The sequence below is a fragment of the Flavobacterium defluvii genome, from assembly GCF_900129555.1.
Lineage (GTDB): Bacteria > Bacteroidota > Bacteroidia > Flavobacteriales > Flavobacteriaceae > Flavobacterium > Flavobacterium defluvii.
Window position 1 is genome coordinate 1 of sequence record NZ_FQWC01000006.1, and the last position, 115343, is coordinate 115343.

The 115343-nt window shown below is 32.9% G+C and carries 99 protein-coding genes (1 of these 99 running past the window's edge); 59 read left to right on the forward strand and 40 right to left on the reverse strand.

Annotation, left to right across the window (positions count from 1 at the left end; genetic code table 11):
- From nagB to guaA, 5 genes are all read right to left on the reverse strand, one after another.
- Positions 1 to 848, reverse strand: an 848-nt coding sequence (nagB, locus tag BUC29_RS13620) for a glucosamine-6-phosphate deaminase (protein ID WP_073416735.1), incomplete at its 3' end; no start/stop codon positions are given.
- A 422-nt stretch (positions 849 to 1270) separates the two neighbouring features.
- Positions 1271 to 1672, reverse strand: a complete 402-nt coding sequence (locus BUC29_RS13630; RefSeq protein ID WP_073416737.1) for an OsmC family protein — start codon at positions 1670 to 1672, stop codon at positions 1271 to 1273.
- A complete protein-coding gene (locus BUC29_RS13635; protein ID WP_073416738.1) occupies positions 1672 to 3759 on the reverse strand; it encodes a PBP1 and LysM peptidoglycan-binding domain-containing protein in 2088 nt (695 codons plus the stop codon). Before BUC29_RS13635 ends, BUC29_RS13630 begins: the two co-directional genes overlap by 1 nt.
- Before the next feature lie 95 nt (positions 3760 to 3854).
- On the reverse strand, positions 3855 to 5756 hold the full coding sequence (locus BUC29_RS13640; RefSeq protein ID WP_073416739.1) for a LysM peptidoglycan-binding domain-containing protein: 1902 nt from the start codon (positions 5754 to 5756) through the stop codon (positions 3855 to 3857).
- 63 nt (positions 5757 to 5819) lie between these two features.
- Positions 5820 to 7349 (reverse strand): glutamine-hydrolyzing GMP synthase, encoded by a 1530-nt coding sequence (gene guaA, locus BUC29_RS13645; RefSeq protein WP_008462460.1) that lies wholly within the window; start codon positions 7347 to 7349, stop codon positions 5820 to 5822.
- 219 nt (positions 7350 to 7568) lie between these two features.
- On the opposite strand from guaA, the gene BUC29_RS13650 reads away from it, so the two are divergent.
- Positions 7569 to 8096, forward strand: coding sequence for a hypothetical protein (locus BUC29_RS13650; protein ID WP_073416740.1), 528 nt, complete (start codon positions 7569 to 7571; stop codon positions 8094 to 8096).
- A 135-nt stretch (positions 8097 to 8231) separates the two neighbouring features.
- On the opposite strand, the gene BUC29_RS13655 is transcribed toward BUC29_RS13650, so the two are convergent.
- Positions 8232 to 8942 (reverse strand): hypothetical protein, encoded by a 711-nt coding sequence (locus tag BUC29_RS13655; RefSeq protein ID WP_073416741.1) that lies wholly within the window; start codon positions 8940 to 8942, stop codon positions 8232 to 8234.
- Positions 8943 to 9256: 314 nt separating this feature from the next.
- Here BUC29_RS13655 and BUC29_RS13660 point away from each other — a divergent pair, with 314 nt between their 5' ends.
- The 15 genes from BUC29_RS13660 (at position 9257) to BUC29_RS13730 (ending at position 22313) form a co-directional block, all read left to right on the forward strand.
- Positions 9257 to 10171, forward strand: coding sequence for a DnaJ C-terminal domain-containing protein (locus tag BUC29_RS13660; RefSeq protein WP_073416742.1), 915 nt, complete (start codon positions 9257 to 9259; stop codon positions 10169 to 10171).
- Entirely contained in the window at positions 10164 to 10469 is a 306-nt protein-coding gene (locus BUC29_RS13665) for a chaperone modulator CbpM (protein ID WP_084538653.1), read from the forward strand. Before BUC29_RS13660 ends, BUC29_RS13665 begins: the two co-directional genes overlap by 8 nt.
- A 164-nt stretch (positions 10470 to 10633) precedes the next feature.
- Complete coding sequence (locus BUC29_RS13670; protein WP_035648901.1) at positions 10634 to 11017, forward strand: RidA family protein; 384 nt, start codon at positions 10634 to 10636, stop codon at positions 11015 to 11017.
- A 110-nt stretch (positions 11018 to 11127) separates the two neighbouring features.
- The gene (locus BUC29_RS13675; RefSeq protein ID WP_073416743.1) at positions 11128 to 12384 is read left to right on the forward strand and encodes a voltage-gated chloride channel family protein; all 1257 of its coding nucleotides are present in this window, start codon (positions 11128 to 11130) and stop codon (positions 12382 to 12384) included.
- A 142-nt stretch (positions 12385 to 12526) separates the two neighbouring features.
- Complete coding sequence (locus tag BUC29_RS13680) at positions 12527 to 13531, forward strand: DHH family phosphoesterase (protein WP_073416744.1); 1005 nt, start codon at positions 12527 to 12529, stop codon at positions 13529 to 13531.
- 6 nt (positions 13532 to 13537) lie between these two features.
- A complete protein-coding gene (gene gldI, locus BUC29_RS13685) occupies positions 13538 to 14185 on the forward strand; it encodes a gliding motility-associated peptidyl-prolyl isomerase GldI (protein WP_073416745.1) in 648 nt (215 codons plus the stop codon).
- A 15-nt stretch (positions 14186 to 14200) separates the two neighbouring features.
- Entirely contained in the window at positions 14201 to 15274 is a 1074-nt protein-coding gene (locus tag BUC29_RS13690; RefSeq protein WP_073416746.1) for a peptidylprolyl isomerase, read from the forward strand.
- Positions 15275 to 15330: 56 nt separating this feature from the next.
- Positions 15331 to 16458 (forward strand): peptidylprolyl isomerase, encoded by a 1128-nt coding sequence (locus BUC29_RS13695; protein WP_073416747.1) that lies wholly within the window; start codon positions 15331 to 15333, stop codon positions 16456 to 16458.
- Positions 16459 to 16659: 201 nt separating this feature from the next.
- Positions 16660 to 17556 (forward strand): EamA family transporter, encoded by an 897-nt coding sequence (locus BUC29_RS13700; protein ID WP_073416748.1) that lies wholly within the window; start codon positions 16660 to 16662, stop codon positions 17554 to 17556.
- An 87-nt stretch (positions 17557 to 17643) separates the two neighbouring features.
- Entirely contained in the window at positions 17644 to 18000 is a 357-nt protein-coding gene (locus BUC29_RS13705) for a DoxX family protein (RefSeq protein WP_073416749.1), read from the forward strand.
- 33 nt (positions 18001 to 18033) lie between these two features.
- A complete protein-coding gene (gene aqpZ / locus BUC29_RS13710; protein WP_073416750.1) occupies positions 18034 to 18750 on the forward strand; it encodes an aquaporin Z in 717 nt (238 codons plus the stop codon).
- A 14-nt stretch (positions 18751 to 18764) separates the two neighbouring features.
- A complete protein-coding gene (locus BUC29_RS13715; protein WP_073416751.1) occupies positions 18765 to 19007 on the forward strand; it encodes a GlsB/YeaQ/YmgE family stress response membrane protein in 243 nt (80 codons plus the stop codon).
- 121 nt (positions 19008 to 19128) lie between these two features.
- Complete coding sequence (locus tag BUC29_RS13720; RefSeq protein ID WP_073416752.1) at positions 19129 to 19965, forward strand: sterol desaturase family protein; 837 nt, start codon at positions 19129 to 19131, stop codon at positions 19963 to 19965.
- A 112-nt stretch (positions 19966 to 20077) separates the two neighbouring features.
- Positions 20078 to 20356, forward strand: a complete 279-nt coding sequence (locus tag BUC29_RS13725) for a DUF2805 domain-containing protein (protein WP_073416753.1) — start codon at positions 20078 to 20080, stop codon at positions 20354 to 20356.
- A 100-nt stretch (positions 20357 to 20456) separates the two neighbouring features.
- Positions 20457 to 22313: a M61 family metallopeptidase gene (locus BUC29_RS13730; protein ID WP_073416754.1), complete on the forward strand. Its 1857-nt coding sequence runs from the start codon at positions 20457 to 20459 to the stop codon at positions 22311 to 22313.
- Positions 22314 to 22476: 163 nt separating this feature from the next.
- On the opposite strand, the gene BUC29_RS13735 is transcribed toward BUC29_RS13730, so the two are convergent.
- The 6 genes from BUC29_RS13735 to BUC29_RS13760 all read right to left on the reverse strand — a co-directional run bounded on the left by BUC29_RS13735 (position 22477) and on the right by BUC29_RS13760 (position 30585).
- Entirely contained in the window at positions 22477 to 22920 is a 444-nt protein-coding gene (locus BUC29_RS13735; protein WP_073416755.1) for a hypothetical protein, read from the reverse strand.
- 238 nt (positions 22921 to 23158) lie between these two features.
- Positions 23159 to 25498, reverse strand: coding sequence for a GH92 family glycosyl hydrolase (locus BUC29_RS13740; RefSeq protein ID WP_073416756.1), 2340 nt, complete (start codon positions 25496 to 25498; stop codon positions 23159 to 23161).
- 128 nt (positions 25499 to 25626) lie between these two features.
- A complete protein-coding gene (locus BUC29_RS13745; RefSeq protein WP_073416757.1) occupies positions 25627 to 26235 on the reverse strand; it encodes a GNAT family N-acetyltransferase in 609 nt (202 codons plus the stop codon).
- Positions 26236 to 26561: 326 nt separating this feature from the next.
- A complete protein-coding gene (locus BUC29_RS13750) occupies positions 26562 to 26918 on the reverse strand; it encodes a hypothetical protein (RefSeq protein WP_073416758.1) in 357 nt (118 codons plus the stop codon).
- Positions 26919 to 27063: 145 nt separating this feature from the next.
- Positions 27064 to 28242 carry an AIR synthase related protein gene (locus BUC29_RS13755; RefSeq protein WP_073416759.1) on the reverse strand — a complete coding sequence of 393 codons (1179 nt, stop codon included), beginning with the start codon at positions 28240 to 28242 and terminating at the stop codon, positions 27064 to 27066.
- A 153-nt stretch (positions 28243 to 28395) separates the two neighbouring features.
- Positions 28396 to 30585: a glutamine synthetase III family protein gene (locus BUC29_RS13760; protein ID WP_073416760.1), complete on the reverse strand. Its 2190-nt coding sequence runs from the start codon at positions 30583 to 30585 to the stop codon at positions 28396 to 28398.
- Between the two features lie 427 nt (positions 30586 to 31012).
- Here BUC29_RS13760 and BUC29_RS13765 point away from each other — a divergent pair, with 427 nt between their 5' ends.
- Together BUC29_RS13765 and BUC29_RS13770 are read left to right on the forward strand one after the other, a co-directional pair.
- Positions 31013 to 32029: a glutamine synthetase beta-grasp domain-containing protein gene (locus BUC29_RS13765; RefSeq protein ID WP_073416761.1), complete on the forward strand. Its 1017-nt coding sequence runs from the start codon at positions 31013 to 31015 to the stop codon at positions 32027 to 32029.
- Between the two features lie 263 nt (positions 32030 to 32292).
- Positions 32293 to 33258, forward strand: a complete 966-nt coding sequence (locus BUC29_RS13770; protein ID WP_073416762.1) for a TerC family protein — start codon at positions 32293 to 32295, stop codon at positions 33256 to 33258.
- A 71-nt stretch (positions 33259 to 33329) separates the two neighbouring features.
- On the opposite strand, the gene BUC29_RS13775 is transcribed toward BUC29_RS13770, so the two are convergent.
- The 3 genes from BUC29_RS13775 to BUC29_RS13785 form a co-directional block, all read right to left on the reverse strand.
- Positions 33330 to 33845: a hypothetical protein gene (locus tag BUC29_RS13775; RefSeq protein WP_073416763.1), complete on the reverse strand. Its 516-nt coding sequence runs from the start codon at positions 33843 to 33845 to the stop codon at positions 33330 to 33332.
- Between the two features lie 84 nt (positions 33846 to 33929).
- Entirely contained in the window at positions 33930 to 34799 is an 870-nt protein-coding gene (locus tag BUC29_RS13780; protein ID WP_073416764.1) for an alpha/beta hydrolase, read from the reverse strand.
- Positions 34800 to 34934: 135 nt separating this feature from the next.
- Complete coding sequence (locus BUC29_RS13785; protein ID WP_073416976.1) at positions 34935 to 35807, reverse strand: AraC family transcriptional regulator; 873 nt, start codon at positions 35805 to 35807, stop codon at positions 34935 to 34937.
- A gap of 449 nt (positions 35808 to 36256) precedes the next feature.
- Between BUC29_RS13785 and BUC29_RS13790 the strand changes: the two genes are divergently transcribed.
- The 4 genes from BUC29_RS13790 (at position 36257) to BUC29_RS13805 (ending at position 39014) form a co-directional block, all read left to right on the forward strand.
- Entirely contained in the window at positions 36257 to 36658 is a 402-nt protein-coding gene (locus BUC29_RS13790) for a T9SS type A sorting domain-containing protein (RefSeq protein ID WP_073416765.1), read from the forward strand.
- A 408-nt stretch (positions 36659 to 37066) separates the two neighbouring features.
- Positions 37067 to 37423, forward strand: coding sequence for a T9SS type A sorting domain-containing protein (locus BUC29_RS13795; protein WP_073416766.1), 357 nt, complete (start codon positions 37067 to 37069; stop codon positions 37421 to 37423).
- Between the two features lie 429 nt (positions 37424 to 37852).
- Complete coding sequence (locus tag BUC29_RS13800) at positions 37853 to 38254, forward strand: secretion protein (protein ID WP_073416767.1); 402 nt, start codon at positions 37853 to 37855, stop codon at positions 38252 to 38254.
- A gap of 373 nt (positions 38255 to 38627) precedes the next feature.
- A complete protein-coding gene (locus tag BUC29_RS13805) occupies positions 38628 to 39014 on the forward strand; it encodes a secretion protein (protein ID WP_073416768.1) in 387 nt (128 codons plus the stop codon).
- A 61-nt stretch (positions 39015 to 39075) separates the two neighbouring features.
- Here the strand turns inward: BUC29_RS13805 and BUC29_RS13810 are convergent, their stop codons facing one another.
- Positions 39076 to 39687, reverse strand: coding sequence for a hypothetical protein (locus BUC29_RS13810; protein ID WP_073416769.1), 612 nt, complete (start codon positions 39685 to 39687; stop codon positions 39076 to 39078).
- A 67-nt stretch (positions 39688 to 39754) separates the two neighbouring features.
- Positions 39755 to 40162 carry a helix-turn-helix domain-containing protein gene (locus BUC29_RS13815; RefSeq protein ID WP_073416770.1) on the reverse strand — a complete coding sequence of 136 codons (408 nt, stop codon included), beginning with the start codon at positions 40160 to 40162 and terminating at the stop codon, positions 39755 to 39757.
- Positions 40163 to 40354: 192 nt separating this feature from the next.
- On the opposite strand from BUC29_RS13815, the gene BUC29_RS13820 reads away from it, so the two are divergent.
- Positions 40355 to 40669 (forward strand): hypothetical protein, encoded by a 315-nt coding sequence (locus BUC29_RS13820; RefSeq protein WP_073416771.1) that lies wholly within the window; start codon positions 40355 to 40357, stop codon positions 40667 to 40669.
- A 207-nt stretch (positions 40670 to 40876) separates the two neighbouring features.
- Here the strand turns inward: BUC29_RS13820 and BUC29_RS13825 are convergent, their stop codons facing one another.
- Both BUC29_RS13825 and BUC29_RS13830 read right to left on the reverse strand, forming a co-directional pair.
- The gene (locus tag BUC29_RS13825; RefSeq protein ID WP_073416772.1) at positions 40877 to 41791 is read right to left on the reverse strand and encodes a hypothetical protein; all 915 of its coding nucleotides are present in this window, start codon (positions 41789 to 41791) and stop codon (positions 40877 to 40879) included.
- Between the two features lie 172 nt (positions 41792 to 41963).
- Complete coding sequence (locus tag BUC29_RS13830; protein ID WP_073416773.1) at positions 41964 to 45404, reverse strand: methylmalonyl-CoA mutase family protein; 3441 nt, start codon at positions 45402 to 45404, stop codon at positions 41964 to 41966.
- Between the two features lie 291 nt (positions 45405 to 45695).
- On the opposite strand from BUC29_RS13830, the gene BUC29_RS13835 reads away from it, so the two are divergent.
- The 6 genes from BUC29_RS13835 (at position 45696) to purU (ending at position 51458) form a co-directional block, all read left to right on the forward strand.
- The gene (locus BUC29_RS13835; protein WP_073416977.1) at positions 45696 to 47303 is read left to right on the forward strand and encodes a L,D-transpeptidase family protein; all 1608 of its coding nucleotides are present in this window, start codon (positions 45696 to 45698) and stop codon (positions 47301 to 47303) included.
- A gap of 181 nt (positions 47304 to 47484) precedes the next feature.
- Positions 47485 to 47781, forward strand: a complete 297-nt coding sequence (locus tag BUC29_RS13840; RefSeq protein ID WP_244160829.1) for a hypothetical protein — start codon at positions 47485 to 47487, stop codon at positions 47779 to 47781.
- Positions 47782 to 48335: 554 nt separating this feature from the next.
- Positions 48336 to 48974: a hypothetical protein gene (locus tag BUC29_RS13845; protein ID WP_139260516.1), complete on the forward strand. Its 639-nt coding sequence runs from the start codon at positions 48336 to 48338 to the stop codon at positions 48972 to 48974.
- Between the two features lie 129 nt (positions 48975 to 49103).
- On the forward strand, positions 49104 to 49523 hold the full coding sequence (locus BUC29_RS13850; RefSeq protein ID WP_073416774.1) for a cytochrome c oxidase assembly factor Coa1 family protein: 420 nt from the start codon (positions 49104 to 49106) through the stop codon (positions 49521 to 49523).
- Positions 49524 to 49789: 266 nt separating this feature from the next.
- Positions 49790 to 50500 carry a DUF4197 domain-containing protein gene (locus tag BUC29_RS13855; protein ID WP_073416775.1) on the forward strand — a complete coding sequence of 237 codons (711 nt, stop codon included), beginning with the start codon at positions 49790 to 49792 and terminating at the stop codon, positions 50498 to 50500.
- Positions 50501 to 50603: 103 nt separating this feature from the next.
- The gene (purU, locus tag BUC29_RS13860; protein ID WP_073416776.1) at positions 50604 to 51458 is read left to right on the forward strand and encodes a formyltetrahydrofolate deformylase; all 855 of its coding nucleotides are present in this window, start codon (positions 50604 to 50606) and stop codon (positions 51456 to 51458) included.
- A gap of 339 nt (positions 51459 to 51797) precedes the next feature.
- On the opposite strand, the gene BUC29_RS21370 is transcribed toward purU, so the two are convergent.
- The 3 genes from BUC29_RS21370 to pyrF all read right to left on the reverse strand — a co-directional run bounded on the left by BUC29_RS21370 (position 51798) and on the right by pyrF (position 54539).
- Positions 51798 to 51917, reverse strand: coding sequence for a catalase (locus BUC29_RS21370; RefSeq protein ID WP_208610048.1), 120 nt, complete (start codon positions 51915 to 51917; stop codon positions 51798 to 51800).
- Positions 51918 to 52789: 872 nt separating this feature from the next.
- Positions 52790 to 53590 carry an ABC transporter substrate-binding protein gene (locus BUC29_RS13865; RefSeq protein ID WP_073416777.1) on the reverse strand — a complete coding sequence of 267 codons (801 nt, stop codon included), beginning with the start codon at positions 53588 to 53590 and terminating at the stop codon, positions 52790 to 52792.
- Positions 53591 to 53717: 127 nt separating this feature from the next.
- Entirely contained in the window at positions 53718 to 54539 is an 822-nt protein-coding gene (gene pyrF, locus BUC29_RS13870) for an orotidine-5'-phosphate decarboxylase (RefSeq protein ID WP_073416778.1), read from the reverse strand.
- Between the two features lie 272 nt (positions 54540 to 54811).
- Between pyrF and BUC29_RS13875 the strand changes: the two genes are divergently transcribed.
- The 11 genes from BUC29_RS13875 (at position 54812) to BUC29_RS13920 (ending at position 61299) form a co-directional block, all read left to right on the forward strand.
- Complete coding sequence (locus tag BUC29_RS13875; protein WP_073416779.1) at positions 54812 to 55288, forward strand: Dps family protein; 477 nt, start codon at positions 54812 to 54814, stop codon at positions 55286 to 55288.
- Positions 55289 to 55395: 107 nt separating this feature from the next.
- The gene (locus BUC29_RS13880) at positions 55396 to 55581 is read left to right on the forward strand and encodes a CsbD family protein (RefSeq protein ID WP_012024385.1); all 186 of its coding nucleotides are present in this window, start codon (positions 55396 to 55398) and stop codon (positions 55579 to 55581) included.
- Between the two features lie 163 nt (positions 55582 to 55744).
- Positions 55745 to 56296, forward strand: coding sequence for a helix-turn-helix domain-containing protein (locus BUC29_RS13885; protein WP_073416780.1), 552 nt, complete (start codon positions 55745 to 55747; stop codon positions 56294 to 56296).
- A 21-nt stretch (positions 56297 to 56317) separates the two neighbouring features.
- Complete coding sequence (locus BUC29_RS13890; RefSeq protein WP_073416781.1) at positions 56318 to 56767, forward strand: response regulator; 450 nt, start codon at positions 56318 to 56320, stop codon at positions 56765 to 56767.
- A 13-nt stretch (positions 56768 to 56780) separates the two neighbouring features.
- Positions 56781 to 58565, forward strand: a complete 1785-nt coding sequence (locus BUC29_RS13895; RefSeq protein WP_073416782.1) for a sensor histidine kinase — start codon at positions 56781 to 56783, stop codon at positions 58563 to 58565.
- Positions 58566 to 58708: 143 nt separating this feature from the next.
- Positions 58709 to 59278, forward strand: coding sequence for a DUF4142 domain-containing protein (locus tag BUC29_RS13900; RefSeq protein WP_073416783.1), 570 nt, complete (start codon positions 58709 to 58711; stop codon positions 59276 to 59278).
- 47 nt (positions 59279 to 59325) lie between these two features.
- Complete coding sequence (locus tag BUC29_RS13905) at positions 59326 to 59976, forward strand: porin family protein (RefSeq protein ID WP_073416784.1); 651 nt, start codon at positions 59326 to 59328, stop codon at positions 59974 to 59976.
- A 32-nt stretch (positions 59977 to 60008) separates the two neighbouring features.
- On the forward strand, positions 60009 to 60161 hold the full coding sequence (locus BUC29_RS21375; RefSeq protein ID WP_128414821.1) for a lmo0937 family membrane protein: 153 nt from the start codon (positions 60009 to 60011) through the stop codon (positions 60159 to 60161).
- A gap of 50 nt (positions 60162 to 60211) precedes the next feature.
- Positions 60212 to 60496, forward strand: coding sequence for a YtxH domain-containing protein (locus tag BUC29_RS13910; protein WP_073416785.1), 285 nt, complete (start codon positions 60212 to 60214; stop codon positions 60494 to 60496).
- A gap of 37 nt (positions 60497 to 60533) precedes the next feature.
- Positions 60534 to 60887 carry a hypothetical protein gene (locus BUC29_RS13915; RefSeq protein WP_073416786.1) on the forward strand — a complete coding sequence of 118 codons (354 nt, stop codon included), beginning with the start codon at positions 60534 to 60536 and terminating at the stop codon, positions 60885 to 60887.
- 37 nt (positions 60888 to 60924) lie between these two features.
- Complete coding sequence (locus BUC29_RS13920) at positions 60925 to 61299, forward strand: hypothetical protein (RefSeq protein ID WP_073416787.1); 375 nt, start codon at positions 60925 to 60927, stop codon at positions 61297 to 61299.
- 383 nt (positions 61300 to 61682) lie between these two features.
- Here the strand turns inward: BUC29_RS13920 and BUC29_RS13925 are convergent, their stop codons facing one another.
- Together BUC29_RS13925 and prfA are read right to left on the reverse strand one after the other, a co-directional pair.
- The gene (locus BUC29_RS13925; protein ID WP_073416788.1) at positions 61683 to 63014 is read right to left on the reverse strand and encodes a DUF5723 family protein; all 1332 of its coding nucleotides are present in this window, start codon (positions 63012 to 63014) and stop codon (positions 61683 to 61685) included.
- Positions 63015 to 63330: 316 nt separating this feature from the next.
- A complete protein-coding gene (gene prfA / locus BUC29_RS13930) occupies positions 63331 to 64407 on the reverse strand; it encodes a peptide chain release factor 1 (protein ID WP_073416789.1) in 1077 nt (358 codons plus the stop codon).
- Positions 64408 to 64732: 325 nt separating this feature from the next.
- Here prfA and BUC29_RS13935 point away from each other — a divergent pair, with 325 nt between their 5' ends.
- Positions 64733 to 66034, forward strand: coding sequence for an AbiH family protein (locus BUC29_RS13935; RefSeq protein ID WP_073416790.1), 1302 nt, complete (start codon positions 64733 to 64735; stop codon positions 66032 to 66034).
- A gap of 96 nt (positions 66035 to 66130) precedes the next feature.
- On the opposite strand, the gene BUC29_RS13940 is transcribed toward BUC29_RS13935, so the two are convergent.
- Positions 66131 to 66469, reverse strand: coding sequence for a hypothetical protein (locus BUC29_RS13940; RefSeq protein WP_073416791.1), 339 nt, complete (start codon positions 66467 to 66469; stop codon positions 66131 to 66133).
- Positions 66470 to 66686: 217 nt separating this feature from the next.
- On the opposite strand from BUC29_RS13940, the gene BUC29_RS13945 reads away from it, so the two are divergent.
- Entirely contained in the window at positions 66687 to 67961 is a 1275-nt protein-coding gene (locus BUC29_RS13945; protein ID WP_073416792.1) for a hypothetical protein, read from the forward strand.
- Between the two features lie 376 nt (positions 67962 to 68337).
- Entirely contained in the window at positions 68338 to 69159 is an 822-nt protein-coding gene (locus tag BUC29_RS13950) for a DoxX family membrane protein (RefSeq protein WP_073416793.1), read from the forward strand.
- Position 69160: 1 nt separating this feature from the next.
- Here the strand turns inward: BUC29_RS13950 and BUC29_RS13955 are convergent, their stop codons facing one another.
- Positions 69161 to 69946, reverse strand: coding sequence for a DUF5995 family protein (locus BUC29_RS13955; protein WP_073416794.1), 786 nt, complete (start codon positions 69944 to 69946; stop codon positions 69161 to 69163).
- A gap of 612 nt (positions 69947 to 70558) precedes the next feature.
- Between BUC29_RS13955 and BUC29_RS13960 the strand changes: the two genes are divergently transcribed.
- The 5 genes from BUC29_RS13960 (at position 70559) to BUC29_RS13980 (ending at position 76240) form a co-directional block, all read left to right on the forward strand.
- Entirely contained in the window at positions 70559 to 72007 is a 1449-nt protein-coding gene (locus BUC29_RS13960) for a hypothetical protein (protein ID WP_073416795.1), read from the forward strand.
- A 228-nt stretch (positions 72008 to 72235) separates the two neighbouring features.
- Entirely contained in the window at positions 72236 to 74545 is a 2310-nt protein-coding gene (locus BUC29_RS13965) for a type IA DNA topoisomerase (protein WP_073416796.1), read from the forward strand.
- A 151-nt stretch (positions 74546 to 74696) separates the two neighbouring features.
- On the forward strand, positions 74697 to 75173 hold the full coding sequence (locus tag BUC29_RS13970) for a DUF6265 family protein (RefSeq protein WP_073416797.1): 477 nt from the start codon (positions 74697 to 74699) through the stop codon (positions 75171 to 75173).
- Positions 75174 to 75188: 15 nt separating this feature from the next.
- Positions 75189 to 75683: a hypothetical protein gene (locus tag BUC29_RS13975; protein WP_073416798.1), complete on the forward strand. Its 495-nt coding sequence runs from the start codon at positions 75189 to 75191 to the stop codon at positions 75681 to 75683.
- A gap of 53 nt (positions 75684 to 75736) precedes the next feature.
- Positions 75737 to 76240 carry a DUF6265 family protein gene (locus BUC29_RS13980; protein ID WP_073416799.1) on the forward strand — a complete coding sequence of 168 codons (504 nt, stop codon included), beginning with the start codon at positions 75737 to 75739 and terminating at the stop codon, positions 76238 to 76240.
- A gap of 64 nt (positions 76241 to 76304) precedes the next feature.
- Here the strand turns inward: BUC29_RS13980 and BUC29_RS13985 are convergent, their stop codons facing one another.
- A complete protein-coding gene (locus tag BUC29_RS13985) occupies positions 76305 to 77465 on the reverse strand; it encodes an MFS transporter (RefSeq protein WP_073416800.1) in 1161 nt (386 codons plus the stop codon).
- 225 nt (positions 77466 to 77690) lie between these two features.
- Between BUC29_RS13985 and BUC29_RS13990 the strand changes: the two genes are divergently transcribed.
- The 4 genes from BUC29_RS13990 (at position 77691) to BUC29_RS14005 (ending at position 85085) form a co-directional block, all read left to right on the forward strand.
- Positions 77691 to 80123: a TonB-dependent receptor gene (locus tag BUC29_RS13990; protein ID WP_073416801.1), complete on the forward strand. Its 2433-nt coding sequence runs from the start codon at positions 77691 to 77693 to the stop codon at positions 80121 to 80123.
- A 237-nt stretch (positions 80124 to 80360) separates the two neighbouring features.
- Positions 80361 to 81086, forward strand: coding sequence for a DUF4198 domain-containing protein (locus tag BUC29_RS13995; protein WP_073416802.1), 726 nt, complete (start codon positions 80361 to 80363; stop codon positions 81084 to 81086).
- A gap of 208 nt (positions 81087 to 81294) precedes the next feature.
- Positions 81295 to 83601, forward strand: coding sequence for a TonB-dependent siderophore receptor (locus BUC29_RS14000; protein WP_073416803.1), 2307 nt, complete (start codon positions 81295 to 81297; stop codon positions 83599 to 83601).
- 167 nt (positions 83602 to 83768) lie between these two features.
- Complete coding sequence (locus BUC29_RS14005) at positions 83769 to 85085, forward strand: APC family permease (RefSeq protein WP_073416804.1); 1317 nt, start codon at positions 83769 to 83771, stop codon at positions 85083 to 85085.
- A gap of 113 nt (positions 85086 to 85198) precedes the next feature.
- Here BUC29_RS14005 and BUC29_RS14010 read toward each other — a convergent pair whose 3' ends face one another.
- A complete protein-coding gene (locus BUC29_RS14010; protein WP_073416805.1) occupies positions 85199 to 87832 on the reverse strand; it encodes a valine--tRNA ligase in 2634 nt (877 codons plus the stop codon).
- Positions 87833 to 88097: 265 nt separating this feature from the next.
- Here BUC29_RS14010 and BUC29_RS14015 point away from each other — a divergent pair, with 265 nt between their 5' ends.
- Entirely contained in the window at positions 88098 to 88478 is a 381-nt protein-coding gene (locus tag BUC29_RS14015) for a DUF1573 domain-containing protein (protein ID WP_073416979.1), read from the forward strand.
- Between the two features lie 80 nt (positions 88479 to 88558).
- Here BUC29_RS14015 and BUC29_RS14020 read toward each other — a convergent pair whose 3' ends face one another.
- The 5 genes from BUC29_RS14020 to BUC29_RS14040 form a co-directional block, all read right to left on the reverse strand.
- A complete protein-coding gene (locus BUC29_RS14020; protein WP_073416806.1) occupies positions 88559 to 89041 on the reverse strand; it encodes a hypothetical protein in 483 nt (160 codons plus the stop codon).
- A 92-nt stretch (positions 89042 to 89133) separates the two neighbouring features.
- Positions 89134 to 91263 carry an OmpA family protein gene (locus BUC29_RS14025; protein ID WP_073416980.1) on the reverse strand — a complete coding sequence of 710 codons (2130 nt, stop codon included), beginning with the start codon at positions 91261 to 91263 and terminating at the stop codon, positions 89134 to 89136.
- A gap of 10 nt (positions 91264 to 91273) precedes the next feature.
- Positions 91274 to 92203 (reverse strand): PorP/SprF family type IX secretion system membrane protein, encoded by a 930-nt coding sequence (locus tag BUC29_RS14030; RefSeq protein ID WP_073416807.1) that lies wholly within the window; start codon positions 92201 to 92203, stop codon positions 91274 to 91276.
- 19 nt (positions 92204 to 92222) lie between these two features.
- Entirely contained in the window at positions 92223 to 94844 is a 2622-nt protein-coding gene (locus tag BUC29_RS14035) for a T9SS type B sorting domain-containing protein (protein WP_073416808.1), read from the reverse strand.
- A gap of 157 nt (positions 94845 to 95001) precedes the next feature.
- Positions 95002 to 96222 carry a PDZ domain-containing protein gene (locus tag BUC29_RS14040; RefSeq protein ID WP_244160830.1) on the reverse strand — a complete coding sequence of 407 codons (1221 nt, stop codon included), beginning with the start codon at positions 96220 to 96222 and terminating at the stop codon, positions 95002 to 95004.
- 234 nt (positions 96223 to 96456) lie between these two features.
- Here BUC29_RS14040 and BUC29_RS14045 point away from each other — a divergent pair, with 234 nt between their 5' ends.
- The 6 genes from BUC29_RS14045 to lgt all read left to right on the forward strand — a co-directional run bounded on the left by BUC29_RS14045 (position 96457) and on the right by lgt (position 101734).
- Positions 96457 to 97653: a pyridoxal phosphate-dependent aminotransferase gene (locus BUC29_RS14045; RefSeq protein WP_073416810.1), complete on the forward strand. Its 1197-nt coding sequence runs from the start codon at positions 96457 to 96459 to the stop codon at positions 97651 to 97653.
- A 185-nt stretch (positions 97654 to 97838) separates the two neighbouring features.
- Entirely contained in the window at positions 97839 to 98510 is a 672-nt protein-coding gene (folE, locus tag BUC29_RS14050; RefSeq protein ID WP_073416811.1) for a GTP cyclohydrolase I FolE, read from the forward strand.
- A 35-nt stretch (positions 98511 to 98545) separates the two neighbouring features.
- Positions 98546 to 98935 (forward strand): four helix bundle protein, encoded by a 390-nt coding sequence (locus tag BUC29_RS14055; RefSeq protein ID WP_012024335.1) that lies wholly within the window; start codon positions 98546 to 98548, stop codon positions 98933 to 98935.
- A 58-nt stretch (positions 98936 to 98993) separates the two neighbouring features.
- Positions 98994 to 100472 (forward strand): cysteine--tRNA ligase, encoded by a 1479-nt coding sequence (gene cysS, locus BUC29_RS14060; RefSeq protein WP_073416812.1) that lies wholly within the window; start codon positions 98994 to 98996, stop codon positions 100470 to 100472.
- A 22-nt stretch (positions 100473 to 100494) separates the two neighbouring features.
- Positions 100495 to 100734 carry a membrane protein insertion efficiency factor YidD gene (yidD, locus tag BUC29_RS14065; protein WP_073416813.1) on the forward strand — a complete coding sequence of 80 codons (240 nt, stop codon included), beginning with the start codon at positions 100495 to 100497 and terminating at the stop codon, positions 100732 to 100734.
- A 67-nt stretch (positions 100735 to 100801) separates the two neighbouring features.
- A complete protein-coding gene (lgt, locus tag BUC29_RS14070; protein WP_073416814.1) occupies positions 100802 to 101734 on the forward strand; it encodes a prolipoprotein diacylglyceryl transferase in 933 nt (310 codons plus the stop codon).
- A gap of 53 nt (positions 101735 to 101787) precedes the next feature.
- Here lgt and BUC29_RS14075 read toward each other — a convergent pair whose 3' ends face one another.
- From BUC29_RS14075 to asnB (BUC29_RS14105), 7 genes are all read right to left on the reverse strand, one after another.
- A complete protein-coding gene (locus BUC29_RS14075) occupies positions 101788 to 102399 on the reverse strand; it encodes an acyloxyacyl hydrolase (RefSeq protein WP_073416815.1) in 612 nt (203 codons plus the stop codon).
- Between the two features lie 84 nt (positions 102400 to 102483).
- Entirely contained in the window at positions 102484 to 105477 is a 2994-nt protein-coding gene (gene secDF, locus BUC29_RS14080) for a protein translocase subunit SecDF (protein ID WP_073416816.1), read from the reverse strand.
- 227 nt (positions 105478 to 105704) lie between these two features.
- Entirely contained in the window at positions 105705 to 106640 is a 936-nt protein-coding gene (gene mdh / locus BUC29_RS14085) for a malate dehydrogenase (protein ID WP_073416981.1), read from the reverse strand.
- A gap of 108 nt (positions 106641 to 106748) precedes the next feature.
- Complete coding sequence (gene gyrB / locus BUC29_RS14090; RefSeq protein WP_073416817.1) at positions 106749 to 108689, reverse strand: DNA topoisomerase (ATP-hydrolyzing) subunit B; 1941 nt, start codon at positions 108687 to 108689, stop codon at positions 106749 to 106751.
- 305 nt (positions 108690 to 108994) lie between these two features.
- Positions 108995 to 111733: a M16 family metallopeptidase gene (locus BUC29_RS14095; RefSeq protein WP_073416818.1), complete on the reverse strand. Its 2739-nt coding sequence runs from the start codon at positions 111731 to 111733 to the stop codon at positions 108995 to 108997.
- Positions 111734 to 111929: 196 nt separating this feature from the next.
- On the reverse strand, positions 111930 to 113546 hold the full coding sequence (gene asnB, locus BUC29_RS14100; RefSeq protein WP_073416819.1) for an asparagine synthase B: 1617 nt from the start codon (positions 113544 to 113546) through the stop codon (positions 111930 to 111932).
- A gap of 309 nt (positions 113547 to 113855) precedes the next feature.
- Positions 113856 to 115343, reverse strand: partial view of an asparagine synthase B gene (gene asnB / locus BUC29_RS14105; RefSeq protein ID WP_073416820.1) — the 3' portion only. 189 nt of this gene lie beyond the right edge of the window; 1488 of the gene's 1677 nt are visible here — the last part of the coding sequence; the start codon falls outside the window, past its right edge — the gene reads right to left on this strand; its stop codon occupies positions 113856 to 113858.

Genomic DNA, 115343 nt, shown 5'->3' on the forward strand with positions numbered 1-115343 from the left:
AATTTATCGGTCCATACAATTTTCTCAACCAGCCAGGGTTTATTGATTCTCGTTAATTTTGAAGATGCTTCTTTATCCAAAACAAAAACAGCATTGTCATGTTCCTGTAAAAAAGAAGCCGGAACTCGGTTGGTTACTTCGTCTTCGACTGATTTTTTTACAATATTGGCTTTTCCTTCTCCCCAAGCCAATAGAATAACTCTTTTGGCTTCCATAATTTTCTTTACTCCAAGCGTAATAGCCGTTCTTGGCGTATTATTCAAACCAAAGAAATCTTTGCTTGCCGCAACTCTTGTAATATGATCTAAAGCTACTAATCTGGTTTTTGAGTTTTGAAGTGAACCTGATTCATTAAAACCAATATGTCCGTTTCCGCCGATTCCCAGAATCTGAAGATCGATTCCGCCCAAAGCTTCGATTTTTGCTTCATATTCGTGGCAGTAATCCGCGATTTGTTCTTTGGTTAAAAGTCCGTCGGGAATATGGTAGTTTTCAGGTAAAATATCGACGTGGTCAAACAAAAGTTCTTTCATAAAACGAACGTAACTGTTGATTGAGTTGGGTTCCATTGGGTAATATTCGTCAAGGTTGAAGCTGATTACGTTTTTAAAACTCAATCCTTCTTCTTTATGAAGTCTTACCAATTCCGCATACAATCCTTTGGGAGATGAACCTGTTGCCAGACCTAAAATACAAGGGTTGTTTTCGTTTTGTTTCGATTGAATTAAAGCTGCAATTTCCTGTGCAACGGCTTTTGAAGCTTCTGTTGAATTTTCAAAAACAACAGTATTGATGTTTTCGAATCGCTTTTCGAAACCTGTTGCTTTGTCTATTTTACTTTTTAACATGATATAGTTTTTTTTTATTTTTCAGAATTACAAAATCGGCTAAAAAGCCAAAAAAAGTTTATTTTTTTGTCGCAAAAAAGCAGGTCAAAACCCAGCTAAAACAATAGCAGTCAATACCATATAAAGATAAAACCTTTATAAATGGAATACAATAAAATTTAAATTATTGATTTGGAGCAGATTTGGAATATTGTTTTGCCTCACGTAGAAAATTCCAAATATTGAAAAGTGAATCTCGTTTCACTTAAAATTGATTGCATTATTTTTGCATAAAAATGCGTATTTTTTGCAAGACAAAGATACTTCATTATATGCTGAAGAACCAAAAAATGATATGAATATTTTGTTAATTTTTTAAATTCTAACGAATCCATAAAAAAAGCCGCCAACACTGGCAGCTTTTAGATATATCGTAAAAAAAATTATTTCCAATTAAAGGTTACATTTTTTTCAATTTCGGAACTTAAGCTTAAAAACACAGGACAAGTCATTGCAGCTCGTTCTAGTATGGTTTTACTTTTTTCATCGGCATTACTTTTTAGTTCAAAAACCACTTCGATTGTGCCAATTCTGCGCGGTTCAGCATGCATGATTTTTGTTACTTCTGCAGTCGAACCTACTAAATCTACGTTTAAATCACGGGCTTTTATTCCCATAATGGTAAACATACAGCTTGCTAAAGCATTGGCAACGGTATCGGTTGGAGAAAAAGCTTCGCCTTTTCCGTTATTATCAAGCGGTGCATCAGATATGATTTCACTTCCTGATTGTATATGTATTGAACTAGTTCTTAAATCCCCTAAGTATGTTACTTTTGATGTCATTAATTTGCTTCTTTTAAAGTTAAGTCTGAATCGTAATATAAAATGTAGACACCTTTGTTTGCGTGTCCGCCATCTTCTTTTTTATAAAACTGAAATTTATTATCAACTTGCTGCGTTGTCATTAAATCAGCTGTTTCCTGATATGTTTTTCCCTGAACCAAACGCATCATAGTATCAAAAGTAACGTCAAACCCTCGTGTTGCATAGGTATTTGGATAAGCTTTGTTTTTCAATTTATATTCTTTTTTGAAAATCGAAACGTTTTGGTCGTCACTATCACGCGTAACTGAAGGGTACATTAATTTTAGCTGTACTAAATTATCAAAATTAATCTCATCGGTATCAAGTGTGCTGTTTGGCTCTAAAATTACCAGCTGTACCTGACATGTTTTTTGAGAATCAATCAAGGCTTTAATTACGGTTTTAATCATTGCTGTATTTCCCGTTTCCATGACAACATAATTTAAGCGTGTAGGCAATAATAAGCTTTTTAAATTAGCGACATCTAAACCGCCCGCCTCTGTTAAGCCGGCAAAAACAACTCCTTTTTGGTTTTGTTTAATATAGTTGATAACCGATTCTTTTTTCTTGTCTACAACAGCCACAATATTTCCGTTTTTGGCTCTCATATAATCAAAAATTGCATTTCGAACCACATCGTTTGATGGTATGGTCTGATATAAATTATCGATAGGATTTGCCACATCTTTTGACAATGGCGAGATTACCGGAACATTGTACAAACGAAGTGAATTTGCTGTAGACTCGGCATTGTTTTGGTAAAACGGCCCTACAACTGCATCTGCTTCCTGCAATTTATTTTGTGCAATTAAACTTGAAATATTTGATGTTGTTTTTGTTTCCTGTGAGTCATAAATCGAAACATCAATTGGTAATTTTAATGTTTTAGCCGAATCAATCGCCATCATAGCACCTGAATAAAAATCCAGCGTCATGTTTAAAAATTTATCCGTTTTTAAACGTGCAGCCATGCCGGTTGTGTCGCTTTGCAACTTTGCTAAGTTAAAAGGAAGCAATAAAACTACTTTTTTACGTTCGTTTTGACCTCTTTTCTTAGTTAGTTCTACAACTTCAGGATCTGCAGAAACAGTTTCAGATTTTACCTTATCCACAATCTTAATTCCTCCGCCGCTGCTTTCAACAGTTTTTTCAGCCGGTTTTTCTACAGAAGTCTGCACCGCTTTCTCTGCAGGCTGAGATTGTGCTACAATTGGAGCAGGAGCTACATATCCCGTAGGAACTTTTAAAACCATTCCTTCTTTTACACCTTCTGAAAGTGATGGATTTAATTCAACTAATTCTTCCTGAGTTAAATGAAAAACCCTTCCTAAACTATAAAAAGTTTCTTTTGGTTTTACCTGATAATCCATATAAGTAACTGCCTTTTTAAATTCAGCAGGTTTTTTAGTTTCCTCAGGTTTTGAGACAGCAGCTGATGTTGTTGTTTCAATTTTAGGTGCAGTTCCTTTTATTGTTAATCGATATCCAACTGGCAAATTGGCAACAATATCAGGGTTTCTCTTTTCCAATTCTTCAATTGAAATTCCGTATTGTTTCGCAATACCAAATTTAGTTTCCTTTGGCTGAACGTCATGGTAAACGTATTTTTCGGCTCCTTTTTGTTTCTTCTCAGCAGCTGCGGCTTTTGGTGCAGAACCTTTTGCCGGAATTGTCAATGTTTGTCCTGGCTGTAAACCGTCTGTAACCAAAAAAGGATTTGCTGCTTTTAAAGCTTCATCACTAATATCATATTTTTTTTCAATGCCATACAAAGTTTCTTTTGGCTGTACTTCGTGCGTAACTACTTTTGAATTACCTGATTTTGCAGCAGTTTCTTTTTTATCTGTATTTTTTCCTGTCGGGATCAGCAAAACGGTATTTGGTTTTACGCCATTTCTTGCGTCCGGATTTAATTCGTAGATATCAAAAGGCGTTACCTTAAATTTTTGAGCAATCTGGTTAACCGTTTCTCCGCTTGAAACCGTATATTTTACTACTTTTCCTTGCGAAAAAGCAGAGCAGGTCACAAAAAAAACAAGTAAAAATAATGTTGAATAATATTTCATAAATAAGACTTAAACAATTTTAATTTTAATTCAAAAATAAGATACTAATTTCTCTCATACAAGATTCACGCCATTTGCCAATTCATCTAAAAAAATTATCGAAGATCAACTTCTAATTTCGCAATTATGATGTTCTTATATAACTCATCTTCTTCTTTTTTCTTGCATTGATACATAACTTCTTCCATATTTTGGAATCTATCTGAATAAACGTAATAAGAAAGACTATTTACATTAAAGAAAAAACTAGCGTTAAAATCCCCTGAATCAATTAGTTTCATAATCAGCTTATCTCTTGGCGCTGCGTCTGTAAATATACCTAAAACTAAGTAATAGCCATTTGAAACTTCTTTAAGATTATCATAAACTTCTATGTTTATATTTTTTTCATTTTTAAATGGGTTTTCCCTAAGCTCTCGGCGCATTTCTTCTAATGAAATTGTTTTTGAGTTTTCTGCAGAACCTGATTTTTTAATAGCTTCATCCTGATACTTTTTCAATTTAACCAAAGCCAGTTTATCATCAAATTTTCTGGCTTCCATACTATAATAAGAAGCTTTACTAATGTGACGTTTTACCTCAATTTGTTTTTGAGTGTCAAGCGAATCTATCTTAGCAATTAAGGATTGATTTTTGGCATCGCTTTCTTCCTGCTCTATTTTGTAACGTTTAATTTCTTCTAAAGAAAGTCTTTGCTGAATCGAAGTAACGTTATTATTTTTTTCGCTTTCGCGGATTTTCTTCTTGTATTCCTGATTTTCCTCAACGGCAATTTTTTCAACTTTATTCATCAATCCCGCGTAGGCTTTACGATTTTCTGCAAGCTCTTTTTTCAATTGAGAAGATAATTCGCTTGTTTTTCCAATACTTTCGTACGATTGTTTTTCCAAACGTTTTGACTCTTCAACATTCAAAACATCCATTCGTTTTAACTCAACTAAATCATCATTCATTGTATTTACTAATGAATCCAGTTTTGCCATTAAAATATCCTGAACATTTTTATTAGCTTCTAAAACCAATCGAAGCTTTTCTACCGAATTCTCTTTTGAACCGTTCATCTCATTTAAATTAACTTTCAAATCATTAATTTTTATGATTTTCTGATTCATTTCTTTTTGAATAACCAATCTGTCCTTTAAATCTTCAATTTCAACCGTTTTGGCTTTTGTTTTTTCGACAACAACTTGTTTTTCGGCAAGAGCCAGCATTAATTCTTCGCTTTCGTTAGCTGGTTTTATTTCTTTTGTATTGATTGCTAGTTTATTACCAACTATTAATCCGTTTACAATTTCCGGATTTTGAGATTCCAGCTGCTCGATTGTGATGCCGTATTTTTTAGAAATCGAAAATTTAGTTTCTTTTGGCTCAACTACATGAAAAACAGTTTCCTGATTAATAACGCGAATTCTTCCGTCCAGCGTTTTTCTTTTATTTGGAATTGAAATGGTCTGGCCAATCTGCAAACCGTTAATCAAAATATCTTTGTTGAGATTTTCTAAATCCTGAACCGAAACATTGTATTGTCTGGCAATACTAAACAAAGATTCTTTGGCAGCAACTAAATGGGTTGTTTTTGAAGAAGATGTATTTTCTGTTTTCGGAAGATTTAAAACCTGCGGAATAATTAACTCCTGACCAACCTGAAGTCCGTTTGCCAGAATTGGGTTTGCATTTTGAAGAACTTCAACCGTAACATTATATTTTTTTGATAAACCGTATAATGTTTCTTTTTCAGCAACAATGTGAATATTTTGCTGATCCTGATTTATTTTTTGTGGAGAATGAACCGGAATCTTAATAATTTGGTTGTCTTTGATTCCGTTTTGCGATTCGGGGTTGAGTTTGTAGATTTCATCTACAGAAACCTTATACTTTTGGGCTATAAAATAAGCTGTTTCCCCTTTTTGAATTTTATGCTCAATAATTGAATCTTGTGCAGTTATTTTGTTAAAAGACAAAACAAACACAAGAGAAATCGTTAAAAGTTCTCTCATAAATAGTAGGTTATAAAAAATTAAGGCCTTACAAATGTAAGACCTTAATTTTAAATTATGCTACTATTCCCACTCAATTGTTGCAGGTGGTTTTGAACTAATATCGTAAACTACACGATTCACGCCTTTTACCTTATTGATAATATCGTTTGAAACTTTCATCAGGAAGTCGTAAGGTAAGTGAACCCAGTCAGCAGTCATACCATCTGTTGATTCTACCGCTCTAAGCGCTACTACTTTTTCGTACGTACGCTCATCGCCCATAACACCAACGCTGTTTACCGGAAGCAAAATTGCTCCAGCCTGCCAAACTTTATCATATAATCCCCAAGATTTTAATCCTTCGATAAAAACAGAATCAACGTCTTGTAAAATTCTAACTTTCTCTGGAGTAATGTCTCCTAAAATTCTAATTGATAATCCTGGTCCCGGGAAAGGGTGTCTTCCTAATAATTCAGGATCTATTCCTAAAGTAGCACCTACTCGTCGCACTTCGTCTTTGAAAAGCATTCTAAGCGGTTCTACAATTTTTAATTTCATATAATCTGGCAATCCACCAACGTTATGGTGCGATTTAATAGTTGCCGATGGTCCTTTTACAGATACAGACTCGATTACGTCTGGGTAAATAGTTCCTTGTGCCAGCCATTTTACGTCTTCTAATAAATGTGATTCATCATCAAAAACTTCGATAAATACACGACCAATTGTTTTACGTTTTGTTTCTGGATCGCTAATTCCTGCTAATTCGCCAAGGAAACGATCTCCTGCATCTACTCCTTTTACGTTTAATCCCATCCCTTTGTATTGGTTCAATACATTTTCGAATTCGTTTTTACGTAAAAGCCCGTTGTTAACGAAGATACAGTATAAGTTTTGTCCGATTGCTTTGTTTAATAAAACTGCTGCTACTGTAGAATCTACTCCTCCAGATAAACCAAGAACTACTTTATCGTTTCCTAGTTTTTCTTTTAATTCAGCCACCATTTCGTCAACGAAAGCATTTGGTGTAAAGTTTTGAGGAACTTCGGCAATTTTTACTAAGAAATTCTCTAACATTTTTTTTCCATCTGTTGAATGGTAAACCTCTGGATGATATTGAATTGCATAAGTAGTTTCGCCTTCAATTTTGTAAGCTGCGTATTCTACATCATGTGTGCTTGCTAATTTTACAGCATTTGTTGGAAGCGCTTTGATACTATCGCTATGGCTCATCCAAACCTGACTGTTTTCTGAAACTCCTTCAAAGAAAGTTTCTCCTTCTTTAATATAAGACAAGTTGGCTCTTCCGTATTCTCTGGTATTTGAAGCTGCTACTTCACCTCCGCTGAAATGCGCTAAATACTGCGCTCCGTAACAAACGGCAAGCAAAGGCATTTTACCTCTAATTTGTGATAAATCAGGATGCGGTGCATCTTCTCCTCTTACTGAAAAAGGGCTTCCTCCTAAAATTACGGCTTTATAACTTGATAAATCACTTGGAATGTGATTGTAAGGAAAAATTTCGCAGAATATATTTAATTCGCGAACTCTACGCGCAATAAGTTGTGTATATTGCGATCCAAAATCTAAAATAAGTACGTTGTGTTGCATGCGCAAAAATACTTTTTATATTCGAAATTGAAAAATCGGAACAATGAAAAAAATATTTTTTTTTCATTGTTCCGATTTTTAGGTTCAAAGGTTCTGAGTTACAAAGCCTCAAAGTTTTTTTTCTTTGTGCCTTCAAACCTTTTAACTTTGACTAAAAAAAACAAATCCAAAAACTGAAAAATTTCGTATTTAACGAAAACACCAATTCAAAATTTAACTATGAAACTAAAATTTATTGCCCTGACTGCTTTTTTGTCAATCCTTTTGACTTCTTGTGATGCAGTAGATGATTTATTAACTTTTAATATTTCAAACGAAGCTTCAATTAAAATCAAAAGCACATCACCGCTTAACCTACCTACGGAAATAATCACTCCGGAAGTTACAACCAATTCCTCGGCTGAGTTTGAAAACAATAAAACTAAAGCTAGTTTGGTAAAAGATGTAAAAATCAGATCGCTAAAAATATCTATTTCTGATCCTTCTGATAAAACTTTTACATTTTTAAAATCGATACACTTGTTTATTTCTACAACAGATTCTGATGAAATTGAATTAGCGTATCAGGATAACATTAATACATCAAGCAATATGATTGATTTGGTTTGCACCGATAAAAAACTAGACCAATATATTAAAGCTGATAAATATAAAATCAGAACTCAGGTTACGCTTAAAGAAACGCTTACGCAAGATGTAACGGTAAAAGCAGATATGAAGTTTAAGGTCACAGCGGATCCTTTTTAATCTGAGGTTCTAAGGTGCTGAGTTGCTAAGGTTCTAAGTTTTTTTAGAATCTTAATTTAAAATGATAAGGTTCTAAGAGGCTGAGTAAAAACTTAGCATCTTAGAACCTTAGTATCTTAGTACCTCTAAAAAAAATTACTCTTTCGTAACAATAATTGTCGCTCTAAATCCTGCGGCAAGATTGTTCCAATAATCATTTGTAACTAATTGTCCTTTATCGTCATAAACTCTGATTTCGGCAGTATTTCCGCCTAAAGCGCCAATATTGAGAGCTTCAAAATCTAATTTATTAAACCCCTGAGTCAGGTTTATTTTTACATCTTTATAACTGGCATCTAACAGAATTCGTTCCTGAATTACAACATCATTTGATGAAACTTTTACCAAGTCGCCATCGATTGCTCCAAAATCGCGGAATTTTACAATAAAATATTCTGATTTGGTTTTAAAATCTCCCAGCGAAATATTTGATTTTACTAAGGTTCCTCTTCCTTCTTTTAAACCGGCATCTTTTAAAGCTTTATCCAGATCCTTTTCCATTTTATCCACATATTGATCGCCCGGATTGGCAAAATCGTTTTGCTGATACATAGAAAATTTACTTTTTTCTTGTCCTATCTGAAATTGTGATTTTGGAGTTATTGTCGTATTATCAAAAACATTTGGCGTTTTAATACTTGGAATATCAGCAGTTTCAGCTGCGGGATCTTTAACTTGTGGAATTGGTGTCTTTTTTTTCGTGCTAAACTTAGGTGCCGGAATTGGTTTGAATTTTGTTCCAAATTCAGTTTGTGCTGAAACACTTACAGCGGCAAAAAACAGTATGAAAAATAAAATATGCTTCATTGAAAAGTTATTATCGAATCGGCTTAAAAATCTTTATAGAACTCAGGTTAGCATCACAAAAATAGGATAAATAAGTTTGGCTCGGCAACTTTAAGAGTATTATAACAATATATTAGGCTAATTTTTGCAAATCAAAAAACCTGCCAATTATTCCTTATATAAATAAAATAATTTGTGAATTTAAAATTCCTAAATCCAGAATCAATAAAAAAACAGATGCGATTTTTTATTTAAAACTAACTCAGCATTTTGATTCTTAACAACTTATTCTTAACTTCAAGATCTAAATTTATTTATCTTAAAATTTATTAAAGATGGATTACATTGATTATTATAAAATATTAGATGTTACGAAATCGGCTACCGAGGCCGAGATTAAAAAAGCATATAGAAAACTCGCCAGAAAATATCATCCCGATTTGAATCCGAATGATAAAGAAGCTGAGAAAAAATTCAAGGAAATTAACGAAGCAAATGAGGTTTTAAGCAATGCCGAAAATCGTAAAAAATACGACAAATACGGGAAAGACTGGAAACATGCCGATGAATTTGAAAAAGCAGGTTACGATCCTAATCAGCAACAATATTCAAGACAGCAAAGCAGCAGCCAGGATTTTTCTGGTTTTGGCGGCGATTTCTCAGGAAGCGATTTTTCTGATTTTTTCAATTCAATGTACGGTTCAGGGCGAAGCAGCCGAAGCCAGGCTAAATACAGAGGACAGGATTTTAATGCTGAACTTCAATTAGATCTAACTTCGGCATATACTACTCACAAACAGAATTTAACCGTAAATGGTAAAAATATCCGAATTACAATTCCGGCGGGGGTCGAAAACGGTCAGGTTATTAAAATTTCCGGACATGGCGGCGCGGGTGTAAACGGCGGACCAAACGGTGATTTGTATATTACTTTTATTATTGAAAACAATTCTGATTTTAAAAGAGAAGGCAATAATTTATACTCAAATGTTGATCTTGATCTTTATACCGCGGTTTTGGGCGGAGAAATCAGCATTAAAACATTTGACGGAAAGGTAAAAATTAAGGTTCCTGCCGAAACGCAAACCGGAACAAAAGTTAAACTGAAAGGAAAAGGTTTTCCTGTTTATAAAAAAGAAAATCAGTTTGGTGATTTGTATGTAACGTACAATCTTAAAATACCAACTAAATTATCTCAAAAAGAAAAAGAATTGTTTGCAGAATTATCTAAACTTAGAAATCATGAGTAGCAAAAACTTAATCCAAATAAAACAGTTTTGTTTGTATCACGAAATTGAAAATACTTTTATAACGGAACTTAATAATTATGGTTTAGTAGAAATTATTGTTGAAAAAAATGATGAATATCTGCAGCCGGAACAATTACCTTTAATAGAGAAAATGATTCGAATGCATTATGATCTCAATATCAATATGGAAGGAATTGATGCGATTTATCATTTGCTGAATAAAATTGAAGTTTTACAGCAGCATTTAACAAACACACAAAACAAACTCCGAATTTACGAGGAAAACAAAACAGAATAAGATTACAATCTTCTTTTAAAATATCACAAAAAAGAGAGATTTTCGGCGTGATTTCAACGTATTAAAATTCTTTTTACCAGGCTTATTTCATAAATTGCAGCGCATTAATTAACCCGAATTGTTTAAAAATTCTGCAGAAACAATTCAAAAAAAAACTCCAAAAAATGAAAAGAGAAAATATCTTAACAGGATCGCCGTGGGAAGACAAAATGGGATACTGCCGCGCTGTAAGAATTGGTAATATCATTGAAGTTTCGGGGACTGTGGCAATTGTTGACGGCGATAAAGTAAAAGCCGATGATGCTTATGCACAGACCTATAATATTATTGAACGTGTTGAAAAAGTGCTGGAAGATTTAAACGTTGGAATAAAAGACGTTATCAGAACCCGTATTTTTACAACCGATGTTTCTACATTCGAAGAAGTTGCAAGAGCCCATTCGGCATTTTTTAAAGATGTAAAACCAACAACAGGTTTCTACGAAATCAGCAAATTGGTTGCTCCTGAATATTTGGTAGAAATTGAATTTACAGCTGTTGTACAATAATTTTTCCAGTCACGAATTCACGAATTTAATTTTAGAATACAATGTAAAAAGATTGTATTGTTTAAATTTGTGAATTCGCGTCCAAAAAAACAGCTTCGTAAAAACACAAAATGAGTTTTCAAAACACAAAAAAAATCTTCTTTTCCATTCCGAAATGGATTATTATCTGTGCTTTAACAGGCATTCTTGCAGGATCAGCATCCGCTTTATTTCTTGTTTCTTTAGAATGGGTTACACAATTTAGAATTCAGCACGATTATATTATTTGGTTTTTGCCTTTCGGAGGATTTTTGGTTGGTGCGGGATATTACTATTGGGGAGAATCTGTCGTAAAAGGCAATAATTTACTACTCGAAGAATACGAAAAACCCAAAAAAATCATTCCTTTTAAAATGGCACCTTTGGTCCTTTTAGGAACATTATTAACGCATTTATTTGGAGGTTCTGCAGGACGCGAAGGCACAGCTGTACAAATGGGAGGCGCGATTGCCGATCAATTCACCAAGATTTTCAAATTAGATAATTTTGAGCGTAGAATTTTAATTATTTTAGGAATAAGCGCAGGTTTTGCTTCCGTTTTTGGAACTCCTTTAGCCGGTGCAATTTTTGCTTTAGAAGTTTTGTATTTCAGTAAAATCAGTTTCAAAAGCATTATACTTTCTTTTTTAGCAGCTTATGCCGCTTATTTTACTGTTGAATTTTGGCAGATAAAACATACGCATTACAGTGTTCCAGTTGTTCCGGAAATCAATTTCAACAACATTTTTTATACTTTATTAGTAGGGATTTTATCTGGATTTGCTGCTTTACTTTTTTCAAGAAGTACACATTTTTGGAGTTCATTTTTTTCAAAAAACATTAAATATCCCCCGCTCCGTCCAGTTATTGGCGGAATTGCTTTAGCCATTGCTATTGCAGGTTTCGGATTTACAAAATTCTCCGGATTAGGCGTTGCTGTTATTGTAGATTCTTTTTCAAATCCTTGTCAATGGTATGATTTTCTGCTTAAAATCTTATTTACAGGATTTACTTTAGGAGCCGGTTTTAAAGGCGGCGAAGTAACACCTTTATTTTTTGTCGGCGCTACTTTAGGAAGCGCTTTATCAATGTTTATTCCAATGCCCATTGCACTTTTAGCCGGAATTGGTTTTGTTGCTGTTTTTTCGGGGGCAACCCACACTCCTATCGCCTGCACAATTATGGGAATGGAATTATTCGGCATTCAGCCTGGAATTTTTATTGCCCTTGGATGTACAATTGCTTATTTTTCATCTGGTTCTGTTGGCATTTATAAATCACAGATTGTAAAAGGTGCTAAATATAAATTGTACCAAAAATTTCAGAAAAAAGAACTGGAACATTTGTAAAAAAAGCTAAGTTTAAAATTCTAAAATAAAAATCCGTTTAAATCAGCGCTTTCGCGAAAGCGAATCCGTATCATCCGTGTGCCAATCTCAAAGACTAAAAATATTTTCAGCATTACATTAAAAAAATGTAAATTCGCACACTATGAAAATACAAGATATTCAGGCAATTCAATTATTGCTTGCTGCTCCAAAGAAAATCGTAATAATTCCGCACAGAGGACCAGATGGTGACGCTATGGGTTCTACTCTAGCTTTATACCATTTTTTACTAAAAAACAATCATCAGCCAACGGTGATTGCACCAAATGATTTTCCTGATTTTCTGGCCTGGCTTCCAGGTTCAGAAACAGTAAAAATCTTCGAAAAAGACACCGAAAACTGCACTAAAATATTAGAAGATGCCGAGCTGATTTTTACACTCGACTTTAATGCATTTCATCGTACAGGTGAAATGGAGCATACTTTAGCAAAATTGACAGTTCCGTTTATAATGATCGATCATCATGAAAAACCGCATGATTATGCGGCCTATATGTATTCTGATACTTCATACGGATCGACTTGCGAAATGGTCTACAACTTTATTACTTTTTTAAATAAAAAAGAAGATATTGACAAAACCATTGCGACTTGTATTTACACAGGAATTTTAACCGATTCTGGTTCCTTTCGTTTTCCGGGAACTACAGGAAACACACATAGAATTATTGCCGAATTGATTGATTTAGGAGTTGAGAATACTCAAATTCCGGTTTTACTATACGATAATAGTTCTTTTAGTCGTTTGCAATTATTAGGACGTGCGCTTCAGAATATGAAAATTTTCGAAGAGCATAAGACTTCATATACTACTCTTACACAGGAAGAATTAGATTCGTTTAATTACGTAAAAGGCGATACCGAAGGAATTGTTAATTATGGTTTGAGTATAAGAGGAATTAATTTTACTGCTATCTTTATCGAAAATAAAGAAGAAAAAATCATTAAAATTTCTTTCCGTTCGCAAGGGGGATTTGATGTAAACCAATTTGCACGAGATCATTTTAACGGAGGCGGACATATAAACGCAGCCGGCGGAAGATCTGAAACTTCGATGGAAGAAACTGTTAAAAAGTTTGAAGATTTAGTAACTAAACTAAAATTATAGACCAATATGAACTACTTAAAACTTAGCATTTATTCACTGCTTTTTGCAGTTATATTGGCTGGCTGTAAACAGCACGAAGATATTAGAATGCCTATTTCCAGAGCATCGGGTACTTTTATGAAAAAATCGGCTGACAGAAACAAAAAGTTAGTTGCAAATGAAGAAGATGTTATCAAGAAAATCATCAAAAGTAATCCGAAAGTGAAATACTATGCTACTAAAAAGGGCTATTGGTTTACGTATGATGAAAAAAGCACAACAGAAACAGCAACTCCAAAAAAAGGAGATATTGCTTACTTCAATTTAGAAGTTAAAAGTATTGACGGAACTATCATTTATTCTGAATCTGATCTAGGACCTCAAACTTATTATGTAGACAAACAAGATATTATGATGGGATTGCGTGACGGAATCAAATACATGAAAAAAAATGAAACCGTGACTTTCTTGTTTCCATCTCATATAGCATATGGCTATCATGGAGATAACAAAAAAATTGGACCAAATCAATCGTTAATCTGTACGGTTACGCTTCGTAATTTTGTTCCGGATCCGGCACAAACTGCAACGGCTCCTGCAGCAGCACCCCAAACTGCAAAGCCTGCAGCTGTAAAACCTGTCGCTCAAACTAAAAAAGATACAATAAACCCATAAAAAACATTTCAAAAAATGAAAAAGAGTATTTTATTATTACTACTAGCCGTAAGTTCATTTTATTCATGTAAAGACGACCACAGTAATTTGCCTGATGGATTATATGCTGATATCGAAACTAATAAAGGACATATTATTGTTGAATTAGATTATAAAAAAGCTCCTGTAACTGTTGCAAACTTTGTGACCTTAGCAGAAGGAAAAAACGAATTTGTTGCGGATGAAAACTTAAAGAAAAAACCTTTTTATGATGGTTTAAAATTTCACAGAGTTATTGCAGATTTTATGATTCAGTCCGGAGATCCGCTTGGAACTGGTTCCGGAGATACTGGTTATAAATTTAAAGATGAATTTTCAGATTTAAAATTCGACAAAGCCGGTGTTTTGGCAATGGCAAATAACGGGCCCGGAACAAACAGCAGCCAATTTTTTATTACTCACGTAGAAACTCCTTGGTTAGATAATAAACATACCATTTTTGGGCACGTTGTTGAGAAAGGACAAGAAGTTGTAAATAAAGTAGTTCAGGGCGATAATATTATTACAGTTACTATTATCAGAAACGGTGAAGCTGCTAAAAAGTTTGATGCAGTAAAAGTATTCCATGATTATTTTGCAGATATCGCCAAAGAAAAAAGTAAATATGCAGGAGCTCAAAAAGAAAAAGTAGATTTCTACGCTTCTATTAGACCAAAAGCTACCAAAACTTCAACTGGTTTAGAATATGTTATTACAGAAAAAGGTTCTGGAAAAAAGCCTGCAACTGGAGCTCAGGTTTATATTCACTATGCTGGTTTCTTAGAAGACGGAACCTTATTTGATTCAAGCATTGAAGAAGTAAATAAAACTTTTGGAAAATTTGATGCTGCAAGAGCAGAACAGCATGGATATCAGCCAATTCCTTTTCAGGCTGGCCGTAAAGATGGTTTAATTCCCGGATTTATTGAAGGAATCGAAAAACTTTCGTTTGGAGACAAAGCAGTTCTTTTTATTCCATCACATTTAGCATATGGAGCAACTGGAGCCGGTGGAGTTATTCCGCCAAATGCAAACATTATTTTTGAAGTTCAGTTGTTAGAGAAACCATAATTATTTTTATAATTAAATTCTTATAATTAGTTTTACAGACTTAAACTCAAAACACAATGAAATTCAAATTTCTATTATTATTCTGTCTGGCTGTATTAAACATTCAGGCACAAACAAAAAAAACTGCTGCAAAGCCAGCAACTGCAAAAACTGCTGTTGCAGCAAAAGCAGTAAATCCGGCTGAAGGTATTTTTGCTACTATTTCGACAACAAAAGGAGACATAGTTGTTTCTTTAGAATATGTAAAAGCACCTGTAACAGTTGCGAATTTTATTACTTTGGCAGAAGGAAAAAATCCTTATGTAAAAGTAGAAAGACTTAAAGGTAAGCCATTTTATGATGGTTTAAAATTTCACAGAGTTATCAATGATTTTATGATTCAGGGCGGCGATCCTGACGGAAATGGTTCCGGAGGTCCAGGATATTCGTTTAAAGATGAGTTTGTTGAAGAATTAAAGTTTGAAAAAGGCGGCGTTTTGGCAATGGCAAATTCAGGTCCTGCAACAAACGGAAGCCAGTTTTTCATTACACATAAAGATACACCCTGGTTAAACGGAAAACATACAATCTTTGGTCATGTAGTTTCTGGAATGGACAATGTAAATAAAATTGTTCAGGATGATATTATGACAAAAATCACCATTACCCGTAAAGGCGCGGCTGCTAAAAAATTTGATGCTGTAAAAGTATTTAGCGATGAATTAAAAAAACTAGAAGCTAAAAAAGAAGAAGCTAAAAAGGTGGCAACTGAAAAAGCAGCTTATTTTACAGCAACTAAAGCAAAAGCTACAACAACTGCATCTGGTTTAAAGTATGTTATTACTAAAAACGGAAGCGGTGTAAAAGGTGCTGATGGTTCTACAATTTATTTTCATTACGCAGGATATTTTGAAGACGGAAACCTTTTTGACAGCAGTATTCCAGATGTAGCAAAAGCATACGGAAAATATGATGCAAACAGAGATGCGCAAGGCGGTTACAAAGCTTTTCCTTTTACTGTTGGTAAAAAAGACGGTATGATTCCCGGCTTTATCGAAGCACTTGATATGATGACTGACGGTGAAAAAGCAATTTTCTTTCTTCCTTCAAATTTAGCTTACGGGCCGCAAGGTGCGGGAGGAGTTATTCCGCCAAACGCTACTTTGATTTTTGAAATTGAAACCTATCAAAATCAACCTAAATAATAAATTAAGTTTCTGAAAAAATAAAAAAAAGCCATCAATTGATGGCTTTTTTTTATGCTTCATATTATTAAATTATCAAATATCTGTATTGTTAAAAACCTCAAATAGCTATAATGACAACGTTTGTGTTTGTTTTCTATTAATTCTTAAACAAAATAGCTTACCTTTGCCGGCTTAATTTTTTTAAAATATACAATCAAAATGTCACAAAATAACGTATTAAAAGGAGTGTTTTTAGTTGCTTTAGGAGCTACAACTTACGGAATGTTAGCTACTTTCGTAAAAATGGCATATGCAGAAGGGTACACTACGGCAGAAGTAACAACATCTCAGTTTGTACTAGGAATTATTGGTGTTTTGATTATAAATGCTTTTCAAAAAATAAAAAATAAAGATAAGGTAGTAAAAGCTTCTTCAAAAAATATTGCCAGTTTAATGCTTGCCGGAACTTCATTAGGAATGACCAGCTTATTTTATTATCTGGCGGTAAAATTTATTCCTGTTTCTATTGGAATTGTTTTATTAATGCAGACGGTTTGGATGGGTGTTTTGCTCGAAATGATTTTAGAGAAAAAACTGCCGTCAAAACAGAAGGTAATAGCTGTTTTTATTGTTCTTTTTGGAACTGTTTTAGCTACAAATATTATTAATTATGATATTGTATTAGACTGGAGAGGAATTGTTTGGGGAATTCTGGCTGCTGCTTCATTTACAACCACAATGTTTACTGCCAATCGTGTAGCTGTTGGAATTTCTTCAGCTCAGCGCAGCTTATACATGCTTTTAGGAGGTGCTGTAATTGTTTTTACTTTCGGATTTTTTACACAGGTAACGCCTTTCAATTTGGCTATTTTCCTTAAATGGGGAATTGTTTTATCATTATTCGGAACTATAATCCCTCCTATCCTTATGAATTTAGGTTTTCCGTTAACTGGTATTGGTTTAGGAAGTATCGTTTCTGCCCTGGAGCTTCCGGTTTCTGTAATGATGGCTTTTGTACTTTTGAATGAAACAGTGATACTTTCTCAATGGATTGGAATTGTTCTTATCATTCTGGCAATCATTATTATGAATGTAAATTTTAAACGTAAAATTTAAGATTTTTTGCGTGTTATTAAAAAAACATGCCTTGTAATGCAATAAGTGTTAATTTTTTTATAATTTCGTTATAAATAATTAATTATCATGAACTTACCCTGGCATTTATATTTAATGGCAATCCTGTATATACTTGCCGGATTCAATCATTTTCGTAAACCCGGAATGTATATCAAAATCATTCCTCCATTTTTTAAAAATCCCAAAATTATAAATATACTAAGCGGAATTGCCGAAATCGTATTAGGCATTCTGCTAATGTTTACCCTTACAACACAATATGCCGCATGGGGAATTATTGCTTTGTTAATTGCAATATTTCCTGCCAATTTATATATGTTTCAAAATAAAAAAGCGAGTTTTGGTTTACCAAAATGGATTTTATTTGTACGTTTGCCCTTACAAATTGTTTTGATTTTTTGGGCATACCAATATACCCTTTAACAATCAAATCTATTAATCTAAATTTATTTTATTATGAAAAAATTGTTTGCAGAGTTCTTCGGAACTTATTGGCTGGTTTTTGGTGGTTGTGGAAGCGCAATTTTTGCTGCAGCTTATCCTGAATTAGGGATTGGTTTTGCTGGTGTCGCTTTAGCATTTGGTTTAACTGTTTTAACAATGGCTTATGCTGTTGGACATATTTCGGGCGGGCATTTTAATCCGGCTGTTTCTTTTGGTTTATGGGCTGGCGGAAGATTTCCTGCCAAAGATCTTATTCCGTATATCATTGCACAATGTATAGGAGCAATAGCGGCTGCAGGGACTTTATATACTATAGCATCAGGAAAAGCTGGTTTTGTAATTGATAATACAAAAGCCGGGGCATTTGCATCTAATGGCTTTGGTGCTTTTTCTCCTGATGGTTATTCATTACAGGCAGCTTTTATTGCTGAAGTTGTACTTACTTTGTTTTTCTTATTAATCATTTTAGGAAGTACAGATAAATGTGCAAACACTAATTTCTGCGGCATTGCAATTGGTTTAGGATTAACTTTAATTCACTTAATAAGTATTCCAATTACAAATACATCTGTAAATCCTGCACGATCATTATCTCAGGCAATTTTTGCAGGCGGAGAACCGCTTTCACAGGTTTGGCTGTTTTGGGTTGCGCCAATTTTAGGTGCTGTTGCAGCTGGATTTATTTATAAAACCCTTTTACAAAAAAACGAAGACGAGTCTGCTAACTAATTAATTCATAACATATGAGCTTTATATATTTTTTACTTATTGGTGCAATTTCCGGCTGGCTTGCCGGTCAAATCTGGAAAGGTGCAGGTTTTGGATTAATTGGTAACATTATCGTTGGAATTCTTGGCGGTATCTTTGGCGGATGGTTAGCCGCTAAATTAGGAATTGGCGGCGGCGGACTTTTATGGCAGATCATTATTGCCGTAGGAGGTGCATGGATTTTATTATTCCTTATTAGTTTGATTAAGAAAGCATAAAAATATTTTGCCAATTTTAAAATTTAAAGAGAAAATCAAATATATTTATATTTAGGTTTTCTCTTTTTCTTTAGATAAAATCGAAAAAAGAGAATTCATTTCAACTCAAATCTAATAGATTATGAACGAAATTATTTCTTACTTCAGTACGATTCCGTCTTCTCACCGGAGTTTAATTTTAGTGGGAGGAATTACTCTTTTCTGGGTAATCGAGAATACTTTCCCTCTATTTCAAATGCAGTATCGAAAATGGCATCACGCCGGAATCAATATTTTCTTTACCATTACGACCATTATTGTCAATTTTATTCTGGCTTTTATTTTGATAAAAACTGCGAGCTGGACAACTGAAAATAATTTCGGAATCCTGCAGTGGCTTCCGGAGATTCCAGTTTGGCTTTACACCATCATCGGATTACTTTTACTCGATTTAATTGGTGCTTATTTAGTTCATTTTGTAGAACATAAAGTAAAGTTTTTGTGGCGTTTTCACATTATTCACCATACCGATACATGGATTGATACGACAACGGCAAACAGGCATCATCCGGGCGAAAGTGTAATTAGGTTTATATTTACAACACTTGGCGTTTTGATAGTAGGAAGCCCTATGTGGATGGTTTTTCTATATCAATCGCTATCTGTGATTTTTTCACAATTTAATCACGCAAATATTTCCCTACCAAATAAACTAGATGTATTGCTAAGTTATTTTATTGTTTCTCCAAACATGCACAAGGTACATCATCATTATGTACTTCCATATACAGACAGCAATTATGGTAATATATTTTCTGTTTGGGATCGCATTTTTGGAACTTTTACTTCGCTGCCAAAAGATCAGCTGATTTATGGCGTAGATACACATATGCTTCCCGAAGAAAACAATAAATTAAAAAATTTGCTGCAAATTCCGTTTCAAAAATCAAGATCTGCAAAAAACACCAAAAATCAATAAAAAAAATATAGCCAGACAGAACAACTAATTATTTTTTTTATTAATATTGATATATAAAATGAAAATCAATCTATTAATCATTAACCCTCTATTTTGAATTAATTTTCACGAGATGAAAAAGAGTAACCGCAAAGAGTTGAATTGGGAACAAACGGAAAGACTAGTTTCGTTAGCCTTAGAAGAAAGAAATCCATTTGAAATTATAAAAAAAGAATTTGGATTGGCAGAAAAAGAAGTTCTTGAAATCATGAAAAAGAAAATGCCTCTTGAAAAATTTGAGATGTGGAAAAAGAAGGCTATTGCAAATAAACCTAAACCTAAACCAATTAAAATTGATGATTTTGACGAAGACCTTGATGGAAAATATTATATAAAAAATAAATTAGACTAAGATCGAGACTCCTGATTTTCAGGAGTTTTTTTTATATTTTTAAATTATTGTAACTTTTTTGTGATTTTTAAGTCAAATACATATAACTAAACAATATCAAATGAAAAAAATACTTTACACCTTAGCTCTTGCAGTTACGTTTTGGAGCTGTAAAACGGGTAGTTCTTCAGTTTCTGAAAAAAATGTCGTAGACGTTAACATTAATCTTGTTGATGTAAAAGACGATAAGGTCCTGGTTACAGTAACACCTCCGCCAATTAAAACAGATGAAATCATCTACAGTATTCCAAAAACGGTTCCCGGAACATATTCTACTGATAACTACGGAAAATATTCGGAGGATTTTAAAGCTTATGATGCTAAAGGAAATGCTTTAACTGTAAACAGACTTGGCGATAATTCATGGTCAATTTCTAATGCTAAAGCGTTAAAAAAGATCACTTATTTAGTTAATGATACTTTTGACACTGAAAAAGGAACTGGTTTTGGTAATGATGATGTTTTCTCACCTGCAGGAACAAATATTAAAGCCGGAGAAAATTTCCTTGTAAATACACATGGTTTTGTTGGGTATTTTCAGGACAAATTAGAAGTTCCATACAAAGTTACGATTACACATCCTGAAACACTTTGGGGAGCAACTTCTATGACAGACGAAGACGCAAGCAAAACAAGCGATGTTTTTACAACGTCTCGTTACGCTGTTTTAGTTGAAAACCCAATTATGTATTCTAAACCGGATTATACTACTTTCAACGTAAACGGAATGGATATTTTAATTGCTGTTTATTCTCCAACAGGAAAATTTACTGCAGAAAGCATTACGCCGGAAATGAAAACAATGATGACGGCTCAAAAAAACTTTTTAGGCAAAGTAAATTCTAATAAAAAATATACTGTTTTATTGTACTTGTCAAGCATGGCAAAAGACGATGCACACGGATTTGGAGCTCTTGAACACCCAACTGCTACAACAGTTGTTCTTCCGGAATCTATGCCAAAAGAAAGACTGGTAGAATCAATGAAAGATGTTGTTTCTCATGAGTTTTTTCACATTGTAACGCCATTGACAGTTCACTCAAAAGAAATTCAGTATTTTGATTACAATGCGCCATTGATGTCTGAACATTTATGGATGTACGAAGGTGTAACTGAATACTTTGCTAATCTTTTCCAGATTAACCAAGGTTTAATTAACGAAGAAGAATTTTATACCCGTATTGCTGAAAAAATTGAACAGTCTAAAAAATTAGACGATACAATGTCATTTACTGTAATGAGTAAAAATGTATTGGAGCAGCCTTATAAAGATCAATACTTAAATGTATACCAAAAAGGTGCTTTAATTGGAATGTGTGTTGATATTATCATTAGAGAAAAAAGCAACGGAGAGAGAGGAATTCTTGATTTAATGCACAAATTATCATTAGAATATGGTGTTGAAAAACCATTTAACGATAATGAATTATTTGCTAAAATTACGCAATTAACGTATCCGGAAGTTGGAGATTTCTTAAACAAATATGTAGCAGGAACAACTCCAATTCCTTACGATTTTTATTTAGCTAAAGTGGGTGTTACAAAATCTACTGAAAAGAAAGCGGGTGCAGTTTTCATTAAAGGACAAACGCCTTACATTAAAGTTGATAAACAAACCAAAGAAATTTCTGTTCGCCCTGAGATTGAATTAAACGATTTCTTCAAAAACTTAAATTTAAAAGCAGGCGATATCATTGTATCTGTTAACGATAAAGCCTATTCTTTAGATAACATTTATGAGCTTATTGGTCAAAGTGAAAACTGGAAAGAAAATGATCCAATTACTTTAAAAATAAAACGTGACGGTAAAGAACAAACTATCAAAGGAACTGTAAAATTACCATTTGAAGAAACTGAAACTTTTAAAGCTACTGACGCTTCAAAAGAAAAACTTAGAAATGCATGGTTAAAAGGATAATCTTTTAATTATAATCATAAAAAAAACCGACAAGTGATTGTCGGTTTTTTTATTCTTTATGTTTGTCAGGCTGAGCGAAGTCGAAGTCCACTCAAGTCAAATCGACAATGCTAAGGGCTTCGACTTAGCGCAGCCTGCAATATTGTGTTTAAGATTCTAGTCCTTATTTCTTAACCGGAAACTTCCAGTCAAACTCATCTTTATTATTAATAATCGCTCCGATTTCGAATTTTACAACCTCATCAAATTCAGTTTGAAGGATAAACCAATTATCTTCGTTGAAGTAATTTTCAAAAGTATCAAAAGTTTCCTGATTGTATTTTGTAATTCCCTTTGCAGCAAAATCTTTCTTTACATCAGCAATTTTTCTTCCGATTATTTTGAAACCAAAAACTTCTAAATCAGCACTAGAAGCTACTAGATAACCCAATTTTAAATCTTCTTCTTCATAAAAAGTCAATCTGATTTTGTGTTTATTATAAACAAAAATCACATTATCATCTTCGTCTTTATAGTTTTTATCAGGTTTCCCAAAAACAGCTGTAACATCGTTCTGCTTCATTCCGAAAAGCAGTTTATCAATTCCTGATTTTAAATTTATTTTCATATTTGATTTTCTTTATTTGAAGTGCAAATTTCGGGAAGTTTTTTATTGTTCCGCCACGAATTCACGAATTTTCTCAAATTTAATTTTTTTCTTTTGTTCGGCTAAATTACCCTTTCTGTCAGGCTGAGCGAAGTCGAAGCTCTTTTCTTCGTAAAAGCCCTTCGACTTCGCTCAGGGTGACATTAGATTAACAAAAACCAGTGTAAGCCCACTTCACCAGTAAAATCCGTGGTTCATCTTAATTTTGATAATTCTTTTTATTCGGTTTTGCGCACATGTAAAAAGTAATTTTTCCTCCATTTATAACATCAGCATGTTTTAAGAAAGGTTTGGTAAGTTCTTTTCCATTCAATAAAACCTTACTCACAAATACATTTTTATCTGATTGATTTACAGTTTCAACTTCGAAGATTTTTCCATTTTCTAAATTGAAAATTCCTTTTTTAACCAATGGACTTCCTAATGCATATTCATCAGACCCCGGCGCAACGGGATAAAATCCTAAACTGCTAAAAATATACCAGGCACTCATTTGTCCGAAATCGTCATTTCCTCCTAAACCGTCTGCCCCATTTCGATACATTTTTTTAAGAATCATTCGGATTTTATCCTGTGATTTCCATGGTGAATCTGTCCAGTTATACAAATACACAACATGATGAGAAGGTTCGTTTCCGTGAACATAATTTCCGATAATTCCGTCTCTAGTAATATCTTCTGTGTTTTCGAAGTATTTATCCGGCAAGTGCATGTTGAATAACGAATCTAAACGAATTTTAAATTTCTCGTTTCCGCCCATCATTTTAATCATATCGGCAGGATCTTGCGGAACGTACAAACTATAGTTCCAAGAATTTCCTTCGATAAATCCTTGTCCGTGTGTATCAAGCGGATCGAACTCTTTTTTGAAAGTTCCGTCGTTTAATTTCGGACGCATAAATCCTGTTTTCTCGTCGTAAACATTTTTATAATTCTTCGATCTTTCAATGAATTCATTATAAATATCTGTTTTACCTAATTTCTTAGCCGCCTGTGCAATCGCCCAGTCATCATAAGCATATTCTAAAGTTTTAGAAACCGACGAACCGTTTTTATCTTCGGGAACATATCCTTTTTTCATATAATATTCCAATCCGTCGAAATAGGGAACTTTTGCCGTATTTACACAAGCCTGAAGTGCTTTTTCAGCATCAAAATTTACATTTCCTTTTACAATCGCATCGGCAATTACAGAAACAGAATGATACCCAATCATACACCAATTTTCATTCGCATAATGCGACCAGATTGGCAGCATTTTATGAACGCTTTGATCAGAATGTGCCAGCATTGAGCTTATCATATCGGCATTTCGGGAAGGCTGTACAATGTTGAATAACGGATGTAAGGCTCTATAAGTATCCCAAAGTGAATAACTTGTGTAATTTTTAAAACTTTCGGCTTTGTGAACGTTCATATCCAGCCCTTTATAATTTCCATCAAGATCCATATATTCGGTAGGTCCTAAAAAGGCATGGTACATTGCGGTATAAAAGTTAACTAAATCTTCTTTTTGAATGGTTTCAATCTGAATTTTATTCAGTTCTTTATTCCAAACTTCCTGACTTTGTTTTTTTACGCGTTCAAAATCCCAATCCGGAATTTCTTTTTTCATATTTTCTAAAGCTCCTGCTGAACTTACAGGAGAAAGAGCCATTTTTATTTTGATTTTTTCACCTTCGTTTGTATCAAAATCAAAAAACAATTTTAGGTTTTGTCCTGCCATTTCAGGAAAATTTTTCGTTTGATCAAATCTTCCCCAAAAACCTCTGTAAACACTTTTTTCAAGTGCCGCTTGTCCGTAACTTTTTATTGGTTTACTAAAAGACATTGCAAAATAAACGGTTCTGGTTCTTGCCCAGCCGTTTGTCTGGCGATAACCTGTTACTAGAGTATCGTTTTCTACTCTTACAAAAGTCCAGACATTTTTTTTATCGTAATTGTAAATTCCTGAAGTTAAATCGAGAATAATATGTGCTTCATCTGATTTTGGAAAAGTATATTGATGCATTCCTACTCTGGTGGTTGCGGTCAATTCTGCTTTAATATTATGATCTTCAAGTAGTACGCTGTAATAAGCAGGTTCTGCTTTTTCCGTCGAATGCGAAAATGCCGACCTGTAACCTGATAATGGTTTTGAAGCAACTCCGGGATTTAACTGCAGTTTTCCCGTTGTAGGCATAATTAGAAAATCTCCTAAATCAGAATGTCCAGTTCCGCTAAAATGTGTGTGACTGAAACCTACAATTGTTTTATCTTCATATTGATATCCTGCACAATATTTATAAACTTCGCCATTGTATTTTCCGTTTAAACCGTATGCAATGGTATCAGTTTCCGGACTTAATTGCACGCTTCCAAATGGCACTGTTGCTCCCGGATAAGTGTGTCCCATTTTTGCTGTTCCAATCATTGGATCAACATATTGGATTAGATTTTTAAAATTATTTTCTTTTTTCTGGGCATTTATCTTTGCTGTAAAAGCAAACATCAAAACTCCTAAAGCTGTAATTAATGTAGGTTTTTGTAAAATATTCATCAGGTATTTTTCTGTAATTGTTTCGCTCAGAAAATTACGATAAAATATAATTTTAAACTAATACCAACCGGATTAAAATCCGTCCTACAATATGGATTTTAAACAGGATTGGATCTTACGGCTCTTTTTTAAAGTTTTTGCTTTAGATTTTCTTTTACTTCTTCAAACCATTCGTTTTGTAAGATACTTAAAACGATAGAATCTCTACGAACATTTTCGTTACGTGTTGGCATGTTACTTCTCAAAACACCTTCGACTTTGCAGCCAATGCTTTTCATTGCCGCGATACTTCTTTCGTTATTATTATCGGCACCAAATTCTACACGTTCCATTCCAAGGCTTTCAAAAGCAAATTGAAGTAATAAAAATTTGCAATGTTTGTTTAATCCTGTTCCTCTAAAAGCAGATCCGTACCAAGTATAACCTAATTGCAATGTTTTAAAATCAAGATTGATGTCGTAAAAACGGGTTGAACCAGCGTATTTTTGAGATTTTTTGTCGAAAACAATAAATGGAAATTCTTTTTGTTTATCTCTTTCTTTTATTGCCAGTTGAATATAGTTGATCAAATTGTCTTTTCCTTCTGCTCCAACCAAAGAATATTTCCAGGTTTCTGGTTCGTTGATCGAAATTTCCAATAAATTTTCTACATCTGATTCCTGAAGTGGACGTAATAAAACGAAATCGTCTTCTAAAATTATGTTATCTGTGAAACTGAAATTTGATATTTGGTTCATGTTTTTTTGGTTTTGATTAATTAAAATATCCCAGATAGTATATCGATATAGTCCCTACGGGACAAATAACAAACCTCAATATTTTTTTTCTACCGATATTTAATCTCTACGAGATATTTAATTTGAGTATATTATTCCGTTAGAAGTAAAACATCGGTAACAAAAAATAAACCTCAATAAAACTTTTTCTACCAATGTTTAATCTCTACCAAATATTTGATTTTGAATATCTTACTCCATCAGGAGTAAAATATCGGTAGCAAAAAAAATAATACGACAAAAAAAATGTCCCGTAGGGACTATATTTTTCGCAAAATTTTACAAAATCACTCACTCATTTCATCATAACGTTCCGGAACTTGCGGATCGTAAAGCGGACATTTGAATTCTTCCATTATGTCTACTAATTTATTCATGGTTTTTCCTTCTGTTCCGTAGCAGTCAATTTTTATACTTTGCGAAGTCGTAATTACCTGAAATGCTCCTTTTCCTTTTGGATTCTTCCAGCTATTTTCATCGACTCTTTCCCAGTCAGAAAAAACAGAATTAATTCTGTTTACGATTACTTCTATTTGAAGAACAGCCAAACCTTCTACTTCTTGTTTTTCTACAAGCGCTTCATAAACTTCCTGATTGTTCAGGTAAATTTCGTCCAGATATCTCCAAAAAAGTAATTCGTACATACTTAAATATTTTTAAACTATATAAGTAATATAAGAAAATATAAATTCTTTCTAATCGAAAGCTGCCATCAAAAAAGGCTTCGACTTCGCTCAGCCTGACAATCTAAATTAAAATGAACTTATATCCCTTATATGGTTATTTTTTTTAATAGTTGAATGTTCCGTATTCGCTTGAAATAGTAAGTTTTTTAGAATCAGAAGCTTCTACTCTACCTACGATTTGCGCATCAACATTGAATGATTTTGAAATTTCAATAATATCCTGTGCAATGTTTTCAGGAACGTATAATTCCATTCTGTGACCGCAGTTGAAAACCTGATACATTTCTTTCCAGTCTGTTTTTGATTGCTCCTGAATTAACTTGAACAATGGCGGAACCGGAAATAAATTATCTTTTATAACGTGTAAATCTTTTATGAAATGTAGAATTTTAGTTTGCGCGCCGCCGCTGCAGTGAACCATTCCGTGAATATCGTTTGGTGTGTATTTATCTAAAATTTTCTTGATAATTGGTGCGTAAGTTCTTGTTGGAGAAAGTACTAATTGTCCGGCGTTTATCGGACTATTTTCAACTTCATCCGTTAAATTAACCTGACCAGAATAAATCAATTCTTCCGGAACGGCTGCATCGTAGCTTTCTGGATATTTTTTAGCTAAATATTTACCGAAAACATCATGACGTGCAGAAGTAAGTCCGTTACTTCCCATTCCACCATTATAACCTTTTTCGTAAGTTGCTTGTCCAAAAGAAGCCAAACCAACAATTACGTCTCCAGCTTTTATGTTTGCATTATCAACAACATCAGCACGTTTGATACGCGCTGTTACTGTAGAATCTACAATGATTGTACGAACCACATCTCCAACGTCTGCAGTTTCTCCTCCAGTTGAATGAATGGTTACGCCAAAAGATTTTAATTCATTGATTAACTCTTCTGTTCCGTTGATGATTGCTGAAATAACTTCGGCTGGAATTAGATTTTTATTTCTTCCAATAGTAGAAGAAAGCAAAATATTATCAGTTGCTCCAACACATAACAAGTCGTCAATATTCATGATTAATGCATCTTGAGCGATTCCTTTCCAAACCGAAAGATCTCCGGTTTCTTTCCAATACATATAAGCCAAAGATGATTTTGTACCCGCTCCGTCAGCATGCATAATTAAGCAGTGATCGTTGTCCTGAGTTAAATAATCGGGAACAATTTTACAGAATGCCTGTGGAAATAAACCTTTGTCAATATTTTTGATAGCGTTATGTACGTCTTCTTTTGATGCCGAAACACCTCTTTGTGCATATCTTTTGCTAGAATCTGAACTCATGAAAATTAGTTTGTGTTGATGTGGTGCAAAGATAATCCCTTTTTTTAATTCTTTGGCTTATTCAAATATAGGTTTCGAAAAAAATCAAATATTTTGGGATAAAAAAACCTGTCTTATAAAAGACAGGTTTATAAATTGGGTTTCAGAAAACTATTATTTAGTAAATAATAATTCTCTGTATTTAGTTAAAGTCCAGCTTTCGTCATCAACTAAAAGTTCTAGCTTATCGCAGTGATTACGAATATCTTCAAAATATGGTTTTACATTATTGCAATACGCTTCGGCCATTTTTTGAGCATCAGTTAACTGATTTGCTTTTTTTCTTTCGTTGGTCATAGCCAATACTTTAGAATTAATTCCTTCAATATGACCTGAAATTTCTTTAATTAAAACAATCTGTTCTCTTGCAATAGTTTCAAATTCTTTTCCGAAGATTTCTTTTAATCCTTTTACATTTTCGATTAACGTATTTTGATAACGAATTGCTGTTGGAATTACGTGATTTCTCGAAATATCTCCTAAAACTCTTCCTTCAATCTGGATTTTTTTAGTGTATTCTTCCAATTCAATTTCGTAACGCGCTTCGGCTTCAACATGGTTAAAAATCCCTAATTCAGCAAATAAGTCTAAAGCTTGTTTCGAAACTTTAGCTTTAATAGCTTCCGGAGTTGTTTTAAAATTGCTTAAACCTCTTTTCACCGCTTCTTTTTCCCAGGCTTCACTGTAACCATCGCCTTCAAAAAGGATTTTTTTAGATTGTTTGATGTATTCTCTTAAAACATTAAAAATGGCATCATCCTTTTTCATGTCTTTCGACTCAATTAGGTTTTCTACTTCATTTTTAAAATCTTTTAATTGTTTTGCCACAATCGCATTCAAAGTTGTCATTGCGTTTGAACAGTTTGAATTTGATCCAACAGCTCTAAACTCAAATTTATTTCCTGTAAAGGCAAAAGGCGAAGTTCTGTTACGATCTGTATTGTCTAATAATACGTCTGGAATTTTACCAACTACATTTAATTTAAGATCTGTTTTTTCTTCTGGAGAAAGTTTTCCTGTTGTAACGCTTTCTAACTCAGATAAAACTTTTGTCAATTGCGCTCCAATAAATACAGACATAATCGCAGGCGGTGCTTCGTTTGCTCCTAACCTGTGATCGTTACTTGCCGTTGCGATTGAAGCTCTTAATAAAGTTTCGTTATCGTTTACCGCTTTAATCGTATTAATAAAGAATGTCAAAAACTGTAAATTGCTCATTGGCGTTTTACTCGGACTTAATAAGTTAACTCCTGTGTCTGTCGCCAATGACCAGTTGTTGTGTTTTCCTGATCCGTTTACTCCTTTGAATGGTTTTTCGTGAAATAATACTTTAAAATCGTGACGTTCTGCCACTCTCTGCATTACATCCATTAATAAAGAGTTGTGGTCTACGGCTAAATTTGTTTCTTCGAAAATCGGTGCAAGCTCAAACTGATTTGGTGCCACTTCGTTATGACGCGTTTTTACCGGAATTCCTAATAACATACATTCCTGCTCTAAATCTCTCATATAAGTAAGAGCACGGGTTGGAATTGATCCAAAATAATGATCGTCTAACTGTTGTCCTTTTGCTGAAGTATGTCCTAATAAGGTTCTACCGGTCATCATTAAGTCTGGGCGTGAATTTGCCAAAGCTTTATCAATGAGGAAATATTCCTGCTCCCATCCTAAAGTTGCGGTTACTTTTTTTACGTTTTTATCAAAATATTTACAAACTTCTGTCGCCGCTTCGTCAATTGCCGATAATGCTCTTAATAAAGGTATTTTATTATCTAAAGCTTCACCTGTATAAGCAATAAAAACTGTTGGAATACATAAAGTTGTACCATATATAAATGCCGGAGAAGTCGGATCCCAGGCTGTATAACCTCTTGCTTCAAATGTATTTCTGATTCCGCCGTTCGGGAAACTAGATGCATCCGGTTCCTGCTGTACCAATTGCGCGCCACCAAATTTTTCTACAGGATCACTGCCATCATAAGACGTTTCAAAAAAGGCATCGTGCTTTTCTGCAGTCGTTCCGGTCAGTGGCTGAAACCAGTGTGTATAATGTGTTACGCCTTTTGACAATGCCCATTCTTTCATTCCCATGGCGATATAATCTGCCAATTTTCGTTCTATTTTCGTTCCGTGTTGAATGGCATCTCTCACTCCTTTTAAAGCATCCGAAGTTAAATATTGCTTCATGGCTTTCTCATTAAACACATTTGATCCAAAAAGATTCGATTTCTTATCAATTTCTTCAAAGTGTACCGGCTTTCTTGTAGAAGCTTCTTTTAAAGCTTGGAAACGTAATGTTGACATGTATATAATTTTAAAAATTCGTAATAATTTTCATTAAAAAATGAGCAACAAATATAAACAATAAAAGTCCCTTTTTTATACTTAAAACTGAGAATTTCACAAGAGGATTTATCAACAGATGGAGCCTTTTTTAAAGAATAGTAATTACGTTATAAAGAAATATAACAAAAAACCTCAGTATTATTCATTAAATAAACATTTTTTCATAATTCCTTAACCTTAAAATTCAAAAACTTACCTTTATTTTTACGAATTTATTTTTTTAAGGCGTTAAAAATTATTTTTTTTAGAATATACCCCTATCAAAATTGTGCTTCTCAAAAAAATTACACTTCACTAAACAAAATAGCCCCCTAATTTTTAGGACTAAAAAAATAAATCTATATTTGACCCAGCGAAAAAACAAAAAAAATAAATTTATATTATTATGGCTAAAATTAAGTTAGAGTACATTTGGTTAGACGGATACGAACCAACTCAAAATCTTAGAAGTAAAACTAAAGTTGAAGAGCACGAAAATTTCAAAGGAACATTAGAAGAACTTGGAAATTGGTCATTTGATGGTTCGTCAACTAAACAAGCTGAAGGTGGTTCTTCTGACTGTCTTTTAGTTCCTGTTGCAATTTATCCAGATCCAACTCGTATCAACGGATGGTTAGTAATGTCTGAAGTTATGTACGCAGACGGAACACCACACCCTTCTAACGGAAGAGCTACAATTGATGATGAAGATGATGATTTCTGGTTTGGTTTCGAACAAGAGTATTTCATCATGGATACAAAAACTCAACTTCCACTTGGTTTCCCAGTTGGTGGATACCCTGCTCCACAAGGGATGTACTACTGTTCAGTAGGTGGAAAAAACACTCACGGTAGAAAATTAGTTGAAGAACACGCTGATTTATGTATCGCTGCTGGAATTAACTTTGAAGGAATCAACCAAGAGGTTGCTTGTGGACAATGGGAATTCCAATTATTCGCTAAAGGAGCTAAAAAAGCCGGAGATGAAATCTGGGTTGCTCGTTACTTATTAGACCGTTTAACTGAGAAATATGGTTACTATATTGAATATCACCCAAAACCTCTAGGAGATACAGACTGGAATGGTTCTGGAATGCACGCTAACTTCTCTAACTCTGTTCTTAGAACATGTGGTTCTCAAGAAACTTATGAGAAAATCTGTGAAGCTTTCCGTCCTGTTACTAAAGAACACATTGCAGTTTACGGAGCTTACAACGAGCAGCGTTTAACTGGTAAACACGAAACTGCTTCTATCAACGATTTCTCTTATGGAGTTTCAGACAGAGGATGTTCTATCAGAATTCCTTTGATGACAGTTCAAAGAGGTTGGAAAGGTTGGTTAGAAGACAGAAGACCAGCTTCAAACGGAGACCCTTACAAAATTGCTGCTAGAATTATCAAAACTGTTAAATCAGCGCTATAATTCAAAGCTTAAAATATATCCTAAAAGTGCCAGTATTTATTTACTGGCACTTTTTTTATACTTTAAACCCGACAGGTTTAAAAAAGATGTCTGGTTTACTATTTCTAACTTTGAGAAAGTTCCACCTCCTCAACTCAAAACTCAAAACTCAAAACTTAAAACTCATAATTCAAAATTCATAACTTTTAAGAATACCTTTCTTATAAATAATTTTTAATTTAAACTTCAAAACTTATCTTTGTAATTCATTTAAAAAAATCATCATGATAGTCTGGACTTTGTTTTTACTGGCCGTAGTTTTTATTCTTGCTTTAGATTTAGGTGTATTCAATAAAACACCACATATTATTAGTACTAAAGAAGCCAGCAAATGGACATTGATTTGGGTAACGTTATCTTTTCTTTTTTCCGGAGTAATTTATTGGCTTTACACTACAGATTATATTGCAAATCCTGACGGCCTGAAACCTGCCGTGGCTTCAATGAAGTTTATCACAGGTTATTTAATCGAATTATCCTTAAGTGTAGATAATATTTTTGTGATTGCGATAATTTTTGCATCTTTTAAAATTCCGCAAAAATACCAGCACCGTGTTTTATTCTGGGGAATTCTGGGAGCAATTGTTTTCCGCGGATTAATGATTTTCTTTGGTGTTATGCTGATAAATAAATTTAGCTGGACAACTTATCTTTTTGGAGCATTCTTAGTATTTACTGCTATCAAAATGTTGTTTTCCGGAGAAGATGAAGATTTTAATCCAAAGGATTCTTTTGTATACAAAACATTAGGAAAAGTAATTCCGATTACGTCTCACATGGAGCATGAGAAATTTTTCATTTTAACCGAAAAAGGGAAAAAAGCAGCAACTCCGCTTTTCGTTGCTTTGATCGTAATTGAAGTTATGGACGTTTTATTTGCCGTTGACAGTGTTCCGGCGATTCTGGCCATTACTTCAGATCCGTTTTTAGTATTTAGTTCTAATATTTTTGCCATTCTTGGATTACGTTCTATGTATTTCTTCCTGGCAAATATGCTGGCAAAATTCAGTTTCTTAGAATACAGCCTAGTTGCTATTTTAGCTTTTGTTGGATTAAAAATGCTTCTTCACGAATGGATTCACGTTCCAGAATGGGCTTCTCTTGGATTTATTGCTCTTTCACTTGTAGTTGGAATTTTGGTTTCTCTTAAATTTGGAAAAGAAAAAGAACTTACTGATTCTGATTTATAATCGTTTTAAAAATATATTGACATAAAAAAAGGAAATCTTTCGATTTCCTTTTTTTATAAAATAAAACTAAATTATAGTTTTATCTTTTTTATGTTGTTATCATTAATATTATATCTTTTGATAACTTCATTATAATTTGAATAATCAGGTTTATTAACAGATTTTCCAGTCAAGTATCCAGGAACAATTACAATTCTAATTACTTGATTCAACCTAAAAGAACTCACAACTCCTCCTAAATCGTTTCCTATCATATAAATACTAACATCAGATATTGTAAAATCATAATCAAATCCAAAATCTAATGTTCCATCTGCTAAATAATAATTTTCCGGAAGTAATTTCCAAACATCTCTTCCATTATCAACCCCTGATAATCTGTATACCAAAACCATATCAGAAGGTAAAATAGCAGGACTTAATGCGATTACAGGATTATAATTATTTGTATTTGTAAAATTAACATTACTAACTTCATAAACCTCAGCTGGTATTGACCCATCTTGTCCCGGAGGCCCCTCTGGCCCTTCACAACTAGTAAATGCCATTAACCCGACTACAGCGAATAACGTAAGTATCTTTTTCATAATATATTTTTTTTAAGTTTATAAAAGCATTCCAAAAACCAAACCAAAAATTTTGTTAAACGGGTTTTGAAATAAAATTTCTAATTATTTTTTTGCAACAACCTGATTCTTAAATAGGATTTTGCTAAAAAATAATACATGGTAAGGTAGTGAATTTTCCCAATATTCCCAAGTGTGCGCTCCCGGACGTTCAGTATAATCGTGTTCTACCTTATTATATACTAAGCGACGGTGCAATTCTCTGTTTGGTTCAATTAAAAAATCATCGACTCCGCAATCAATAATTAAAGGCAGTTTGTTGGCTTTTATTTTATCCAGCATTCCCATAACGGCGTGCTGTGCGTATAATTCAGAATTATCGCTTCGGTCTCCAAAAACAGGCTGCATTAATTTTATTACTTGTGCCGACGATTCGCGATTAAGCATTGTACTCATATCTACTGCTCCGCTCATGCTTCCGGCAGCGCAGAATAAATCCGGATGGCGGGTTAATAAATATAAAGCACCGTGTCCGCCCATAGAAAGCCCTGTGATTACCCTTCCTGATTTATTAGCAATCGTTCTATACGTTTTATCAACTTTTTGCACTACTTCCTGTGTAATGAAAGTTTCAAACTGACTTTCTTTATTTACCGGACTGTCCAGATAAAAACTAAATGTTTCGCCTTCTGGCATTACAATAATTAAATTATATTGATCGGATAAACTCTGAACTAATTTTTTATTTGGAGTATTTTTTAACCAGTCACTAAAATGTCCGTAAGCACCATGTAATAAATACATTACCGGAAACGCCGATTTACTTTTTGCATATGAGTTTGGCAAGACAACAGCCGCTTTGTAGGTTTTATTCATGGCTGAACTTGCAATTTGTAAAGTATCAACTTTTGCTGCGTATGACATTGACGAAACACACAGAAAAACAAAGAATACTAAAATTTTAAGGTTTTTCATTTTGATAGTTTTTTTTCGATTAAAGGAATGTAAATATACCTTTTTTCCGAATAAAAAAATTAGCCGCGAATTCACGAATTTTTATATAATTCAATTCGTGAATTTGCGGCTATTAAAATTTAACCTTCAAAAATACTAACTAATAATAATCTTATGCTCGTGACGGTACTGCGATGCGCTCTTACCTGTATATTGTTTAAACGATTTACTAAAATGACTGAAATTATTAAAACCGCTTTCGTAGCATACTTCATTAATACTTATTGGCTTTTCGGCCAAAAGTTTTGAGGCGTGAACCAGCCTGTATTCGTTTACAAACTCAGTAAATGTTTTATTTGAAATCTTTTTAAAATATCTGCAAAACGAAGGCGTTGTCATGCTCACTAAATTCGACACCTCATCGATAGCGATTGACTGCTGAAAATTATCTTTTACATAATTAAAAACTACATTCATACGATCATTATCCTGTGTCTGCAGTTCCATTGCAAAACCGTCTGCGTTGAGCAGTGTATATTCTTCAGATGAATCTAACTCATCAAGAATACTCAAAAGGGTTAAAAGACGCTGAAACGGAAGCTGATCTTCCATTGCTTCTATTTTCTTTCCAATATGTTTTTTAGTTTCACCGCCAAAAGCAATTCCACCTTTGGACTGACTTAAAACATTTTGGATTTTTTTCATTTCCGGTACTCCAAAAAACTCATTCCCTAAAAACTCAGGTTTAATATGAATAACCGTTTCGTTTACATTTCCCGTTTTTTCATTTGTAAAACCGCAATGCGGTAAATTAGAGCCTATTAAGATCAAACTACCATTTGTGTAATAGGAAACATGGCTTCCTATTTGTCTTTTTCCAGCCCCGCCATTAATATAAACCAACTCAATCTCTGGATGATAATGCCATAAATGAGCTTTGCTATTGGTCTTTTCGGCGTGTTTAGTGTAGGTAAAAGAACTTCCGTATGAGTTAGTTATCACTTCAAGAGCTGGGGCAATTGTCTTCATGATAATTTCTTTAGAAAATAATAGCAAATTTAACAAAATCATCTAATAAAATTTAAAAATTAACCTATAACGGTTTCGTAAATGAGAATTTTTTATCAAAACCATCAAAATTCAAATTAACAAATTGCCTTCAAAACGTTATTTTTTAAACAACTGATATTTTTATTCAGGATTTTTTTAATATATCATATTTATTCGACCATTTAAATAGACAATTACTATTTCTGTAAGAAAACCAGAAGTTTTAAAATTTGTTAACATTTTAAAAACATTAAAAAATATCGAGTGAATTAACTAAAACACCTAAAAAAATTCAAATTTTAACCTATAACGGTTTCGTAAATGAGAATATAGCACATAAATTGGAAAATAGAGTTGATATTATTTTCGCATAGCCAATGTAATTTTACATCAGAGAATTAGAGATAAAAAATTAAAAACAAATACATATGAAAAAGATTGTAAAATTAAGTTTAGTATGTGCTGCTCTTTTTGCAGGTGTAAGCACTTATGCGATTGATGGAAATGAGGACTTTAATCTTCATGTATTGAAAAACGGAAAAATGATCACTTTCGGTCTTAACCAGACTCAAAAAGCGAAATTGGCTATATATGATAAAGAAGGAACTTTATTCTATTCTGAAAACGCATCTGGAAAAGACGGAATTTTAAGAACTTTCAGCTTACAGGATTTCCCTGATGGAACATACTTCTTAGAAGTTGAAGACAATACAAAAAAAGTTAGATATGAGATTACAGTAAATAACGAAATCGCTACTTTATCTTCAAAAGCAATTTCTTCTGTTTACAAAACAGTTTCAGACAAAAATACTAGCGTAGCAGTACGCTAAAAAACTTATACTTCTCATAAGTATAAACTAAGGTTAGATAGTTAGTAAAGTTAAAAACGTAAGTTTTAAAAACAGCTCTTTGTGGTTATTGGGCTGTTTTTTTTTGCTCTAAACTTTCGATTTTAGATTGCAGATTTTAGATTTTAGATTTTTTGCACAAGTTTAAAAAATCTCAGTCCCGATGGCTATCGGGATAGCATCATAGAATCTCAGTAACTTTTCGAAAATCTTTAAAAAATAACACATGAATTAACTAAAACGATAGAGATAATTCAAATTTTAACCTATAACGGTTTCGTAAATGAGAATATAGCATCGAAATAGGAAAATAGAGTTGATGTTATTTTCAGATAGCTAAAGTAATTTTACATCAGAGAATTAGAGATAATAACATCAAAAACAAATAGTATGAAAAAGAATTTAAAATTGAGTTTAGTATGTGCTGTACTTTTATCAGGATTAAGTACTTATGCAATTGACGGAAACAACGCTTTCAATCTTCATGTTTTAAGAAACAACGGAAAACTAATAACTTTTGCTTTAAACCAAACTCAAAAAGCAACTATTAGTATATACGATAAAAACAATAATTTAATTTATACTGAAAATGCTTCTGGTAAAGACGGAATTTTAAGAACTTTTAGTTTGGAAGAATTTCCAACCGGAACTTATTTTTTAGAAATCGAAGATAACTTCAAAAAAGCAAGACACGAAATAAAAGTAACAATTGAAGCTACTGTTTTGTCTTCAAAAGCAATTAATTAAGCAGAACTGCAAAAAAATATAAGTGTTGCCCCAATAACACTGAAAAATTTATACTCGCATACAGTATAAGAATGAGGTTAGATAGTTAGTAAAGTTTAAAAACGCAAGTTTTAAAAACAGCTCTTTGTGGTTATTGAGCTGTTTTTTTTGTTCTTTACTTTTTGATAAAACCCAGTTTACACAACAAACAGATTTTGAATTTAAGCATTACGAAAATGTAAGAAAAAGGTAAATTCAAGGTTTTGCAAAATCATTGAAAAATAATAATCGAATTAACAAAAACAATAAAAATAATTCAAACTTTAACCTATAACGGTTTCGTAAATGAGAATACAGCATCGAAATTGGAAAATAGAGTTGTTAAAAAAAGGACACTCTTGTAGTAATTTTACATCAGAGAATTAAACTAATAATTTAAAACTAACAGTTATGAAAAAGATTTTAAAATTGAGTTTAGTATGTGCAGTACTTTTTACAGGAAGTATATATGCAATTGATGGCAATGGAGATTTTAATCTTCATGTAATTAAAGCAAACGGAAAGCTTATCACATTTGCGATCAACAGAGTGCAAAAAGCAACCCTTGCTATTTACGACAAAGACGGAAATCTAATTTACTCTGAAACTGCTTCAGGTAAAGATGGAATATTAAGAACTTTCAGCTTAGAAGAATTTCCGGAAGGAACTTATTTCTTAGAAGCAGAAGACAGTGTAAAAAAAGTGAGACACGAAATTACAATTACAGATAGTACAACTGTATTATCTCAAAAAGCGGTATCATCTGTTTACAAAACAACAGCTGATAAAAATACAAGCGTAGCAGTGCGCTAAAAATCTTATACTTTTTTATAAAGTATAATACTAAGGTTAGATAGTTAGTAAAGTTAAAACGTGATTGTTTGAAACAGCTCTTTGTGGTTATTGAGCTGTTTTTTTTATGTTAAATTTTTTGGTTTTTGAAAAAATTAAAAAAATTTGGAAAATTATTCTTAATAATTGTATCTATCTGGTTTCTATAGCATTAAAAAAAACAATTTTTTTTAAAACCGTAAGCCCCGTATTTACGTACATTGCGTAGACAAAACACAGAAATAGTTTTAATTCAGCATTTTAAGTATCAAAAAATACGATTTTTTTGCGGAAAATTAAATTTGTATTTGTAGTTTTGAACGTTCCACATTTAGTAATAAAACTTTAAAAAAACATGACAAAATTTACCAAAACGGGGTTAGTTGCAGCCTTCCTTTTTGCAACACTATTTTCTTTTGCCATTGATGGAAAAGGTGATTATATTTTAAACATTCAAACTGGAAATGGAAAAGTAGTTAGCTTTACCTTAAACACAGTTGAAAATTCATCTTTTTCTATCTACGACGAAAATCACAATTTACTTTATGCGGGAGAATCTGCAGCAAACAAATTGGAAGTTTCTAAAACAATAAGTCTTGAAGGTTTCCCTGCAGGAACTTATGTTTTAGAAGTTAAAGCAAACGACAAAGTTGCTAAGCACGAAATTAAAGTTGCTGCCAAAAAGGTAAAAACTGTTAAGTTAGACGAATCTGTAAACCATAGTCCAGGATTCCGTCGTTAAAACCACTTTTTTTGCCCTAAAAAAAATGAAAGCAGTTCTGTTACCAGAAGAACTGCTTTTTTTATTTAAAATCAATTTTAATTTTTTCCTGTAATGGAAGACTGCCATCATTCCATTCTATACTTATAAATTTTGATGCATGCTCTCTCAGATTATCAAAAGCAGTTAATAAAATTGCTGAACCTCCATTCTTTGCTTCCTCATCTACTAATTTAAAGGTTAATTCAGTTCCTTGGCAATCTAAACCTGCAACATCAAATATTATATCTTTTGTTTTATAAAGTACTGCATATAAAGCTAAAAGTTTCCGTGGAGTTCCCGGTACTTTATTCATTGGTGTTTTCTTTGTAAAATATTTATTTTCAAATACTTTTGCCAAAAAAGGATTAGCAAAGTCTGAGTCTTTTTTAAGATATCTGCTAATTCTAGGAGTAAAGAAGACATCTTTTAGATTTGATTTTTTAAAATGATCAACAAAAGTCATTTTTTTATGAATAATAACATTTTCATGTTTTCTTTTACCACAAAAAATATCTTTAAGATACATTTCTGTATCATAAAAATGTGTTCCATTATACAAATACAAAACAATTATTTCACCTTCATACAAAGTAAAAGGCGGTATATAATAAGTATCTGTTTTAATACCTTTATTTTCTAATACTATTTTCAATAATTGGAAAGTTTTAAAATGAGAAAAGCACCCGCTGTGGCAGATGCTTTTTATTTCTATTCAATTACTATTTCTGATTTAGCAATTTCTCTAAATATTCTATTTTTTCTTTTTCCGACTGAAGTAAACGCTCGTAAAGCTTTTTATTTTCTTCTACCGTTTCCATTAATTTATCTAATGGATTGAAAGTGCAATTATTAAGTCCGAAATAATTATTTGGACTTTCATTAAAAGTATTGAAGTAATTAATCACGCCTTCTTCTGAAAAATTCTTAATGGCTTCAACTGTTACACCAAGCGCTTTTGCCACCTCAACAAGTTTTTCGTCATCAATGGTTTCGCTGTTTTCCATAGCCGAAATCGCCTGCTGATTTGTTCCTAATGCCTGCGCCAAAGCTTCCTGTTTCATATCTCGAAGTTCACGAATACGGCTTATTTTTCGCCCTATATGATTTGGTTTTGTTAGTGTGCTCATAATTCAAAGATAATGATTTAGTGTAAGAATCTGCGAGATGTAAAAAACATATTTAATCGTGTACCAAACACAAAAAATTGATAGGACACATAAAAATCTATTTCTTCCTTCGCCGAATCAAACAAAAGTACAATTTTTCTTATAATAATTTTATAGAAGTCAAATTGCTAACCATTTAAAAATATACGCCTTATGGAAAAGAACGAAACAGAAAAACTACAAAAACTGCAAAAATTAATCGCTCAGTATTTTACAACGCTAAAACCAACCAATGAAGCCAATTCGTATACCGCACAATTTAAAGTGGTCAATTATTTAGAACTCGGCTGCCTTATTACCGATTTGCTAAAATTATCCATTCTATCACTTGATAACGACATGCATAATTTTTCTAAAAAAGATAAAAGTGCAACTATTAATGTGAGTCTGATTTTGGAAACGGTTCTGCATTTGTTTCCTATGGATGAAATGGAGTTTTTGGGGTTTGTTGGGGAGGTTATTGATTAACTATATTTCAACCCAACAAGCACACGATCTTGTCATTTCGACGTAAGGAGAAATCTCCGCGAGAAACTCTACAAATGTTGGCGACATTCTACACGGAGATACTTGTGGAGATTTCTCCTCCGTCGAAATGACAAACTGGAGAGGATAAACTTTGTGTTCACCAGCGAAACGCTAGAATTAATAAGGGTAAAAATACTTTAAAAAACATTAAATTATATCCAAAACTTCTCTGATTTTAGCACTTACAGCCCTTAAGTTATGTAAATAAACATTAATTACATCGAAATGTATTTTAGTTACATATTCCATATCATTGAACGCCGAAATAACGTCATTTCCAATATTATTTACTTCTATTGCATCTAAATCTTCTGGTACGTATTGGTAAGCTATCGCAGTTAGAGGAATAACAAATTCATTATTTAATTTAGCCCTATCTTGTAGGCCTACTATCGAATCGTCAGTTAAAATCTTATCTACTAATTCTGAGTATCTTATAATAAACTTATCATGAACTCTAAATTTCCACTTTTTTGTATTGCCATCTCCAGAAAGCTCAACCTCAGCTCTGTTATGACAGATTGAAAAATATTTAGTATAAAGAAGTTGACGATATTGATTAAATTTACTTTCGTGATAATTATATTTTTTAATATAGGTTCTAAATTCATCTGTCAAGGATTCTCTAAAATCATAAAGAGCATAAAGCATTGCCATTAAATCATTTATCTTTTTAATAGCTTCAGTATTTGAAAAACCTATTCTTCTATACAGGTATTTTATATCTATAAATTGTAAAAAATCTACCTTAATATCAACATGAAGAAATAATTTGAAATCCCTATTACTATCATATTTTTGTAAATTGATTATTTGTTTTTCTATAGAATCATTTAATTCAATTAGACTGCTTTTAAAAATTTGTATCTCAGAATTTTGAATTTCTAAATCCTCTAAAACTTTATCAGATTTTTCTTTTTGATAAACTTTTTCAGCAAGTTTAAAAGCAAAAAAAATGCTTGCACCGCTAACTAATAAGGAACTTATTAATGAAAACCAATCAAACCAATTAGGGGCAGTTTGACTAAGGTTTTCAGATTGTAAAATAAAAAGGTAGTTCATAACTATTATTTATAGATGTAGATTTGACTTTCCTAATATATTCAAATTCAGTTATCTAAATATAAATTCATAATACTTTAATCAAATTTATTAAAAGCATGATAATCTTGCAAAACAAAAAAACCTCTAATTCACATGAGAGGTTTTTCCATAAATCTATTAAGTAAAAAAATTACATATTCCTTCTATACTGTCCACCAACCTCAAACAGCGCCGAAGTAATCTGACCTAAAGAACAAACCTTTGTAGCTTCCATTAAATGGTCGAATAAGTTTTCGTTTTTAATAGCCGCTTGCTGTAAGGTATTTAAATGCTCGTTTACTTTTGCTTCGTGGAAATTATGCAGGTTATCTAGCATTGTAATTTGATATTGCTTTTCTTCTTCGGTAGCACGAATAACTTCTGCCGGAATTACCGTTGGCGAACCTTTTGAACTTAGGAACGTATTTACACCCACAATTGGGAAATCTCCGTTGTGTTTTAAGGTTTCGTAATACAAACTCTCTTCCTGAATTTTAGATCTTTGGTACATCGTTTCCATTGCACCAAGAACTCCTCCTCTTTCTGTAATTCTGTCGAATTCTTGAAGAACGGCTTCTTCTACTAAATCGGTTAATTCTTCGATGATGAACGAACCTTGAATTGGATTTTCATTTTTCGCTAAACCTAATTCTTTATTGATAATCAACTGAATTGCCATAGCACGACGTACAGATTCCTCTGTTGGTGTTGTAATCGCTTCGTCGTAAGCGTTGGTGTGCAATGAATTACAGTTGTCGTAAATTGCATATAAAGCTTGTAAAGTCGTTCTAATATCATTGAAATCAATTTCCTGCGCATGCAACGAACGTCCAGAAGTCTGAATATGATATTTCAGCATTTGTGCTCTTTCGTTGGCTCCGTATTTGTTTTTCATGGCTTTTGCCCAAATTTTACGCGCCACACGACCAATTACTGAATATTCCGGATCTACTCCGTTTGAAAAGAAGAACGATAAGTTTGGACCAAAATCATTGATGTTCATTCCGCGGCTCAAATAATATTCCACGTAAGTGAAACCATTTGAAAGCGTAAATGCCAATTGCGTAATTGGGTTTGCTCCTGCCTCTGCAATATGATATCCTGAAATCGAAACCGAATAGAAATTACGAACATTTTTAGTAATGAAATATTCCTGAACATCTCCCATTAATCGAAGCGCAAATTCGGTTGAGAAAATACAAGTATTCTGCGCCTGATCTTCTTTTAAAATATCGGCCTGAACTGTTCCACGAACTTGTGATAACGTTTTGGCTTTTATTTCGTTATAAACTTCCTGAGGTAAAACCTGATCTCCCGTAACACCCAAAAGCATTAGTCCCAAACCGTTGTTTCCAGCTGGAAGTTCGCCTTGGTATTTCGGCCTTTCGATTCCTTTTTCTTTATAAAGTTTGTTGATTTTTGCCTCAACTTCTTTTTCTAAATCATTTGCTTTGATATAAATCTCACATTGCTGATCGATTGCCGCATTCATAAAGAAACCTAACAACATTGGCGCAGGCCCGTTAATGGTCATACTTACCGAAGTCAAAGCATGAACTAAATCGAAACCTGAATACAGTTTTTTAGCATCGTCCAAACAGCAGATTGAAACTCCTGCATTTCCAATTTTCCCATAAATATCCGGACGCAAATCTGGATCGTTTCCGTATAAAGTAACGCTATCAAAAGCGGTAGAAAGGCGTTTTGCTGGCATTCCTGCACTCACATAATGAAAACGTTTGTTGGTTCTTTCTGGTCCGCCCTCGCCCGCAAACATTCTCGACGGATCTTCGCCTTCACGCTTAAACGGATATAATCCCGAAGCAAACGGAAATTCGCCAGGAACATTTTCCTGTAAATTCCAACGCAGGATATCGCCCCAGCCTTCATATTTAGGTAAAGCAATTTTCGGAATCTGTAAATGTGATAAACTTTCAGAATGCGTTGCAATCTTAATTTCTTTATCACGAACTTTAAATGAGTAAACTGGATTTTTATATTTCGCTACTTTTTCATCCCAATTCAGGATAATTTCCCAGTTGTACGGATCTAAATCCATTTTTACTTTATCGAATTGATTCAGTAAAAGATTTAAAAAGATTCTGTTTTCGTCGTGTTCTGCAATTCCACTTGGCAAAATTGTAGAATCATCGATTCCTGCTTTTGTAATTTGAGGAACTTTCCCAGAAACCGATTCTATGGTTTTGAAAATTCCGTATAATTTCTGTGCTACTTTTTGCTGTGCAATTGCCGTTTCATCATAAGATCTGTTATTCTCGGCAATTTCAGATAAATAACGTGTTCTTCCCGGCGGAATCACGAATATTTTCTCGCTCATTTCTTTCGTGATTTCAAAAGTCGATTTCAAATCTGAAGCCGTTTTTTCAACCACTTTATCCATAATCGCTTTGTAAAGCGTGTTCATTCCCGGATCGTTAAACTGCGAAGCAATCGTTCCGAAAACGGGCATTTCGTCAGGATTTTTATCCCAAAGATTATGGTTTCTTTGATATTGTTTTTTTACATCACGCAAAGCGTCAAGTGCGCCACGTTTATCAAATTTATTTAAAGCCACTAAATCGGCAAAATCAAGCATGTCGATTTTCTCCAATTGTGTTGCCGCTCCAAACTCTGGCGTCATTACATATAAAGAAACGTCTGAATGATCCATAATCTCCGTATCAGACTGACCAATTCCTGAAGTTTCCAAAATAATCAAATCGTATTTTGCCGCTTTCAAAACCTGAATCGCTTCGGCTACATATTTAGACAATGCCAAATTCGACTGACGTGTCGCCAGCGAACGCATATATACACGAGGATTATTGATAGCATTCATACGGATTCTGTCTCCTAAAAGAGCTCCTCCAGTTTTTCTTTTCGAAGGATCGACAGAAATTAATCCAATAGTTTTTTCTGGGAAATCTATTAGAAAACGACGAACTAATTCATCAACCAATGATGATTTTCCGGCTCCACCCGTTCCGGTGATTCCTAAAACCGGAATTTTAGAATCGGTATTATTTTCGTGAATTTTATCAAAAACTGGTTTTGCAATTTCTGGAAAGTTTTCTGCTGCAGAAATCAAACGCGCAATTGCCGTTGGCGTTTTATTTTCGATATGATCGATTTCTCCGTTTAGTTTATCTCCAATAGGGAAATCGGCACGCTGAACCAAATCATTAATCATTCCCTGAAGTCCTAAAGAACGTCCGTCATCTGGAGAATAAATTCTTGTAATACCATATTCATGCAATTCTTCGATTTCGCTTGGCAGGATTACACCGCCTCCGCCTCCGAAAATTTTAATGTGTCCCGCTCCTTTTTCGTGAAGCAGATCATACATATATTTAAAGTATTCGTTGTGTCCGCCTTGGTAAGAAGTCATGGCTATTGCATTGGCATCTTCCTGAATGGCGGTATTTACTACTTCTTCAACACTTCGGTCGTGTCCAAGGTGAATTACCTCTACTCCCGTAGACTGAATAATACGACGCATGATATTGATTGCTGCATCATGTCCGTCAAAAAGCGAAGCAGCGGTTACAATTCTTACTTTATTTTTAGGAATATATGGTATTTGTTGTTCCATTTTATGAATATGATAATTTTAAGGGAGCAATTTACAAAATATTTTAATATTTGTTGATGGTTATGGTCTTATGTTTTTCTTAATATAACGTTTTCGTTAGTTAAAAAGGTAACATTTTAGCTAACTTATTGATTTATAATACACAACCTACAATGTGGCAATTTTGAAAGATCTATATTAAATATAGGAACACATTAGGATCACTCTTGTAGTAATTTAGCAATGTAGAAAAGGCCCCGAATTTTTACCAGAACTTGAAGTCTAAGTAGTAACGTAAAAATTTAAATGAAAATGAAAACAACATATCCACTAAGCATAATTTTAGCTCTTAGTTTTACTCTATTATCTTATGGAAAATATAATAATAGTAACACAAGAGAAAACATAAGTGTAAATAAATCTTATCTAAATAACGATTCAGATATTAAAGTAGACAATGAAGTTTTAACCGATTTTTTTAAAAGATATTCTGATCTGAAAAAATATCAAAACGAGGTTGTATCATTGTATAAAACAAGATCTTACGGACCAATTTGGTTTGAAGATGATAAAATCAATGATTTCGGGAAAACCTTGTATGAAAAACTGAACGATACATATGATGAAGGTCTTGTATTTGAACTTCCTTATAAATATGAAATCGATCAGATTTTTAAAAAGAAATCTAAAGATAAACCATCAAAAGCCGATGCCGATATGCTTTTAAGCTCTGCATACATCATATATATGAATCGTGTGTATGTAGGTTTAGATGCCGAAACTGCTAAAAAAACCGGCTGGTTACTGCCAAAAAAAGAAATATCTTATGATACTTTGTTAGATTCTCTAATAACCGAACCTACTTTATTAGAGAAAAATGACGAACTTCTTTTTAATCAATACTATAAATTACAAGACGCTCTTAAAAAATACAGAGAAATAGAAAAAGCTAACGTATGGAAACCTATCGTTGCCGAAAAACCCTATAAGGATCTTCGACCTGATGCCACTTCACCTACTATTGGCCAGGTTAGAACACGATTATTTATTTTGGGAGATTTAGCACGCGACTCAAAAAGCGATTTCTATGATCAGGAATTAATGGAAGGTGTGATGAAATACAAAGTAAGAAACGGTTTTAAACCAAATTACATCCTTTCTGAAGATCATATCAAAGAAATGAACATTCCATTAAAAGATAAAATCAATACTTTGATGGTTAATATGGAAAGATGCCGCTGGATTTCGCCAAAAATTCTAAAAGACAAAGAATATATTATTGTAAATATTCCTTCTTTTGAATTGGTGTATGTAAAAAACGGAAAACCGGAACTTACTTCTAAAGTTTTTGTGGGATCATCATTGACCAAAACAACCATTTTTAACGGAAACATTGATAAAATTGTTTTCAGCCCTTATTGGACTGTGCCGCAAAGTATTGTTGAAAATGAATTAAAATTGAAAATGGCTGCCGATCCTAACTATCTGGCAGATCATAATATGGAAATGGTGAATGGTCAGGTAAGACAAAAACCAGGTCCAAATAACTCTCTTGGATTAGTGAAATTTATTTTCCCAAATCCTGAAGATATATACATGCACGATACTCCTGCAAAATCATTATTTGATTTTGAAAGAAGAACTTTCAGCCACGGTTGTATTAACGTAAACAAAGCAAAAGAATTAGCCATTGCAATGCTTAAAGATTATCCGGAATGGACAACTGAAAAAATAAACAAAGCAATGGACGGAAAAGCCGAAAGCACATTTAAACTGCCAAATAAAGTGCCTATTTACATTACGTATTTTACATCATGGGTTCATGATTCCGGAGAAATTAGTTTTTACCAGGATGTTTATGAAAAAGATACAGAATTAAATAATTTCTTATTTCCAGTTGATGGTGTAGCTTCAAACTAATATATAATAAATCATAAATTGTTTAAAATCGGGAATTCGGTAAAATGAATTTCCGATTTTATGTTTTCAACAAAAACCTAACTTATTAGTTTTAAAACTTTTAAGTCTTAAATTATTTTCACTTCTGTCGCAACTTTGCAGTGTAATACTACCACTAATATTAATTGCAAAACAATGGATCATGAAGACAGAAAATATAGAAGGATTAACACTTTTTGAAATAAATCAGTTAATACAACAAGGCGGAAAATTTGTAATGTTTCCAAACCTGATGACAAAAATTAAAAGCAATACCATATATTTTATCCGCCCGGAAGAAAAAACATTTAAATACGCCCTAAAACATTTTTTAAAAAATATATTACAAGGCTGGCGTTCAATTCCGTTACGACCATTTTATGTTTCAAAATCTTTATTTTATTTAGCTATTGGCGGTAAAGACTATACACAATATGCTAGCCAATTTAAATCAAATTAATCCAGTTTACAATCCCAATTTGTACTGTTTACAATACGTTTAAACACCTTTTTTGCACCCAAAAATCTTAGTTATATAATTTGTAAAAAGTAAACAGCAATTCATAAGAATATCAGAAATCCTACCTACAATCTGAGAATAATACGCTTTGAGTAAGCTGTTTATCTTAATATCAAATTGAAAATCACCTTGTAAATTAAGCAAGGTGATTTTTTTATTTAGCCTAAAAAAACTTTTGGCTTAAAATACTGTTTTAAAATCCTCTAAGGGATGAAACTGAATGAGATTGAATAGAGATTTGCAGATTCTTATCAATGAATTCACAAATGAAAAAATCCTTTTTAATTTTTAATTTTTCCATATCAATTTTACTTGCTTCATGTAATAATTTTAAAACAGAGAACATAACATATAATGGAATCAGCCATCCTAAACCACCTAAGGCTATAGGGCCTCCACGTATATTATTTATCGGAAATAGCCATATTGAATATTTTGTAAGTACACCTACTCTTTTTCAAGAATTATGTAATGCTAATAATAAAAATATAAATGTGCAGCAACTAACAACATTAGGAGTTTCACTTGATAAAGTTTATTATACTAATAAAACTGAAGCTAACCATTTTTTTTCCAGCATAGACAAGGATGGAAATTATTATGATTATGTTGTACTTCAGGAATCGACACCAATTGCATTATCAGATATTCAAAAATACAGATCTAATTTAAAATTAATAGTAGAAAAGATTCAGATAAACAGCCCTAATGCTGCGATCTATGTATATCAAAATATGTCTCCATTACCTTATACCAATTCACATTATAATGAATATTATAAAGAATTACAAAAAAATGCCACTTTGGCCGCGGCTTTTATTAAAAATGCAGGGGTATTAAAGGTCGGTGATGCTGTTAAGGATGCATATGACGGAAAAAGCAGCTATAACTATTTAAAAAATAATAAAGATAATCTTCGTTATGGTAACGACATACTTTACTTTATAAATGATGGTGCATTTCTGCAGACAGTTTTACTATACTCTACAATATTTAATGAAAAACCTATTATTCCTAAAAAGCTTATTTTAAGCACCGGAACCGGAGACAATGATACTATGAGAAAACAAGAAGTAAATAAGGCTGTCAGTAATCCAAAAGCCTTGGAAGAAATAGCTTTTAATAATCGTTAAATTCCTAAAATAAAAATCATCTTATCTTATAAGGTGATTTTTTTTATGAAAATTTCAAATGGTTTTCTTTTGATTTAAAAATTAATATCTTTCAGAAAATTAACCAAATCAAAAAAATAATCTTTTATTATGAACGATAATGATTTTCAACCTAGAAAAAATTGGTGGGACAGAAACTGGAAATGGTTTGTTCCAACAGGATGTTTAAGCCTTATTGTACTTTTTGCTTTATTTATTGGAGGAATAGTTTTAGGCGTTACCTCAATGATGAAAGACTCAGACGCTTTTAAAGAATCAATAGCGGCCGCTCAGCATAACAAAATTGTAGTTGAAAAATTAGGAAACCCTGTTGAAACGGACGGAATGATTTCGGGCAGTATCAACTTACATAATAATTCCGGCGATTGCGATTTACAAATTCCGTTAAAAGGCCCAAAAGGAAAAGGAACTTTATTTGTTGTTGCTACAAAAAGAGGAAAATGGAACTATGAACAAATGTCTGTTTATATTGAAAAAACTAAGGAAGAAATAGATTTATTGCAGAAATAGATTTTTTTAAAGATATTAAGACACTAAGCTTCTAAGGAAACAAGTTTTTTTTCTATCATTTGTTTTCTCATTAAGTTTATTGATTTGCCATTGTTACTGATATTGATATTGATATTGTTATTGCCATTGTTATTGTTATTGTCATTGTCATTGTCATTGTCATTGTCATTGTTAATTCTAAAACAAATTACCATATCTTTTCGAATAAAATTGTGGCCTTATTTTTGAATATGTAGTATTTTTGAAACTTAAATAAACCCCAATAAATGAAAAAGATTTTATTATTAGCCCTTACCTTTTCTCTTACGTCCTGCGCAGAGATGCAGCAGACTCTAAATCAATTACCTCAAATGTCTCAGGGAATTGGCGGAGTTGATATTGCTTCGGGATTACGAGAAGCACTTAACAAAGGAATAACAGTACAAGTAAGTAAATTAACCGCAGTAGATGGTTTTTATAAAAATGAAGCTGTAAAAATTTTAATGCCCGAAGAATTACAAAAAGTTGATGCGACTTTAAGAAAAGTAGGTCTAAGCTCTCTTGCCGATGAAGGAATTAAAATGCTAAACCGCGCCGCAGAAGATGCTGTAAAAGAAGCAACGCCAATATTTGTTTCGGCAGTAAAAAATATGTCGTTTACAGATGCTAAAAATATTTTACTTGGAAACGACAGCGCCGCAACAACTTATTTACAAGGAAGTACAACGACTGCATTATACGGAAAATTTAATCCGGTAATTAAAAATTCTTTTGCAAAAGTAGGTGCCGATGTTGTATGGACAAAAATTATCAATAAATACAATACAATTCCGCTTGTAAAAAAAGTAAATCCGGATTTGACTGATTATACAACAAATCAGGCACTAGCTGGAGTTTTTAAAATGATTGCTGTAGAAGAAAAAGAAATTCGTAATAATATAAGCGCCAGAACAACGCCTTTATTAAAAAGCGTTTTTGCGCTTCAGGACGGAAAATAAGTTTTCTATAGGTTCAAAGGCACAAAGCTGCAAAGGTACAGGAGTAGCCTTTGCAACTTTGAACCTTTGCAGCTTTGTCACTAACCAAAACCAAAAGACCAAAATGCAAAAAATAACCATTCTGATTCACTGCAAGGATCAAAAAAACATTATTGCTTCAGTGACTACTTTTATCGCTAAAGTAGAAGGAAATATTACCTACATCGACCAGCATGTTGATGTAGAGCAAAATGTATTTTTTATGCGATTGGAATGTGAATTTACCAATCCGAAAATTACTATTGAAACCTTAAAAGAAGAATTCAATAAAACACTTGCTGTCGATTTTAATATGTCTTGGGAATTGTACAATCAGGAACAAAAACCTAAAATGGCATTATTTATTTCGAAATACGATCATTGTTTGTTTGATATATTAGGAAGATACAGCGCAGGAGAATTAAATATTGAAATTCCGGTTATCATAAGCAACCATAATGATTTACGATCTGTAGCAGAGCGTTTTGATATTCCGTTTCATTGTGTTCCTTTTACAAAAGATAATAAAGAGGAAGGCGAAGCGAAACAAATCGAATTATTAAAAAGATATGATATTGATTTTATCGTTTTAGCGCGCTACATGCAGATCATCACGCCAAATTTAATTTCGCTTTATGAAAACAGGATCATTAATATTCATCATTCGTTTTTACCTGCATTTCCGGGAGCAAAACCTTATCATTCGGCATTTAAACGTGGTGTAAAAATTATTGGCGCAACAAGCCATTATGTTACCGAAGAATTAGACGAAGGTCCAATTATTGAACAGGATATCGCGAGAGTTTCACATATTCATTCTGTAGAAGATTTTATAATGAAGGGACGTGATTTGGAAAGAATAGTTTTAGCAAGAGCCATAAAACTGCATTCTGAACGTAAAACAATGGTTTATAGCAATAAAACGGTGGTTTTTTCTTAAAATATTAAGGTTCTTAACTGCTGAGATTCTAATTTTTTTTCATTTTATATGTAGATTTTGCCCACGGATTTAAACGGGTGAAAGAGGTTTCTGCAGGTTTATTTTTATTAACCTTAACCTAAAAAAGAACCCGATGGAATTTTAAAATCCCATCGGGTTCTTTTGTACATATGAAACTGGACTGAAGTCCAGCCCTACAATATAATTGTTCCTTTGGAACTATAAAAGAGCCTTCGGCTCGATCCATATTATAGAGCTGAACTTCAGTCCAGTTTAAATTCATATTTATAGCAATAATAAACCCGACAGGTTTTAAAAACCTGTCGGGTTTATATTATTCTAATCCGGGTTGTGTAAATCTTGTAATAAAACGTGCCCTCTTGGACCTGCAGTTTGAATATTTTGATTGTCTGGAATGGGAGTTCCTGTAGCAGTTGTTAATTTTTTATTTGTTTCCATTTCGCTGATTTTTAATGTTTTATTAAAAACACGAACTAATTACTACGGTATCCATAAACAAAATTGATTGTTATTATATTTTAATAATCAAAAATTATTTTACGCTGCAAAAAGCTTAAAAAAACGATTTTACAAATCTTAACTTATGGTCAACAAAGTAATAACAAAACCTTAACAGCAAAAGATTGATATATGTCGGACATTTGTAATGTAATAAACTGGTTATTTATTATTTTGGTTTTGGTTAGTTAAATGATGCCGGCGTCTTCGAGATGCCGGCATTCTTTTTTTATAATAACCTAGCTTATTTTGTTTCAAGTTTCAGGTTTTCTTGTTTCAAGTTGGCTGTACGATCCGCTTAATTTTAACGCAAAGAGCGCAAATATTTTTTTATTAAAGAAGTTTTTAAAGTTTGCAAGTTTTCTAAAAAAAATCTTATGTGCTTTACGGTCAATCACGCCATCCAAAAAACCTGAAACTTCAAACCTGATACCTTAAACAAAAAAAATAGACATTAACTTATATCCAACAAAGTAATAACAAGATCTTAACAGCACAACATCGATATATGTCAGATCTTTGTAATGTAATAAACTGGTTATTTATTATTTTGGTTTTGGTTAGTTAAATAATGCCGGCGTCTTCGAGATGTCGGCATTCTTTTTTTTTAAAATATTTTGTTTAAGGTTTCTTTTCTGTGAACATTATTTTAACCGCAAATCACGCAAAAGATTTTCTTGTTTGTGAGTATTTATATAAACGAAAAGTTCGCAAAGCTTTGTGTAAAAAACTTTGCGAACTTTGCCTAAACCTTAGCGCTCTTTGCGGTTACAAATACGCACTCCGATAACTTTAAACCTGAAACAAAAAAACTAATTCTTCAATCTTTCGTGAAGTAATTTAAAATAAGAGAAAGCTTTTAATAATCGGCTGCCGTGCCAGGAGAACATTTCACCGTCGACAAAAATAGTTTTGGCATGATGTGTAAATCTTCCAATTTCAAAAGCATCTTCTTCCTTAAAAGGATAAGGTTCTGAAGAAAGGAAAACGATATCAGGATCGCCTTCTATGCGCATTTTCTTTAATTCGATTTCAGGATAACGACCTTTATCTTCATAAATATTTTTAAAATGGTTCAGCTTTAATAATTCATTTATATATGTATCGTTTCCGGCAGTCATATATGGATTTTTCCAGATGAAATATGCTGCCTTTTTTTCTTCTACATCCTGAATATATTTTTTAAAATCGCTCAGGGCAAAAGCCAGTTTGTCGTTCCACTTTTGAGATTCGGTCCTGCAGTTAAACAATTTTCCAAAATCAGAAATCATTTGAAAATTATCTTCAACAGAAATAATATTCGTAACCCAAACCGGACAAATTTCTTTTAACTGATTTACGATTTCTTGTGTGTTTTCTTCTTTATTACAAATGATTATATCAGGCTGCAGCAGTTTTATTTTTTCGAAATGAATTTTCTTCGTTCCGCCAACAATCTTTTTAGTCGATTTAAAATGAAACGGATGAACACAGAACTTCGTTATTCCGATGATTTTTTCTTCTAAACCTAAATCATACAATAATTCCGTTTGCGAAGGAACGAGCGAAATAATTCGTTTTGGAGCTGTCTCAAAAGAATGCACGGTGCCTATTTGGTCAGTAAACTGTTTCATTTATTTAAATTGTCTTTTTTAACCGCAAAGTTCGCAAAGATTTTTCGCAAGGTTCACAAAGAAAATAACTTTGTGGTCTTAGCGTAAATCTTTGCGAACTTTGCGGTTAATCTATTTATAAAGTTATTTAAAACTTAGCATTAATAATCTCTTCCATTTCTTTTTGGACTTTTAGAGCCTCTTCCCTTGCCTTTTCAGCAAAGTCTGTTCCTTTTGAAGCGTAAATAATAGCTCTTGCAGAATTTACTAAAAGCCCAATTTTATCATTCATTCCGTATTTGCAAACTTCTGATAAACTTCCTCCCTGAGCGCCAATTCCGGGAACTAATAAAAAACTATCCGGAACAATTTTTCTAATATCTGCAAAATATTCGGCTTTTGTAGCACCAACAACATACATTAAGTTCTGGCTGTTTTTCCAAGTTTTGGAAGTTTCTAGAACTTGTTTGTAAAGTTCTGTTCCGTTTGTATTTAAAGTCTGAAAATCAAATGCGCCTTCGTTTGAAGTTAAGGCTAACATTATAGTATGTTTATTGTCGAAGGCCAAAAAAGGTTCTACAGAATCTTTTCCCATATATGGAGCCACAGTTACACTATCAAAATTCAAATCTTCAAAAAAAGCTTTAGCATACATACTCGAAGTATTTCCGATATCGCCGCGTTTAGCATCAGCAATTGTAAAAATATCGGGATGATTTTCGTTGATATAATTGATTGTTTTTTGCAAAGACATCCAACCTTTTATTCCATATGCTTCAAAAAAAGCAGTGTTAGGTTTGTAACCAACAGTTAAATCGTGTGTTGCATCGATTATAGCTTTATTAAATTCGAAGATTGGATCTTCAGTTTCTAATAAATGTGCCGGAATTTTGGTTAAATCAGGATCTAATCCAACGCATAAAAATGATTTTTTTTGAAGAATTTGTTCGTGTAGTTGTTGTGTTGTCATATTGTTTTTTACTAGTGCGGCAAAATTACAAATTATAATGGTTAATGGGTAAATTGTTAATCGTAAATTGTTGATGGTTGATGGCTGGTTTGGGTTTTGAGTTAATCGCATTAAGCAAAGCCGAAGCCGTTTCAATTGATATAGAATTATTTTTAATTCAAAATTTTTAATTAACTGTCAACATTGGATTCCTATAACATATTGGAAAAATTATGTAAAGAAAAAAACTTGCTGTCTTTTTACTTTTGAATTAAACCCTTAATCAGACAATTATGGCAACTCCACATATCGGAATATCAAATGCAAATTTAAAAAAGAGCTCAAGTATACTAGCTACAATTTTATCAAACGAAATGACACTTTATGTAAAAACCAGAAAGTTTCACTGGAATATCTCAGGAAACAGCTTTATGGAATTACATAAATTGTTTGAAGAACAATATCGAATTCTTGAAGCTCAAATTGATGAAGTTGCCGAAAGAATCAGTCAGCTTGGCGAAAAGACAATCGGAACAATGAAAGAATTCATCGAAAATTCTACCCTTAAAGAGTCTCCAAAAGAATACGCTTCGCAAAAACATATGCTTGAAGAGCTTTTAGAAAACCACGAGCAGCTTGTTACTGAATTTAGAAATTATATTCCGGTTTTTGAAAATGAAACTAACGATGCCGGTTCTGCCGATTTTGTAACCGGATTATTGCAGGAACACGAAAAAATGGCATGGGTTTTACGTCGTTATCAGGCTTAAAATAAAAATCAAAATGTGAATTATGCAACGATCATAAAAATTCCTGTAACACAAATTTTGTTGAAAAATTGCAATTTTACATTTACAAACAACAAAACAGACAAATCATGAATACTACAGAAATAAAAGGGAACTGGAATGAGTTAAAAGGTAAACTAAAGCAAAAATATGCTGAACTTACAGATGATGATTTAATGTTTGCTGAAGGAAAAGAAGACGAAATGTACGGAAGACTACAGCAAAAATTAGGTAAAACTAAAGAAGAATTTCATCAAATTCTGTCAGATTTGTAAACCTTTGGGTTCAATCAGGAAATACCGTCTAGTAATATAAAGTATTAGACGGTATTTTTTTGAGTGTTTTATTGATTTCTATAATTGTTTATAGATTTTAAAAAAACTTTAAACGCGGTAACCACAAATAATTTAATTATCTTTAACCAAATTTTTTACAAAAATGAAGCTATTTATAAAGTTCGACATTAATACCATCTGTTCACTTTATCTCAAACAAAACCTGGAGCAAAATAATATAAGTTTTACCAGTTTAGGATTTGGAGAAATCGAAATTGATGATAATCTTGATGCTGATGCACTCGAAACTTTAAAAAATAATTTAACTCCACACGGTTTTGAAGTTGTTGAAAATCAGAAAAGTGTTTTAGTTCAAAAAATTAAAGACGCTATCATCGAACTTGTCTTTATGGAAGACAGTAACAATTACAAAAGTTCTGTATTTTTGGCAGAAAAACTCAACCATAGTTATGGTTATCTATCCAACGTTTTTTCGGAAGTTACCTATTCGTCTATCGAAAACTTCATCATTTTACAAAAAATTGAAAGAGCAAAACAATTAATTATTATCAACGAAATGAGTTTGACAGAAATTGCTTTTTTACTAAATTACTCAAGTGTTGCGCATTTAAGTACACAGTTTAAAAACACGACTGGAATTACACCGTCGGCATTTCAGAGAATAATTAAGAAACGAAGAGAAAATTTAAAATAAAAACCTAAATACCACACTAAAATGCAAAAAAACGCATTAAATATTTTACTGGCGGATGATGATGAAGACGATCGTCTTTTTTTTAAGGATGCTTTTGAAGAAATCAAAATTCAAACTAACGTAGAATTTGTTCATGACGGAATGCAGTTAATGGATCATTTATTGAATTCTGACAATAAACTTCCGGATATCTTGTTTCTGGATTTGAACATGCCAAAGAAAACCGGTAAAGAATGTTTGATCGAGATTAAAAAAACAGAACATCTTAAAAATATAATTATTGCCATCTATTCTACTTCATCTTCTGAAGAAGATATTGAAGACACTTTTATTCAGGGTGCCAATATTTATATAAAAAAGCCAAGCGATTTTAATACGCTGAAAAAAATAATTAATGAAGTCGTGACCGTAAACTGGCACTATCATACCTCTGGGTTAAATCGTGATAATTTCTTACTGCGACTAAAATAAAAGTATACCAATAATGAAATGGATACCAAATTTTAATTCTTCAAACTCTTTGAGAGTTATTTTTGTAATCGCAGTTTTCATTCTGTTATTTCTTTCTTCTATTGCTTATAAACATAATCAGGACTTGAACGAATCGAGTAAACTGGTTATGCATACGTACGAAATAAACATTCAGTTAGAGAGATTAATGTCGGCAATTAAGGACGCCGAAACCGGTCAGCGAGGTTATATTATTACCCGAAATGCCCGTTTTTTAACTCCTTATATATACTCGCGAGACAAGGTAAACACTTCTTTTATTACTTTAAAAAAATTAACTGCTGATAACCCAAAACAGCAGGAAAATCTTCGAAGATTATTTAAGCTGATAATTCAGCGATTTGTTTCTTTCGAAAATTGTTTAAAATACAGTGATCCCAAAACATATGATAAACGAAGACTCGACAATCATATGTTTGGGGGAAGAATCCTGATGGAAAACATTCGTTTTAAGGTTGACGAAATGAACGACATCGAGAAAACGTATTTAAAAAACAGACTTAAAATTTATGACGACGAAATTTCTTTAAGTCCTCTCTTTTCTATTTCCTTATTTTTAACGGCTTTATTTTTTATTCTGTTAGCTTACAGACAAATCAGTAAAGATTTTCAAAGATTAAAAGTTTTCAATAAAAAGCTTTTAATTTCAAATGGTTTAATTGCAGAATCTGAAACGATTGGTAAATTTAGTACCTGGCAATGGGATCTGGATTCTAATAAAATCGATTATTCGGACAATCAATATCGCTTACTGGGTTACGAACCCGGATCTTTTGTTCCTGTAAAAGAAACTTTTCTTGATTTTGTACATCCTGATGATAAAGAAAATGTTTCAAACTCTATTGAAGGAATTATCAAAAACAGACAATTGCCTTTTGTTTATTATAAGGTATTGCTTCCAAGTCACGAAGTAAGATATTTTAAATCTACCGGAAAATTATTAACAGATCAGCAGGGCAGTAAAATTTTACTTGGAATTAATTTCGATATTACTGATGAGCATTTGCTAAACATCGAATTGCAGGAACGTAATAAAGAACTTGAAAAAAGTAATAAGGAACTTGCTTCTTTTAATCACGTTGCCAGCCATGATTTGCAGGAACCGCTCAGAAAAATTCAAACTTTTATTTCAAGAGTATCAGATGCTGATAAGGCTGTTATGTCGCAAAGCGCCAGAGATTATCTTGCAAAAATTGAAGTATCGGCAAAAAGAATGCGTGTTTTAATTGATGACTTACTTCTGTTTTCAAGAACTAATACAACCAAAAAGGAATTCATTAAAACAAATTTGGAAGAATTACTTGCCAATGCAGAATCTGAATTAACAGAAGTTATTGAAGAAAAAAGTGCCATTATTGTAGCAAACAAACTTCCAAAACTTGCTGTTATTCCGTATCAGATTGAGCAGCTTTTTATTAACCTTATTGGAAATTCTTTAAAATACAGCAAACCAAATACTATCCCGTCTATTACTATTGAAAGTACAAAAGTTAATGCTGAAGATTATCCTGAAATTTTAGATCAAAATGTTAAGAAGTTCCACAAAATAACTTTCACGGATAACGGAATGGGATTTGATCCTCAATTTAAAGAAACCATTTTTATTTTGTTTCAGCGACTGCACTCCAAAACAGATTATCCCGGAACCGGAATTGGACTTGCAATTTGTAAGAAAATCGTAGATAACCACAAAGGCTATATTATGGCCGACAGTGAGCCGGATAAAGGTTCTGTTTTTACCATCTTTTTACCTGATTAAACTTCGGCATCGCCTTAAAATACTAATACTGCAAACGTTATATAAATTCTTTATGGGAATTATATAACGTTTCTTTTTTATGCTGTAAAGCAAATCAATGTATTCGTTAGCATCTTTGTAATGTAATACTTTATGAAGTAATAATGAAAACAATACCTGTATTAAAAGTGACAATTTTTAAAGTACTTTTTTTATCTGTTACAATTGGAATTTCATCCTGCAACAGAAATAATACATTAGAAAGTGCAATAAAGAAAAGTGAAACTTTTGCTAAAAATGAGCCCGAAGAAACTGAAGCTTTTTTCCTGATCGAAACAGCAAATACCGGAAAAACAATTATTTCAAAAAGTCAAATTGCACAACAAAAAAGTTCAGACAATTCAATAGTGATTTTAGGTAAAAAGATTGAAAGATATCAAAATAAATTACTGCAGGAAATAACAGAATTAGCTAATACGAAACTTATTATAATTTCTGAAATAAATGCAGCACACAGAAGAGATACTTATGATCTGATTACAGCAAATCCTTCTGATTTCGACAGAGTCTATTTGAATTCTACGAAAGAATGCCTGGAACAGCAGATTAGTTTATTAGAAACCGTTTCGAAAGAAACCAATGATAAAATAATTTTAAAATTAGTATTAAAATATTTGCCTGAACAATTTGATTTACTGAGAGAAACAGAAGAAAAAATCAAAGAAAAAAATTAAAAAAAGAATTATTTAAAAGCCCGGATTACTAACTAAATTATTTAATTATGAAAATGCAAACAAATTTTTTATGCGCCTTAACACTTTTTATTTCAGCTTCATTTGGAATGCTGCACGCTCAGGACAATAATGTAAACACAGAGTTTGGTGTAAAAGGAGGATTTAACATGTCGAATTTAATATCTGATGGTGATAACGAACCTAATGATGAAAATATTCTATACGGTTTTAATGCCGGTGTTTATGCCACACTACCTATTTCAGATTTTGTAGCAATTCAGCCAGAGATTTTATTTACAACAAAAGGATCTGAATTAGAATACAACAATGCCTTTGCATCAGGAAATGCTAAATTCCGATTAAATTATATCGAAGTTCCTCTTTTAGTAAGAGTTAACATTACTAAAAACTTTAATGTTCATGCCGGTGGTTATGCATCATATCTGGTAAGTTCTAAAGTTACAGGAGACGGAACTTTTAATTTTAATGAAGACATCGACACTGACGATTTAAACAAATTTGATGCAGGTGTTTCTGCTGGTGTTGGAGTAGATTTTAACCCAATAAGCATCGGATTACGTTACAATTACGGTCTTACAACTGTTGGAAAAGAAAGAACTGTTGCGGGAACAACATATACGTTTCCAGACGCAAAAAACAGCAATTTGACATTATACCTTTCGTATAAGTTAAATTAAAACAATTAATTAACCCATAAATAATAAAAACCATGTCAAATTTATTATACACCGTCGCAGTAATATTAGTTATTCTGTGGGCTCTTGGGTTCTTTGTATACAGTTTCGGAAGTATCATCCATATTTTATTAGTAATCGCCATCATTGCAATTTTACTGAGACTCATCAAAGGACGAGAGGTTTAAAAATTAATCAACATTAAATAAATATATTAATCTATTAAAAATCAAATATTATGAAAGCAACTAGCACAGTTTTAGGAATTGCAGCAGCGGCTGCAGCAGGAGCATTATTAGGAGTATTATTCGCACCGGATAAAGGTTCAAACACAAGAAAAAAAATCAAAGATAAATCGAAAGATTACAGCGATAATTTAAAAACAAAATTTGATGGTATTGTTAATACAATCACTTCAAACGGTAAAGATATCATCGAAGAAGGAAAAGCAAAATTCAATCAGGTAAAAGATGATTTCAATACAGTTAAAGACGAAGCTAAAACTGTAAAATCGAACTACTAATATAAAGTGATTTTTTCAAACCATAAATACCAATATCATGGAAACAAATGCAACAACAAACGAGAATTTAAATCTTTATGAAAAAGCTGAAAACTATACAAAAACAAGTTTAGAATTATTAAAACTAAAAACAGTATGTTCAGTAGCCGATGGTGTTTCATCATTAGCTTCTAAGATAGCAGTCGGCGTTGTTGTTGCATTTTTTACCTTATTCCTTAATGTTGGATTGAGTTTATGGATTGGCAAAGAATTGGGAGAATACTATTTCGGCTTTTTTATCATGGCGCTTTTCTATTTAATCGTTGCCATTGTACTGCACAAAACGCATCACAGACTGATAAAAACTCCAATTGGTAACTCGATCGTTTCGAGTATTTTAAAAGAGAAATAAAACTGATTTAATAATTAATAACTAAACAAGACTAAATATGGAGCCTATTTACACTATTGATGAATTAAATCAGAGAATTAAATTATTAGAAGGTCGTCAGGATGCAGAATGGTGCGCGATTAAAGATCATATTGATGACATTAAAGAGAATTTAAAACCTCTTAACCTGATTCGAAATACGGTTGAAGAAATAAACGAAACTGTTGGTTTTAAAAGTCATTTGGCACAATCTGCTATAAGTATTGGAATTGGATATCTGGCCAAAAGATTTATTGTTGGAAAAAGCGATTCTATGTTTAAAGGTATTTTAGGATCAATCGTTCAGCTTATCGTAACCAATCTGGTTTCTAAACCAGGCGAATCTTCAAATGAAACTTCTGAAGAAGAAGAATCACAATACGAACCATCATAAGAGTAATTGTTAACTTAAATTTTAAAACATTATGGAAAAGTTAAGCCACATAGTATTAAAAAATGGTGTATACATGTACTCTAATCTATATAAATGTTTTGAATACACTAGAGTATTTTTCGGTATCTAACACGCTTATACGTTTCTGCTAAATAAACGGTTAAACGGTTAATACTTCACTATATTTTTAAGGTTCTGAGGCGCTAAGCTTCTAAGATACTAAGGTTTTCAGACTTTTAGATTCTGAGAATTTAGTCTCTGAATAAAAAAGCTAAAGCTTTCTCAAACCAAAAAAGAGATTGTTTCACACAGGTGAAACAATCTCTTTTTCATTTAAAAAAAACAAAAAACTTAGAAGCTCAGCATCTCAGAACCTTAGCATCTTAATTATAATTTTGATAAATAGGCAGTTTCAATCCAACATACACATTTGCGCCTTTAGAATTATTTGAAAACAAATTTGAGATAAGCGATCCGGAACCAATAAAGAGAGGTCCGGCCCTAAATCCTGTTCCAATTTGTGTTCCGCTGTATTGCATCCAGGTTAAAGGAATATAAAAGCTAAATTGTCTGGTTTCGTATCTTGGTGTAAAACTTACCGAATTAGCAATTGCAGTTCCGTTGATTTTTTTGGCATCTGTCAAACTAAAATCGGTACTCAAATTCAAATAAAACTTATTATCAATATTCCAGTCGAAGTTGGTGTGCAGAGCCGTTGGCAAATTTGCTTTTACACTTTTCCTAGTTGCAATTTTAGTATAATTAGCATCAAAAAATTCAAAAATATCATCAGCGTTATCAATGTCATCCTGAGTAACACTTCCCGTTAAATTATACGTATTTTCGATAGCATTTTTATAATTTAATTTTCCAATGTCGGTCACGGCAACAGCTGCTTTTAGTTTATATCGGTTTCCAATGCAAGTATGGCAATTGGTGCGATATTCATAAGTAAACCCCAAATCGACGCCTACTCCGGCCGAAGTCATATCAAACTCCGGGTCTTTTCCGTTTTGATAATCATAACTTGCAGAAGTTCTCAAAGTTCCTGTAGAATTATAAGTACTCAAAGAAGGATTTGCATCATTTTTAATAAAAGCAACACTCAAATCACTTCCGTTGATATACCCGTTTACTCCTGCCATTAAATATTTAATCGTGATTCCACCTTTTAAAAAATGGACATCATGATCTAATAAAACAGTACCGTAACTCGCTCCTATTTCTGCCCAGGAATTTGTAACTCCGTTTGGATTTCCGCCGTTGAATAAAAAACTATTCGAAGCGTCGATATCTTTGTTTACCTCATCAATTAGCTGACCGTTTACATCAACTGCATTTGTAATACTGCGAACGCGTGTAAAAAGACCAATACTATTTTGCGGATTAATATTCATCATAAATGACGGACCAAGAATGTCGATATTAAAATTTCCTCTGTTATTTGATTTGAAATTTTTCTTTGCATCAGTATCCAAATCATAACCGCCGTCGAATATTTGGGCAAAATTGACACCGTACAAATCATTTTGTGCTGTTGCACTAACCGAACCAATAGTAACATCGGCTCTGTACTTAGAATCTACAATTGCAGACGGATTAAATAATACACTCTGAATTCCGGCATAATTGTCATCACGAAATCCGAAATAAGATTGACTCCGGACATAAAAAAAGCTTCCAAAGAAGCAAAATAAAAGTAAAATTCTCTTCATAAATTGGCTTTAATTGGTTGATTAGTAAAGCAAATATGAAACAAAAAATGACAATAAAAAAGGGTATAATCCCCTAAATTACTGAGAATGTGAGTTCTTAAGAAAAACTTTATAATTGAGAAATGAATGATCGTAAAAAAGATACTTTTTTTGAGATGCTAAGATACTAAGGTTCTAAGATGCTAAGGTTTTGAGTTTTTTTCTGAAAAACTTTGTTTTCGTTTTGGACAATAAAAAAGCCGAACATAAGTTCGGCTTTTTTATTATATAATCTAAGGAAAACCTTAGAAACTTAGTATCTTAGAACCTTAGCACCTTAGTAAACTTCTGACGCTTCTTTCAATTTCTCCATATTGTTAACCAACTGAAGTTCAGAAACGATTTTCTGAATATCACCATTCATGATATTTCCTAAATCGTAAAGCGTTAAACCAACACGGTGATCGGTTACACGGCCTTGTGCATAGTTGTATGTACGAATTTTAGCCGAACGGTCACCAGAACTTACCTGAGAACTACGTTTTTTAGCGTCTTCTTCCTGCTTTTTGGCTAATTCCATTTCGTATAAACGAGAACGTAATACCATTAAAGCTTTATCTTTATTCTTGTGCTGTGATTTCTCATCCTGACACTGCGCTACTAATCCGGTTGGAATGTGCGTTAAACGTACTGCCGATTTCGTAGTATTTACAGATTGTCCTCCAGGTCCAGACGAACAGAAGAAATCCACACGAACATCGTTCATATCCACCTGAACATCAAACTCTTCTGCTTCCGGTAAAACCATAACAGTCGCTGCTGATGTATGTACACGTCCTTGTGTTTCTGTCTGCGGAACACGCTGTACACGGTGAACACCCGCTTCAAACTTTAAAGTTCCGTACACATCTTCTCCCGTTACTTCAAAAATTACCTCTTTGAAACCTCCCGAAGTTCCTTCGTTCATATCTACAACAGAAGTTCTCCATCCCATTGTTTCGCAGTATTTGGTATACATTCTGAACAAGTCACCTGCAAAAATACTCGCTTCGTCCCCACCCGTTCCGGCGCGGATCTCCACCATTACGTTTTTAGCATCTTCCGGATCTTTAGGAATCAGCATAAATTTGATTTCCTCCTCTAATTGCGGCAGACGTTCTTTTGCTTCATCCAACTGCATTTTGGCCATTTCAACCATTTCAGCATCACTTCCGTCAGCAATGATTTCGTTAGCCTCGTCTATATTTGCTAAAACTATAATGTATTCTTCTCTCTTTTCAACAAGCGCTTTTATCCCTTTATATTCCTGGTTAAGCGACTTATAACGTTTTTGATCAGAAATAACATCCGGCTGAATAATCAAATCCGAAATCTCATCAAAACGCTGCTTTACATATTGAAGTCTATCTAACATTTTCTAATTCCTTTTATTGGACTGCAAAATTACAAAATTTTTATCGAAAATTCTAGTGTTCATTTTTTGAGGAATTTGAGATGAATTTTGATGATTTTGCTTTTTGCAAATCAGGGGTTTTTACTTATTGATAAATTTAAATTAAATACGATGTTTGTTTTTTAGGTTTACATTATAGTTTTGTCTAAAAATAACACCCACTATTATTAAACCTTTTGCATTTCTCAAATTAAGCAAATCGGAATAATAGATTTACTTTATTACAAACTTGCAAAAGTAAGAGAACGTTAAACACTAGGATTTAAAAAATCATAGAAATAATAAAATGAATAGAATTATACTTATCGGAAATGGTTTTGATTTAGCACATGGGATGAAAACCAGTTATAATCACTTCATAATTGACTATTGGGAGAAAATAATTTCTAAGTTAAAAAATGAAGTTTCTAGTAATATCACAACTTATAAAAATGTATTTGAAACTGATGAAGTTAAAATAGAAGATGTACCTGGACCATGGCTTAAAGGAAACTGGGTTAATGGAAACACGTTTGAAGATTTGATAACACTTTTGGATTCTCAAAATCTTGAACTTATTTTTAAAAATAAGTTTTTGGAAATTCTTTCGAAAAAGCATAAAGAACAAAATTGGGTAGATATAGAAAATGAATATTATCTCTTATTAAAAGATTCATTTAAAAATAAAAATTGCTCTTATAAAATAGAGCAATTAAATAATGATCTAAATCAAATACGCAAGTTACTTGAATTATATTTAAGAGAAGTTGAAAACAAATTCGTCGAAAATTTTGGTAACAACCCAATTGATGCTAAATTGAAAAGCAATATTGGATATAAAATTTATTCTCCATTTAAATTAAAAGATTTTACAGAAACCTCCATTAATAAAAAAGCAGAAATTGAATTTCAAAAAATACAAAAAGATATAAAAGCACTAAAAGAGGATTCAATCACAAGTTCTGAATTGAGTGAAGACAATCAAAAAATAATTTCAAGAATTGGTATAAATGGAACAATTAAAGAAATAAGAAAATTACTTATTTCAGATAGTGCCATAAACTATTTTGATCTAATGCCTGAAGAAATATTATTTCTAAGCTTTAATTATACTTTTACTGAAAAAATTTATTCTGACCATACTCTGTTTGATTCATTTAATTCGACGCATAATTTTAAAAAAAGCAATATTCATATTCACGGAACTACAGAGCAGTTTGATGGTAATGATGTTATATTTGGCTTTGGAGATGAAATTGATGAAGACTACAAATCAATTGAAAATTTAAATGATAACCTTTATCTTGAAAACATTAAATCAATCAAATATTTAGAAACTGATAATTATAAGCAATTATTAGAATTTCTAAATAGTGGTGATTATCAAATTTTCATTTTTGGGCATTCTTGTGGCATTTCTGACAGAACATTGCTAAATACTCTTTTCGAACATAAAAATTGCTCATCCATAAAATCATTTTATCACAAAAAGGGTTCTGAAACAGATAATTATAGCGACATAGTTAGAAATATTTCCAGAAATTTTAATAGCAAAATAAGCATGAGAGATAAGGTTGTTAATAAAGAATACTGCGAACCATTGTCATAATTCCCCTTGCTGGCGCGAGCGTCTCGCTCGTGAACACAATCCAAGTAAAAGCTAAAAACAGTCACAAGCGGGACGCTCGCGCCAGCCACAAAAATTTTATATTGTATCAGACTGTAAATAAATATTATACAAATCATCCAACAATAACATTTCTTCTTCCGGCAGAAGCTGCAATGCAATTTCTAGTAAAGTCAATACATTAATATCGGTATCTTTATGAAAAACGGCTAAACTTCGGGCTTCTTTATTCATTAGAACAATACTGGCTTTAAACAAATCTGAAACCATTAGATTTAATTCGTTGTATGAAGAAACTTTTAATGGTATTATAAATGAATTTCCTGTTTCATCATCTGGTTTTAGTTTAGTGAAATACTTTCTTTCATTCATCAATTCTAACAATTCTTCGGCTCTTTCTTCATTTTGTTTTTCCATGATTTTTAGTTGTTTTTCTTTGAAACGAAATTAGAAATAACAGATTATTTTTAAGTGATTGTAAACAATCGAGTGTATACGACCGATATAATTATTATTTACTGCTAGCACACAAAACAATAAGAATTATCATATATTTGGCTGGGTCAAAATTTGAAAAACATACTTTTCATCTTAATACAAATGATATATTTATCTAAGCAACTACAAACATCAAATGAAAAAGAAATTATACTTATTTATTGGAATTTTTACGTTTTTTTTATCTAGTTACGCTCAACTTAAAAAGCCTGAAGCAATTATTACAAATCCAAAAATTGTTTTACCTGAAGAATCTATTGATTGTTCTAAATTATCTGGAAAAAATTTGAAAAGAAAAACAATTATTTCTAAGGAAGGAAATGGAATGTCTAATAAAGAGACAACAACAGATTTTGATAAAAACGGAAATATTCTCAACGAAACAAGATTAGAGTCGCCATATCTTTATGCCTCTTTATATACATATAAAAAAAACAATTTAGTTGAGAAAAAGACAATCGTCACATCTGATTTAGATTTTATTAAACGCTTCAATCAAGATTCTGAAGCAAGCAACAGGGCTTCGAACAAAAATAATGAAACGAGCATATGGGCATCATTCGATGAAAAAAATAGCACTGATTTATACCAAGCTAATTTTGACCAAAATAATCGTATTACATCTTACCATACTGAAGAAACTTCAAAAAATAGCGCCACAAACGAATTAAAAAAGAACACAACTGAATACAATATTATCTACGATAAAGATAAAATCAGTGAAATTAAATCTTCTGACGGTGGTGTTAATCGTTACTTTTATGAAAAAAATCTTTTAGTAAAAAAAACCTTTGAAAGCGTTACTCCTAAATATCAAAGAACCATAAATGAGAATTACTCATATGACAAAAACAACAATTTAATTTCTGTAAAGATTAATAGTCTGTTCCGTTCTAATGACAAAATTCTTGAAAACATTAATAAAGTAAAAGATTCAGCTGTTTACAATAGTACAAACAAAATCATTTGGCTAAAAAATGAGGAATATATTAAAACTTTTAAGTACAATAGCAATAATCTAATTGAAGAAATTTCAACATTTTATAAAACTACGCCTGTTTCAAAGCAAGAGTATTTTTATGATAATTTGTTACTAATAAAAACCACAAGTACCGATTTTAATCGCAAAAAAAATGTAACAAAAGTTTACAATTACAATAACGGAATTTTAAAAGAATATGAAACTATAGATTATTATACGAATCAAGATTTTAGATCTATTTCTAAAAATCTCTACGATTACGATCAAAATAATCAAATCAAAAAAATAACTTCCTTAAAAAAGTTATTACCGAAAGAAGGTGTAGAAATGAATTTCACGGTAGAAAATGAAACTAATTTTAATTATACCCAAAATTCAATCATTGTCACACAAAAAAATGGAAGTTCAGAAAAGTATGAATTCTATTAATCCCCTTGCTAGCGCGAGCGTCCCGCTCGTGAACACATTCTACGTAGAAAGTCTATTCTCTCATTCTATCTACTTCTAGTTTTGTCATTTCGAGGAACGAGAAATCTTCGCTAGTAACTCTACAAAGATTGGCAAGTATGCTTTGCGGAGTTTCTAGTGTGATTTCTCGTTCCTCGAAATGACAATATTTTGTAGAAAACCTTTGTGGAGCTACTTGCGAAGATTTCTCCTTGCGTCGAAATGACAATATTGTGCAGATAAACTGTCGAGAGACAAACTAAACAAAAAAACCACCCCTCATTAAATCAGTATTTTAGTAAGAAATTTATATATTTGGTTATACCAAAAACAAATTTACTATCTAAAACCACTATTAATGGAAGGACTTATTAAACTCGGCCGTTTATTTTACGGTATTGGCATCGTTGCTCTGGGAGTACATCAGCTTATTATCAAAGATTTTCGATCTGAAATTTTGTCTCCTTTTCCTGCTTGGGCACATCAATATCCTGTTTTTTCTATCCTTACCAGTATCGTTTTAATATTGGCAGGAATTATTATTTCGGGGATCGTTACCATTAAATTCATCGATACCAAAAAAGTGTGTCTATATTTAGGTTTTGGTTTTCTCGCTGCTTTTATTGTTTCTCATCTTCCGTTTATTTTCATTTTTAATACCGATAAAACCAACGCCACACAAATCTGGATCAATGCTATTGAAGAACTAACGTATAGTGGCGGAGCGTTTGTGCTAGCGGGTTCTTATAGTATGAACAAAAGCGAAAGCAAATTCGATGCATTTCTAGAAAAACTTATTCCGGTTGGGCGAATTTTTTATTCGCTTTTAATGCTTTTGTTTGGTGTAAGTCATTTTCTTTTTGCCGAGTTTGTTTCTACAATGGTTCCGAAATGGCTGCCAGGAACTATGTTCTGGACGTATTTTGTAGGCGTTGCACTTATTTGTTCGGGCATTTCGATTATTTTCAAGCTTTGGATAAAACCTATTTCGCTACTTTTGGCTTTAATGCTTCTGCTTTTTGTACTTTTCTTCCATATTCAAGATGCTATTGCAAACCCGACTGTAGGTGGCGGAAATGAAATTGTACGCGGACTTATTGCTTTACTTTTCTGCGGAATCGCATTGGTAATAGCCTTAACAAATGATTCTAAAAAGAAACTTTTAACAGAAACAATTTAAATCACGCCGCAACACATTCCATATTCTTCGCTTCCATAATCTGCATATCGATTATTTTTTGTGCAACAGTTCCTCTTTCAAATAAGCGAATGAATTTAAAAACGGCACTCACAAAATAGCCCGGATTCGAAACCAATCGGGCGATTTCTGTAATTCTTTTATCCCTAATCCGGGTGCAGGCTTCTCTTTCATTTTCGGGAATGGCTACAAATTCGTTAGCAAATTTCCAGGCGCCTTTTCTTGCTTCTTCCATGCTGAAATCAATACAAAGAGTATCAATTTTTCCTGTACATTTGAGTATCAATGCAAGCGTAGGCCAAATTTTGATTAAACATTTTTCGACACCAGCTACGAGACTGCTAAGAATGGAATTTATTTTGTCAAAATCGGCTTTTAAATCTTCGATATCTTCTACAGTACTAATTTCTGCGGAAGCTATTCCTAAATCAAGATTAATATGCGCATTGATTCCGAGAAGTAAATGCTGTAAAACTATCGGCCAGAATTTTTCGGCCTGTTCAAAGGCAAATCCCCAGCATTCTGATGGTTTTTCTTTGGCCTGATATTGATAGTAAGCTTTTAGGTATCGATTGGCAAAAATGACATCGAGTTTTTCCATACGTTCGCCATTTTGAAAAGAACCGTTCTGGATACCTTCTTTTACCTTTACAGTAACCTCACGATACAGGATAGCAAACAAACCTAAATTGCTTTGGTCAATTTTTGATTTTTCTATTATTTCATCCAGAAACTGGATTACTTCGTTTATAGTATTTGCTTGTTTCAAAGTATTTTACAGTTGGTTATGGTTAAATTGAGAAGAACGAATTTAATTATTTTAATCTTTTGATTGTATTCTCCAAGCAATTATTTTGTTATTTTTTTTTAAGAAAATATTTACGGTTTATCCGTAATGTAATTGTTTTTAAAGAAGGTATTTTTGAGAAACTGGTTTATTATTTATAATTAAATTTTGAAAGAACCCCCACTATATTTTCAACTAAATTAACAGATTATGAAAAAAACCAAAAACAAATACTACGGTAAACCATTGCTTTTTGCCTTTGAATTTCTGGATTGTTTTTATTTCAAAATTACTCAGACGAAGCACAAGATTCCGGCATTAGTAATAACAGAGTAAAAGAAAGGGTATCCAAAGACAATAAAACGTCAAAACTACTGCTACACTTAATTTGCACTTTTTCTGTGTTTTACATCTTCATTATAAATAAAAGTCTTTAAATAAACTTTGGCTCTACATTTTTATTGATACACATTTTATGGGTTTTATACCCAAATATAGCGCACTTATGACATTTTTTATGTAGCCGCTTTCTTATTTATCTACTTTCAGGTATTCAAAAGAATAAATTCCAAAAATTAACTAAAGCCCTATGTTATGAAAACTACAAAAATGGTATTACTTTGTATACTGCTAACCTCGTTTTTTGCCTGTAAAAAGGACTATAAAGAAGAAAAAGAAAATTATACAACTGTAAACAAAAGCAGCGCGAGTTCTGAATGTTTAGCACCTGCGAATTGGTTTACAATCGTAAACAACACCCGCCAGACTCCTCCGCCAAATGAAGGACCTACAAGCGTTTTTGCCAACAATGCAACAGTAACAAATTGTGACTTTCACCAGTGGTCATGGCAAAAATTTCTTTGGCTGACTAATGAAGTTAATGGAAAACCACAATTTATAAATAATCTTATTCAGGTAAATGCCGCCGGTCAGAGATTAGATCCGAGCAATGGCATAGTTTTAACCGATACCGCCCAGGCAAGTGGCAGCACTGACATTTTAAAAACGCCAACTTATACATCGGGTGTTCCAAAATCTGCTACAGTTTATTATTCTATATTTATGGACAAACTCCTTTACGCAACAATGCTAAAATATGGTCCAATAGCAAAAAAAGATCCTTCTCAGGTAAAAGGAATCACTTTTCCGGTAGGCGCATTAGAACTTAAAACTTCTTGGATTGATGCAAGCGCTCTTAAAGATCCTTCTACTTATTTTGTTACGCAGGGAGTAATAAATGGTGTAAAAACAAAAGTGGCGCTTTTGGGAATGCACGTAGTTGGCATTGTAGAGAATCATCCTGAATTTGTATGGGCTACTTTTGAACATGAAAATCTTGCACCTGCTTACGATTGGTCAAAAGCTACACCAACAACAGATGCACCAGTAACCAGTACAGTTGATTATCCTTTCTTTAACAAAACCAGTACTGCAACGGTTACTAATATAACTTCAGGAAATGGAATTTATACTGATGTTTTTTCTGTGTATAAATATGGTGTTCCTGTAGAAAAAGCAATGAAAGGTTCGCATAATGTTCAGCTTTTTATGCAGACAAGCCAAAATGGTTCAGAGAACTTAAATAATATTCGTACTATAAACGAAAGCGTTAAAAAACAGCTTACAGGTATCTGGAACAATTATTTTTACAACGGTTCTCTATGGATAAATACTGCAGGATACAATGGAACTCCGGCACAAGCTGCTTTATTAGACTCTTTGAGTTATGATCTTTCAAATTCTGCTCCCGGCAAATTAACCAGAGGTTCTACTTCTGCCTATAATATTACTATGGAAACGTATGTTCAGGTAGGTTTTAGTCCATCATCAATACACGGAAATTCAGTCAGCAATCTTGTAAATTGTTTCTCCTGCCACAATACATCCGATAATAACAGTAATTCGCCTCTTTTTATAAGCCACGTATTTACCGGATATGTTCAAAATCTGCAGGGTTTAAACAGAACACAAATCAAAGACAAACATGTTAAGGAAATTGTTAAACAGTTTAATCTGCGTGCAAAATTAAGAGCCAAAAAATAAGCTTCTTACTTTAAATTTATAACTATAAAAACCACAAGCTTTTGTTTGTGTTTTTTTTATGCATCTTTAAATCTATTCATAGGCTTAAAAAAAATACTGTGCACACAGATTTACTCAAATCTCTTTTAAATCTGAGTAAAACAAAAAACTTAGGTTCTTAGTATCCCGGAAACTTAGCAACTTTTTAATAAAATGCCTAATTTCGCCTATCAATAAGAAAAGGAGAAAATGAAGGTATGTATTGCTGAGAAACCAAGTGTAGCACGCGAAATTGCAGCCGTTTTGGGCGCCAACACCAAACACGACGGATATTACGAAGGAAACGGTTATGCCGTAACCTACACTTTTGGGCATTTATGTACCTTAAAAGAACCCAATGATTATAAACCGCACTGGAAAAGCTGGGACTTGAACAATCTGCCGATGCTGCCTGAAAAATTTGAAACCAAAGTTGTTCAGAATTCGGGAATCGAAAAACAGTTTAAAATTATTAAAAGTCTTTTTGACAAAGCCGAAGTAGTCATAAACTGCGGGGATGCCGGGCAGGAAGGAGAATTAATCCAGCGCTGGGTGATGAATGAGGCAAACTACAAAGGCGAAATAAAACGCCTATGGATTTCGTCCTTAACAACCGAGGCTATAAAAGAAGGATTTGAAAACTTAAAACCTTCTGAAAACTACGATAATTTATTCTATGCCGGATTTTCGAGAGCAATTGGCGACTGGCTTCTCGGAATGAATGCTACGCGTTTGTATACGGTAAAACATGGCGGTTACAAACAAGTTTTGTCTATCGGCCGTGTGCAGACACCGACTTTGGCAATGGTTGTCGACCGATTTAAAGAGATCGAAAATTTTAAACCACAGCCATATTGGGAATTGCAGACTTTATACAGGGAAACACTTTTTAGTTATGAAGAAGGCCGTTTCCTGAAAAAAGAAGACGGGGAAATTCTGGCCGAAAAAGTCAAAGAAAGTGATTTTGAAATTGTTTCTGTTGATAAAAAAAACGGAAATGAATATGCTCCTAAACTATTTGATTTAACTGGTTTACAGGTATATTGCAACCAAAAATTCGGATTTTCGGCAGAAGATACGCTTAAAATTGCACAAACTTTATACGAACAAAAAGCAATTACATATCCCAGAGTTGATACAACTTTCCTTCCGGGCGATATTTACCCAAAAGTGCCGGGAATTCTGCAAAAACTTACAAGTTATGCTCATTTAACAGAACCGCTTTTAGGAAAAAAAATCAAAAAGTCGCCAAAGGTTTTTAACGATAAAAAAGTAACCGATCACCATGCGATTATTCCAACAGGAATCGAAATCAATCTTCCGTACAATCAGCAGCAGGTTTATGATATAATTGTAAAACGTTTTATTGCGGTTTTTTACGATGATTGTTTGGTTGCCAATACAACAGTTATAGGAAAAGCGGCCGATGTAACTTTTAAAGCCACCGGAAAAGAAATCCTCAAAAAAGGTTTTCGAGTAGTTTTTGAAGATCCGAATGCCAAAGAAAAAGAATCCGATTTATTACCGAGTTTTGTTGTGGACGAAAAAGGTCCGCATGAACCTTCTTTCCTTCAAAAAGAAACCAAACCGCCAAATCATTTTACCGAAGCGACTTTACTACGTGCAATGGAAACGGCAGGAAAGCAAGTCGACGACGAAGATTTACGCGAACTGATGAAAGAAAACGGGATCGGGCGCCCGTCTACACGTGCAAATATTATCGAAACACTTTTTAAACGTCAGTATATCGTTCGAAATAAAAAACAAGTTTTGCCTACCCTAACGGGAATTCAGCTGATAGATACTATTCAAAATGAATTAATAAAATCGGCTGAACTTACTGGTTCCTGGGAAAAACAGTTAAAAGATATCGAAAAAGGAACCTTTACTGCATCTGCTTTTATCAGAAACATGAAACGTATGGTTGAAGCTTTGGTTACCGAAGTTAGAAGCGAAACAAGACATGCTAATATTTCGCATGCTGCAACGATTCAGAAACCCGTTTTGAAAGCAGAGAAAAAGAAAACTGAAGGAATTTCGGCAGAAACCTGCCCAAAATGTCAAAAAGGAAATCTGATAAAAGGAAAATCGGCTTTTGGATGCAGCGAATATAAATCAGGCTGTGATTTTGTACTGCCTTTTATTTTTCATGATAAAAAAATTACAGAAAGTCAATATTTACGATTAATTCAAAAAGGTTCAACCGTAAATATAAAAGGCTTTAAAACCGAATCCGGAACTGTTGAAGGTTTAATACGTTTTGAAGAAAATTACAAACTGAAACTTGAACCTAAAAAAACCGAAATAAAAAAAACATCACAGGAAAAAACATCATCAGATATTTTATCTTGTCCGAAATGTAAAAAAGGAAATATCTTAAAAGGAAAAACCGCTTACGGATGCTCTGAATATAAATCAGGCTGCGATTTTAAAGTTACTTTTGATGAAGTTCGTAATCAGCTAAAAGATCAAAAACCTACTAAAGAACTAGTTTACGAAATTTTAGAAAAAAACGTTTAAATTATTTCATGCAGATTTAAAAAAATTTAGGCAGATAAACGCAGATTTTATTTAATTAAATCGCCAGAATCTGCGTAAAAAATCATTTGAATCTTGTTAATCTGTGGCTAACATTTTTTTCATACTTTAGTGCAACCAAAACTATAAAATTATGTTTCAAAAAATTACTCTTTTAGCAGTTGTATTAGCAGTTGTTTCTTGTCAAAAAAAGGAATCAGTAGAAAAAGATAAAATCAAAATTGCTGACTGGCTTATCGGAAACTGGAAAAACGAATCTCCAGACGGTCTTTTGACAGAAAACTGGGAAAAACTAAACGACAGTACTTTCAATGCTTATTCTTATTTTATAAAAGGAAAAGATACACTGCATTTTGAAACTATCGTTTTGGCTCAAAAAGGAGAAACCTTAACTTATTTCGCAACCGTAAAAGGACAAAACGAAGACAAAGCCGTTGCATTTCCATCAACCGCAGAATCTGACAAACAATTGGTTTTTGAAAACCCAAAACACGATTATCCTCAAAAAATTACTTATACGAAAGGTGCCAATAATACTTTGACTGCTGAGATTTCAGGAAAACTGAATGGGAAACAGAGTTCTGAGAAGTTTGTAATGACGAAGAAGTAATTTTAGATTAAAATAATGACTAACTTCATTTATATTGAAAAAATTTCTTCGATAAGAACTATTATTGGGAATTTATTATTCATTCCAAGCTTTTTAGCTTTAATTTTAATCAATATAAAAAATGGACCTGTTTTTTTTATAGTTTATTTTATAATAGCGTATTGGGGAGTTTTTCTGATTTCAACAGAAGGAATAGAACTTGATTTTCAAAATAACAAATTCAGGAAATTATTTTCTATTTATGGTATCAATATTGGTTTAACATGGAACCATTTTCCAAAAATTAAATATGTAGCCTTAATCAAAACTTTAGTTAAACAAACTTTTGGAGGAAGAGGATTTAGAACTGGTGCAACCACAACAATAACCGAAAAAACAGTTAAAATAAATTTGTTTGATGATAATGAAAAATATATCACTTTATATTTTGCAAATAATCAAATTGAAGCTTTAAAAATTGCTGAAGAAATTAAAAAAGCTTATAAAATTGAGGTTTTAACAAACTTCTAATCAAATATTTATTCTATATTTGATTTCATTAATATCCTTATAATAAACTAATTATGAAATCAAAAAGCATTTTATTTTCTGTAATTTTGGTTTTAGCAATTTTATCATCTTGTAAAAAAGAAACCAAGCCCGAAACTGCTAAAAAAAATTATTCAAATCTTGCGAAAGCGGAATGGTTTATTGGCGAATGGGGAAATAAATCTGCAGAAGGCGAACTAACAGAACGCTGGAAAAAAGAAAATGATTCAGTTTATTTAGGAGAGTCTTATTTTGTTGTGGGACAAAATGATACCGTTTTTGCAGAACATGTTCGACTTGAGGAGGCAAACGGAAAATTAGCTTATATAGTAACAGTTCCGGGGCAGAATCAAGAATTGCCAGTAAGTTTTGAAATGACCTCGGCTTCAGATAATCAAATTGTTTTTGAAAACCCAAAACACGATTATCCAAATAAAATTATTTATAATCTGGTTGAGAAAGATTCGCTAATAGCAGAAATTTCAGGTTTGAAAAAAGGCAAGCCTTATACCGAGAAATTTATTATGAAAAAGCTATAAGATAGATTTACAAGCAAAAAAACTTAGAATCTCAGAACCTCAGCAACTTAGGATCTTAAAAAAATCACTCATTCTCCCCGATTTTATTCACCATGAAAATCATCAAAATGCCCAAAAGCGCCATAATTAAAAACGCCCATTTCATACTGAGATATTCTGAGATAAAACCAACCATTGGCGGAACCAATAAAAATCCCAGATAACCAATTGTAGAAATAGAAGTTAAAGCAGAACCGCTGCTTAATTTTGAAGATCTTCCGGCAATACTAAACACAAGCGGAACAACACAGGAAACTCCAAATCCGATTAAAACATATCCAAAAATTGTTGGATAAGCATAAGGCAGAATAAAACACAACCCAAATCCTGATGTGATCAATATTCCGCTGTAAAGCAGGATTTTTTTAGTTCCAAATTTCATTACACCATAATCGCCGAAAATACGTCCTAAAGTCACTGCCGTTGCAAAAAAAACAAATGCAGCACTCGTTAATTTTGGAGAAGCTTTTAGTATGTTTTCAAAATAAATTCCGCTCCAGTCGTACATTGTATTTTCGCAAGCCATTGATACAAAACAAATCAGGGCAAACTTTACAAGATTTTTTTCCGGCATAGAAAAGAATTTCTTTTTAACCGGAACTGGCTCATTATGAATACTCAACGGATAAAAACAAGCCGTAAGAGCCAGCATAAAAACGCTTACGCCTAATAAATGATGCGCCGGAGCAATATGCTGAGTAACCATTACATACCCCAAACCTGCTCCAGAAAAAACAGCGATACTCCAAACCGCATGAAAACGAGTAATGATCGATTTTGGATATAATTTCTGCACTTCAAGAGACTGCGCATTTATAGACAAATTGAAAATATTACGCGAAGCCCCAAAAATTAAAAGTATGATAACAAGCTGCCAGACAAATGCAGCCAAACCCGGCAAAGACAAAACAATATTAAACATAATAGCCCCTAGAAGCATAATGTAACGGCTGCTGTATTTATTCAATAACTTTCCTGTAAATGGCATTGTGAGCATTAAACCAATTGGAAATGCAAATAAAACAGCTCCAAATTCGGCTTCAGATAAATGCAATTGGGCTTGTATATGCGGAATTCGCGAAACCCAGGAAGAATATCCGAATCCCGAAAGGAAGAAAAATACAGTATTGGCTATACGAAATCCTCTTGGTGTATTTTGAATCTTTTTGAAGATGGGTAAAATCATGAAGTTGTTTTTTCAGATTGCAAAAATATAGCTTTTAAAAGGAATTATTTTTCTTTTTACATTTAATAAAAAAAACATTCAATTTCAATTTTTCTTTCTCAAATCCTATTATCACAAAATGATTGCAAATGAGCTTAAATAATCTTTGCTGTCGAAATTATAATTTTTACATTTGTTTTATTTTTACTCATTCTAAATAACCAATATATCCAAAAAAGAAACCCCATGAATTATTCACATGCGAGCTTTAAACAAGTCCTTACCAAAATTTGTTTATTGTTATTATTAAGCTGTAATGTCTTTGCACAGCAAAACTTAGGTAAAATAAAAGGAGTAATTACTACATCTGACGGAGAATTAGCCGTTGGAGTTAACATCATCCTTAAAAATTCAAAATACGGCACAATCACTAACGAAGACGGAGCTTTTGAATTTAACCGAATAAAACCAAATATTTACACGCTGCAAGTTTCGTTAACCGGATATGAAACATTAGAAAAACAAATAAATGTAACTGCTAATGAAACAACTTCCCTAAATCTTAAATTGACCGTTTCGAACAAACAATTAAAAGAAGTTATCATTACGGGCAGCAGAGGAAAAGATTTTCCAAAACAAAGTACATATGTATCTAAACTTCCACTTAAAAACATTGAAAATCCACAAGTTTACAACATAGTTTCATCAGAATTGATGAAAGAGCAAGCCATTACCAATTATGAAGATGCTTTGAAAAATGTTCCCGGGATTCAGAAATTATGGGAATCTACAGGACGCGGCGGCGATGGAGGTTCTTATTATTCGCTTCGTGGTTTTGAAGTTCAGGCAAATATCGTAAACGGACTACCGGGTTTAACAAACGGAACATTAGATCCTGTAAATATCGAGCGTATTGAAGTTATAAAAGGACCATCCGGAACTTTATTTGGAAGCAGTCTGGTTAGTTACGGAGGACTAATTAATACGGTTACCAAAAAACCTTACGAAGGGTTTGGAGGTGAGATTTCTTATCTTACCGGAAGCTTTGGTCTTAACAGGGCTACGGCTGATATCAATACACCTCTGGATGATAATAAAAACATTTTATTTAGGGTTAATTCGTCTTTTCAAACTGAGAACAGTTTTCAGGATGCCGGTTTTCGAACTTCTTATTTTATAGCTCCAACTCTTTCTTATAAAGTAAATGAGAGACTTTCTTTTTTACTTAATACAGAATTTATGCAGGAAGAAAAAACAACACCTTCAATGTTGTTTTTAGGAAGAGATACACCTTTGCAATATGCTAATTTGGCGGAGTTAAATTACAATACCAATTTATCATTTTACAGTAATGACTTATCGATAAAAAATCCACGGTTCAATTTACAGGCACATATGAATTATAAGATTTCATCAAATTGGAATTCACAAACTGTGTTTTTAAGAGGAACTTCTAAATCAAACGGTTATTACTCTTATATTTATGATAATGAAGATGGAAACAAGGATTTTGGATTTTGGATTACCAAAGAAAAATCCCAGACTGCCACTACAGATATTCAGCAGAATTTTACCGGCGATTTTAAAATTGGTCGTATGAGAAATCGTATTGTAATTGGTTTTGATTATTTTAAAAGAGATGTAACTTTTGGAGGTACCGGTTATGCAAAAATTTATAATATTACCGCACAAGGAGAAATCAGACAATTTGATGATCTTAATCCAAATTATTTAACGGTAAAATCTGTAGATATGGCTCTTGCTGCAGAACCCGGACCTGATTATCATTCTAAAGATGCGACTTACAGTGCTTATGCCTCAGATGTATTGAATATCACTCGTTCTTTATTAGCGATGGCTAGCTTAAGAGTTGATTATTTTGATACCGAAGGAAATATTAAAACTGCTGATGATAATTATAACCAAACGGCTTTATCACCAAAATTTGGACTTGTTTATCAGCCTGTTAAAGATCATTTATCTGTTTTTGCAAATTATATGAACGGATTTAGAAATATTGCCCCTTCGGCTATATACGATGATGATGGCAATTTTATCAAATCTCAAACTTTTAAACCTGAGCACGCTAATCAGTTAGAAACTGGAATCAAAACTGATTTATTTTCAGATAAATTAACAGCTACAGCAAGTGTTTATATTATTAATGTAGCCAATTTAGTGACAAGCAACCCAATGTACAGTGCACAAGGCGGCGAAGCGAGAAGCAAAGGTTTTGAATTTGATTTGAATACTGCGCCTGTAAAAGGCTTAAGTATTATTGCCGGATACAGTTACAATGACAGTAAAATTACAAAAGGAGATCAGGGAAATGTTTGGTTAGATCAAGGACAAAGACCTTTCTGGGCCGGGCCAAAAAACTTAGTAAACCTTTGGTCAAGTTATAAATTCAGCGAAGGAGTTTTGGAAAATTTCGGTCTTGGTTTTGGAGGAAATTATGCCAGCGACAATGCTATTTTGGATAGTTCTGTAACCGGAAAATTTATTCTTCCGGCATATACTGTAATCAATGGTTCGATTTTTTATAATTCAAATAAGTTTCGTGCAGCTGTAAATGTAAACAATATCGCAAACAAAGATTATTTTAATGGAGGATGGTCTACAATTAATCCGCAGAAACCAAGAAATGTATTATTGCGTTTTTCTTATAAATTCTATTGATAACTGACAAAAAACAAATCACATTAAATTTACAAGCCCCGTTCATAAATGACAGGGCTTTTTTTATTTATAAAATACGACTTTATAATATTTTAAAATTTATTATCAATAATTAATCTAAATAAGCATTGTGTAACAAATTTTAAACATTACATTTGCTTTACAAAAAAACTATTCATTAAAATTCTGCGTTTTATCAGGATTTTTTCAATATTAATCTTAAATCTCATCATCATCATGAAATCAAAAACTTTCAAATTAATAACGTTTGCTTTTTTAATGTTTTTTGCTGCACCTCAGCTTTTTGCACACGCTCTCTGGATTGAAACTAAAGCAGTTGGAACAAAAGGTAAAGCACAGGAAATTTCAGTTTATTTTGGAGAATTTTCAGAAAACGATATTACAAAAGCTGATAAATGGTTTTCAGATTTAAAAGATTTCTCATTGGTAGTAATTTCTCCTTCAAAAAAAGAAACAAAACTTACTTCTAAAGCTTTAGAAAATAAATATCAGGCATTTTTTACTCCAGATGAAGACGGTGTTTACACAATTGTAATGCAGCATACGGTAAAAGATGTTTACGGAACTATGAAATTAGATTACAACTCAAGTGCAACTGTAGTTGTAGGAAATAAAAATGCTGGAAACAGTATTGCAGCGAATACAAATAAAATTGCTGTTTTCTCAGAAAATGCAGATGCTGCCAAAAAAGACTCTAAAATTACAGGAGTTGCCTCTTATGAAGGTGCTATTGCCAAAGAAACTAAAATTAAAGTAATTGCTCCAAACGGATGGGAAAAAGAATTGTGGACAAATGAAAAAGGTGAATTTTCTTTTACTCCAATCTGGTCCGGAAATTATATGGTAGAATATGCTCATACTGATAAATCGTCTGGTGAACACAACGGAAAAAAATATGACGAAATCTGGAAAATGGCTACTTATCAAATTGTAGTAAAATAATTTTTATCTTTTTCTTTATAAAAACCCTGTTCAATAGAGCAGGGTTTTTTATTTATACATAAAATAAATGTTACAAATTACATCTTAAGCTAATCTTAAGAAAAAATTAATCAAATTTTAAAAAATAAAAACGCCTCATAATTTTATGTTAAGGTTTCTGTATTTATATTTGCACTCAAATAATTTTTATTGAATCTAAATAAATACCATGAAGTATAATTTACTATTTGCACTAGGACTATTAAGTTTTGCCTCTTATAGCCAAAGTTATCCAAATTCAGAATCAGCATCTGCTGTTAGTGATACCGTAAAAAATAAAAAGGGAGAAATTCTTAATGAGGTTTTAATTACAGCAAATAAGCCTAAAAAACCAATTGAAGCTGCGCGTTCGGGAATTAAAGTAATGGACTTACCTCAAAGTGTTCAAATCATTGGAAGTGAAATAATAGAACAGCAGCAAGCAATCAGATTAAGCGAAGTAGTAAAAAATTTAAATGGTGTTTATGTAGGATCTGCCCGTGGTGGTGCCCAGGAATCTTTCTTTTCGAGAGGTTATGATATGAGTGCCAATAATATGTTTAAAAATGGATTTCGCTACAATGCGGGTTCTATACCTGAAGTTTCTTCTTTAGAAAAAGTGGAATTCCTAAAAGGAGGTTCAGCTCTATTATATGGAAATGTTGCTCCAGGAGGAATTATGAATTTAGTTACCAAAACACCTAAATTTACACACGGTGGTGAAGTATCTATGCAAATGGGAAGTTATTCTTATTACAAACCTTCTATTGACTTTTACGGTCCTTTAAATAAATCTATTGCATACCGCTTTACAGGATCTTATGAAAACTCTGAAAGTTTTAGGGATTTTGTAAAAAACGAACGTATTTATGTTAATCCTTCGTTTTTATTTCATCTGTCAGATAAAACTCAAATTACATTACAAGGAGATTATTTAAGCGCCGACTGGACTCCGGATTTTGGTACCGGAATCTACGGAAAAACAATTTTAGATCTTCCTCGCAACGAGTTCTTCGGAGCACTTTGGTCGACTGCAAATACTAAATCTTCCAGCGCTTCTATGTTATTTAACCATGACTTCAATAAAAACTGGAAATTAAATTTCAATTCTTCTTACCAATATTATAGAAGAACACAAACCTCAACTGCACAATTAAGTACAATTGATGCTAATGGAAACTGGAAACGCGGTTTAACCAGATCGGATGCTGCTGAAAATATTTTTGGCGACCAGTTAAGTTTACAGGGAACTTTTAATACCGGAACGATAAAACACCAGATATTTACCGGAGTTGATTATGAGAACTCTATTGCCCCTATTTATACTTTTGGATTTTATGCTCCCGGAAAACCTGCTGACCTTTTAACAACAGAGGCTACCGCTATAAACTTATATACTTACGACTATAGTACACAAAGTACTGTTATTCCTTACCCAACAAGAATTACTCAGTTAGCAAATACAGAAACACAACGTTTTGGAGCCTATTTTCAAGATTTAGTTTCAATAAATAAATATATAAAAGTTCTGGCGGGATTACGCTGGTCATGGCAAGAAAGCGAAGCTACCACTACAAAAGAAGTTATAGAAAAAAAGAATAATGTAAATGTCATAACTACTGCTTACGAAAATGCAATACCGGTAACCGGACCTAAAGCCATTAACAAAGCTTTTTCGCCTAAGGCTGGATTGGTAGTGCAGCCGACTAAAGATTTATCTTTGTTTGCAAGTTATTCTAACTCTTTTACTCCAAATACAGGAACAACTGTCGATTCAAAACCTTTAGATCCGTCTATTATTGATCAATATGAAGTTGGTGTTAAAAAAGATTTCTGGAGAGGTCTTTTGAGTACAAACGTAACTGTATATCAAATTACAAATAACAATCTGGCACAAACTGCCCAATACTTAGCAGACGGTGTAACACAAAATGCCAACACTTCGATTAAAGAATTAGTTGGAGCTACAAAAGGAAAAGGAATTGAAATTGATATTACAGCAAACCCTCTGGAAGGATTAAACATTATGGCTGGTTATAGTTTTAACGAAACTAAAGTATCAAAATCATCAGGAACTAATGGAAGTCTTGTTGTTGGAGATGTTTTAGCAAGAACACCAAGAAATACTGCCAACTTAAGCTTTTTCTACAAATTGCCTAATGGCTTATTTAAAGGAGTAACTTTTGGAGCTATTGGAAATTATATTGGTAATCGTACCGGAGGATGGAACGATGATTATGTCTGGACAGCAGTTACTCCAACCCCAACTAATCCTAAGCCAGATCCAGCTTATACTATAACTATTAGAGATCGTGATATTCCATTAGAAGGATACGTTACAGTGGATGCTTCTCTTGGTTATGAATGGAAAAAAATCTCCATCTTATGCCGATTATCTAACATTACAAACGAATTAAATTATACGGTACACGAAAATTACAGCGTAAACCCAATTGCACCACGTCAGGTAATGGCAACTTTACGTTACAGATTATAAATTTTGAATTAGATTTTCTTTTCGGGGTTTTCTGGAATTCAGAATTAAAATACTTTCGAAAATTAAAACCTCATCTTGCAAAAGGTGAGGTTTTATTATTTTATCAAAATGTTATGCTTTAATAAGTACTTTTGTCTTCACACAACTTTTAACCATAAATCCCAAATATGTCTGATTCCGCCAAAAACCAATTAAAGAAAAGTTTAGGTCTAAGTTTTAATATTGCCGTACTAATTGGCGGAACCATCGGTGTTGGTATTTTACGCACCCCGGGAAACATTGCCGAAATGCTAAACAATTACTGGCTTATTCTAGCATCATGGATTTTTGGCGGCTTGTATGTGTTGCTTGGCGCAAATTCGTATTCAGAATTGGCAACAATGCTCCCAAAAGCCGGAGGATCGTATAATTATATCAAAAGAGCATTTGGCGAATATGCCGGCTTTCTTTCGGGCTGGTTTGATTACATTACAAATGCTATTCCGCCCGCTTTTTACTGCATAGTAATCAGCGAATACATGATTATTTTATTTCCTGCACTGGCAAATTATTCAACTGTGATGGCAGTTTCATTATTGGCTGCTTTTGTTTTACTGCATTTGAGTGGTGTAAAAAATGGAAGTGTGATTCAGCAGATTACCAGTTTATTAAAAGTAATTTGTTTTGTGGCTTTAGTTGTAGCGTGCTTTATGTATACTGGCGTAAAAGTTCCTGCAGTTAAAACAGACAATTCTGTTTTTCAAATAGGTTTAGTATTCGGATTTTTTAAATCATTGCAGTTAATCATCGGAACTTATAATGGCTGGAACGCTGTTTGTTTTTTTGCCGAAGAAAATGAAAACCCAAACAAAAACATTCCGAAATCTTTATACAGTGGTGTTCTCCTTGTAGTGGCTATTTATGTTTTGGTAAATGCTGCTTTTTTTCATGTTCTGCCAATCGAAACTTTAGCAAAATCTAATTTAGCTGCCGCAGATGTTGCCAAGGTTTTATTCGGAGAAAACGGTGCTGTAATTGTTACTGTAATTTCGATTTTTTCTTTAATCAGTATTCTAAACGCATTTATGATGATTCCGCCAAGAATTCTTTACGGATTAAGCCGTGACGGATTTTTTATAAAAGAAGGAACTCAAGTAAATAAAGGCGGAACTCCAATTGTGGCACTTTTGGTTTCGTCACTTTTCAGCCTGCTTTTAATAATCTTCGTTGGTTCTTTTGAAGCTTTATTTTCTTTTGCTGCTTTTATCTCCATTATTGTTTGGGGACTCGCCTATTTTTCGCTTTTAAAACTGAGAAATACTGAACCGAATTTACCAAGACCTTATCGTTCTTTTTGGTATCCGTGGACCACTATAATTGCCATTATTGCTTCTATAGCTTTATTTATTGGATTTATTTTCAGTGACCAAACCAGTTTTATAATTATTATTGGAATTACTGTTGTTTCTTATCCTTTATTTTGGATTTTGAAGAAGAGAAGATAGTATTTTTTGTCATTCCGAGGAACGAGGAATCAGAAGAGTCCTAAAACATAAAAACCCGACAGGTTTTGAAACCTATCGGGTTTAATTTTATAGATTAATCAAAAATCTGATTCCTATTTCAAACCAGCCAAACTCTGCTCAATTGTAGCAATTTTTGCCAAAGCATCAGCTTGTTTTTGTTTTTCTATATTTAAAACTTTTTCCGGAGCTCCGTTTACGAATTTCTCGTTCGAAAGTTTTGCTTCAACAGATTTCAGAAATCCTTTTGTATAATTTAATTCTTCTGTCAGTTTTGCAATTTCTGCTTCAACATCGATATTTCCTGAAATCGGAATAAAATATTCATTTGATTTTACACGGAAAGATAATGCGCCGTCTACTTTTGCTGAAACATACTCAAAAGCTGAAACGTTTCCTAATTTCGTTACGATTGAATCGAAATAAGTTGTTAAGTTTTCGCTGTTGATTGCTTTTAATTCTATAGCATCTTTAAACGGAATATTTTTATCTTTTCTAATTGTTCTAATTCCGGAAATTACTTCTGTAATATTATCAAAATCAGTAATTAAATCTGCATTGAATGGTTTTAATTCCGGCCAGGTTGAAACAATTAAAGCTTCTTCCGGCGTTCTCTCCGTAATTAACTGCCAGATTTCCTCTGTTAAGAAAGGCATAAACGGATGCAATAATTTCAGGTTACTTTCTAACATTTCGATCGCTTTCGCAAAAGTTACGCTGTCAATTGGCTGTTGGTAAGCTGGTTTGATCATTTCTAAGAACCAAGAACAGAAATCATCCCAAACCAATTTATAAATAGCCATTAATGAATCTGAAATTCTGTATTTCTCAAAATTATCTTCAATGTCAACTAAAGTCTGCTGTAATTTCGCTTCGTACCATTCGATTGCCACTTTTGATGATTCTGGCTGAGCGATAGTTTCTGAAACTTCCCACCCTTTAATTAATTTGAATGCATTCCAGATTTTGTTTGAAAATGCTTTTCCCTGACTGCATAATTCTTCATCAAACATAATATCGTTTCCTGCAGAAGCGCTTAAAAGCAATCCTACACGAACGCCATCTGCACTAAATTTATCAATCAAATCTAAAGGATCAGGAGAATTTCCTAATGATTTAGACATTTTACGACGTTGTTTATCACGAACTAAACCTGTTAAATATACATTTGTAAATGGTTTTTCGCCTGCATATTCATAACCCGCAATGATCATTCTCGCAACCCAGAAAAACAAAATATCCGGACCTGTAACCAAATCGTTTGTTGGATAATAATATTTAAAATCCGGGCTTTCCGGATCCATGATGCCGCCAAAAACAGACATTGGCCATAACCAAGATGAGAACCAAGTATCTAAAGCGTCAACATCCTGTTTAAGGTCGTTTGTTGTTAATTGTTTATTGTTTGTTGCTTCCTGTGCTAATTTTAGCGCCTCTTCAATATTTTCAGCAACTACAAAATCTTCTTTTCCGTCTCCGTAATAATATGCCGGAATTTGTTGCCCCCACCATAATTGGCGAGAAATATTCCAATCGCGAATGTTATTTAACCAGTGTGCATACGTGTTTTCGAAACGTTTTGGGTGTAATTTAATATCTCCTGTTTCTAAAACTGATTTAATAGCCGGTTTTACCAATTCTTCCATTTTCAGGAACCATTGGTCAGATAATCTAGGTTCGATTACCGCTTTTGTTCTTTCAGAAGTTCCAACTTTATTTAAGTGAACTTCTGTTTTTGCTAAAGCACCAATTTCTTCCAGTTCTTTTGCAATTTCTTTACGAACAACAAAACGATCTTTTCCTTGGTAGTGTAATCCGAAACTGTTTAATGTAGCATCTTCATTAAAAATATCAACGATTTCGAGATTGTGTTTTTCACCCAAAGTTTTATCGTTCATATCGTGCGCAGGCGTTACTTTCAAACATCCTGTTCCGAATTCTACATCTACATATTCGTCTTCGATAATTGGAATTACTCTACCGCAAATAGGAACGATTGCTTTTTTACCTTTTAAATGCGTAAAACGATCATCGTTTGGATTGATACAGATAGCAGTATCTCCAAAAATAGTTTCCGGACGCGTTGTGGCAATGGTCAAAAATTCCTCAGTTCCCTCGATTTTATATTTTAAGAAAAATAATTTTCCTTGCTGTTCTTCGTAAATTACTTCTTCGTCAGAAAGCGTAGTTTTTGCTTCCGGATCCCAGTTCACCATACGATATCCTCTGTAAATTAATCCTTTGTTATATAAATCTACAAACGATTTAATTACAGATGCAGACATATCTGGATCCATTGTAAACTTTGTACGTTCCCAATCGCAAGAAGCACCTAATTTCTTAAGTTGTTCCAGGATTGTTCCTCCATATTTATCTGTCCATTCCCAAGCATGTTTTAGGAATTCTTCGCGGGTCAAATCGTTTTTATTGATTCCTTCTGCTTTTAATTTTGCTACAACTTTTGCTTCTGTAGCAATAGAAGCGTGGTCTGTTCCCGGTACCCAGCAAGCGTTGAATCCTTTAAGACGTGCTCTTCTAATTAAAACATCCTGAATTGTATTATTCAACATATGTCCCATGTGAAGGACTCCAGTGACGTTTGGCGGCGGGATTACAATTGTATAAGGTGTTCTGTGATCAGGTTCTGAATGAAAATAATTGTTTTTCATCCAGTAATCATACCATTTGTTCTCAATCGCTTTAGCGTCAAATTGTGCTGGAATTGTCATTTACTAGGGTTGTTTAATCGTTTATTTTTTGTTGATTCGTTTAATCGTTAAATTGTTTAATCGTTTGTTTATTTTGTGAAGTCCATCTAGGTAAATCGATTAACCGATTAAACAGTTAAACAAATAAACGAAACTTTGGTTCAATTTTTGTAATTATAATTAACAGCAAAAGTAAATAATTAAGTACACTATAAAAAACGAATTAATAATTTGTGTGTTAATTAAAACAATGTATATTTACTTACAACTTAAAAACAATTTCAAAATGAAAAATGTTGCCTCTTTTATTGCAGTCGTATTGTTTAGCGCGATAGGTTATGCACAAAATGGCCCAAAAATTGAATTTGCAGCCGCGGACAATACTATCGATTATGGAAAAATTTCTAAGACTGATAACGGAGTCCGCTCCTTTGAGTTTACTAACACAGGAGATGCACCGCTTTTAATTATTGGTGCCGAATCTACAGTTAGTTCTATTATTGTTACAAAACCTGCTGCAGCAGTTATGCCAGGAAAAAAAGGAAAAATTGATGTGAAATACAACATGGCAGCTGGTCCAATTCGTAAAACAATTACTGTTGAAACCAATGCTGTGAATTATCCTGATGGCCGGGTTGCCCTTAAAATTAAGGGAGAAGTTTTATAAAAAATAAATTCTTAAAATAGCAAAAGCCGTTTCTTAATCGAAACGGCTTTTTATTTTATCAAAATCTTACTTTTTACTTTTTATTTAGCTGCACATTCTGCAGCATCAAATTTATATTTTACACGATCAAAATCGATTGGTTTGTCTTTTACCAAATACGTTACTCCCATTGTTGTCTGCATGGTTCCGTTTCCTAAAATAAGCTGTTTGTCTTTCTTTAAAAATGCCATTGGGTTTTTGAATGTTTTGTCCTTTTGTGCTAAATCCTTAAAAGTATAATCGGCAAATAAAGTATCTCCATGAAATTCACCCGCAATTTCGCCGGTTCTTACTGTTGAAGGCGCTACTTTCATAATCATATTTCCAGATAATTTTCCATTTTTTAAAGTATTTAATTTTAGCTGGATTGTATCTTTTTCATATACTGCCTGATAACATTCTGTTTTTGTAACAGTTTCAGCATCAGCTTTTGCTGCTACAGCTTCTTTTTGTTTTTCTTCATTTTTACAGCTTTGAAATCCAATACAGATAACAAGCAGACAAGGCAAAATTAGATTTTTCATATTTCTATATTTTTAATTCTGTGGTTATTTTATAAAATTAAATAAAAAAGAAGCCAAAATAAAGGCTTAATGATTTTTAATTTTTATAGCATTTATAAATTCTTAATTACAAATTCAGATCTTCTATTGAGCTCGTGATCTTCCTCTGAACACGCCTCGTCGGTTTTACATTTAATAATTGGCACTGATTCTCCATAACCTTTTGCAGAAACTCTTTTGGCATCAATTCCGGATTGAATTAGGAATTCTCTGGTTGAATTGGCTCTTTTTTGAGATAATTGTTCATTGAATTTTGCGTTTCCTCGTGAATCTGTATGCGAACCAATTTCGATTACCATTCCCGGATATTTCTTCATTAATTCGACAACTCTGCCCAAAACAACTTTAGATTCTTTACGAATGTACCACATGTTATAATCAAAATAAATAGGGTCTGTTTTGATAATTAAACGATCTTTATCTCTTACAACGTCTTTTTCTTTCTCTAAAATTTCTTTTACTTTTTCGTTCTTTTTAATTTCTGCGGCAGCTATTTCAGCTTCTTTTGCTTTCTTCTCTTTTTGTTTTAACTCAATTGCCGCAAGCGCTTCTTTCTTTTTATTTTCTTCTTCGATAATAATTTCCTGCTGCCTTTTCTTTTCGGCATTTTCTTTTTCTTCAAGTTTGATTTTTTCCAAAGATTTTAATGCTAAAGAAGCGTCGTTTTCTTTATCTCTTATATTATCTAAAGATAAAGTTTTAGACTCATTTGTGTATTTTTCTTTGAAGGCAGAAACTTTATACGAAGCTTCGCAGGGAACTCTAAAACTAAATTTTCCGTCAGCAAGAGTTGTTGCTGTATTTAAAGTTTTATTTTCCGAGTCCTGCAATATTACAGTTGCATTTTCTAAAACCAGTTTAGTATCAATATCTGTAATAGTTCCTGCAATTAACTGATGACAATCTTCTACAATTAAATCTTTAATTTCTTTAAATTGATAAATATCGTCGCCGCCTTTTCCACCTTCTCTATTGGATGCAAAATATCCTTCTTTGGTTTCTGAATTAATATTGAAGGCAAAATCGTCTAAATTTGAATTTAAAGGAAGTCCGATATTTATTGGTTTTGAATATTCATTTCCATTTATTTCTGAAACAAAAACGTCCAGAGATCCGTATCCTAAATGTCCATCCGAAGAAAAATAAAGTTTATTATCTCCTGAAGCAAAAGGAAACTGCTCTCTTTTATTGGTATTAATTTCCGGTCCTAAATTCTTTGGGGTATCAAATGCGCCTTTGTTTATATTAACCGAATAAATATCAAAAGATCCCACTGATCCCGGCATATCTGACGCAAAATACAATACTTTTTCATCGGCACTCAGTGCAGGATGCTCTACTGAATAATTTGGGCTATTGAAAGGAAGTGACGTAATATTAGTCCATTTTCCATCAACTAATTCGGCTCTGAAAATCTGAAGATTAGAAATTTTCTTGTCGTCTCTTTTTTTCTTTCCGTTTTTAGAATTGTTTCTGGTAAAATAAATTGTTTTACCATCTTTTGTAAAAACGGCATTTGATTCGTGCATTCCGGTTTTTAATTCTTTAGCAAAATAGTGCGTGATAGAATCGGCTGCATTAATATTTTTTAACGGAATTGTAACGAGATTTAAATAAGTTTCTCCATCCCATTTAAATTTTTTATCGAATATTCCGGGTTTTAGTTTAACTCCTGCAAATACTAAATTTCCTTTGTACTCAACGGCTCCAAACTCTGAATTTGGCGTATTTATTGGTAAATTTTTAATATCAAATCGTTTTCCAATCGCCGAAACATTTTCTAAGGTTTTTATATTTTTTTCAAAATTTATAATATCCTCAGGATTTGATGATTTCGAATAATATTCTTTTAATGCAGCATTTGCTTCATCGTAATTATTTGTTGCTTTTAAAGTTTGAGCATATCTAAAATGATATTCTCTGTCTAAATTGTCATTATAGTTTTTAAATAATAAACGATAATAACGCTGCGCTTTTACTAGGTCGTTTGTATAATAATAAGAATCCGCAAGGTTTTTAATTACTTCTTGTGACGGTTTTTCTTCAGCCAGTTTTTCGTATAAAACAATAGCTTCGCTGTAATAAGTTCTGTCAAAAAATTTCTTTGCCCTAACCAATTCCTGATCCTGAGCAATTATAAACTGTATTGAAAATACGAATATAATAACGAGTAGTTTTTTCATATTTTTCATTTTAGAAGAATCTAGGTGATTTATCAAATCCTTTACCTAATAAATCCAAATCAAAAAGCAGCATGATTTCGTGTGTTCCCGAATTGAACTGACCTAAATTCGTAAGTGTATAATCGTAAGCGTAACCAACTCTAAGTGTAGGCGTTACATTAAAATTAAACAATGCACTTACAGAATCGTCTATTCTATAAGCGGCACCAAGTTCAAACTTTTCGTTGTATAAAACATTGGCCGTTAAATCTATTGAAATAGGTGCTCCTTTTACAAATTTTGTCATAAATGCAGGTTTTACTTTCCACATATCATTGACCTGAAAAACATATCCTGCAGTAAGGAAAGTATGTATGTTTTCTGATCCAAAAGCATTTACACCTGATTTTTCTTCAATATATTTTGATTTCAACAAATTAGGAACCGAAAGCCCAACGTATAAATTATCTCTAAAATAATAAGCCCCTATTCCTATATTTGGTTTTGTGGCATTTATATTTTCGGCGAAAGCCATATCTGTTGCCGGATCATTGAACTTAAATCCATTAAAATTGGTTTGCATTGATGATATTCCTGCTTTAAGTCCAAGTGAAAGTTTGTTTTTTCCGCCTAGATTTAAAACATAAGCAAAATCAGCGTAGATATTATTTTCTTTTTTAGCGCCGTCACCAATATCGTCTGATATAAAAGACAAACCTGCTTCTGCCTTATCAGAAATTGCGGTATGTCCAAAAAAGGTAAAAGTTTTTGGAGCACCAACTGCACCAACCCATTGCGATCTGTACAATCCTCCAAAATTCATCATAGCAGGAACTCCGGTTGCATACGCGGGATTTACTACACTCATATTATACATATAATGTGTGTATTCCGGATCCTGCTGCGCCGAAACCGATGTTAAGTAAAAAAAGAAAGTTATGTAGAGTAATATTTTTTTCATTTGAATTTATATTAAGAAATTATCGATTTAAATAAAGACGTCCTTGTTGAGGCGGTCTGTTGTCTTTATTAAAATAGAGAATGTAAAAATATACTCCGTTTGGTGCTATTCCGCTTCCAATTCCACTTTGTTCATAATTTATTCCGTCCCAGGCTGGCTTATTTTTAAAGCCTTTATACATTCCGTTTCCATATCTATTGAAAATTTCAAGTTTATAATCCGGATATAAAAAGTCAATATCAGGAATTGTAAAAGTATCGTTTATTCCATCTCCGTTTGGAGAAAAACCATCGGGAACAAAAAACGTGTATTGCGGAGAATCACAAACTGTAAGCGAAACAGTTACAGCCAGATTTTCTTCTGAAAAACAATTTGTAACTGTTGAAAGATCAAAACCATAATACGTTGCTTTATCAACTAAAAGAGTTGAGGATGAAAGTAAATTACCGTTATTTGGCGCATCATACCAAACTACTGTTGAAGGTGATCCTGTATTATTTGATAAATCAAGAATCGTAGGATTGTCTAAACCACAAAAATTTTGTCCATCCAGATTTAATGTTGGAGGTGGTGTATCATTAATTGTTACCGTGACTTTGGATGGCTGCGAAACACAGCCCGCTCCTGAAGTTTCTTTCACAAAATAATCTTCAGATTTTAATACATATGTATTAGGAAGCGGAGTTGTTTCCGTAGCAGAGATGTACCATTTATATTGAGTTCCTTGCGGCTGTAAATCAGCAACAGTTGATTGGTCTGTTTTACAAAATGCCTGATCTGTTACTATTGGTGAAGATGGTATGGAATTTAGAATAAAAGTGGCTGATATTCCGCTTACATCACTTTCGCATCCTGTAATATTATTTTTTAATTTCACAATTGTAATTGTTGTTGAACCAGAATTCACAAGTAAATTAGCAGGAAGAACAAAAATAGAACTCCCATCGATAGCGGTTAATGGTATATTCTCTACTCCTGAAGTATTACTTCCAGAAAGCACGTACGATAATGTAACATCTGTCAGAGTTTGTAAACCAGAAACATTAACTTTTACTTCTTCACCAAAACATACATTTTGTATTTGCAATCTTAAAAGTGAACCGTTTGGCAAAGGGTTCGTTTGTATTTCGCCTTTTAAATTAGCCGAATTAACACATTGAGAAACAACATGTGTTATCGCTGTGATAGTTACGGTAGAAAATCCACTTCTTGAATTAAAAATCTCTGGTATAACAAATGTTCCATTTCCACCAGAAACTGTAATTCTCGTCACTTGAGAAGGTACTGTATTTGCACCTGATAAATTATAAACAATATCATAATCACCATCTGCCAGTTTTGCCGCATTCGTTATTTGAATTATGCCCTCCTGATTTTGACAAGTAACAGCAGGAGTAATTAACGCTCCATTCAAATCCGGAATAGGATAGATTATTAATTCATCATATAAATCATTGATAATATTTTGACATGTTAATGCACTGGTTGTAGAGGCAATGTTCAATACCGTAATTTTAAATTTTCCAGCTTTTTGAAAAAAAACAGAATTTAAAGGAAATGATGCAACCCCATTATTAAAGTTAGCCACAACGCTCTGCGTAAATCCAGCTATATCATAGGTTACATAATAAGTCCCATTAGGAATATTCGACGGACCTCTTGTAATCGTTAACCTATATGTTGCAGTAGGAATCTCACTTTCGCAGATATCTGAGTCAACTTCTACAACTGCTCCTGTAAAATCCAGACTTTTTTCAAGTCTTACCCTTACAGTTGTTTGATCAGCAGGACATATAGGGTGCGTTGACGGCACTGTATAATTGAAATTATAATATCCTTCTCCATAAGTATTATAAATTCTTTCAATATTTATATTATGATCTCCAATGAAAGTCAATTCGCCAGTTCCGTTACTTTCGGTCCAGGTTCCTCCAGCATCATATCCTGAAATTGAAGTAAAAAGATCATAATTTTGATATGCAGTCAAACCATCACTACCACACAAGTTTAAAGGAACAGAATTTCCAGAATTAGGCGCCCTAAAAATAGTTATAACTGCAGTAGATGACATTGCCGGGCAAGTACCAATAGCTGGCATTGTGTATGTGAAATAAAATGTTCCTTCCATATTCTCAACATTAATAGAAGAATTAACATCTTGATTAGTAGTATCATTATGCCATTGACCATTAAATTGAGGACTAACATCTACTCCATTAAACGCCTGAAAAAGATTAAAATTAACTACTGAACTACAAACAGAAACGTTTGGAGATGTTACACCAGAATAACCTCCTATTGTAACAGTAACTGTTGCTGAATTATCGACACAGCCAGCATTTCCTGTAACTGTATAAGTATAACGATAGATCCCACTTGCTCTGATTACCTGAGCATTTAAAATTCCGGTTGTTAAATTTAAACCACCTGATGAATTATCATCTGTCCAAACTCCTCCTGAAACAGGAGATCCACCAAGTAAAGAAAATAAATCAATTGTTTTACTACTTACATTAGGAATATCACAAACTTCAAAACTCGCATCATCACCAGCACATTGGGCATTTATTGTTTGAGGTAAAAATGATAAAAAAACAAAAAATAAAATTACACGTAAGAAATCATTGTATTTTTTGGTCATAAACTGCATTTTTTTGATAAACTTAATAAATTATTGATGTTGCTTAGACAAAAAAGTAATTTTAACACTTAATTTTTCACAAAACTCAAACAATTATAAATTTCATTACTAAAACAAAATATTTTATAACAAAAAATTAATTAATCATAATCGACATTTATAGTTCATCCTCGAGCTTAAATCTAAACTTCAAAAGTAGACTGTTTCTTTCGACTTCTAAACTTATCCATTTATCTTCTTCGGATTTCAAAAGCTGATTGATTTGCTGTAAAGAATATTTATATGGCATTTCACCATTAATAGAAGTAATAATATCTCCTTTTTGTAATCCGCATTTTTCGGCTGCTGATTTTTTTCTGATATTAACAATTTCATATATGGGTTTCAAAGAAAATTTATATCTAAAATTGCCTCCACTATTATTATTCTGGTTTGTTTCTCCTTCGTTTAAGGATACAGCAACTTTTACAGTTTCTAAATGTACAGTTTCCTGAACCCATTGTAATCCATTATGTTGAATTGTAATTCCGCTTTTATTATATGTAAACGGTTCTTTAAATTTATTGTTCTTCTTTAAAAACATTTTTTTATCTGCATAATCTAAAACCACTGTAAATCTTTTTAGAATTTCTCCTCCTACCGAGCCTATACGATCCGGAACCATTTTAACATTTCGAATAGAACTAGAATCCGGAAAGGCAACAATTGGTTTTTTAAACTCAAATTCATCAATTATAAATTTTTGAATTCTGGCGCGATGCCCTTCGATGTCACCGCTAAACCCTTTTCCCAGAAAATCGGGGAAATTCTTTTTTGGAAGTTTGATTTTATTATTTTCAAAAACCCAAAACGCATCGCTATTACCTATATCAATTAGCAATTTTGCCGGAATTTCTTCGTTGTCTACAACTGCAGTTGTTTCAATATAAGGTTTTGATTTTTCGATAGTAATGGGTATACTTTTAAAGTTTCTGTCCAATTTTTTCCGAAACGATTCATTATTTGTATGTACAATGACTTTTTTCTTTTCATAATTAACTTCTACCAAATTATTTTTAAAAAACTTATGTCCAATGATACCATTTACAGGAATACCTATATGTGATGATAAATTAAAACTTTGATCGAGAATCACAAATAACATATGATTATCAGATCGCAATCCGTGTGTTTCAAAAGTATTCTTTGTCGATTTCAAACCTTCAATTTCACTTTCAGAACCTAAACCTCTAAGTCTGATTTTCTCAACATTATTAAATTTTACTTCCTGCATTTCATCCATACTGAACAAAATGGTTTCTTCGACACCAGAATCTAATAGAAAATTCAGTTCGACACCATTTACTTTAATCGGAATAAAAATGAGATTATTTATCAATTTAAAAGGGATTACCGCCTTTTGTTTATTATTTTGAATAATAAAACTATCTTGAGATTTAACACAAAAAGGTAAGAATAACCCAAAAAACAACACAATATATTTTTTCATTGACAATATTTTATTATAAAATTAGTAAATATATTTATTATTGTTAGATTTTTATAAGATAGTATATTCTTTAAATTAAATTCGAAAAAAAAGCGCAAATTTGCACTTCAATAATTTATACTCATGCCTACAATTTCACACAAGGGAAGAAACATGCCCGAATCTCCGATACGCAAGCTGGCTCCTTTTGCAGATTTAGCAAAGCAAAAAGGACACAAGGTGTATCACTTAAACATTGGTCAACCGGATATCAAGACACCGGAAGTGGCCATCGAGGCGGTAAAAAATATTGATTTGAGTATTATAGAATACAGTCCGTCTGCCGGATATGAAAGCTATAGAAAAAAATTAGCTCATTTTTACCAGCGCCAAAATGTAAACGTTAACACAGAAGACATCATTGTAACTACTGGTGGCTCTGAAGCCTTACTTTTTGCACTGGCCACAATTACTGATCCGGGAGATGAAATCATTATTCCTGAACCTTTTTATGCTAATTACCATGCATTTGCATCTTCTACAAGCGCAACTGTAGTACCGCTCGTTTCGACTATCGAAACCGGATTTGCCCTGCCAAGTATTGAAGAAGTTGAAAAATTAATTACACCAAAAACAAAAGCCATTCTGATTTGCAATCCTGGAAATCCGACTGGATATTTATACTCTGAAGCCGAAATTAAGCAACTGGCTCATTTAATTAAAAAACACGATTTATACTTAATCGCAGATGAAGTTTATCGTGAGTTTTTATACGATGGAGATGATGTACATTTTTCAGTAATGAATTTAGAAGATGTTCAGCAAAACGTCATTATGGTCGATTCTGTTTCAAAGCGTTACAGTATGTGCGGAGCAAGAATTGGATGTTTGGTTACTAAAAACAAACAAGTTCTGGCAACTGTAATGAAATTTGCTCAGGCACGTTTGAGTCCGCCAACCATTGAGCAAATTGCCTGCGAAGCTGCAATTGACACACCTCAAAGTTATTTTGATGAAGTAATTGGTGAATATAAAGAGCGTCGTAATACTTTAATTTCAGAATTGAATAAAATCGAAGGTGTAATTGTAACAAAACCTAAAGGAGCCTTTTACTGCATTGCCGAATTACCAATTAAGGATTCTGATGATTTTGCGCAATGGTTATTAGAAAGTTACAATTTAAATGGCGAAACGGTTATGATTGCTCCTGCAAAAGGATTTTATTCAACTCCGGGAATGGGATTAAATCAGGTGCGAATTGCATACGTTTTAAACAAAAAAGATCTTATTACAGCAGTAAATATCTTAAAAGAGGCTTTACTAGTGTACAACAATAGATAAAACAAACTAAACTTAAACTTTCAAAAGACAATAACTAATCCTGTTATTGTCTTTTGTTTTTGGATCAATTTTAAATTATATCTAAAAAGGATCGATTAAATAATAAAAACCATAGAAAAGGTTTCCTATTTATTAATTATCTTTACCGCCTTAAAAAGATATACCCATTATAATAGTAGTTTTTAATGATAAATAACGAAGATTTTTTAGACGAAATAGGTGACAGTCATTTCAGCAGTAATGCAAAAAACCCTCTAAGAGCGGATGCTTTTGATATAACTGATGAAGAAAAAATAGAAAAAATTAAAAAAGATGTTGAAAACATTCTGCAAACTTTAGGAATGGATTTGACTGATGACAGCATAAAAGGTACTCCAAACCGAGTAGCTAAAATGTTTGTAAAAGAAATTTTTGGAGGTCTTAACCCTGCAAAACAACCAAAAGCTTCAACTTTTGATAATAATTACAAATACGGTGAAATGTTAGTTGAGAAAAACATTACCGTTTATTCTACCTGCGAACACCACTTACTGCCAATTATTGGGCGTGCTCACGTTGCTTATATTTCAAGCGGAAGAGTTATTGGTTTATCAAAAATGAACCGTATTGTTGAATATTATGCAAAAAGACCTCAGGTTCAGGAGCGTTTAACTATGCAGATTGTTCAGGAACTTCAAAAAGCTTTAGGTACAGAAGATGTTGCCTGCGTTATCGATGCAAAACACCTTTGTGTTAACTCAAGAGGTATCAAAGATATCGAAAGCAGTACAGTAACTTCTGAATTCGGAGGAAAATTCAAAGAACCTCAAACAAAAAGAGAGTTTCTTGATTATATTAAACTAGATACACACTTTTAAAAAAGTTTATTGTTTTTAGTTAATAGTTTGTTGTTATGGCGAAAATTGAAAAATTTGAAGATCTGGAAATCTGGAGACTTGCTCGAGAAATTTGTCAGCAAATTGAATTTCTAATTCAAAATACGAATCTAAAAACAAACTATTCTCTTAAAGATCAAATTGACAGAAGTTCTGGTTCAGTTATGGATAATATAGCCGAAGGATTTGAACGAAATGGAAATAGAGAATTCATTAATTTTCTAAGTATTGCGAAAGGATCTATTGGAGAAGTAAAATCACAATCATACAGAGCATTTGATAAAAAATTGATCAGCGAAGAACAACATTTAAAATTAAATGAAATGGCTGAGCTTGTAAAAAACAAAATTGGAGCAATGATGAACTATTTAAACAAATGTGAAATCAAGGGGCTAAAATTCAAATAAAATTTGCCTCCAAAACAATAAACAATAAACCACGAACAACAAACAATTAAGTAAAAATATGCCACTATACAGCAGTCAACCCCTAAAAATATACAACTCACTTTCGGGTGAAAAAGAAAATTTCAAACCAATCCATGAAGGAAATGTTGGAATGTATGTTTGTGGACCAACAGTTTATAGTAATGTGCATTTAGGAAACGTAAGGACTTTTATGTCTTTTGACGTAATTTTCAGATACTTTTTACATCTTGATTACAAAGTTCGCTATGTGCGTAATATTACCGATGTTGGACATATTGTAGATGATGTTGATGAAGGTGAAGATAAAATTGCTAAAAAAGCACGTTTAGAGCAATTAGAACCTATGGAAGTTGTACAGCGCTATACTGTTGATTTTCATGATATTCTAAAAGCTTTCAATTTTTTACCTCCAAGTATTGAGCCAACTGCAACGGGTCATATTATTGAACAAATCGAAATCATCAAAAAAATCATTGATACCGGTATTGGTTACGTTGCTAACGGATCTGTTTATTTTGATGTTGTAAAATATAACGAAACCAACAATTACGGTGTTCTAAGCGGGCGAAATATCGAAGATATGCTTGCGAATACCCGTGACCTTGACGGACAATCTGATAAAAGAAATCCGCAGGATTTTGCGCTTTGGAAAAGAGCTGAGCCAGAACATATCATGAGATGGCCATCTCCTTGGAGCGATGGTTTCCCGGGATGGCACTTAGAATGTACTGCAATGAGTACTAAGTATCTAGGAAACCATTTTGATATTCACGGAGGTGGAATGGATTTAAAATTCCCTCACCACGAATGCGAAATTGCGCAAAACGAAGCATGCACTGGGCAATCGCCTGTAAATTACTGGATGCATGCCAATATGCTTACCTTAAACGGAAAGAAAATGGCAAAATCAACCGGAAACAATATTTTACCGGGAGAAATTTTAAGTGGAGACAATACAATCTTAAGTAAAGCCTTTTCTGCATCAGTAACTAGATTTTTCATGTTACAAGCGCATTACAGAAGTATTTTAGATTTTTCAGATGATGCGATTACTGCAGCCGAAAAAGGATACAAAAGATTAATGGAAGCTCTAGATGCATTACCATCTATAAATGCTGGTTCTACAAGCTCTGTTGATTTTTCAGCATGGAAACAAGCTTGTTACGATGCGATGAATGACGATTTTAACACACCAATTTTAATTGCTCAATTGTTTGAAGCTGTTCGTTATATCAATTTATTAAAAGAAGGTAAAGAAACTATTTCTCCAGAAGATTTAAAAACATTCTCAGCAGCTTTAAATGCTTTTGTTTTTGATGTTTTAGGATTAAGTGACGAAAAAGCTGCTGACAGCAATAATGATAAATTAGAAGGTGTTGTAAATATGCTTATCGGAATGAGAAATCAGGCAAGAGCAGATAAAAACTTCGCACTTTCTGATCAAATCCGCGATCAGTTAATTGCTTTAGGAATTCAGTTGAAAGACGGAAAAGAAGGAACAAGTTTCTCAATCTAAAAAAGAAAAAATCTAATAAATCATGAAAGTTATTACGCCATTTGTTTTATTAGTACGCTTTTATCAAACTGCGATTTCACCTTTTACGCCCGCTTCATGCCGATTTGAACCAACGTGTTCAACATACATGATTCAGGCTTTACAAACTCACGGATTATTTTACGGAGGGTATTTAGGAATAAAGAGAATTTTAAGCTGTCATCCATGGGGAAGGTCAGGTTACGATCCCGTTCCAGAAAAGAAATGTTCACACAAACATTAACTTTTTATAAAGATTTGATCCGTATTTAATAGCTATTTTTACAAAACACAATAAAAACATATACTCTATGACACAACCTTTAAACATCGTTTGGAATCCTTCTGAAGGAATTGATTTAGGATTTTTTATGATTCGCTATTACAGTTTAATGTTCGTAATTGCTTTTGGTTTAGGCTGGTTCCTAATGAAAAAGATTTTCGAGCGCGAAAATGAATCTTTAGACAAATTAGATTCTTTATTTGTTTGGACAGTTTTAGCAACGTTAATTGGAGCTCGTTTAGGACATGTTTTCTTTTATGACTGGGAATATTTCAGAAATCATTTACTGGAAATCTTTTTACCATTTAAATTCGAGCCAAAATTTGAATTTACAGGATTTCAGGGTTTAGCAAGCCACGGAGCAGCAATTGCAATTATTGTGGCAATGTATTATTATAGCAAAGTAATCTTAAAACGTCCATTATTATGGATTTTAGACCGTGTGGTAATTCCTGTTGCAAGTGGTGCCATCTTTGTACGTTTAGGAAATTTCTTCAATTCTGAAATTATCGGTCACGAAACAACATCTGCATTTGGAATTCGTTTTCTACATGACAAATTCAGCAAAGCAGACACAGTAAACGCTACAAAAATTGCTAATCCAAAAGAAGCTTATAATGCCATAGCCACAGACCCTAAATTTGCAAATTTACTAGCAGAAGTACCAGCAAAGCACCCAACACAATTGTACGAGGCATTTTGTTATATTTTCGTATTTGCTGCTTTATATTTCTTATATTGGAAAACTAATGCAAGACTTAAATCAGGATATCTTTTTGGATTGTTTTTAGTGCTTTTATTTGTAGTACGCTTTATTGTAGAATTTGTAAAAGAAAGCCAAGGCGGTATTGAAAAAGAATTAGGTTTGTTCTCAACCGGACAATGGCTAAGTATTCCATTCATTATTATTGGTCTTTTCTTTATCATTAGAGCGCAAAGAAATCCTTTAGCAGCTTCTTAATCAGGAATTCAAAAAATATAAAACTCCAGTATTTCGACATACTGGAGTTTTTTTTATAATGGATAGGAAATACCAAATTCAATGTTTTTAGTATTATAACCTGCATTTGTACTTCCTAAACCTGCATTAGAAACATGCCTGACTTCTGGTCTAATATCAAATTGTATTTTCTTCCATTTTAAAGAAAAACCAACCGCTAAAACATCTGCGAAAGCAAAACCACCAGACATTCTTTCAGTTTCAGTATCTGTAATCATCGGGCCAACACTTCCTAAAAGATAAACCGAAATGTTTTTACTAACAGGTTTTCGAATCAAAAAACCTAAATTCAGAACATATTCATGAATATCTTTTAGCTTGGTATATTCTTCTCTTTTTTGTTCGAAATCAGGAGTTTCTGGTTTTACAAAATAAAAATTCAGTAATTGGTGTTTTGCAAAATTAATCTCCGGCTGAACTAAAATCTCATACTGAAAATGTTTTGTTTCTTTCAATTTATAATACAATTGTGCTTTATAAAAATGATTTACAAAAGTGTAATCTTTATTATTGAATTCACTTCCGAAACCATAATTAAAACCAAGCAAGAGTCTTGAATCATTATTTTGTGCATGTATTTTCAATACGATAAAAAGCAATAAATACAGAAGTATTCTTATAATCATAGGCAATTTTAAAATTCATTTAAATATAGTACAAAAAAAGATCCGGCTTTCACCGGATCTTTTTTATTATAATTTAAGCAGTAATTATGCTTTGTTATGCTTGTCTTCGATTGTATGTTTATCATCAGCAGAAATCGAGTCAACCAATACTGGAGTCGCGATGAATAATGATGAATAAGTACCTACAATAATACCAATTAACATGGCAAAGATAAATCCTCTGATTGATTCTCCGCCGAAGATAAACATTGTTAATAATACAATGATCATCATTAATGAAGTATTCAATGTTCTAGATAATGTAGTATTAATAGAAGCATTTACGATATCTTCGAAAGTTCCTTTACGGTTTCCGATGATGAACTCTCTAATTCTATCGAATACAATTACAGTATCGTTCATAGAATAACCAATTACAGTAAGAATCGCTGCGATAAAGTGCTGATCCATTTCCATGTGGAATGGCATGAATTTGTAGCATAAAGAGTAGATTCCTAATACGAAGATTACGTCGTGTGCAACAGCCGCGATCGCACCTAATGAATACTGCCATTTACGGAATGAAATCATTAAGTATAAGAAAATAACTGCCATTGCCCCAAGAACTGCCCAGTAAGAGTTAGTTTTGATATCTTCAGAGATAGAAGCTCCAACTTTAGAAGCTTGTAAAACACCGACTCTTTTACCATCAAAAGAATTAGTAAATTTATCATAACTAGTATTAGGGAAATATTTCGCTAATCCTTTGTATAATATTTGGTTCACTTCTTCATCAACAGCAACACCATCTTCTTTAATTTTATATTTAGTTGTGATTTTCAACTGATCATCATCACCTAAAATTTTAGCTTCAACAGGAGTTCCAAAAGCAGCTGATAATTCATCAGAAACTACAGTTGCATCAACTGGTTTTTCAAATTTAACCTGGAAAGTTCTACCTCCAACAAAATCAACACCTTCATCTAATCCGTTAACGAAGAAGATAGAAATTAAACTCACAACAACTACGATTGAAGAGAAGATATAAGTGAATTTTTTGATTTTAATAAAGTCAAAGTGGAAATTAGTAAACCAGTTTTTAGTAATGTTTGTAGAGAAAGTTAAATCACCTTTTCCAGCAATATTTCTGTCGATAAAAATTCTAGCAATGAAAATAGAAGTAAACAATGAAGTTACGATACCAATTAATAAAGTTAATGCGAAACCTTTAATTGGTCCTGTACCAAAAATAAATAAGATAGCTCCAGTTAAAACGTGCGTTACGTTTGCGTCAATAATAGAACGCATTGCACCATGCCATCCGTAAGAAGCTGTTACTGCTTCAGATAATGATTTACCTTCACGTAATTCTTCTTTTGCTCTTTCATATATAATAATGTTCGCATCTACCGCAGTACCTAATGTTAATACGATACCTGCAATACCTGGCAACGTTAATACGAAACCAAAACTTGCCATAATTCCGAATAAGAATAGTAAGTTTAATAATAAAGCAAGGTTTGCATACCATCCAGCTTTACCATAATAGAATACCATCCAAACACAAACTAATAAGAATCCTAATACAGATGAAATTGTACCTGCATCAATTGCAGCCTGACCTAAAGATGGTCCTACAACTGTAGATTGAATAATATCTGCAGAAGCCGGTAATTTACCTGCATTTAATACGTTTGCTAAATCTTTAGTCTCAGCAACATCAAACGAACCTGTAATTTCAGATCTTCCTCCGGCAATTGGACCACTAGTAACACCTGGCGCAGAATATACGATGTTATCTAATACAATAGCTATATAGCCTTTTTGAGAGAAAGCTCTTCCTGTTAATTCTTCCCAAACTTTAGCTCCCTGACTGTTCATTTGCATAGAAACAGCTGGTTTACCCATTTGGTCAAAAGTATCTTTTGCGTCAGTTACTACACCACCGCTCATAGCAGGAATGTTGTCTCTGTTTCCTTTTAAAGCATATAATTCAACAGCTTCGATATCAGCAGCATTTTTTGGATCTTTTGCTTTTGGATCTTTTATAGTTGTTGGCTTACTCCATACAAATTTTGCATAGTGCTGGTCTGCAGCCAATAACACTCTAATCTCTGGTCTTTTGAAATAGTCATTAATAACTGCAGTATCTTTCACTGCAAAGTATCCTAAAACAGGACCACCTCCGTTACCAATTATTTTATCAAATAAAGGATTGTTTCCTTTTTTAGCATCTAGAGAATCTTTAGAATTATCTGTTAATAAAGCATTTAATGAATCTTTAGCAACAGTTTTAGTTTCAGTTTTCTTAACTTCAGTTTTCTTTAAAGCTTCGTTAGCAGAAACTAGGAAATTACCAATTTCTTCCATTTTATAAGTTTCCCAAAACTCTAATTGAGCTTTTCCACCTAATAACTTCTTAATTCTGTCAACATCTTTAGCACCTGGAAGCTCAACCAAGATTCTTCCTGTTTCTCCTAATTTTTGAATGTTTGGCTGTGTCACACCAAATTTGTCGATACGCTCTCTTAATACTTTGTAAGCACTTTCGATAGACTCATCAACTTTTCTTTTGATTACTTTTTGAGCCTGAGCATCTGTCATTTGGAAATCAATTCCACCCTCACCTTGTAAACTTCTGTTTGCAAAGATATCTGGCGAAGCTAATTTTGTAGTTCCGTTTGAGTTAGCTTCAAAAGCTTCAAAAAATTTATTTAAATAGGTCTTATTTCCTTCTAAATTTGCAGTTGCATCAGCTAATGATTTATTAAATACCGGATTTTTAGAATTGTTTGCTAATCCTTTTAAAACATCTTTAACTGAGATTTGAAGAATTACGTTGATTCCTCCTTCTAAGTCAAGACCTTTATTTAATTGTTTGTTTTTTACTTCATTATAAGTGAAGTCTGTAAAACCAAGATTAAACACTTTTTCTTTTCCAATAGAATCTAAATATTTTAGCTCTTTATCAGGATTGTCTCCTGCAAAAGCTTTAGCTTCACTTTTGACGTTATTTGCCACAAAAGTGAAAGAAAGTTGGTAAATACTTACCAATGCAAATAGAATTGCGAAAAATTTAATAAGTCCTTTATTCTGCATTATTACTAAAAATTAATTATGTTTTATGTTTGTTTTTGGTTTTAAATTCCCTAAAAATAAGCCCTGACATGAGTTTTTAAAACTAAAAAATCGAGATCACGAATTACTACATTTTTTTTAAATCGAGCAAATATATAATTAACGAAAAGATTAACCAATTTATTTATTAATTAATCTCAAAAAAAAGACTGCAAAAGTGCAGCCTTTTCCTTTTTTTAGTGTTTTTATTATACTAAAATCGATTTTAGAGCATCATTCATGCCGCGAACTGCATCTGCACTTTTTGCAAATAAAGCCTTTTCCTGATCGTTTAAATGAATATTTATAATCTCTTCGACTCCATTTTTACCAATTATACATGGCACTCCTATACATATATCATTTTGACCGTACTCGCCTTCTACAAAAACAGAGCATGCAATCATTTTCTTTTGATCGTTTAGAATACTGTCTACCAAATAAGCAACGGAAGCTCCCGGAGCGTACCAGGCAGAAGTTCCTAAAAGTCCTGTAAGTGTTGCACCTCCTACCATTGTATCTGCAGCAACTTTTTGCAATACTTCTTCTGAAAGGAATTGTGATACCGGAATTCCGTTGTAAGACGCTAAACGAGTTAACGGAATCATAGTTGTATCTCCATGACCTCCAATTACCATCGCTGAAATATCATTTGCAGGTTTGTCTAAAGCAAGAGAAAGATAAGTTCTAAAACGAGAACTATCTAAAGCTCCTCCCATACCTATAATTCTGTTTTTTGGTAATCCTGTAGCTTTCAAAGCTAGATACGTCATAGTATCCATTGGATTTGACACTACAACTATTATCGTATCTGGAGAATATTTTAACACATTTTCAGCAACTGTTTTTACAATTCCTGCATTTATACCTATTAATTCTTCTCTTGTCATTCCTGGTTTTCTCGGAATTCCCGATGTAATAACCACTACATCACTTCCGGCAGTTTTAGAATAATCATTGGTTACTCCGGATACTTTGGTATTAAAACCCGTATTTGTAGCACATTGTGTAATATCCAACGCCTTCCCTTCGGCAAAACCTTCCTTAATATCCAACAACACTACTTCACTTGCAATTCCTCTATAAGAAATAACATCTGCACAAGTAGCTCCAACATTTCCTGCTCCTACAATGGTAACTTTCATATTTTTTACTTTATCGGTTATTAATAATTTGTTTGTTCTATAAATTGACAATTCGTTTAATCGTTTAAGTAAATTTAAACAATTAAACGAATTGAAAGTTATTTTTTATTAGGCATCGATATTTGCGTAAACAGCATTTTTCTCGATAAATTCTCTACGAGGCGGTACCTCATCTCCCATTAACATAGAAAAAACCTGATCTGCTTCTGCAAGACTATCGATAGTTACCTGACGCAATGTTCTGAAATTTGGATCCATTGTAGTTTCCCACAATTGTTCTGCATTCATCTCTCCAAGACCTTTATAACGCTGAATAGATGCACTTCCTCCCATTCTTTCATTTGCCTGATCACGCTGAACATCGTTCCACGCATATTCTTTTTTGTTTCCTTTTTTAACTAAATATAAAGGTGGTGCTGCAATGTATACGTGTCCTTCTTCGATAAGTTCTTTCATGAAACGGAAGAAGAACGTTAATATTAAGGTAGAAATATGACTACCATCGACGTCGGCATCACACATGATAATTACTTTATGATATCTTAGTTTTTCAAGATTTAATGCTTTACTGTCTTCTGCCGTACCAACAGTAACTCCTAAAGCAGTAAAAATGTTACGAATCTCTTCGTTTTCGAATACTTTATGATGCATCGCTTTTTCGACATTCAAAATCTTACCACGTAATGGTAAAATCGCCTGAAAGTTACGGTCACGTCCTTGTTTTGCTGTTCCACCAGCCGAATCTCCCTCGACTAAGTAAACTTCGCATCTTGCCGGATCTTGTTCAGAACAGTCTGATAATTTCCCTGGCAATCCGCCACCGCCCATAACGGTTTTACGCTGTACCATTTCACGTGCTTTTTTTGCAGCGTGACGAGCCTGCGCAGCTAAAATTACTTTCTGGATAATTACTTTTGCATCATTTGGATTTTCTTCCAAATAATTTTCAAGCATTTCTCCAACTGCCTGAGATACTGGAGAAACCACTTCCCTGTTTCCAAGTTTAGTTTTAGTTTGTCCTTCGAATTGAGGCTCTGCAACTTTTACCGAAATAATAGCTGTTAAACCTTCACGGAAATCATCTCCAGAAATTTCGAATTTCAATTTATCTAACAATCCTGAAGCATCTGCATATTTTTTAAGTGTTCTTGTTAAACCACTTCTAAAACCTTGCAGGTGTGTACCTCCTTCATGTGTGTTAATGTTATTTACATAAGAGAAAATATTCTCAGAATAACTTGTATTATAGATTAAAGCAACTTCAACCGGAATCTCACCTTTTTCGTGATCCATGCTGATTACGTGAGATATAATTGGCTCACGATTTCCGTCTAAATAACGAATATATTCTTTAAGTCCTTCATCAGAATGGAAAACTTCGCTTTTGAATTCGCCTTTTTCATCGACTTCTCTTTTATCTGTAAAAGTAATTGTGATTCCTTTATTTAAGAAAGAAAGCTCACGCATACGAGCTGATAAAGTATCATAAGAAAACTCCGTTGTCTGCTGAAAAATAGCATCATCAGGGAAGAATGTCTGGCGTGTACCTCTTTTATCTGTTTCTCCTATTTGTTTTACAGGATATAATGCTTTTCCTCTTTCATATTCCTGCTCGTAGATTTTTCCTTCTCTAAATACAGTCGATTTCATGTGAATCGAAAGTGCATTTACTACAGAAACCCCAACTCCGTGAAGTCCTCCCGAAACTTTATAAGAGTCTTTATCGAATTTACCTCCGGCACCAATTTTAGTCATTACAACCTCAAGTGCAGAAACTCCTTCTTTTTTATGTAAATCAACCGGAATACCACGACCGTTATCCTCTACTGTAACCGAGCCGTCTTCGTTTATTGTAACACCAATAGTATCGCAATGTCCTCCCATCGCCTCATCAATGGAGTTATCAACAACCTCATAAACCAAATGATGAAGCCCTCGAACTCCTACATCTCCAATATACATCGATGGACGCATTCTTACGTGCTCCATTCCTTCTAATGCCTGAATACTATCTGCTGAATAATTGTTCTTCTTGATTTCTTCGCTCATATAATTTATTCTAAAAAATGTATTTACTGTCTAACACGCAAATATATAAAAACGCAGGGTATATACCCATAAAATTCCGACTTAAAGCACTTAAGTTATTAACACAATTGTCTGAAAAACCAAAAAATAATTCTAAAAGTCAATTTTAAATTTCAAATTCATAAATTCCAAATTCTAAAAATGGGAATAACATAAAAAAAATTGAAATCTCAAATTCCAAACTTTATCAACTGCATAAAAAAACCGAAATGCATTTTATGCATTTCGGTTTTGATATAAAATTTTCCTATTTAGAATTTTATCGCTTATTGTTTCTTATTAAAATCTCCTGCATAAACAGAACTCATTTTATCAAGAGAAAGATATTTTTTCAAAACACTATTTACTTCTTCAACTTTTAGTGCTTTAACTTTAGTTTCAAGCTGATCATAATCTTCTAAAGGAATTCCGTATTGAAGATATGTATTTGCAAGCTCCATTAATGTATTATCAACTCCTAATCTTGTTTTTCTTTCGTTTTGCCAGCTAATCATGTTTGACTTTAATTCTTCTGCAGTAAATCCGTCTTTTATTGCTTTTGCAATTTCTTCTTTTGCAGCATTTTCAACTGCATTCTTTTTTGTTGGATTTAAGAAAGCGTAATAACTCCATGCAGCTACATCATTTGTAATTGGCACATCAACAAAAGAACCCGCACCATAACTTATTCCTTCTTTTTCTCTTAATCGCATCGGAATTCTGGCACTTAAGAAACCTCCGCTTCCTAAAATTTCATTTGCCATAACAAATGCCGGATAATCAGGATTTTTTCTATCCATTTTAAAACTTATTCTTCCTAATGCAACAGCATTTTCTTTGTCTGGGGTAATAATATCTTTATCAAGTTTTTGTGTTTCAAAATATGTTGGCAATGCAAGTTGGTATTTTGCTTTAGAATTCCATTTTCCAAATGTGCTTTCTAAAATCTCACCTGTCGTTTTTGCGTCTAAATCTCCAACAACACTCCCTACACCATTATTTCCGCCTAAAACATTCGTATAAAAATCAACGATTTCCGATTGCTTTATTTTTTTAAAAGCATCTATTTGGTCCTGAATAGTCGGCGTATAAAAGATACTCCCTTTTTCATATTTTGTAGTAATTCTTGAAATCTCGGTAAATGCAACTGCCTGCGGATCGTTTAAACTAGACTCTAAATAAGTATTGTACTCGCTTATTGTTTTTGTTAATTCATTTTCAGGAAAAGTAGAATTAGCCAGTAAATCTGCCAAAATTCCCATTACTTCTTTAAAATTCTCTTTGTAAGTACTTATGCTGACAGATAATGTTTGTCTTGAAAAATTAAAATTGATTGATGATTTTAATACATCTAATCGATCCTGAATTTGTTCTTTGGTCTGCGTTTTAGTCCCTGTTTTTAATAGTTGCGCCAAAATTCCGGCAACATCACTTTTACCTGTTAAATCTTTTTCGTTACTAACAGGAAATTTAAAACTAGCCTGAACTTTTCCTCCTTTTATTTCTTTTTTGATTAAGCCGTATTTAATTCCATTTGATAGTTTTCCTTCAACAAAATTTTGTTTTAAGTTTTTAATCGAAGCTTCAAATGGAGCTGCTTCTTTTTCTAAAGCCTTTCCTTTATAATCTTTTGTAAATGCTAATAATTCTTCGTCTGTATATTCATTTGGCTTAACTCTTACTTCATCTTTAGAAGGGATAAATACACCAATTGTTCTGTTATTGGCTTTAAAATATTTCTCAGCAACTCTTTGAATATCTTCTTTAGTTAATTTCTCAACAGCATCTCTGTATAAAAATCCAAGTCTGTAATCGCCGGCACCAATAATTTCAGTAAGGTTAATGGCATACGAAATGGTATTATTTTTTACAGTTTCGATTTGTTTGATAATTTTTGCTTTTGCCCTGTTTACATCCTGATCAGTGTATTTTGTAGCAGCAATTTTATCAAGCTCGGTTCTAACTATTTCTTTTGTAGCATTTACATCTTTATCATTAGGAACTGCAACTCCAAAATAAATAAAACTCGCATCTCTTACCGTAGGCTGCCAAAAATAAACATTGGATGCTTTTTGTGTTTCAATCAATGATTTATATAAGTATCCTGATGGATCTGCAGTTAAAATTTCTCCCAATGCATCGATCGCCGCATAATCTTTATCAACAAAAGATACTGTATGATATAAAGCTCCAACATTTTTACTGTCGCCTGCTCTTTTAAGTTCTACATATTTTTCTCCATCCTGAGCCGGCTCGATTGTATACGTTTTGTCTAAAACTCTTTTTGGTCTTGGAATTGCTCCAAAATACTGCCCAACATATTCTAATGCTTTTTTCTCATCAAATTTACCTGCAATAATTAGAGTTGCATTATCAGGCTGATAGTATTTTTCATAAAAAACACGAAGCGTATTGGCTTTTACTCTTTCAATATCTTCTTTACTACCAATGGTGCTGTTTCCGTAATTGTGCCATAAATAAGCTGCTGAAAGGATTCTTTCCTGCAAAACTCCGTCCGGATTATTTTCGCCTATTTCAAACTCATTTCTAACTACAGAAAACTCTTTGTCAAGATCAGTTTGCAGAATCGTAGAATTAATCATTCTGTCGGCTTCCATTTCGATACTCCATTTCAGGTTTTCATCGCTCGATGGAAACACTTCATAATAATTTGTTCTGTCAAACCAGGTCGTTCCGTTTGCATTTCCACCTTTATCAGAAAGCATTTTTTTAATATCTCCTAGATTTTTTGTGCTTTTAAAAAGCATGTGTTCCAGTAAATGCGCCATTCCTTTTTCGCCATAGCCTTCATTTCTCGAACCAACATTATATACAATGTTGACTACCATATTACTTTGTGAAGCATCTGGAATTAAAAGAACTCTTAATCCATTATTTAAAGAATATTCTTTGACACCTTCAACGTTTGTAATGTACTTGGGCGTCTCTACTTTTTTTTGTGCACAAACCGGGTTCAATGAAACTAATGCACAGCATAAAATCCCACTTAGTAATAGGTTTTTCATAGGTTATTTTTGATTGATTATTAATTTGTTAATGACAATCAAATATAATATTTTTCTTAACTAAAAATTTATATTAACGAAGATTTAGGAATTTGAAAATTAAAATCATAAACCATAAAAAAACCGAAACAAGATTAATACCTGTTTCGGTTTGTATGTTTTTAGAATTTACAATTTGTAATTTTAAGTGTTGTTTTTAAACTGCAATTCCAGATTTTACATTTTCAAAATTTCCCTGTAAATGAGCTGCATTGGCTCTTCCACTAGGATCAAGGTTTTCCTGCCATTTCGGAATCCATTTACGAACCGTTTGTGCCGCACTTACTTGTGGATAATATTTATGGAAAATTGATCTGTAATAATACGCTTCTTTTGTTGTTGGCGTGTTATATGGAAATTCTGCACTTGCGCCAGCTAGTTGCTCATCGGTAACCTGAGATTCACAATATTCAATTAATGCGTCTACCCAGTTATACCCAACTCCATCAGAAAATTGCTCCTTTTGTCTCCATAAAACTTCTTTTGGTAAATATGGATCTTCAGGTGTGTCAAAAGCTTTTCTAAGAATATATTTTTCAATTCCGTCGTAAGTCTTCGGCTGTTTTTCTTCTGTTTTAATTCGAATTGTAGCATCCAGAAATTCTTTATCTAAAAACGGAACCCTGGCTTCAATTCCGTTTGCCATTGTTGTTTTATCAACTCGAAGCAAATCGGCAGTAAATAACTTCTGAACTCTTTCTATAGTTTCATCCTGAAATTCTTCTGCCGAAGGCGCATTTCTAAAATACAAATGACCTCCAAAAATTTCATCTGCACCTTCTCCTGAAAGAATTACTTTTACTCCTTTGTCAATTATTGCTTTAGATAATAAATACATTGGAACTCCCGAACGAACCGAAATAATATCGTAAGTCTCAATATGAGAAATAACTTTTTCTAAAATTGCCACACCCTCTTCTACCGTAAAATGTACTTCATGGTGATCTGTTCCTAAAAATTCTGCTGCTTTTCTTGCCGAAACATTGTCCGGAGCATCAGCATCTAATCCGATAGAAAAAGATGGTAATTTTTTACCGCTGTCTTTTAATAGTCTTGAAGCAATCGAAGAAACTAAAGAGGTATCTAAACCTCCTGATAAAATAACCCCAACCGGAACTTCGCTCATTAAACGTTTACGGGTTGCGTCGATTAATTTTTCTCGGATTAGGCTAAAATCAAGCGGTTGAGTTGCATTTTTATGATCTTCGTATTCCGGGTGATAATATTTTACAAAACCGCTTTTTGCCGTATAGTAATGTCCCGGAGGAAAAGTTGAAAACGATTTGCATTGATCTGCAATTGATTTCATTTCCGAAGAAAAATAAATTCTTCCTCTTTCATCTAAACCATAATACAACGGTTTCACCCCAATTGGGTCTCTTCCTGCAATATATTTATCTCCGTCGATAATTACAAAAGCAAAATCACCATCAAGTTTATTACAAAAATCATATCCAAATTCTTCGTACAAATGCACGATTACTTCCGAATCAGAATTGGTTCTGAAAGTATGATCTTTCAAAACTGTATTTTTTAATTCCTGATAATTATAAATTTCGCCATCGTGAACCATCCACGCTTTATCTGTTCCCTGAATAGGCTGTTTTCCCGATTGCAGATCGATAATGGATAAACTTTCATGACAAAGAATACTTCCATTTTCCATAATATGCAAATCACTTTCATCCGGGCCGCGATGCGCCATTCTTCCTGAAAGTTCTTTTACAAGCTGCGGGTCTTTTCCTTTACCAATAACGGCCAATAATCCAGACATACTATTCTATTTTTTATTTTTATTCTTCAGTATCAGCTCAAAATAAGCTGAACATTAAAAAATCATTAAAATTATTTGGTTGAAAACAAAACTAAATATTATTTTTTGCTTTCTTACATTTTCAATAATAAAATCTTAGGTATTTAACTTTTTGGGGAATGCCAAATATAAAAAAAGTAAGCTAAATAATTACTGAAAAATTATTATAAAGAGCTGAAATATAGAATTTAACAATTTTAGACAAGAAAGACGTTCTCAATAAAGAACGTCTTTCCCGCAATATATACTAATTCTAATAATTAAACTTGTTTATGCTTTAACGTAGGCATCGTCGTGAACACTTGCTACAGCTCTACCAGATGGATCGTTTAAGTTTTTGAAAGCCTCATCCCACTCTAAAGCGATTTTTGTACTACAAGCCACACTTGCTTCCTGAGGAACGCATAATGCTGCTGCATCGCTTGGGAAATGCTCTGAAAAGATTGAACGATAGTAATATTCTTCTTTTGAAGTTGGAGTCTGTAATGGAAATTTATATTTCGCATTTGCCAATTGCTCATCCGAAACTTCTCTCGCTACAACTTCTTTCAAAGTATCAATCCAGCTGTATCCTACCCCATCAGAGAATTGTTCTTTTTGTCTCCATGCCACACTTTCAGGAAGCATGTCTTCAAAAGCTTTACGAACTACCCATTTTTCCATCGGGTGTTCTTTGTTGATCATTTTATCCTGCGGGTTAATGCGCATTGCAACATCCATAAACTCTTTATCTAAGAATGGCACACGACCTTCAATTCCCCAAGCCGCTAAACTTTTGTTGGCACGCAAACAATCGTACATGTGAAGTTTTCCTAATTTACGAACGTTTTCTTCGTGAAATTCTCTAGCGTTTGGCGCTTTGTGGAAATATAAATATCCTCCAAAAAGCTCATCTGCTCCTTCGCCTGAAAGAACCATTTTGATTCCCATAGATTTAATCACTCTCGCCATTAACCACATTGGAGTCGAAGCTCTAACTGTAGTTACATCATACGTTTCAAGGTTATAAATTACATCACGAACTGCATCTAATCCTTCCTGAATTGTAAATTTAATTTCGTGGTGAATAGTTCCAATATGATCTGCTACTTTTCTCGCTGCAGCTAAATCCGGAGAACCTTCTAATCCAACTGAGAAAGAGTGTAATTGCGGATACCAGGCATCCGTAGTATCATCGGACTCAATTCTTTTTTGAGCAAATTTCTTAGCTACAGCCGAAGTAATAGACGAATCTAAACCTCCAGAAAGTAAAACTCCGTAAGGAACATCACTCATTAATTGTCTGTGAACCGCTGCTTCAAGTGCTTTTCTGATTTCTGGAATACTTGTTTCGTTGTCTTTTACAGCCTCATATTCTGTCCAGTCTCTTTTGTACCATTGTACAAATTCACCGTCTTTACTTGATAAATAATGCCCCGGAGGGAATAATTCGATTTTTGTACAGTATCCTTCAAGAGCTTTTAACTCAGAAGCTACGTAAAAAGTTCCGTGCTGATCCCAACCGATATATAATGGAATAATTCCCATGTGGTCACGAGCAACAAAATACTCATCTTTATCAACGTCATAAATCGCAAATCCGAAAATTCCGTTTAATTCATCAACAAAACTTACACCTTTTTCTCTGTATAATGCTAAGATAACTTCGCAGTCACTTTCTGTTTGAAAGTTATATTTTCCGTCAAATTGTTTACGTAAATCTCTGTGATTGTAAATTTCACCATTTGCAGCCAAAACCAATTTTTTATCTTCTGTAAA

Bases quoted from the DNA above. Each gene is read 5' to 3' on its own strand.
- BUC29_RS13630 (WP_073416737.1), bottom strand. From the start codon at position 1,672: ATGACATCAAAAGTAACATACTTAGGGGATTTAAGAACTAGTTCAATA.
- BUC29_RS13635 (WP_073416738.1), bottom strand. From the start codon at position 3,759: ATGAAATATTATTCAACATTATTTTTACTTGTTTTTTTTGTGACCTGC.
- BUC29_RS13640 (WP_073416739.1), bottom strand. From the start codon at position 5,756: ATGAGAGAACTTTTAACGATTTCTCTTGTGTTTGTTTTGTCTTTTAAC.
- guaA (WP_008462460.1), bottom strand. From the start codon at position 7,349: ATGCAACACAACGTACTTATTTTAGATTTTGGATCGCAATATACACAA.
- BUC29_RS13650 (WP_073416740.1), top strand. From the start codon at position 7,569: ATGAAACTAAAATTTATTGCCCTGACTGCTTTTTTGTCAATCCTTTTG.
- BUC29_RS13655 (WP_073416741.1), bottom strand. From the start codon at position 8,942: ATGAAGCATATTTTATTTTTCATACTGTTTTTTGCCGCTGTAAGTGTT.
- BUC29_RS13660 (WP_073416742.1), top strand. From the start codon at position 9,257: ATGGATTACATTGATTATTATAAAATATTAGATGTTACGAAATCGGCT.
- BUC29_RS13665 (WP_084538653.1), top strand. From the start codon at position 10,164: ATGAGTAGCAAAAACTTAATCCAAATAAAACAGTTTTGTTTGTATCAC.
- BUC29_RS13670 (WP_035648901.1), top strand. From the start codon at position 10,634: ATGAAAAGAGAAAATATCTTAACAGGATCGCCGTGGGAAGACAAAATG.
- BUC29_RS13675 (WP_073416743.1), top strand. From the start codon at position 11,128: ATGAGTTTTCAAAACACAAAAAAAATCTTCTTTTCCATTCCGAAATGG.
- BUC29_RS13680 (WP_073416744.1), top strand. From the start codon at position 12,527: ATGAAAATACAAGATATTCAGGCAATTCAATTATTGCTTGCTGCTCCA.
- gldI (WP_073416745.1), top strand. From the start codon at position 13,538: ATGAACTACTTAAAACTTAGCATTTATTCACTGCTTTTTGCAGTTATA.
- BUC29_RS13690 (WP_073416746.1), top strand. From the start codon at position 14,201: ATGAAAAAGAGTATTTTATTATTACTACTAGCCGTAAGTTCATTTTAT.
- BUC29_RS13695 (WP_073416747.1), top strand. From the start codon at position 15,331: ATGAAATTCAAATTTCTATTATTATTCTGTCTGGCTGTATTAAACATT.
- BUC29_RS13700 (WP_073416748.1), top strand. From the start codon at position 16,660: ATGTCACAAAATAACGTATTAAAAGGAGTGTTTTTAGTTGCTTTAGGA.
- BUC29_RS13705 (WP_073416749.1), top strand. From the start codon at position 17,644: ATGAACTTACCCTGGCATTTATATTTAATGGCAATCCTGTATATACTT.
- aqpZ (WP_073416750.1), top strand. From the start codon at position 18,034: ATGAAAAAATTGTTTGCAGAGTTCTTCGGAACTTATTGGCTGGTTTTT.
- BUC29_RS13715 (WP_073416751.1), top strand. From the start codon at position 18,765: ATGAGCTTTATATATTTTTTACTTATTGGTGCAATTTCCGGCTGGCTT.
- BUC29_RS13720 (WP_073416752.1), top strand. From the start codon at position 19,129: ATGAACGAAATTATTTCTTACTTCAGTACGATTCCGTCTTCTCACCGG.
- BUC29_RS13725 (WP_073416753.1), top strand. From the start codon at position 20,078: ATGAAAAAGAGTAACCGCAAAGAGTTGAATTGGGAACAAACGGAAAGA.
- BUC29_RS13730 (WP_073416754.1), top strand. From the start codon at position 20,457: ATGAAAAAAATACTTTACACCTTAGCTCTTGCAGTTACGTTTTGGAGC.
- BUC29_RS13735 (WP_073416755.1), bottom strand. From the start codon at position 22,920: ATGAAAATAAATTTAAAATCAGGAATTGATAAACTGCTTTTCGGAATG.
- BUC29_RS13740 (WP_073416756.1), bottom strand. From the start codon at position 25,498: ATGAATATTTTACAAAAACCTACATTAATTACAGCTTTAGGAGTTTTG.
- BUC29_RS13745 (WP_073416757.1), bottom strand. From the start codon at position 26,235: ATGAACCAAATATCAAATTTCAGTTTCACAGATAACATAATTTTAGAA.
- BUC29_RS13750 (WP_073416758.1), bottom strand. From the start codon at position 26,918: ATGTACGAATTACTTTTTTGGAGATATCTGGACGAAATTTACCTGAAC.
- BUC29_RS13755 (WP_073416759.1), bottom strand. From the start codon at position 28,242: ATGAGTTCAGATTCTAGCAAAAGATATGCACAAAGAGGTGTTTCGGCA.
- BUC29_RS13760 (WP_073416760.1), bottom strand. From the start codon at position 30,585: ATGTCAACATTACGTTTCCAAGCTTTAAAAGAAGCTTCTACAAGAAAG.
- BUC29_RS13765 (WP_073416761.1), top strand. From the start codon at position 31,013: ATGGCTAAAATTAAGTTAGAGTACATTTGGTTAGACGGATACGAACCA.
- BUC29_RS13770 (WP_073416762.1), top strand. From the start codon at position 32,293: ATGATAGTCTGGACTTTGTTTTTACTGGCCGTAGTTTTTATTCTTGCT.
- BUC29_RS13775 (WP_073416763.1), bottom strand. From the start codon at position 33,845: ATGAAAAAGATACTTACGTTATTCGCTGTAGTCGGGTTAATGGCATTT.
- BUC29_RS13780 (WP_073416764.1), bottom strand. From the start codon at position 34,799: ATGAAAAACCTTAAAATTTTAGTATTCTTTGTTTTTCTGTGTGTTTCG.
- BUC29_RS13785 (WP_073416976.1), bottom strand. From the start codon at position 35,807: ATGAAGACAATTGCCCCAGCTCTTGAAGTGATAACTAACTCATACGGA.
- BUC29_RS13790 (WP_073416765.1), top strand. From the start codon at position 36,257: ATGAAAAAGATTGTAAAATTAAGTTTAGTATGTGCTGCTCTTTTTGCA.
- BUC29_RS13795 (WP_073416766.1), top strand. From the start codon at position 37,067: ATGAAAAAGAATTTAAAATTGAGTTTAGTATGTGCTGTACTTTTATCA.
- BUC29_RS13800 (WP_073416767.1), top strand. From the start codon at position 37,853: ATGAAAAAGATTTTAAAATTGAGTTTAGTATGTGCAGTACTTTTTACA.
- BUC29_RS13805 (WP_073416768.1), top strand. From the start codon at position 38,628: ATGACAAAATTTACCAAAACGGGGTTAGTTGCAGCCTTCCTTTTTGCA.
- BUC29_RS13815 (WP_073416770.1), bottom strand. From the start codon at position 40,162: ATGAGCACACTAACAAAACCAAATCATATAGGGCGAAAAATAAGCCGT.
- BUC29_RS13820 (WP_073416771.1), top strand. From the start codon at position 40,355: ATGGAAAAGAACGAAACAGAAAAACTACAAAAACTGCAAAAATTAATC.
- BUC29_RS13825 (WP_073416772.1), bottom strand. From the start codon at position 41,791: ATGAACTACCTTTTTATTTTACAATCTGAAAACCTTAGTCAAACTGCC.
- BUC29_RS13830 (WP_073416773.1), bottom strand. From the start codon at position 45,404: ATGGAACAACAAATACCATATATTCCTAAAAATAAAGTAAGAATTGTA.
- BUC29_RS13835 (WP_073416977.1), top strand. From the start codon at position 45,696: ATGAAAACAACATATCCACTAAGCATAATTTTAGCTCTTAGTTTTACT.
- BUC29_RS13840 (WP_244160829.1), top strand. From the start codon at position 47,485: ATGAAGACAGAAAATATAGAAGGATTAACACTTTTTGAAATAAATCAG.
- BUC29_RS13850 (WP_073416774.1), top strand. From the start codon at position 49,104: ATGAACGATAATGATTTTCAACCTAGAAAAAATTGGTGGGACAGAAAC.
- BUC29_RS13855 (WP_073416775.1), top strand. From the start codon at position 49,790: ATGAAAAAGATTTTATTATTAGCCCTTACCTTTTCTCTTACGTCCTGC.
- purU (WP_073416776.1), top strand. From the start codon at position 50,604: ATGCAAAAAATAACCATTCTGATTCACTGCAAGGATCAAAAAAACATT.
- BUC29_RS21370 (WP_208610048.1), bottom strand. From the start codon at position 51,917: ATGGAAACAAATAAAAAATTAACAACTGCTACAGGAACTCCCATTCCA.
- BUC29_RS13865 (WP_073416777.1), bottom strand. From the start codon at position 53,590: ATGAAACAGTTTACTGACCAAATAGGCACCGTGCATTCTTTTGAGACA.
- pyrF (WP_073416778.1), bottom strand. From the start codon at position 54,539: ATGACAACACAACAACTACACGAACAAATTCTTCAAAAAAAATCATTT.
- BUC29_RS13875 (WP_073416779.1), top strand. From the start codon at position 54,812: ATGGCAACTCCACATATCGGAATATCAAATGCAAATTTAAAAAAGAGC.
- BUC29_RS13880 (WP_012024385.1), top strand. From the start codon at position 55,396: ATGAATACTACAGAAATAAAAGGGAACTGGAATGAGTTAAAAGGTAAA.
- BUC29_RS13885 (WP_073416780.1), top strand. From the start codon at position 55,745: ATGAAGCTATTTATAAAGTTCGACATTAATACCATCTGTTCACTTTAT.
- BUC29_RS13890 (WP_073416781.1), top strand. From the start codon at position 56,318: ATGCAAAAAAACGCATTAAATATTTTACTGGCGGATGATGATGAAGAC.
- BUC29_RS13895 (WP_073416782.1), top strand. From the start codon at position 56,781: ATGAAATGGATACCAAATTTTAATTCTTCAAACTCTTTGAGAGTTATT.
- BUC29_RS13900 (WP_073416783.1), top strand. From the start codon at position 58,709: ATGAAAACAATACCTGTATTAAAAGTGACAATTTTTAAAGTACTTTTT.
- BUC29_RS13905 (WP_073416784.1), top strand. From the start codon at position 59,326: ATGAAAATGCAAACAAATTTTTTATGCGCCTTAACACTTTTTATTTCA.
- BUC29_RS21375 (WP_128414821.1), top strand. From the start codon at position 60,009: ATGTCAAATTTATTATACACCGTCGCAGTAATATTAGTTATTCTGTGG.
- BUC29_RS13910 (WP_073416785.1), top strand. From the start codon at position 60,212: ATGAAAGCAACTAGCACAGTTTTAGGAATTGCAGCAGCGGCTGCAGCA.
- BUC29_RS13915 (WP_073416786.1), top strand. From the start codon at position 60,534: ATGGAAACAAATGCAACAACAAACGAGAATTTAAATCTTTATGAAAAA.
- BUC29_RS13920 (WP_073416787.1), top strand. From the start codon at position 60,925: ATGGAGCCTATTTACACTATTGATGAATTAAATCAGAGAATTAAATTA.
- BUC29_RS13925 (WP_073416788.1), bottom strand. From the start codon at position 63,014: ATGAAGAGAATTTTACTTTTATTTTGCTTCTTTGGAAGCTTTTTTTAT.
- prfA (WP_073416789.1), bottom strand. From the start codon at position 64,407: ATGTTAGATAGACTTCAATATGTAAAGCAGCGTTTTGATGAGATTTCG.
- BUC29_RS13935 (WP_073416790.1), top strand. From the start codon at position 64,733: ATGAATAGAATTATACTTATCGGAAATGGTTTTGATTTAGCACATGGG.
- BUC29_RS13940 (WP_073416791.1), bottom strand. From the start codon at position 66,469: ATGGAAAAACAAAATGAAGAAAGAGCCGAAGAATTGTTAGAATTGATG.
- BUC29_RS13945 (WP_073416792.1), top strand. From the start codon at position 66,687: ATGAAAAAGAAATTATACTTATTTATTGGAATTTTTACGTTTTTTTTA.
- BUC29_RS13950 (WP_073416793.1), top strand. From the start codon at position 68,338: ATGGAAGGACTTATTAAACTCGGCCGTTTATTTTACGGTATTGGCATC.
- BUC29_RS13960 (WP_073416795.1), top strand. From the start codon at position 70,559: ATGAAAACTACAAAAATGGTATTACTTTGTATACTGCTAACCTCGTTT.
- BUC29_RS13965 (WP_073416796.1), top strand. From the start codon at position 72,236: ATGAAGGTATGTATTGCTGAGAAACCAAGTGTAGCACGCGAAATTGCA.
- BUC29_RS13970 (WP_073416797.1), top strand. From the start codon at position 74,697: ATGTTTCAAAAAATTACTCTTTTAGCAGTTGTATTAGCAGTTGTTTCT.
- BUC29_RS13975 (WP_073416798.1), top strand. From the start codon at position 75,189: ATGACTAACTTCATTTATATTGAAAAAATTTCTTCGATAAGAACTATT.
- BUC29_RS13980 (WP_073416799.1), top strand. From the start codon at position 75,737: ATGAAATCAAAAAGCATTTTATTTTCTGTAATTTTGGTTTTAGCAATT.
- BUC29_RS13985 (WP_073416800.1), bottom strand. From the start codon at position 77,465: ATGATTTTACCCATCTTCAAAAAGATTCAAAATACACCAAGAGGATTT.
- BUC29_RS13990 (WP_073416801.1), top strand. From the start codon at position 77,691: ATGAATTATTCACATGCGAGCTTTAAACAAGTCCTTACCAAAATTTGT.
- BUC29_RS13995 (WP_073416802.1), top strand. From the start codon at position 80,361: ATGAAATCAAAAACTTTCAAATTAATAACGTTTGCTTTTTTAATGTTT.
- BUC29_RS14000 (WP_073416803.1), top strand. From the start codon at position 81,295: ATGAAGTATAATTTACTATTTGCACTAGGACTATTAAGTTTTGCCTCT.
- BUC29_RS14005 (WP_073416804.1), top strand. From the start codon at position 83,769: ATGTCTGATTCCGCCAAAAACCAATTAAAGAAAAGTTTAGGTCTAAGT.
- BUC29_RS14010 (WP_073416805.1), bottom strand. From the start codon at position 87,832: ATGACAATTCCAGCACAATTTGACGCTAAAGCGATTGAGAACAAATGG.
- BUC29_RS14015 (WP_073416979.1), top strand. From the start codon at position 88,098: ATGAAAAATGTTGCCTCTTTTATTGCAGTCGTATTGTTTAGCGCGATA.
- BUC29_RS14020 (WP_073416806.1), bottom strand. From the start codon at position 89,041: ATGAAAAATCTAATTTTGCCTTGTCTGCTTGTTATCTGTATTGGATTT.
- BUC29_RS14025 (WP_073416980.1), bottom strand. From the start codon at position 91,263: ATGAAAAAACTACTCGTTATTATATTCGTATTTTCAATACAGTTTATA.
- BUC29_RS14030 (WP_073416807.1), bottom strand. From the start codon at position 92,203: ATGAAAAAAATATTACTCTACATAACTTTCTTTTTTTACTTAACATCG.
- BUC29_RS14035 (WP_073416808.1), bottom strand. From the start codon at position 94,844: ATGACCAAAAAATACAATGATTTCTTACGTGTAATTTTATTTTTTGTT.
- BUC29_RS14045 (WP_073416810.1), top strand. From the start codon at position 96,457: ATGCCTACAATTTCACACAAGGGAAGAAACATGCCCGAATCTCCGATA.
- folE (WP_073416811.1), top strand. From the start codon at position 97,839: ATGATAAATAACGAAGATTTTTTAGACGAAATAGGTGACAGTCATTTC.
- BUC29_RS14055 (WP_012024335.1), top strand. From the start codon at position 98,546: ATGGCGAAAATTGAAAAATTTGAAGATCTGGAAATCTGGAGACTTGCT.
- cysS (WP_073416812.1), top strand. From the start codon at position 98,994: ATGCCACTATACAGCAGTCAACCCCTAAAAATATACAACTCACTTTCG.
- yidD (WP_073416813.1), top strand. From the start codon at position 100,495: ATGAAAGTTATTACGCCATTTGTTTTATTAGTACGCTTTTATCAAACT.
- lgt (WP_073416814.1), top strand. From the start codon at position 100,802: ATGACACAACCTTTAAACATCGTTTGGAATCCTTCTGAAGGAATTGAT.
- BUC29_RS14075 (WP_073416815.1), bottom strand. From the start codon at position 102,399: ATGATTATAAGAATACTTCTGTATTTATTGCTTTTTATCGTATTGAAA.
- secDF (WP_073416816.1), bottom strand. From the start codon at position 105,477: ATGCAGAATAAAGGACTTATTAAATTTTTCGCAATTCTATTTGCATTG.
- mdh (WP_073416981.1), bottom strand. From the start codon at position 106,640: ATGAAAGTTACCATTGTAGGAGCAGGAAATGTTGGAGCTACTTGTGCA.
- gyrB (WP_073416817.1), bottom strand. From the start codon at position 108,689: ATGAGCGAAGAAATCAAGAAGAACAATTATTCAGCAGATAGTATTCAG.
- BUC29_RS14095 (WP_073416818.1), bottom strand. From the start codon at position 111,733: ATGAAAAACCTATTACTAAGTGGGATTTTATGCTGTGCATTAGTTTCA.
- asnB (WP_073416819.1), bottom strand. From the start codon at position 113,546: ATGTCTGGATTATTGGCCGTTATTGGTAAAGGAAAAGACCCGCAGCTT.